Source organism: Pseudomonas sp. S37, assembly GCF_016658545.1.
GTDB lineage: Bacteria > Pseudomonadota > Gammaproteobacteria > Pseudomonadales > Pseudomonadaceae > Aquipseudomonas.
Genome location: NZ_JACVZC010000003.1, coordinates 55098 through 167843, shown reverse-complemented (window position 1 = coordinate 167843; position 112746 = coordinate 55098). Strand labels below are relative to the sequence as shown.

Annotated in this window: 96 protein-coding genes and 1 pseudogene (1 of these 97 cut by a window edge); 39 read left to right on the top strand and 58 right to left on the bottom strand. The window is 62.6% G+C overall.

Annotated elements, in window-relative coordinates; all coding sequences use genetic code 11:
• Positions 1-74 precede the first annotated feature (74 nt).
• From IAE39_RS02475 to IAE39_RS02455, 5 genes are all read right to left on the bottom strand, one after another.
• Positions 75-1217 carry a branched-chain amino acid ABC transporter substrate-binding protein gene (locus IAE39_RS02475; RefSeq protein WP_201199060.1) on the bottom strand — a complete coding sequence of 381 codons (1143 nt, stop codon included), beginning with the start codon at positions 1215-1217 and terminating at the stop codon, positions 75-77.
• A gap of 79 nt (positions 1218-1296) precedes the next feature.
• On the bottom strand, positions 1297-2001 hold the full coding sequence (locus IAE39_RS02470) for an ABC transporter ATP-binding protein (RefSeq protein ID WP_442968415.1): 705 nt from the start codon (positions 1999-2001) through the stop codon (positions 1297-1299).
• Between the two features lie 4 nt (positions 2002-2005).
• A complete protein-coding gene (locus IAE39_RS02465) occupies positions 2006-2779 on the bottom strand; it encodes an ABC transporter ATP-binding protein (protein WP_201199058.1) in 774 nt (257 codons plus the stop codon).
• Positions 2776-3876, bottom strand: a complete 1101-nt coding sequence (locus IAE39_RS02460) for a branched-chain amino acid ABC transporter permease (protein ID WP_201199056.1) — start codon at positions 3874-3876, stop codon at positions 2776-2778. Before IAE39_RS02460 ends, IAE39_RS02465 begins: the two co-directional genes overlap by 4 nt.
• Complete coding sequence (locus IAE39_RS02455; protein ID WP_201199055.1) at positions 3873-4823, bottom strand: branched-chain amino acid ABC transporter permease; 951 nt, start codon at positions 4821-4823, stop codon at positions 3873-3875. Before IAE39_RS02455 ends, IAE39_RS02460 begins: the two co-directional genes overlap by 4 nt.
• A gap of 168 nt (positions 4824-4991) precedes the next feature.
• On the opposite strand from IAE39_RS02455, the gene IAE39_RS02450 reads away from it, so the two are divergent.
• Positions 4992-5882, top strand: coding sequence for a LysR substrate-binding domain-containing protein (locus tag IAE39_RS02450; RefSeq protein ID WP_201199054.1), 891 nt, complete (start codon positions 4992-4994; stop codon positions 5880-5882).
• 75 nt (positions 5883-5957) lie between these two features.
• On the opposite strand, the gene IAE39_RS02445 is transcribed toward IAE39_RS02450, so the two are convergent.
• From IAE39_RS02445 to IAE39_RS02400, 10 genes are all read right to left on the bottom strand, one after another.
• The gene (locus IAE39_RS02445) at positions 5958-7340 is read right to left on the bottom strand and encodes a purine-cytosine permease family protein (protein WP_201199053.1); all 1383 of its coding nucleotides are present in this window, start codon (positions 7338-7340) and stop codon (positions 5958-5960) included.
• A 104-nt stretch (positions 7341-7444) separates the two neighbouring features.
• Positions 7445-7951, bottom strand: a complete 507-nt coding sequence (locus IAE39_RS02440) for a glycine betaine ABC transporter substrate-binding protein (protein ID WP_201199051.1) — start codon at positions 7949-7951, stop codon at positions 7445-7447.
• Entirely contained in the window at positions 7948-8895 is a 948-nt protein-coding gene (choX, locus tag IAE39_RS02435) for a choline ABC transporter substrate-binding protein (protein ID WP_201199050.1), read from the bottom strand. Before choX ends, IAE39_RS02440 begins: the two co-directional genes overlap by 4 nt.
• A gap of 98 nt (positions 8896-8993) precedes the next feature.
• Entirely contained in the window at positions 8994-9467 is a 474-nt protein-coding gene (locus IAE39_RS02430; protein WP_201199045.1) for a thioesterase family protein, read from the bottom strand.
• Between the two features lie 32 nt (positions 9468-9499).
• The gene (locus IAE39_RS02425) at positions 9500-10453 is read right to left on the bottom strand and encodes a PDR/VanB family oxidoreductase (RefSeq protein WP_201199044.1); all 954 of its coding nucleotides are present in this window, start codon (positions 10451-10453) and stop codon (positions 9500-9502) included.
• Between the two features lie 58 nt (positions 10454-10511).
• Positions 10512-11444: a 3-hydroxyacyl-CoA dehydrogenase NAD-binding domain-containing protein gene (locus IAE39_RS02420; protein ID WP_201199043.1), complete on the bottom strand. Its 933-nt coding sequence runs from the start codon at positions 11442-11444 to the stop codon at positions 10512-10514.
• Between the two features lie 88 nt (positions 11445-11532).
• Positions 11533-12954, bottom strand: coding sequence for an aminobutyraldehyde dehydrogenase (locus IAE39_RS02415; protein ID WP_201199042.1), 1422 nt, complete (start codon positions 12952-12954; stop codon positions 11533-11535).
• Between the two features lie 20 nt (positions 12955-12974).
• Positions 12975-13904, bottom strand: coding sequence for a 3-keto-5-aminohexanoate cleavage protein (locus IAE39_RS02410; protein WP_201199041.1), 930 nt, complete (start codon positions 13902-13904; stop codon positions 12975-12977).
• A gap of 63 nt (positions 13905-13967) precedes the next feature.
• On the bottom strand, positions 13968-15110 hold the full coding sequence (locus IAE39_RS02405; RefSeq protein ID WP_201199040.1) for an aromatic ring-hydroxylating oxygenase subunit alpha: 1143 nt from the start codon (positions 15108-15110) through the stop codon (positions 13968-13970).
• Between the two features lie 159 nt (positions 15111-15269).
• A complete protein-coding gene (locus IAE39_RS02400) occupies positions 15270-16274 on the bottom strand; it encodes a GlxA family transcriptional regulator (protein ID WP_201199039.1) in 1005 nt (334 codons plus the stop codon).
• Positions 16275-16701: 427 nt separating this feature from the next.
• Here IAE39_RS02400 and IAE39_RS02395 point away from each other — a divergent pair, with 427 nt between their 5' ends.
• Complete coding sequence (locus IAE39_RS02395; RefSeq protein WP_201199037.1) at positions 16702-17241, top strand: GNAT family N-acetyltransferase; 540 nt, start codon at positions 16702-16704, stop codon at positions 17239-17241.
• 467 nt (positions 17242-17708) lie between these two features.
• Here IAE39_RS02395 and IAE39_RS02390 read toward each other — a convergent pair whose 3' ends face one another.
• Together IAE39_RS02390 and IAE39_RS02385 are read right to left on the bottom strand one after the other, a co-directional pair.
• Positions 17709-18911, bottom strand: a complete 1203-nt coding sequence (locus IAE39_RS02390) for a zinc-dependent alcohol dehydrogenase (RefSeq protein ID WP_201199036.1) — start codon at positions 18909-18911, stop codon at positions 17709-17711.
• A gap of 266 nt (positions 18912-19177) precedes the next feature.
• Positions 19178-19423: a FecR/PupR family sigma factor regulator gene (locus tag IAE39_RS02385; RefSeq protein ID WP_201199035.1), complete on the bottom strand. Its 246-nt coding sequence runs from the start codon at positions 19421-19423 to the stop codon at positions 19178-19180.
• Positions 19424-19627: 204 nt separating this feature from the next.
• On the opposite strand from IAE39_RS02385, the gene IAE39_RS02380 reads away from it, so the two are divergent.
• On the top strand, positions 19628-21886 hold the full coding sequence (locus IAE39_RS02380; protein WP_201199034.1) for a TonB-dependent receptor: 2259 nt from the start codon (positions 19628-19630) through the stop codon (positions 21884-21886).
• Positions 21887-21983: 97 nt separating this feature from the next.
• Here the strand turns inward: IAE39_RS02380 and IAE39_RS02375 are convergent, their stop codons facing one another.
• Positions 21984-22955, bottom strand: coding sequence for a GlxA family transcriptional regulator (locus IAE39_RS02375; protein ID WP_236548360.1), 972 nt, complete (start codon positions 22953-22955; stop codon positions 21984-21986).
• Positions 22956-23093: 138 nt separating this feature from the next.
• Between IAE39_RS02375 and IAE39_RS02370 the strand changes: the two genes are divergently transcribed.
• From IAE39_RS02370 to IAE39_RS02360, 3 genes are all read left to right on the top strand, one after another.
• On the top strand, positions 23094-23735 hold the full coding sequence (locus tag IAE39_RS02370; RefSeq protein WP_201199033.1) for an HD domain-containing protein: 642 nt from the start codon (positions 23094-23096) through the stop codon (positions 23733-23735).
• A 163-nt stretch (positions 23736-23898) separates the two neighbouring features.
• Positions 23899-24444: a cysteine hydrolase family protein gene (locus IAE39_RS02365; protein WP_201199032.1), complete on the top strand. Its 546-nt coding sequence runs from the start codon at positions 23899-23901 to the stop codon at positions 24442-24444.
• 377 nt (positions 24445-24821) lie between these two features.
• Positions 24822-26159, top strand: coding sequence for an OprD family porin (locus IAE39_RS02360; protein ID WP_201199031.1), 1338 nt, complete (start codon positions 24822-24824; stop codon positions 26157-26159).
• A 91-nt stretch (positions 26160-26250) separates the two neighbouring features.
• Here IAE39_RS02360 and IAE39_RS02355 read toward each other — a convergent pair whose 3' ends face one another.
• From IAE39_RS02355 to IAE39_RS02340, 4 genes are read right to left on the bottom strand one after another with little or no spacing between them, the layout of a single operon-like run.
• Positions 26251-27363 (bottom strand): methionine ABC transporter ATP-binding protein, encoded by a 1113-nt coding sequence (locus tag IAE39_RS02355; RefSeq protein WP_201199030.1) that lies wholly within the window; start codon positions 27361-27363, stop codon positions 26251-26253.
• A gap of 46 nt (positions 27364-27409) precedes the next feature.
• Entirely contained in the window at positions 27410-28222 is an 813-nt protein-coding gene (locus tag IAE39_RS02350) for a MetQ/NlpA family ABC transporter substrate-binding protein (protein WP_201199028.1), read from the bottom strand.
• An 18-nt stretch (positions 28223-28240) separates the two neighbouring features.
• On the bottom strand, positions 28241-28900 hold the full coding sequence (locus tag IAE39_RS02345) for a methionine ABC transporter permease (protein WP_201199027.1): 660 nt from the start codon (positions 28898-28900) through the stop codon (positions 28241-28243).
• 13 nt (positions 28901-28913) lie between these two features.
• Positions 28914-30149, bottom strand: a complete 1236-nt coding sequence (locus tag IAE39_RS02340; RefSeq protein WP_201199026.1) for an SfnB family sulfur acquisition oxidoreductase — start codon at positions 30147-30149, stop codon at positions 28914-28916.
• A gap of 443 nt (positions 30150-30592) precedes the next feature.
• Here IAE39_RS02340 and IAE39_RS02335 point away from each other — a divergent pair, with 443 nt between their 5' ends.
• From IAE39_RS02335 to IAE39_RS02315, 5 genes are read left to right on the top strand one after another with little or no spacing between them, the layout of a single operon-like run.
• Positions 30593-31552, top strand: a complete 960-nt coding sequence (locus IAE39_RS02335; RefSeq protein ID WP_201199025.1) for a sugar ABC transporter substrate-binding protein — start codon at positions 30593-30595, stop codon at positions 31550-31552.
• Positions 31552-33069, top strand: a complete 1518-nt coding sequence (locus IAE39_RS02330) for a sugar ABC transporter ATP-binding protein (RefSeq protein ID WP_201199024.1) — start codon at positions 31552-31554, stop codon at positions 33067-33069. The genes IAE39_RS02335 and IAE39_RS02330 overlap by 1 nt, the downstream gene beginning before the upstream one ends.
• Positions 33059-34051, top strand: coding sequence for an ABC transporter permease (locus tag IAE39_RS02325; protein ID WP_201199023.1), 993 nt, complete (start codon positions 33059-33061; stop codon positions 34049-34051). Before IAE39_RS02330 ends, IAE39_RS02325 begins: the two co-directional genes overlap by 11 nt.
• Position 34052: 1 nt before the next feature.
• Positions 34053-35042, top strand: coding sequence for an ABC transporter permease (locus tag IAE39_RS02320; RefSeq protein ID WP_442968414.1), 990 nt, complete (start codon positions 34053-34055; stop codon positions 35040-35042).
• A 59-nt stretch (positions 35043-35101) separates the two neighbouring features.
• Entirely contained in the window at positions 35102-36349 is a 1248-nt protein-coding gene (locus tag IAE39_RS02315) for an SfnB family sulfur acquisition oxidoreductase (protein WP_201199021.1), read from the top strand.
• 146 nt (positions 36350-36495) lie between these two features.
• On the opposite strand, the gene IAE39_RS02310 is transcribed toward IAE39_RS02315, so the two are convergent.
• On the bottom strand, positions 36496-37719 hold the full coding sequence (locus IAE39_RS02310; protein WP_201199020.1) for an acyl-CoA dehydrogenase family protein: 1224 nt from the start codon (positions 37717-37719) through the stop codon (positions 36496-36498).
• A gap of 381 nt (positions 37720-38100) precedes the next feature.
• Between IAE39_RS02310 and IAE39_RS02305 the strand changes: the two genes are divergently transcribed.
• The 8 genes from IAE39_RS02305 to IAE39_RS02270 all read left to right on the top strand — a co-directional run bounded on the left by IAE39_RS02305 (position 38101) and on the right by IAE39_RS02270 (position 46819).
• Positions 38101-39540 carry an LLM class flavin-dependent oxidoreductase gene (locus IAE39_RS02305; RefSeq protein ID WP_201199019.1) on the top strand — a complete coding sequence of 480 codons (1440 nt, stop codon included), beginning with the start codon at positions 38101-38103 and terminating at the stop codon, positions 39538-39540.
• 10 nt (positions 39541-39550) lie between these two features.
• Complete coding sequence (locus IAE39_RS02300; RefSeq protein WP_201199018.1) at positions 39551-40480, top strand: acyl-CoA synthetase; 930 nt, start codon at positions 39551-39553, stop codon at positions 40478-40480.
• Entirely contained in the window at positions 40477-41247 is a 771-nt protein-coding gene (locus tag IAE39_RS02295) for an ABC transporter ATP-binding protein (protein WP_201199017.1), read from the top strand. The genes IAE39_RS02300 and IAE39_RS02295 overlap by 4 nt, the downstream gene beginning before the upstream one ends.
• The gene (locus tag IAE39_RS02290; RefSeq protein ID WP_201199016.1) at positions 41247-42128 is read left to right on the top strand and encodes a branched-chain amino acid ABC transporter permease; all 882 of its coding nucleotides are present in this window, start codon (positions 41247-41249) and stop codon (positions 42126-42128) included. Before IAE39_RS02295 ends, IAE39_RS02290 begins: the two co-directional genes overlap by 1 nt.
• A 3-nt stretch (positions 42129-42131) precedes the next feature.
• Complete coding sequence (locus IAE39_RS02285; protein WP_201199015.1) at positions 42132-43199, top strand: branched-chain amino acid ABC transporter permease; 1068 nt, start codon at positions 42132-42134, stop codon at positions 43197-43199.
• Positions 43200-43286: 87 nt separating this feature from the next.
• Positions 43287-44630, top strand: a complete 1344-nt coding sequence (locus tag IAE39_RS02280) for an ABC transporter substrate-binding protein (protein ID WP_201199014.1) — start codon at positions 43287-43289, stop codon at positions 44628-44630.
• A 76-nt stretch (positions 44631-44706) separates the two neighbouring features.
• The gene (locus tag IAE39_RS02275) at positions 44707-46041 is read left to right on the top strand and encodes an ABC transporter substrate-binding protein (RefSeq protein ID WP_201199012.1); all 1335 of its coding nucleotides are present in this window, start codon (positions 44707-44709) and stop codon (positions 46039-46041) included.
• Between the two features lies 1 nt (position 46042).
• Positions 46043-46819 carry an ABC transporter ATP-binding protein gene (locus tag IAE39_RS02270; protein WP_201199010.1) on the top strand — a complete coding sequence of 259 codons (777 nt, stop codon included), beginning with the start codon at positions 46043-46045 and terminating at the stop codon, positions 46817-46819.
• A 114-nt stretch (positions 46820-46933) separates the two neighbouring features.
• On the opposite strand, the gene IAE39_RS02265 is transcribed toward IAE39_RS02270, so the two are convergent.
• The gene (locus tag IAE39_RS02265; RefSeq protein ID WP_201199009.1) at positions 46934-48175 is read right to left on the bottom strand and encodes an acyl-CoA dehydrogenase family protein; all 1242 of its coding nucleotides are present in this window, start codon (positions 48173-48175) and stop codon (positions 46934-46936) included.
• Between the two features lie 357 nt (positions 48176-48532).
• Here IAE39_RS02265 and msuE (IAE39_RS02260) point away from each other — a divergent pair, with 357 nt between their 5' ends.
• Positions 48533-49087, top strand: a complete 555-nt coding sequence (gene msuE, locus IAE39_RS02260) for an FMN reductase (RefSeq protein WP_201199008.1) — start codon at positions 48533-48535, stop codon at positions 49085-49087.
• A gap of 18 nt (positions 49088-49105) precedes the next feature.
• On the top strand, positions 49106-50200 hold the full coding sequence (sfnG, locus tag IAE39_RS02255) for a dimethylsulfone monooxygenase SfnG (protein ID WP_201199007.1): 1095 nt from the start codon (positions 49106-49108) through the stop codon (positions 50198-50200).
• A 56-nt stretch (positions 50201-50256) separates the two neighbouring features.
• Here the strand turns inward: sfnG and IAE39_RS02250 are convergent, their stop codons facing one another.
• The gene (locus IAE39_RS02250; RefSeq protein ID WP_328825442.1) at positions 50257-51435 is read right to left on the bottom strand and encodes an acyl-CoA dehydrogenase family protein; all 1179 of its coding nucleotides are present in this window, start codon (positions 51433-51435) and stop codon (positions 50257-50259) included.
• Positions 51436-51922: 487 nt separating this feature from the next.
• On the opposite strand from IAE39_RS02250, the gene msuE (IAE39_RS02245) reads away from it, so the two are divergent.
• From msuE (IAE39_RS02245) to ssuD, 4 genes are read left to right on the top strand one after another with little or no spacing between them, the layout of a single operon-like run.
• Positions 51923-52480, top strand: a complete 558-nt coding sequence (gene msuE / locus IAE39_RS02245) for an FMN reductase (protein ID WP_201199006.1) — start codon at positions 51923-51925, stop codon at positions 52478-52480.
• 10 nt (positions 52481-52490) lie between these two features.
• Entirely contained in the window at positions 52491-53678 is a 1188-nt protein-coding gene (locus IAE39_RS02240; RefSeq protein WP_201199005.1) for an acyl-CoA dehydrogenase family protein, read from the top strand.
• Positions 53679-53688: 10 nt separating this feature from the next.
• Positions 53689-54786, top strand: coding sequence for a sigma-54 interaction domain-containing protein (locus tag IAE39_RS02235; protein WP_201199004.1), 1098 nt, complete (start codon positions 53689-53691; stop codon positions 54784-54786).
• 48 nt (positions 54787-54834) lie between these two features.
• Complete coding sequence (ssuD, locus tag IAE39_RS02230; protein ID WP_201199002.1) at positions 54835-55962, top strand: FMNH2-dependent alkanesulfonate monooxygenase; 1128 nt, start codon at positions 54835-54837, stop codon at positions 55960-55962.
• Positions 55963-55968: 6 nt separating this feature from the next.
• On the opposite strand, the gene IAE39_RS02225 is transcribed toward ssuD, so the two are convergent.
• The 31 genes and pseudogenes from IAE39_RS02225 to IAE39_RS02075 form a co-directional block, all read right to left on the bottom strand.
• On the bottom strand, positions 55969-57609 hold the full coding sequence (locus IAE39_RS02225) for a dipeptide ABC transporter ATP-binding protein (protein WP_201199001.1): 1641 nt from the start codon (positions 57607-57609) through the stop codon (positions 55969-55971).
• Entirely contained in the window at positions 57606-58451 is an 846-nt protein-coding gene (locus tag IAE39_RS02220; RefSeq protein WP_201199000.1) for an ABC transporter permease, read from the bottom strand. Before IAE39_RS02220 ends, IAE39_RS02225 begins: the two co-directional genes overlap by 4 nt.
• Positions 58448-59392, bottom strand: coding sequence for an ABC transporter permease (locus IAE39_RS02215; RefSeq protein WP_201199064.1), 945 nt, complete (start codon positions 59390-59392; stop codon positions 58448-58450). The genes IAE39_RS02220 and IAE39_RS02215 overlap by 4 nt, the downstream gene beginning before the upstream one ends.
• A 2-nt stretch (positions 59393-59394) precedes the next feature.
• Entirely contained in the window at positions 59395-60990 is a 1596-nt protein-coding gene (locus IAE39_RS02210; protein ID WP_201198999.1) for an ABC transporter substrate-binding protein, read from the bottom strand.
• Positions 60987-62318 carry an LLM class flavin-dependent oxidoreductase gene (locus tag IAE39_RS02205; RefSeq protein ID WP_201198998.1) on the bottom strand — a complete coding sequence of 444 codons (1332 nt, stop codon included), beginning with the start codon at positions 62316-62318 and terminating at the stop codon, positions 60987-60989. The genes IAE39_RS02210 and IAE39_RS02205 overlap by 4 nt, the downstream gene beginning before the upstream one ends.
• Before the next feature lie 50 nt (positions 62319-62368).
• Positions 62369-64807, bottom strand: a complete 2439-nt coding sequence (locus IAE39_RS02200; protein ID WP_201198997.1) for a TonB-dependent receptor plug domain-containing protein — start codon at positions 64805-64807, stop codon at positions 62369-62371.
• Positions 64808-64968: 161 nt separating this feature from the next.
• Complete coding sequence (locus tag IAE39_RS02195) at positions 64969-65955, bottom strand: ABC transporter substrate-binding protein (RefSeq protein ID WP_201198995.1); 987 nt, start codon at positions 65953-65955, stop codon at positions 64969-64971.
• A 3-nt stretch (positions 65956-65958) separates the two neighbouring features.
• On the bottom strand, positions 65959-66750 hold the full coding sequence (locus tag IAE39_RS02190) for a class II aldolase/adducin family protein (RefSeq protein WP_201198994.1): 792 nt from the start codon (positions 66748-66750) through the stop codon (positions 65959-65961).
• 465 nt (positions 66751-67215) lie between these two features.
• A complete protein-coding gene (locus tag IAE39_RS02185) occupies positions 67216-68565 on the bottom strand; it encodes an LLM class flavin-dependent oxidoreductase (protein WP_201198993.1) in 1350 nt (449 codons plus the stop codon).
• Between the two features lie 35 nt (positions 68566-68600).
• A complete protein-coding gene (locus IAE39_RS02180; protein ID WP_201198992.1) occupies positions 68601-69971 on the bottom strand; it encodes an LLM class flavin-dependent oxidoreductase in 1371 nt (456 codons plus the stop codon).
• Positions 69971-70147: a hypothetical protein gene (locus IAE39_RS02175; RefSeq protein ID WP_201198991.1), complete on the bottom strand. Its 177-nt coding sequence runs from the start codon at positions 70145-70147 to the stop codon at positions 69971-69973. Before IAE39_RS02175 ends, IAE39_RS02180 begins: the two co-directional genes overlap by 1 nt.
• 18 nt (positions 70148-70165) lie before the next feature.
• On the bottom strand, positions 70166-72658 hold the full coding sequence (locus IAE39_RS02170; protein WP_201198990.1) for a TonB-dependent receptor plug domain-containing protein: 2493 nt from the start codon (positions 72656-72658) through the stop codon (positions 70166-70168).
• A 249-nt stretch (positions 72659-72907) separates the two neighbouring features.
• On the bottom strand, positions 72908-73594 hold the full coding sequence (locus tag IAE39_RS02165) for a peroxiredoxin-like family protein (RefSeq protein WP_201198989.1): 687 nt from the start codon (positions 73592-73594) through the stop codon (positions 72908-72910).
• A complete protein-coding gene (locus IAE39_RS02160) occupies positions 73591-74925 on the bottom strand; it encodes an LLM class flavin-dependent oxidoreductase (RefSeq protein WP_201198988.1) in 1335 nt (444 codons plus the stop codon). The genes IAE39_RS02165 and IAE39_RS02160 overlap by 4 nt, the downstream gene beginning before the upstream one ends.
• Before the next feature lie 25 nt (positions 74926-74950).
• Positions 74951-75934, bottom strand: coding sequence for an ABC transporter substrate-binding protein (locus tag IAE39_RS02155; protein WP_201199062.1), 984 nt, complete (start codon positions 75932-75934; stop codon positions 74951-74953).
• 16 nt (positions 75935-75950) lie between these two features.
• Entirely contained in the window at positions 75951-76304 is a 354-nt protein-coding gene (locus IAE39_RS02150; RefSeq protein WP_201198986.1) for a 4Fe-4S dicluster domain-containing protein, read from the bottom strand.
• Positions 76301-77896, bottom strand: coding sequence for an FAD-dependent oxidoreductase (locus IAE39_RS02145; protein WP_201198984.1), 1596 nt, complete (start codon positions 77894-77896; stop codon positions 76301-76303). The genes IAE39_RS02150 and IAE39_RS02145 overlap by 4 nt, the downstream gene beginning before the upstream one ends.
• Positions 77897-78115: 219 nt before the next feature.
• Positions 78116-80557, bottom strand: a complete 2442-nt coding sequence (locus IAE39_RS02140; RefSeq protein WP_201198982.1) for a TonB-dependent receptor plug domain-containing protein — start codon at positions 80555-80557, stop codon at positions 78116-78118.
• A gap of 246 nt (positions 80558-80803) precedes the next feature.
• Positions 80804-81301 carry a RidA family protein gene (locus tag IAE39_RS02135; RefSeq protein WP_201198980.1) on the bottom strand — a complete coding sequence of 166 codons (498 nt, stop codon included), beginning with the start codon at positions 81299-81301 and terminating at the stop codon, positions 80804-80806.
• A 15-nt stretch (positions 81302-81316) separates the two neighbouring features.
• On the bottom strand, positions 81317-82897 hold the full coding sequence (locus IAE39_RS02130) for a flavin monoamine oxidase family protein (protein WP_201198973.1): 1581 nt from the start codon (positions 82895-82897) through the stop codon (positions 81317-81319).
• Positions 82898-82952: 55 nt separating this feature from the next.
• Positions 82953-83108, bottom strand: coding sequence for a hypothetical protein (locus tag IAE39_RS02125; protein ID WP_201198971.1), 156 nt, complete (start codon positions 83106-83108; stop codon positions 82953-82955).
• 296 nt (positions 83109-83404) lie between these two features.
• Positions 83405-85027 (bottom strand): dipeptide ABC transporter ATP-binding protein, encoded by a 1623-nt coding sequence (locus IAE39_RS02120; protein ID WP_201198969.1) that lies wholly within the window; start codon positions 85025-85027, stop codon positions 83405-83407.
• Entirely contained in the window at positions 85024-85926 is a 903-nt protein-coding gene (locus IAE39_RS02115) for an ABC transporter permease (RefSeq protein ID WP_201198967.1), read from the bottom strand. Before IAE39_RS02115 ends, IAE39_RS02120 begins: the two co-directional genes overlap by 4 nt.
• 2 nt (positions 85927-85928) lie before the next feature.
• Complete coding sequence (locus IAE39_RS02110; protein ID WP_201198965.1) at positions 85929-86879, bottom strand: ABC transporter permease; 951 nt, start codon at positions 86877-86879, stop codon at positions 85929-85931.
• Positions 86876-88498, bottom strand: a complete 1623-nt coding sequence (locus IAE39_RS02105) for an ABC transporter substrate-binding protein (RefSeq protein WP_201198963.1) — start codon at positions 88496-88498, stop codon at positions 86876-86878. The genes IAE39_RS02110 and IAE39_RS02105 overlap by 4 nt, the downstream gene beginning before the upstream one ends.
• 70 nt (positions 88499-88568) lie before the next feature.
• Complete coding sequence (locus IAE39_RS02100) at positions 88569-89363, bottom strand: ABC transporter ATP-binding protein (RefSeq protein WP_201198961.1); 795 nt, start codon at positions 89361-89363, stop codon at positions 88569-88571.
• Positions 89364-89367: 4 nt separating this feature from the next.
• Positions 89368-90117 (bottom strand): annotated as a pseudogene (locus IAE39_RS02095) (ABC transporter permease); the annotation flags it as partial.
• 88 nt (positions 90118-90205) lie between these two features.
• Positions 90206-91000 carry a class II aldolase/adducin family protein gene (locus IAE39_RS02090; protein ID WP_201198957.1) on the bottom strand — a complete coding sequence of 265 codons (795 nt, stop codon included), beginning with the start codon at positions 90998-91000 and terminating at the stop codon, positions 90206-90208.
• Between the two features lie 29 nt (positions 91001-91029).
• Positions 91030-91980: a D-isomer specific 2-hydroxyacid dehydrogenase family protein gene (locus tag IAE39_RS02085; RefSeq protein WP_201198955.1), complete on the bottom strand. Its 951-nt coding sequence runs from the start codon at positions 91978-91980 to the stop codon at positions 91030-91032.
• Positions 91980-93179, bottom strand: coding sequence for an acyl-CoA dehydrogenase family protein (locus IAE39_RS02080; RefSeq protein ID WP_201198953.1), 1200 nt, complete (start codon positions 93177-93179; stop codon positions 91980-91982). Before IAE39_RS02080 ends, IAE39_RS02085 begins: the two co-directional genes overlap by 1 nt.
• Before the next feature lie 341 nt (positions 93180-93520).
• Positions 93521-95083, bottom strand: coding sequence for an IclR family transcriptional regulator domain-containing protein (locus IAE39_RS02075; protein ID WP_201198951.1), 1563 nt, complete (start codon positions 95081-95083; stop codon positions 93521-93523).
• A gap of 175 nt (positions 95084-95258) precedes the next feature.
• On the opposite strand from IAE39_RS02075, the gene IAE39_RS02070 reads away from it, so the two are divergent.
• The 10 genes from IAE39_RS02070 to IAE39_RS02025 all read left to right on the top strand — a co-directional run bounded on the left by IAE39_RS02070 (position 95259) and on the right by IAE39_RS02025 (position 104895).
• Complete coding sequence (locus IAE39_RS02070) at positions 95259-96068, top strand: ribonuclease activity regulator RraA (RefSeq protein ID WP_167057502.1); 810 nt, start codon at positions 95259-95261, stop codon at positions 96066-96068.
• Positions 96069-96071: 3 nt separating this feature from the next.
• The gene (locus tag IAE39_RS02065) at positions 96072-96518 is read left to right on the top strand and encodes a nuclear transport factor 2 family protein (protein WP_201198949.1); all 447 of its coding nucleotides are present in this window, start codon (positions 96072-96074) and stop codon (positions 96516-96518) included.
• Positions 96519-96660: 142 nt separating this feature from the next.
• Positions 96661-98067 (top strand): aldehyde dehydrogenase (NADP(+)), encoded by a 1407-nt coding sequence (locus IAE39_RS02060; RefSeq protein ID WP_201198947.1) that lies wholly within the window; start codon positions 96661-96663, stop codon positions 98065-98067.
• Positions 98068-98080: 13 nt separating this feature from the next.
• Positions 98081-98374: a Dabb family protein gene (locus tag IAE39_RS02055; RefSeq protein ID WP_201198945.1), complete on the top strand. Its 294-nt coding sequence runs from the start codon at positions 98081-98083 to the stop codon at positions 98372-98374.
• Positions 98375-98460: 86 nt separating this feature from the next.
• Positions 98461-99750: an MFS transporter gene (locus IAE39_RS02050; protein WP_201198943.1), complete on the top strand. Its 1290-nt coding sequence runs from the start codon at positions 98461-98463 to the stop codon at positions 99748-99750.
• 34 nt (positions 99751-99784) lie between these two features.
• The gene (locus tag IAE39_RS02045) at positions 99785-100594 is read left to right on the top strand and encodes an NAD-dependent epimerase/dehydratase family protein (protein WP_201198939.1); all 810 of its coding nucleotides are present in this window, start codon (positions 99785-99787) and stop codon (positions 100592-100594) included.
• Positions 100591-101679, top strand: a complete 1089-nt coding sequence (locus IAE39_RS02040) for a mandelate racemase/muconate lactonizing enzyme family protein (RefSeq protein WP_201198937.1) — start codon at positions 100591-100593, stop codon at positions 101677-101679. Before IAE39_RS02045 ends, IAE39_RS02040 begins: the two co-directional genes overlap by 4 nt.
• A gap of 81 nt (positions 101680-101760) precedes the next feature.
• Positions 101761-102630 carry an aldose 1-epimerase gene (locus IAE39_RS02035; RefSeq protein ID WP_201198934.1) on the top strand — a complete coding sequence of 290 codons (870 nt, stop codon included), beginning with the start codon at positions 101761-101763 and terminating at the stop codon, positions 102628-102630.
• Between the two features lie 39 nt (positions 102631-102669).
• Positions 102670-103950, top strand: coding sequence for an OprD family porin (locus tag IAE39_RS02030; protein WP_201198932.1), 1281 nt, complete (start codon positions 102670-102672; stop codon positions 103948-103950).
• A 15-nt stretch (positions 103951-103965) separates the two neighbouring features.
• Positions 103966-104895, top strand: a complete 930-nt coding sequence (locus IAE39_RS02025) for an alpha/beta hydrolase (RefSeq protein ID WP_328825436.1) — start codon at positions 103966-103968, stop codon at positions 104893-104895.
• Between the two features lie 12 nt (positions 104896-104907).
• Here IAE39_RS02025 and IAE39_RS02020 read toward each other — a convergent pair whose 3' ends face one another.
• A complete protein-coding gene (locus IAE39_RS02020; protein WP_201198930.1) occupies positions 104908-105936 on the bottom strand; it encodes a LacI family DNA-binding transcriptional regulator in 1029 nt (342 codons plus the stop codon).
• A 282-nt stretch (positions 105937-106218) separates the two neighbouring features.
• Here IAE39_RS02020 and IAE39_RS02015 point away from each other — a divergent pair, with 282 nt between their 5' ends.
• The 4 genes from IAE39_RS02015 to IAE39_RS02000 all read left to right on the top strand — a co-directional run bounded on the left by IAE39_RS02015 (position 106219) and on the right by IAE39_RS02000 (position 111804).
• Positions 106219-107604, top strand: coding sequence for an MFS transporter (locus IAE39_RS02015; protein ID WP_201198928.1), 1386 nt, complete (start codon positions 106219-106221; stop codon positions 107602-107604).
• A 16-nt stretch (positions 107605-107620) separates the two neighbouring features.
• A complete protein-coding gene (locus IAE39_RS02010) occupies positions 107621-108808 on the top strand; it encodes an L-talarate/galactarate dehydratase (RefSeq protein WP_201198926.1) in 1188 nt (395 codons plus the stop codon).
• A 65-nt stretch (positions 108809-108873) separates the two neighbouring features.
• Complete coding sequence (locus IAE39_RS02005) at positions 108874-110406, top strand: UxaA family hydrolase (protein WP_201198924.1); 1533 nt, start codon at positions 108874-108876, stop codon at positions 110404-110406.
• Positions 110407-110559: 153 nt separating this feature from the next.
• The gene (locus IAE39_RS02000) at positions 110560-111804 is read left to right on the top strand and encodes an OprD family porin (protein WP_201198922.1); all 1245 of its coding nucleotides are present in this window, start codon (positions 110560-110562) and stop codon (positions 111802-111804) included.
• 179 nt (positions 111805-111983) lie between these two features.
• Here IAE39_RS02000 and IAE39_RS01995 read toward each other — a convergent pair whose 3' ends face one another.
• On the bottom strand, positions 111984-112746 hold the 3' portion of the coding sequence (locus IAE39_RS01995; protein WP_201198920.1) for an undecaprenyl-diphosphate phosphatase. 65 nt of this gene lie beyond the right edge of the window; 763 of the gene's 828 nt are visible here — the last part of the coding sequence; its start codon lies beyond the right edge, outside the window — the gene reads right to left on this strand; it ends in the stop codon at positions 111984-111986.

Here is a 112746-nt window from a genome sequence, read left to right as displayed (position 1 = left end):
CGTCCGCCCGCGTGTCCGTTTAGCTGTCGCCGGGGGGGGGGGGGGGGGGCCCCCCGCCCCCCGCCACGCTTGGGTCAGGGCTTGCCGCCAGCGACGCTGACGGGCTGCCACTTGTTGTCCTTCACCTGGTAGACGGTGAAGGTGGGGTTCTTCAGGTTGCCTTCGTTGTCGAAGGCCAGGGTGCCGGTCACACCTTGATAGTTAATTGCGCGAAGTACCGGCAGGTACTTTTGCGGATCGGTGGAGTCGGCTTTCTCCAGTGCCGCGATCAGCACGCCGACACCGTCGTAGGCAAAGGGCGCGTGCAGTTCGATGGGGGCCTTGTAGCGCGCCTGGTATTGCTGTTCGAAGGCTTTGCCACCGGGCATCTGCTCGACCGCAAGGCCCGGCTCCAGGGCGATCACGCCTTCGCCTTCATTTTGCGCCAGGGTCAGGAAGGTCTGGCTGACGAAGCCGCCAGCGCCCATCAGGTTGGCCTTGATGCCCAGCTGCTTGATGCGCCGGGCCAGCGGGGCGGCTTGCGCGTCGACGCCGCCGAAGAAGATCAGGTCGGGGTTCTTGGCCCGGATGCTGGTGAGCACGGCACTGAAGTCCGCGGTTTTGTCGTCCACGTATTCCCGCGCAATCACCTTGCCGCCGTCGGCCTCGACCGACTTGATGAATTGGTCGGCCAGGCCCTGGCCGAACGCGGTGCGGTCGTCGATCACCGCGATGCGCTGGGCCTTCAGGGTTTGCAAGGCATAGCGGCCGGCGACCTGGCCGCCGTCGTCGTCGTGGCCCATCACCCGGAAACTGGTGTCGAAGCCTTGCTGCGTATAGGCATGCCCGGTGGCGACCGGCGCGACCTGGGCGATGCCGGCGTCGTTGTACACCCGCGCCGCGGGAATGCTGGTACCGGTGTTCCAGTGGCCGACCACGCCGACCACGCCCGCGTCGACCAGGCGCTGGGCGACGCTGACCGCGGTTTTCGGGTCGGACTGGTCGTCTTCTGAGACCAGCTTGTAGGTCACGTTTTCACCGGCGATTTTCGGCTGGCGGGCATTGGCGGCGTCGATGGCCAGTTGCGCGCCGTTCTCCAGGTCCTTGCCGATTCGCGCGGAGGGGCCAGTCAGTGGCCCGGCCAGGCCGATGAGGATCTGCTGGTCGGCATGGGCGCCGCTGGCCAGTGCCCCCAGCAGCAGGCTGGCCAGGGTGCAACGTTTGAACGGTGTAAGCATGGGGTGAAGTCCTGTGCAGGTACGGCGATGCTCGCCGCGGCTTGTGGGTACACGCCGGTGGCCCGGTAGCGCGGTTGGTTCAGTCGCCCAGGTAGGCGGCGCGCACCTGGGGGTCGTCGAGCAGTGCGCGGGACTGGCCGCTGAGCGTCACCTGGCCACTGTCGAGCACGTAGGCGCGCTCGGTCACTTGCAGGGCCAGGCGGGCGTTCTGCTCGACCAGCAGCAGCGTCATGCCGCGCCGGCAAACCTCGGCGATGGTCTCGAAGATGCGCTCGACCATGGTCGGGGCAAGGCCCATGGAAGGTTCGTCCAGCACCAGCAGCCGGGGTTGCGAGAGCAGGGCGCGGCCCAGCGCGAGCATCTGTTGCTCGCCGCCCGAGAGCAGCCCGGCCGGTTGCTTGAAACGGCGCTTGAGGTGGGGGAACCAGCCGAGAATCTCATCGATCTGGGCCGCCACCGCGTCCGGGTCACGGCGCAGGTAGGCGCCGGCGTGCAGGTTTTCCTCGACGCTCATGCGGGCGAACACGCCGCGGCCCTCGGGCACCATCGCCAGGCCCAGGCGCAGCCGCTGGTGGGCGGGCATGCCGTGCAGGGAGCGCCCGGCGAAGCGCAGCTCGCCTTCGCTGGCGGCGATCAGCCCGGTCAGGGCGCGCAGGGTCGAGGTCTTGCCGGCGCCATTGGCACCGATCAGGGTGACGTGCTCGCCAGCATGGATGTGCAGGTCGAGGCCTTTAACCGCGCGGATCGCGCCGTAGCGCACGCCCAGGTTGCGGATGTCGAGCAAGGGTTCAGTCATGGGCTCCGGTTCCAAGGTAGGCTTCGATCACCGCCCGGTCCTGGCGCACCTGCTGGGGCGTGCCGCGGGCGATGACCTGGCCGTGATCGAGCACGGTGATGCGGTCGCACAGGCCCATCACCAGCTTTACGTCATGTTCGATAAGCAGCAGCGCGCGGCCATCGGCGCGGATGCGATCGAGCAGTTCGCGCAGTTGCTGTTTCTCCACCGCGTTCATGCCGGCGGCTGGTTCGTCCAGGGCCAGTACGCGGGGTTCGGTGGCCAAGGCGCGGGCAATTTCCAGGCGCCGCTGGTGCCCATAGGAGAGGGTGTCGGCGCGGCGCTCGGCGAGGTCGCCAATGCCCACGTAGTGCAGCAGCTGCCGGGCGATGTCGCGGCTGCGCGCTTCCTCCTCGCGGGCCCGGCGGTGGCGGGTGAGGGCGGCCCAGACCCCGTTGCCGGTGCGTATGTGGCGGCCGACCATGACGTTCTCCAGGGCCGTCATGCTGCCGAACAGGCGGATGTTCTGGAAGGTCCGGGCAATACCTGCCTGGGCCACGCGGTGTACCGCATCCGGCCGATAGGCTTGGCCATCGAGGCTGAACTGGCCGGCGTCGGCGCGATAGAACCCGGTCATCACGTTGAAGAAGGTGGTCTTGCCGGCCCCGTTGGGGCCGATCAGGCCATGCACTTCGCCCGGCTCCAGGTACAGGCTGACATTGTCCAGGGCATGCACGCCGCCAAAGCGCTTGGTCACGCCTTCCACTTTCAGCAGTTGGCCGCTCATTGCTGGCTCTCCTGTCGGGCAGGCCACAGGCCTGCGGGGCGGTACAGCATGACCAGGATCAAGGCCAGGCCGTAGAACAGCTGGCGGACGATCTCGGGGTCGACCAGCACCTGGCCGAACAGCCAGTGTTGCAGGCTGCTCATGCTGGCGCGCAGCACTTCAGGCAAGGCGGCCAACAGCAGGCAACCGAGCACCACGCCGGGGATGTGCCCCATGCCGCCCAGCACCACCATGGCCAGCACGGCGATGGACTCGTTGAGGGTGAAGGATTCCGGTGAAACGAAGCCCTGGAACGACGCGAACATCGCACCTGCGACACCGCCGAAGCTGGCGCCGATGGCGAATGCCAGCAGCTTGAGTTTGCGTGTGTCCAGGCCCATGGCCGCGGCGGCGTCCTCGTCGTCGCGAATGGCCATCCAGGCACGGCCGATACGGGATTGCTGCAGCCGCAGGCAGGCCAGCAGGATCAGCACCGCCAATGCGGCGAACAGGTAGTAATAGAGGTACACCGATGGCAACTTGATGCCAAACAGCTCCTGGGTACGGCCCAGGTTGACACCGAACAGGTGCAGCGGGTCGACCGAGGCGATGCCCTTGGAACCGTTGGTGATGTTCACCGGGCGGTCGAGGTTGCGCATGACGATACGAATGATTTCGCCGAAGCCCAAGGTGACGATCGCCAGGTAGTCGCCACGCAGGCGCAGGGTGGGGGCGCCCAGCAGCATGCCCAGCCCGGCGGCGAGCAGCGCCGCCAGGGGCACCACCAGCCAGATCGAGGTGTGCAGGCCGGCGGGCAGCCAGGCGGCGAGCGCCGGGAACTGCGTGAGCAGGTGCGGCGATGCCAGCAGCGCCGCCAGGTACGCCCCCAGGGCATAGAAGGCGATGAAGCCCAGGTCGAGCAGGCCGGCATAGCCCACCACAATGTTCAGCCCAAGGGCCAGCATCAGGTACAGCAGGGCGAAGTCGAGCATGCGCACCCAGGCGTTGCCGCCGGTGTGGCCGGCAACCCAGGGCGCGACCAGTACCGCCAGGGCGAACAGCAACAGGCCGAGGCGGGCGCGAGCGGCGGGTTGGGTGAATGCGATAGCCAGGCTCATGCGCGCACCGCCAGGCGTTCGCCAAGCAGGCCGGACGGGCGCAGCACCAGCACCGCGATCAGCACCAGGAAGGCGAACACATCCTGGTAGTTGCTGCCGAACACGCCATTGGTCCATTCACCCAGGTAGCCGGTGCCCAGGGCCTCGATCAGCCCCAGCAGCAGCCCGCCCAGCATGGCCCCGCGCAGGTTGCCTATGCCGCCGAGCACGGCCGCGGTGAAGGCCTTGAGGCCGGGCAGGAAGCCCATGTAGAAATGCGCGCTGCCATAGTTGCTGGCCATCATCACGCCCGCCAGCGCGGCCAACGCGCCACCAATGGCGAAGGTGAGGGCGACCACGGCATTGGGGTTGATGCCCATCAGGCTCGCGACCTGCGGGTTTTCCGCCACGGCGCGCATGGCGCGGCCCAGGCGTGTGCGGTTGACCAGCAGGAGCAGGCCGACCATCACGCCGAAGGCAATCGCCACCGTGGCCAGCGCCGTGGCGTTGGTGATGGCGGGGGCATGGCTGGCGTCGCCTGCGGTGACTTCGATAGGGGCCATCGACAGTAACTGCGGGAAGACTTGCGGGTTGCGGCTCCACACCAGCATCGCCACGGTTTGCAGCAGCAGCGAAACGCCGATGCCGCTGATCAGGGGGGCCAGGCGTGGCGCGTTGCGCAGGCGCCGGTAGGCAATGCGCTCGATGATCACCGCCAGCAGGCCGCTGGCAGCCATCGCCAGCAGCGTCGCGCCCACCAGCACCCAGGGCGCCGGCAAGGCAGGGAAGGCGCCTTGCAGCAGGTGGATGGCCGACAGCCCGACCAGGGCGCCGACCATGAGTACATCGCCGTGGGCGAAGTTGATGATGCGCAGGATGCCATAGACCATGGTGTAACCCAGGGCGATGAGCGCATACAGGCTGCCCGACAGTACGCCGTTGAGCAGTTGTTGAATGAACAGTTCCATGAAGCAGGCAGACCTGGGCAGAGGGTGAGGGCAGGCCGCGAACAGTAGGCAAATATTCTATTTAAATCAAATATCTTAAATTCATAACCTTATAAGCGGCCGGATTTGCCTTGATTTCCGCTATAAAATGGGTTTTTCTAGCAATAATATTCAAATAGAACTCAATACATGAATTTATTAGAACAATTGGATAGCGATCCGCCGCTGCGCGCCGTGCGCACCTTCGAGGCCTTCGCCCGGCATGGCGGCGTGAACGCCGCCGCCCGCGAACTGGACGTGTCGCCCTCGGCGGTGAGCCACCAGCTGCACCTGCTGGAGGGCTTTCTCGGCCAGCCCCTGACCGTGCGCCAGGGGCGTAACCTGATCCTCACCGAACAGGGACGCGAGTATTACCGGGCCATCCGCTCGGCATTCGCGGTGCTGCGCAGCGCCACCGACCACGTGCGCGAGCAGAGCGCAACGCGCCAGGTCACTATCAGCCTGATCCCGATGTTCGGGCTTAACCTGTTCATTCCGCGCCTGAACGAATTCCTGGCCGACAACCCGGGGGTCGACGTCAATGTCACTTACGCCAATCATCGAAGCTATCCCAGCGATGCGGCCGATATTTCCATCCGTTTCGGCACGGGGCACTGGTCGGGTTACCACAGTGAACTGCTGATTCCCGGCGCGGTGACGGCCTGGTGCAGCCCTGCGCTGATCGCCCGCTGCGGGCCGCTGGACACGCCCCAGGCACTGGCGGGCGTGGCCCTGCTGCATGACGAGGAACGCGGTACCTGGGCGCAATGGCTGCAGGCCAACGGCGTGAAGCACCCGGCGCCCCTGCAGGGCCTGCTGTTCGAGGACGGCCAGCTCACCCTGGCCGCGGCAATGCGTGGTCTGGGCTGCGCGCTGTTGCGCGAGCCGTTGGTGGCCGCGGCCCGCGACAGTGGCGAGCTGATCAGGCTGTTTGATCATGAGCTTGAGGATGGGCGGGCTTACTACCTGTGCAGACGCACGGATGGCGAGCTGTCGCGGGAAGGGCTGAGCCTCTTCAACTGGATACGCACGCGTTTCTGAACCTGGCCCGTGAGTGCGTTCTCTCGAACGCATGCACGCGACCATTACGCTATTGCTCAGTGTTGGCCAAGGCAACTACCTCGCCTCGACTGCGACCTTGATGCTCCCTCTAGTCGAAGCCCGGCTTGCGTTACAGAGCCAATAAAGGAAGCTAGCCACCGCGAGACCTGCGATCCAGCTGACATCCGCGCCAATCAGCCTGGCGAAATAGCCTTCGAAGAATGAAAGCTTCATGAACGGCAGGGTGCCAATGATCGACACGCCGTAAACGATCATGGTCCTGCGGTTCCACCTGCCATAGCGCCCTTGTGCATCGTAAAGATCTCCGATGCTGTAGCTACCTCGCTGGATCAGGTAATAGTCGACGAGGTTGATCGCGCTCCAGGGGATCAGCAGGTAGAGCTGTCCAATCAGAATGTCGGCGAAGAACGTGTCAAAGTGGTATTGCGTACGGATGGCAATGACACAGGCCAGCACCGAAATCACCGCCATCACCAACGTCTTGGTACTGCTGCGCACATGGGAAAGTTTGGCGAAACCACTGAAAATGGTCGTGGTGGACATGTAGGCACTGTAGAGGCACAACACGTTGTACTGGATTACGCCTAATGAAACCACGATAAGCGCGGCTTTGGCCCAGGGCCCGAACAGGCTGGCAATGGCCGTCCCAGGGTCGACATCCAGCGCCGATGGCAGCACAGCGGCCAGTACGGCCCCCAACGCCATCATGCCCAGTGAGCCGAGTGCGCAGCCGAAATACGTGCTCCAGAAGGTGTGCCGAGTATTGACGTCAGCAGGCAGATAACGGGAGTAATCCGCCACGTAGGGGCCATAGCCAAGGGTCCAGGAAGCAGCTTGGGCGATCACCAGGTTGAAAATCGGCATGGAAAAACCGCCGGTGTCCGCGTGAAAGATTCCAGTCGCGCTGGCCCGTGTCAGAATCAGCACCAATGCAGTGCCGAACACCACCGACGACAGCACACTCATCCACGCGCCCAAGCGGTGGATCAGTTCGTAGCCGACGACGCCAATCAGAAGCGTCGTGATGCCGACAACCAGGATCGCCTGGTCGTCGCTGATCCCCAGCAGCGCCTTCAACGGGTCACGCATCAGCACGCCACTGGCGGCCATGAACAGCACGGCGGCAGTGACCATCACCAGCAACGGGATGGCAGCACCGAACACGCCAAACTGCGCACGGCTCTGGATCATTTGCGGCACCCCCAGGTGTGGCCCCTGTGCCGAGTGAGCGGCCATGAAAATGGTGCCCAGCATGCAGCCCACGACCAACCCTGCAAGCGTCCACAGCAGGCTCAACCCCGCCGCCACACCCAGCGTGCCCACCATCAGCGCGGTAACTTGCAGGTTGGAACTGAACCACACGGAGAACAGCCGCCGCGGCCTGCCGTAACGCTCGCTGTGCGGTACGAACTCGATACTGCGCTTCTCGATCTTCATTTTATTGTCCTTGTCATCAGGCAAGCGTTTCCCCGGCCAGGCAGGGCCTGGCCGTTCACAACAACCGTTTGCGAGCGCCCCCTCTTCGGGGTCGGGTTATTGCTTCAGGAAATGCTCAAACGCATCGAAACCGGGTTTGCCGTCGAGTGTCGGACCCCCTCGAACCATGGGCGCACCTGTTCCGGGTTGTCCTTGAACCTGGCGATGTCACCAAAGGTCCGCAGGCCAGCATCAAATGCGTAGCGTGGAACGGCAAACGTGGACTGGGCATCGGGCAGTGCCGCGGGCGTGTAAACCTGGATGCGCTGCTTTTCGATGTAGGGGGTCGCGACCGGTTGCATGGTCGGCTGCCAGTAACCCAGGAACGTATCGAGTTTCTTGTCTGCCAGGCCGGCCAGGATGATTTGCTGCGAAGCCGTGGTGAGTTTCACCTGATAGCCCAGCGATTCCATGGCCAGCTGCGCCATGGCTGAGGTAGCCACGGTGTCCGACCAATTGGTCGAGCCCAATTTGATCTGCTTGCATTGGGCCGGGTCGGATGCCCAGCTTGCCCCGCTGCTTATCGCCAGCACGGCACCGACAAGGGCTGCGACCTGTAGGCACTTTTTCATCGTGCCACCTCCGCCTTCACTGCCTCAAGGCCAGGCTGGCCATCCCATGTGGTCACCCCTGCGAGCCAGCCATCGAGCACTTGAGGGTTCTGCTTCAACCATGCGCGTGCTGCCGCCTCTGGCTCCATCTTGTCGTAGAGGATGGCGCCCATGATGTGGTTCTCCATGTCCAGGGTGAAGCTCAGGTTCCTGAGCAATTGCCCAACGTTCGGGCACTCGTCTGCATAACCTTTGCGGGTGCTGGTATAGACGGTGGCATCGCCGAAGTCGGGGCCGAAATAGTCATCACCACCGGTAAGGAACTTCATCTTGAAGCGTGTGTTCATCGGGTGTGGCTCCCACCCGAGGTACACGATCGCCTGGTCGCGCCGTTTCGCGCGCTCGACCTGGGCCAGCATGCCTGACTCGCTCGATGCCACGACCGAAAAGCCGGCGTCTTTCAGGCCGAAGGCGTTCTCGCTGATTGCCTTGAGTACCGCATTGTTGCCACCGTCGCCGGGCTCAAGGCCGTAGATTTTCGCGCCCAACTCGTCCTTGAACCGGGTGAGGTCGGCAAAGTCTTTAAGCCCCCGGTCCCAGAGCGTCTGCGGCACTGCCAAGGTGTATTTGGCGTGCTGCAAGTTGACCCGCACGATATCGAGGGTACCGGCATCGCGGTGAGGCTTGAGGTCCGGCTCCATGGTCGGCAGCCAGGTACCCAGAAACACATCCATGTTCTTGCCATCAGCCAAGGCCTTGAAGGTCAGGGGGACGCCAACGAGGGTTGACTTGGTTTGGTAGCCAAGGCTTTTGAGCAGCGTGGTCGCGATTGCTGTCGTGGTCTGGATGTCGGTCCAGCCGGGGTCCGACATTCGCACCAGGCGACACTGGGAGGGTTCAGCTGCATAGGTGTTGGCACAAATGACCAGGCCAGTGCAGAACATAGCGCGCAGTGCATGTTTCATGACGCAAATCCTCTCTGTGGCAGCTGTGGGAAGCGGCAGTTTTTTGTTATTCAGAGGCGACGCAGTCTTGTTGTTTCAGGGTGACGTTAACGGAGGGCTCAACGACGAATTCCAATTGCGCGCCCGCAATAACCGGGGCGTGGCAGTGAACGATGAGACTGGAAAATCGCGCTGATCTTCGCTTCGACGGACGTTGCGAATTTCGCTGCACGCCCAGTCTCATTGGCAATGTTCATCAGCATCTGCTCACTGACAGCCAAAAGCTCGCCGTCTTTGGGGCGATACAGGTGATGGACAATGTGCAGCCGCTTGCTGTCATGGTCGATCACCTGGGTAAAGACCTGAACGGCCTCGCCCAGCCGGGTTTCGCTCAGGTAATTGATGTGAGCTTCCAGCGTGTACACCGTATGGCCGTAGATTGCTCGACCTTCCGCGTCGAGACCGATGTGGTCCATCAGTTCATCGGTGGCATGGCTGAAGAGCAGGAAGTAGAAGGCATCGCGCAGATGCCCGTTGTAATCGATCCAGTCTTCAATGATGGTGGCCTGGTGAATCAGCAACAGGTTGTTCACGAATATGTCCTTCCAGAAGTCGTGGGTGCATTTCAGAGGTCGAGAACGAGGCTTTCTGAAAGTGACCGGGAAACGCAGATCATCATCACATCGTTCTTCTTGCGTTCGGCAGCTGTCAGCACGCTGTCGCGATGGTCGGGGGTGCCGTCCAGGACGCAGATTTCGCATGAGGCGCATGTACCCTCCCGGCAAGAGCTTTCAACGCGAAGGCCGTTCGCCTCAAGCACCTGAAGAATGCTTTTGCCCGCAGGCACTTCAAACGCCTTGCCGGTCTTGGCCAGCTGCACAGTGAAAGGTTTATCCGCTGCCAGGCTTTTCGGTTCCCGGGGCGTAAACCACTCGAAATGCACCTGCTCATCGGGGAAGCTACTGGCCGCTGCTTCCACGGCAAGCATCAGTGGGGTAGGGCCGCAGGTATAGAAATGAACATTGGGCGCTTGCCGGCTGACCGCTGCCGCGACATCGAACAACCCCCCAGCCTCATCATCGGCATGCAAGGTGACCCGATCGCCAAAACCACGCAGTTCCTCCATGAAGGCTGCCCGCTGGTGGCTGCGTACCAGGTAAAACAAGTGCCAGGGGCGCTGATTGGCTTCGCACCACTGGATCATCGACCACACCGGTGTAATGCCGATACCGCCGGCGAAGAACACCAGGCCGGGTGCATCCTCTTGCAAGGCAAAATGATTGCGTGGCGGGCTGACGGTGAGCCTGTCACCCACCCGCAGTGCCTGGTGGACATGGCGTGACCCGCCACGGCTGGTCGCAGACAGGCCAACGCCCACGCAGTAGCGGTGGTTTTCGCGTGCATCGTTGCACAGCGAGTATTGGCGCACGATATCGCCAGGCAAGTGCAGTTCGATATGGGCGCCAGGTTTGAAGGACGGCAGCGCTTCACCCGAAAGCGAGCGCAGCTCAACGACCATGACACCTTTGGCTTCGGCAATCAGGTCGGTTATCTGTAGGGTCAAGACTTCATCAGGCATAGCACACCTCACGCAACGGCAAACCGGTCCGGGACGGGGAGGCGTCCCGGGCCCACACTCAACGGCGCCGCAGTGGTGCGGTTGCCTTCAACATGTGCGTAATCAATTCATCCCGATTGGTCGCGAGCGATGCCCAGCTGTTGGCACCGGCTTCCTGATTAACCCCCTCCACCAACAGGTTGGCTGTGTCTGCATCGAGCCGTGGGTCGCCCATGTCATCCCACCAACCGTTGAAGCTATCGGTGTATTTCTGGCAGAAGGCGCTCAGGCCTTCCGATCCGCCACCCAGATGGAACAGCATGGTTGGGCCCATTGCAGCCCAACGCAACCCCGGGCCTGCCCATACAGCCTTGTCGACGTCTTCCACGCTGGCCACACCGCTCTTGACCAGATGAATGGCTTCGCGCCACAGCGCGGCCTGCAGGCGGTTGGCGACATGCCCTTTGACTTCGCGATTGACCCGGATGGTGACCTTGCCGACCAGGTCGTAGAAGCGTTCAGCCTGCTCGACCACACCCGCAGCGGTCTTGTCGTTGCCCATGACCTCGACCAGCGGGATCAGGTGCGGTGGGTTGAAGGGATGGCCGAGAATGAAGTGCGACGGGTTGTTCCAACCCGCTTGCATTTCACCCAGGCGCAGGCCCGATGCAGACGAAGCGACAATGGCGCCTGGCTTGAGGGCCGCTTCCAGCCTGGCGAACAGCTCATGCTTGATCGCAATGCGTTCCGGCACGCTTTCCTGCACAAAGTCGGCGTGCTGCACTGCGCCGGCCACATCGGTATGGAAGCTCAGTTGGCCCGGCTTGGCATTCAGCAAACCCAACTCGCTCAGTGTCGGCCAGGCGTTGTCGATGTAGCGACGGACATCGGCCTCCATGGTCGGCGATGGGTCGTACACCGCGACGTTGCGCCCCGATGCCAGGAACAGTGCAGCCCAGCTGGCACCGATTACACCAGCACCGATTACCGCGACATTCTGGAACTCACTCATTGGAAAAACCTCGAATGGAAGGGGAAGCACAGGTCAGGCCGCCGTCAACGGCAGTGCGCTGACCCGTAATGAAGCGCGCCGCGTCGGATCACCCATGTGCCAGCATGACGTGACGCACACTGGTGTAAGCGTCGAGGGCGAACACCGACATGTCGCAACCGTGGCCTGAGCCCTTCATGGCGGCCCAGGGCATTTCTGGCGTGGCGACACCATGGGTGTTGACCCAGGTGAAGCCGTAACGGAGCCGGCTGCTGGCCGCCATTGCGCGGCCACTGTCCTGCGTCCATATCGAAGAGGCCAGGCCGTAGCGCGTGGCGTTGGCGATTGCCACCGGGTCTTGGTCCGGGGTGAAGCGCGATACCGTAATCACCGGGCCGAACACCTCCTGAACGGCGATTTCGGCATGCTGGTCAACATCGGCAACCACGGTGGGGCGGTAGAAAAAGCCACCTCCAGGCGCCACCGTGCCGCCGGTCACGACCTCGGCGTAAGTGCGAGCGCGGTCGACGAACCCCGCCACGCGTTGGCGGTGCACGTCGGTCACCAGCGGGCCCATTTCTGTTCCGCTGGCCCTCGGTGCGCCCACTTTGATGGATGCAGCCGCTTCGGCCAGGGCGCTGACGACGCGGTCGTAGACCTTGCTGGCGACCAGCACCCTGCAAGGCTGCGCGCAGTCCTGCCCGGCATTGAAGAACGCAGTGGCACGCAGCGTTGCGACCAGTTTCTCGACGTCGGCGTCCTCGTAGACGATAACCGGCGCCTTGCCGCCCAGCTCGACATGCACCTGACGCATCTGCCGGGCAGCCGCCCGCATGGCAGCGCTGCCCGTTGCCGGCGACCCGGTGATGCTGACTGCTTCAATGCCGTCAGCGTTGATCAGTCTGGCGCCGATCGAAGTGCCGACGCCGTATACGATGTTGATCACCCCCTTGGGCACTACGTCGGCGAGCAGCTCACCCAACCTGAGGGTGGACAATGGCGTGATTTCCGACGGTTTGAGCACCACGCTGCAACCTGCAGCCAGCGGCGCCGCCAGCTTCCAGGCAGCCATCATCAGCGGATAATTCCACGGGGCAATGGCTGCCACGGGGCCGATCGGGTCGCGGCGGATCAGGCTCGTATGCCCGGGTACATATTCACCTGCCGCCACACCCGACAGGGTGCGGGCGGCCCCGGCAAAGAACCGGAAGGTGTCGAGAGTAAGCGGCATTTCGTCGTCGAGTGCCGATGGCCATGGCTTGCCGACGTTGTGGCTCTCCAGCGCGGCCAGCGCTTCAGCGTTTTGCTCGATAACCCCGGCAATGTCCAGCAACAGTGCAGCACGCTGCGCGGGGGTAGTTTTCGAATAGGTCTCGAACGCTTCTTGCGCGCTGCGCACAGCGCTGTCCAGCTGCGCATCATCAGCCTGGCCTACGCTGATGATTTCCTCGCCTGTGGCCGGGTCGATGACAGCCAGGGGTACAGCGGCGCCTTCAACCAGCTCGCCGTTGATCAACATTTTGCTCTGCATGGCGTATCCCCACTCACGAATCACAAGGTGATCTTGTCGCGTCCTTTAAGCCCCAGACGCGCTCGCGCTTCTTCAGGCGTTGCCACCTTCAAACCGAGGTTTTCGACGATCGAGCGGATTTTCAATACCTGCTCCGCGTTGCTCTTCGCCTTTTCGCCAGCACCGATGAACAGGCTGTCTTCCAGGCCGACCCGCACGTTGCCGCCAAGCATTGCCGCCTGCGTAGCGAACGCCATCTGGTTCTTGCCGGCGGCCAGCACCGACCATTCGTAGTCCTTGCCGAACAGCTTCTGTGCCACGGTGTGCATGTGCATCAGGTTGTCCAGGTCGGCACCCACGCCACCCAGCACACCGAACACGATCTGGATCAGGAACGGTGGCTTGACCCAGCCCTGGTCGATCACCCAGGCCAGGTTGTACAGGTGGCCGAGGTCATAGCATTCGAATTCGAAGCGGGTGCCGTGCCCTTCGCCCAGCTCTTTGACGATGTATTCGATGTCGGCGAAGGTGTTGCGGAAGATGAAATCGCGGGTGCTGTCGAGGAAGGCCGGTTCCCAGTCATGCTTCCAGTTGCTGTACTTGGCCTTCATCGGGAAGATGCCGAAATTCATCGAGCCGACGTTCAATGAGGCCATTTCCGGGCTCACTGCCAGTGCGGCGCGCAGGCGCTCTTCACGGGTCATGCCCAGGCCACCGCCGGTGGACACGTTCAGCACGGCATCGCTCTGGCGATGAATCTGCCCCATGAAGTCCTGGAACAGCTCCGGGCGCGGGTCAGGCTTGCCGGTTTCGGGGTTGCGGGCATGCAGGTGGATGATCGAAGCCCCGGCGTTGGCGGCCTCGATGGAGGAATCGGCGATTTCCTGCGGGGTGATGGGCAGGTATTCCGACATGGTCGGGGTGTGTACGCCACCGGTGGTGGCGCACGTGATGATCACGGATTTTGGCATGGCGAGGCTCACAGTTTCATGTGTTGTGCTTGGGCGGTAAGGCCGAGACCTGGGCGCGGGTGCTTATGGCTTCACGCTGCGTGCGTAGGCGTCGAGTACCAGGCCGTGGAAGTGGTGCAATGCATGTTCGGACTTGCCCGAGCCATTGGGGTCGGTGACGATCCGGCCCTGATCGAAGGCAGGGGTCTGCATGCCACGCTGCACGTTCTCGACCAGCGAGATGTCTTCGACCTGCAGCACTTCGTCGAGGTAGCGAATGGCTTCTTTTTCCATGTCGTCCGGCTCGGGCGTTTCCAGGAAGAAGTCGTAGGTTTCCAGGGTTCGGTCAGGGCCCACCGGCACGATGTTGAGCACGATCATCGAGCTGCGGCCGGGGTAGCGCATCAGGCAAGTGGTTGGCCACAGCCACCAGACCGCATGGGTGCGCACGCTGGCTTTGGAGGTGTCGTACGCCGAGTTCTGGCCGTTACCGGCTTCGGCCATATGGCTCGAATAGATGCCATGGGTCTTGACCTTGTAAGTGTCCATGTCGACCAGGGTGCAGAAGTCCTTGTGCGCGGTCGGGCAGTGGTAGCACTCCAGGAAGTTGTCGACCACGTTCTTCCAGTTCGACTTGATCTCGTAGGTCAGCCGATGGCCGAACGTGAGCTTCTCGACATCCGGTGCCCAGTGCAGGATCTCCTTGGCCAGGTCCCCTGACTGTTCGCGCAGCGGTGCCGCGGCCGGGTCGAGGTTGACGTAGACAAAACCGCAGAATTCCTCGACCTGCACCGGGCTGAGGTGAATCTGGTCCTTGTCGAAATCTTTCAGGCCGGCAACGTGGGGGGCGGCAACCAGGTTGCCGTTGAGCCCGTAGCACCAGGAGTGGTAAGGGCACGCAATGCGCCGGGTTTTGCCTTCGCCCTGCAGTACCGGATGGGCGCGGTGCTTGCACACGTTGTAGAAGGCGCGCAGCACGCCCTCCTGGTCGCGGACCACGGCAATCGGCTGGCCAGCAATGTCGACGGTGGTGTAGCTACCCGGTTCGCGGACCTTCTCGACATGGCACACCCACTGCCAGCTTTTGCCGATGATTGCCTGCTGGTCGAGGCGGAACCACTCCGGTTGCACATACGCGTCGGCGCGCAGCGACTGGGACAGCAACGGGTCGGGATCGTAACCCTGCTTGATTGATTCGAATTGGCGAGGATGCAGCAACTCAGACATATCAACGGCCCTTTTATTATCACGAGCGGTGGGATGTGCTCGTTCTGTGGCGTTGATGATGGTCGGGTTGAAATCCGGAAATTTTTCATATTTCGCCGATTTATGTGTTTAATTCGTCGGCGTCGTTTTTAGGTATGTGATGACCATGGACGACATCAATCATCGATCCGTTGCCACCTGGTGCATCGGCCAAGCCCGGTAATTGAAAGGCACACGGCCATCCTGGCGGTCCTGCCGCGGTGTCAGGCCGAAGCGCTCGCGATAGACTTTGCAGAAGTGCGATTGATTCGGGAACCCCGACGCTATCCCGACTTTGGTCAGCGCCATGCTGGTCTGTGTCACCAGGCCACGGGCGCGATCCAGGCGGATATCGCGGTAGTACAGCGCCGGCGTCTTGTGGGTTATCTGCCTGAACAGCCGGTCCAGTTGCCGCTGCGAAATGCCGACTCGCTCACTGATGTCCGGGATGCTGATCACTTCCTCCAGGTGCGTTTCCATCAGCTTGATGGCCTGCATGATCGCAGGGGGGATTGTTTGACCCAGAGGCTGGTGGTCCTGGGGGTTCTGCTGCGTGCTGCCAGGACGGAATTGTTGATGAAACACGTATCGCGCGGCCTCGTTGGCGACCGTCTCGCCATCCATGTTCCTGATCAGCTGCAACGCAGTATCGAGCGCCGCCGCGCCGCCGCAACAGGTAAAGCGGTTGTCGTCGAAGACATACAAGTCCTCGACGATGGTCACGTCGGGGTATAGCTCGATCAGTGCATCGATGTGTTCATAGTGCCCCGTTGCTCGCCGACCGGACAGCAAGCCTGCCTCTGCCAGCAGGAACGTCCCTGTATCTATCGCGCCGAGCATGCAGCCTTTGCCTGCCCAGCCCCTGAGCAGGCTTTGCAAGCGGGGGCTGTGGAATTTTTCAGGCGTCCAGCTGCAGGAAAGCACCACCAGGTCCCAGCTTTGGTGACTCACGTTCGCCAAAGACTGGGTGAACAGGTCCATGCCATTGGAGGCCCGGATACCTCCGCCTTCGAGCGAGGCGAACTCCCAGTGGTAACGGGCTTCGCCGCTGAGGTAGTCGGCGGCTCGAAAAGGGTCGACGAATGCGGAAGTGGCAGCCGCATTGAAATAGGGGAACACAATGACCAGGAACCTGAACACGCTCATCTCCAACCCGTTGGACGTTCTCAATGATAAGTCAGGGTAGGTTGGATGGCTTGTCTCGGTACGGTGACGATTTGCCCATCTGAACCCTTACTCCCCCTGTGGGAGCGGGTGTGCCCGCGAAGAGGCCCTCCCAGACAACACAACGATAACGGCCAGCCTACACATGGGCGGGGTGGACTACGTGGTCAACCTGATTGTGAGCTACACATTGCCGCTGTTCTGATCGCTCAGGTCATGTACGCGGACTAGCCGCCGGGTATTGGCGGTAGGGCCGTAAAGACTTTTACCGGCTTTTTTTCAGATATCCTCAGAGGCTGTCTGGGTGTTTGTTGTTGGCACCTCTGAAAAACCCATAAATGGATCTTTCTTGCACTTGTTGCGGATGTAGACTCGGCCTGCCAACCCGAGATGCGAGTATGCACAGACCATGTCGAAAAAGGATTTCAACTGCCAGCCGTTTCTGTCAGGACGCTCGCTCAGACTGGAGCCGTTAACCCAGGGCCATTTTGAGGAGATGCTGGATGCAGCAAGCGACCCGAAAATCTGGGAAGGTCACCCGTCTACGGATCGCTTCAAACGTGCGGTGTTCGAGCCGTATTTCGCGTCATTGCTTTCCTCTGGCAAGGCGCTTGCAGTGATAGATGTCCAGCAGGAGAAAGTGATCGGCGGGTCTAGTTACTACACACCGCCTGACCACTGCGACAGCATCGCCATCGGCTTCACCTTTTTGGTGAGAGCGCACTGGGGAGGAGGTAGCAATCGAGAACTCAAACGTTTGATGGTTGAACACGCATTCAAGCTGTATGACCGCGTCTTCTTCCATATCGCACCGACGAACATACGCTCCCAGAAAGCCACGTTGAAACTGGGTGCCGTGCATCTATATGACGCGGAGTTGAATCTCTCAAACGCGGTAAAGCTCTGGAAGTGCTATGCACTTACGCGCGCCCAATGGCAAAACCCCTGAGTGTGCCGAGGGGGGCTCTGAACCTGATGTTTAGCGTATCCTTGGCACTTACTGCGGTGCAGATGGTTACCGGCAGCTATCGACCCTTTGCGGCCGCTGCGTCTGACAGCGGACTTTGTGGGAGCGGGTTTACCCGCGAACACCGGCAAAGCCGGTGCCATCCACCGCGTCGTCTGCTTCGCGGGTAAACCCGCTCCCACAGAGTGCGCGTCGCACTTGCGAAACCCGTTATCGCTCAGCGGCCGCAAAGGGTCGATAGCTGCCAGTCGTAGATGGCTGCTTACGACCCATTGCGGACGTTCATAGCTTGGCACTTGCGTGGTGGCTGAGGCATACACAACGTAGGGCGTGTCCGTATGCCATTGCATTGCAGGCTTTGAGGCATGCAACGCAGGCATACCGCTGACCTCTCGCAAGTGAACCTGGCCTGGATTTCAGCTGGAGAGAAACCCAGGCCAAATGCGCCTTTATACGTGATCAGGGCCCAGCGTCCCTGATGCCGCCCCTGGTACAAGAATGACCTTGCGGCAGTTGTCCTTTTTCTGATCAAACATTTTGTAACCCGCTGCGGCCTCCTCCAACGCAAGGCGGTGGGTGACGATCAGTTCGGGCTGCAGGCGTCCGGCTTCGATATGTTCGAGCAGCTCGGGAAGGTATTTCTGGACATGGGTTTGCCCCATCTTGAAGGTCAGGCCTTTGTCGAAGGCATCACCGAAACTGAAGCCGTGCATAAACCCCGCATAGACGCCGGGCACGCTGACTACACCGCCACGTCGCACAGCCGCGATGCTCTGGCGCAGGGCCTTGCCGCTGCTGCCCTCCAGTTTCAAGGCCGTCATTACGGTTTCCGCGGTGCTGCCTTTGGCTTCAAACCCGACCGCATCGATGACCGCGTCTACGCCACGCATACCCGGCGTCTGGCGAATGATGCTGTCGGCGGGTTCATCATCGTTTTCAAAGTTGATCGGGATGACGCCGTAGGCTTCCTGGGCGTAGGCCAGCCGGTAGTCGTTGTCATCCACCATGAAGATGGTGTGAGCGCCCAGCATCCGTGCGCAGGCGGCACTCAGCAGGCCCACTGGCCCCGCGCCGTAGATCGCTACCGATGAACCTTGCCCGATCTCGGCATTGGTGACCGCTTGCCAGGCAGTAGGCAGGATGTCAGAGAGGAACAGCACTTTGTCATCGGCAAGGGTCGTTGGCACTTTGAATGGCCCGACATTGCCTTTGGGTACCCTGACGTAATCAGCTTGGCCCCCGGGGATGCCGCCATACAGATGGCTGTAGCCAAACAAAGCAGCACCTGGTGGGATGCCCTTTTTGTTTATGACCGATCCGCGACCGGTGTTGGTCGTTTCGCAGGCCGCGAACAGATCGTGCTGGCAGAAGAAGCAGCTGCCACAAGCAATCACAAACGGGATCACGACCCGGTCGCCCACCTGCAGGTTCGTTACCTCTTTGCCGACCTCTTCGACGATGCCCATGAACTCGTGGCCGAAGATGTCGCCGTGTTCTGTTTCCGGGATCTTGCCGCGATAGAGGTGAAGGTCGGAACCGCAGATTGCGGTAGCGGTCACCCTCAGGATGATGTCGTCTGCGTCTTGGAGGGTGGGGTCAGGAACAGTGTCGACCCTGACATCGTTAGCGCCGTGGTAGGTGAGTGCTCTCATGGGCTTGCTCCTGAGTCACAAATACGTGGGGGTGTGCAGGGGAAGGCCTTTGGGCAGGCAAAGTTCAGACCAAAGGGTTCAGTGGAGGTCTGATGCAGACTGGGTTGTGTCGGTGCAGGCATTTCCGATGCAATCACCTGACTGTATTTATAGACGAGAACTCAAGGGAGAAAAGACCACTGCGACTTTGATTGGTGCGCCACCGCTGCCAGCGCATGTTCGCACGCGATCAAATCCCGAGCTTGATGATTGGCCACGATTCGCTTCTAGCCGGTCATTTCATGGCAGGCTGCCAACCAGCAACCGCCGCCGCCTGACGCCTTCAATCGCCCCCGCCAGCGCCTGGGTCTGCGGGCAAATCCTTCCCAGAGTGCCGCGAAGGCCTGGTATTCCTCGGCATGGCGCGGGTCAGCCGCCAGCCATTGGGCGAACCGGTTGCGCTCGGGGTGCTCGGCGGGCAGTTCGAGCAGGCGGGTGAACCAGCGTGCAGCCTGGTGGCGCGCGTCGCTCATGGCAACAGGGCCCGCGCCGCGCGCCGCGGTGATGGTCGATCAGTAATGAGGGGGGGAGATGATGCTCAGACCGCGTGGCAGACGCGGTCATACCGGAATAAATTTAAATCAGTAGAAGAATGATTCCCATTTGCTATAGTGCCATGGTTTAGCCATGCCTCTGCAGCTCAGGCACATCCATTCTCACGATCAACAGGTCTGCCCATGTCATTTCCCAACTTTCCCCGCAAGCGTGCGTTGAACTCCGTCTGGTTGCCACTTGGGCTGATCGCCAGCGTCACTTCGCCGCTGGCCCTGGGGCAAACCCCGCTGGGCGTTCCGGCGCAGGCGTCGCAGCCAGCAACTACCAGCGGTAACCCGAGTGCCGTGCTGGAGCTGGAGGAGACTGCAATCTCGGCGAGTGCCGATGCCTCCCGCGAAGGCCTTACGCCCGAGTACGAGGGCGGTCAGGTAGCCCGCGGCGGGCGCGTTGGCATCCTGGGCAACAAGGACTACATGGAGACGCCATTCACCTCCACGTCCTACACCAATCAGCTTATCCAGGACCAGCAGGCGCACAGCGTCGCCGACATCCTGCAGAACGACCCGTCGGTGCGCATCGCCCGCGGCTTCGGCAACTTCCAGGAGCTGTACATGGTGCGGGGCTTCCCGCTGTACTCCGATGACATTTCCTACAATGGCCTGTACGGACTTCTGCCACGGCAGTACGTGGCGTCCGAGTTCATCGAGCGTGTGGAGGTATTTCGCGGCGCCAGCGCCTTCCTCAACGGTGCGGCGCCCGGTGGTACCGGCATCGGCGGCGCAATCAATATCCTGCCCAAGCGGGCACCCAACGAGGCGCTGACCCGCCTCACCGTTGGCGCGGAGAACAATGGCTTTGGCACCGTCGCCGCAGATGTGGCGCGGCGCTTTGGTGAAGACGATCGTTTCGGTGTGCGCCTGAACGTTGCCAAGCGCGGTGGCGAGACTGCGGTCGAAGACCAGGACCGTACCCTCGAAATGTTTGCACTGGGCCTCGATTACCAAGGGGAGCGCCTGCGCCTGTCGGCAGATATCGGCCACCAGTATCACTTCATCGATGATCCGCTGCCGAGCGTTACGCCGACCGGCTCGGTCCCAAGTGCGCCCGATGCGGACAAGAACTACGGGCAATCCTGGACCTACTCGAAAGAGAAACAGGCATTCGGCACGTTCCGCGCCGAGTATGACCTGACTGACGCGGTGACCACCTGGGCGGCTATCGGCATGCGCAAGGGTGAAGAGAAGAACGTGCTGGCCAACCCATCCTCCGATGGCGCGGGTGTGACCAGTTCGAGCCGCTTCGACAACTACCGCGAAGAAACCGTCACCACGGGCGAAGTGGGTATGCGATTCAGCCTGCAGACCGGGCCGGTTTCGCATCAATGGGTGGTGTCCGGGTCCATGTACGATACCAAGGACCGCAATGCCTGGGCGGGCAACTTCAGTGGGTTTGCCGGTGACCTCTACGATCCGGTCGACGTTGCCAAGCCGGATAACGTCAGCTTCAGCGGGTCGATGTCCGACCCGCATATCACGGCCCGCACGCACACTCAAAGCCTTGCCATCGCCGACACGCTCGGCTTCTTCGACGACCAGCTGCAGGTCACCCTGGGTGCACGCCGTCAGGGCATGGACGTGACGGGCTATGACTACAACAGCGGCGACAAGACCTCGAAGTACAACCGTTACGAGACCACACCTGTTGCCGGTGTGGTGTATCAGTTGAACGAGCAGTTCTCCCTGTATGCCAACTACATCGAGGGCTTGACCAAGGGCGATACGGCGGGTGCCACCACCACGCTGCCTGACGGCTCGACGGCACCCGTGCTCAACGCGGGTGCGTCGCTGGCACCCTATGTTGCCAAGCAGACCGAGGTCGGTGTGAAATTCGACGGCGGCGGCCTGGGCGGCAGCCTTGCAGTGTTCGAAACGCGCAAGCCGGTGGGCATTGTCGAGAACCAGGTGTTCAAGGACGGCGGCGAGCAGCGCAACCGGGGTATCGAGCTGTCGCTGTTCGGTGAACCCGCGCAAGGCGTCCGGCTGTTGGGCGGTGTGACGCTGCTCGATGCTGAACTGACCAAGACCCAGAACGGCGAGAACGATGGCAACGAGCCGATCGGTGTGCCCAAGACCCAGGCCAACATCGGCGGGGAGTGGGATGTGCCGGGCGTCGCTGGCCTGACGTTGACCAGCCGTGTTGTCTACACCAGTCGTCAGTACGTGAATAACGCCAACGACCTGCAGATCCCTTCCTGGACGCGGCTGGACCTCGGCGTGCGTTATGGCTTCAAGGTCGACGACAAGGACGTAACCTTGCGCGCGCGTCTGGACAACGTGGCCGGGCGTGACTACTGGGCATCTACAGGTGGTTACCCAGGGTCCAACTATTTGGTGCTGGGGGCACCGCGCACGCTTTCGGTCAGCGCTTCGGTCGATTTCTGATGGCCTGATGCCCAGTCTGCGCTCGCCGTACTCCGCCGGTAATTATTTGCAAGCCCGGTGAGTGCGAGTGCAGCGCAGACTGGGCTTGCCAGTATTCTCAGCAAGGTCGCGCGTAGCGTTTGCGGTATTCTGCAGGGGTAACGCCCATATGACGGACGAACGCTCGACGCAAAGTGTCTGCATTGGCAAACCCACACATGGCAGCTACCTGCTTCGGTGCATCATTTCCGGCTTCCAGCCGCTCGCGAGCGGCGTTCACCCTCGTCTGCTCCACCCAAGCTGCAGGGGTCATGCCCACATCACTTTGAAAGATCCGGGCGAAATGCCTTGGGCTCACGCCCATACGCTCGGCCAGATTCGCAACCCCGTGATCCAGGCTCGGGTTTGCCGCGACATATCGCTGCAATGCCTGTAGAGCAGAGCGCCCTGTGGGTGAGGTTGATCCTTGACGGCTGAACTGCAGCTGCCCACCGGTTCTTTTGAAGTACATGACCAGGTGGCCTGCTACGTCCTTCGCTATCTCATCGCCCAGATCTTCCTGAACCAACGTCAGCGCAAGATCCAGCCCGGCCGTTACACCCGCAGCTGTCCTCACATTACCGTCATGGACCTGGATAGCATCCGCCTCCACGGTCACCTGTGGGTACCTTTCAGAGAGGGGCTGCGCCACCGCCCAGTGGGTAGTGACACGGCGGCCATCAAGTAACCCCGCAGCTGCCAGCGCAAATGCGCCAGTGCACACCGAACCGAAGCGCCTGCTCAGCGGAGCACGCTGGCGCAGCCAATCCAGAATCCCAGTACGCAGGTACTGATCGGCGGCTTGAGGTGTTCCGGCTATGAGCAGGGTATCAATTGCATCGATCTCCTCTCCGATCCAGGCATCAGGAATCAACCGGGTACCCGAAGAGCTCACCAGCGGCCCTGGTTCACAAGCGAGCAAAAGCAACCGATAGGCTTCATACCCAGCTTGCCGGTTGGCCTCCGCGAAGACGTCCAACGGACCGCAAGCGTCGAGAAGTTGAACCCCTGGCATGCCCAGGATTGCGAGCGTTACTTGGGGGCGGGACATAACAGCTCCTGAAGGGAGGGCAGAGCGCCCAGGTCCGATACCGGCTGACAATGGCAGAATATGACGTAACAAGTCAATTGATGCCATGGGCGTGGGCACTCAGACTGGAATCCTCACTCACCCTCCCAGGATCACACCATGACTAACGCTGTAGCTGGCATTCACGTACCTGACAGTTCGATGGCCCGAGAAATCACCGAACTGGTTAAGGACACTGCCTCACCCTTGATTTTCCATCATTCGAGTCGCGTCTTCTATTTCGCATCGCTCGCTGGTAAGCGCCTTGGCCTGAAGTACGACGACGAGCTGCTCTACGCGGGTTGCATGTTCCATGACATGGGCCTGACCCACCAGCACAGCAGCGATTGCTGCCGTTTCGAGGTCGATGGCGCCAATGCTGCACGTGATTTTCTCAACAGTCACGGCATTAACGAACGGGACATAGAGCGCGTGTGGACTGCAATTGCACTTCACACGACTCCAGGGATTCCAGAGCACATGCACCCGCTCATTGCATTGGTCACTGCGGGTGTGGAGACCGATGTCCTCGGGTTACACCATGAGGGGCTCAGCGCAGTTGACCGGGATGCCGTAGTTCAAGCGCATCCACGTGGCGATCACTTCAAAGAAGCGATCATCCAGACGTTCTACAACGGTATCCGCCACAAGCCCCAAACGACATTTGGCAACGTCAAGGCGGATGTGATTACGGACAAGGAACCTGGCTTCTTGCCGGATAATTTCTGCAGCATCATTCGTCAGTCCTGCTGGCCCAGTTGAATGAAAGCGGCCGCAAGCCGTGTTGCATTTCAGGACGTGAAATTATCAATTGCGGCCTGCGCGGATTCTGCCTCGGCACGATTGCGCTGATCATCCACCCCACACGAAATCGCCCTTTCGGGCAGATGGCTTTCATTTTCCTGTTACCTCGAAGGAGTACTTCATGACCACCAATGCATTAATTGTCGTCGACATTCAGAACGACTACTTTCCCGGAGGTAAGTGGCAACTCGACGGCGTCGACGCTGCTGCCGATAACGCTGCGCGCATCATCGCTGCGGCACGCAAGCAAGGCGAATTGGTCATTCATGTCCGCCACGAAACCCCTTCCCCAGACGCGCCTTTTTTCGTTCCAGATAGCGAAGGCGCACAGTTGCATGAGAAGGCCGCAGCGTTACCGGGCGAGAAGGTGATTCTCAAACACTTCATGAGCCCATACCGCGAAACCGATTTGTTGGAAACGCTGAAGAATAAAGGCATCGAGACCGTCACCGTTGTGGGTAACATGAGCCACATGTGCATTGATGCCGTGACTCGTGCCTCTGATGACTACGGTTTCAAGACCACCGTTATCCACGACGCCTGCGCGACACATGGCCTGGAGTTCAATGGCGTGACCGTCCCTGCTTCTCATGTGCATGCTGCGTTCATGGCAGCACTAGATTTCGGCTACGCGACAGTGGTATCGACGGAACAGTTTTTGGCTTGAAGGTTACTTCATCAAGCGGCTTGTCCTCGTCTGTAGTTACTGACCTCGGTTAACTTCGCCGGCGCTCGCTAGGGGGGGGAGATGCTCAATCTCACTGGCTCTCAGCCTGCGACCGATCAGTGCATGCGCGAGAAGCCGCGCGTGCGTCGCGCCAGGGCTGGTTCGCGATGGGCATGTGCGAGCGCAGGCAATCTCCAGAAGGCCTCGACATCACCCCGCTGACCAGCTTTGTACACTTCGTCAGCAATCTGCATGGTTTTTAGAAACTTCAGTACCTTTGTGAGTCTTTTAACCTGTTGATTTATAAGTAAAAATAAATGGCATAGTTCTCGCTATTACCCCTTCAAGGATCAGTTCCATACTTGAAGGAAAAAATGATGAAAGCGACAACCTCCACCTTGCTGTTGATTGCAACCGGTCTGGTGCCGAGCTTCGCGCTCGCAGACGAGGGTTTCGTTGAAGGCAGCAGCCTCAGTATCCTCAATCGCAACCTTTACTACAGCAACGACTTCCGTAATGGTGATTTCGCCATCAACCCTAACACTGGCGAACGGCAGAGTCGTCAAGCCGAGTGGGGGCATGGCATCGTTACCAGATTCGTTTCCGGCTTCACGCCGGGAGCTATCGGCTTCGGCCTGGATACGCATGCGATCATTGGCCTCAAGCTGGATGGCGGCAACGGCTTGGTTGGTAATGGTGTGGGAGTCCCAGGGGTGGTGTCGCGCTCAGGTAGCAACTTCGATGGCAAGCCCAAGGATGAGTACAGCAAGCTCGGCGGCGCGCTCAAGGCGAGGTTCAACAAGACCGAGCTGCACTATGGCGACGTCTTTCCCAGCAGCCCCGTAGTCGCTGCCAGTGACATTCGCCTGTTGCCGCAGAGCTTGCGAGGTTGGCTGCTGAAAGACGCAACCTTCGAGGGGCTTGACCTGCAAGCCGGCAAGCTGGAGTCGAGCAGCGACCGTAACGCGAGCAACCACCGTGGTGACCTGGGAACTGTCTATGCGGGCCGGCTCAAGGACGCCGATGATGTGATGTACGTGGGTGGCAGTTACCGCGCCAACGACAACTGGTCGTTCAAGCTGTATACCAGCCGTCTGGACAACGTCTGGAACCAATCCTTCGCCCGTGTCGATTTCAGGCAGCGACTGGGACAAGGGCTTGGCTGGGATACGGGGTTCAACTACTACCGTACCCGCGATACCGGGCGCGCCTTGCTGGGAAGCATCGACAACGACTCCTGGAGTACCCACCTGGGTTTTGATATCGGTGTCCATCGCCTGGTGGCTGCCTACTCGCAGATTCGGGGCGACGAACCCTTTGACTATGTGTGGAACACCTATGACCTGCAGCTCGACAATGCGTCGCAGGTATCAGACTTCAACAACCCTAACGAGCGCTCCTGGCAGTTGGCCTACACCTACAATTTCGTAGGGTTGGGCATCCCGGGCTTGAGCGTGACCACCCGTTACCTGGCGGGCGACCACATCGACGGGCGCAAGGCCAGTGCCGGTTACGCCTACTTCAACAATGTCAGCGATGGCAAACACTGGGAGCGCAACCTGTGGGTCACCTACGTTGTGCAGAGTGGTGTGGCCAAAAATCTTTCTTTCAAGGCATTGCAAGCTACCCATCGCACCAGTGGCCATAGCGCCGAGCAGGATGTCGATCAGTTGCGTCTGATTGTCGAATATCCCCTCGATCTGCGTTTGCTGTAGGGGCTCACGAGATTTCTTGGCTCCGCTCACGATTGCCGGGGTGCCGGACCGGTCGGAGCGGGCTGCGGCCCCAGAAAGTTCAAGTAGAAGGCTACGTCTCGACACCTTGAAGGGGAAGTTTCTGAATGGCGGCTGGTCTGCGATGCGGGTCGACAGCGATTTGAGGGCGCTTGGTGCCCAGCACTTCAACTCGATCCGCCAGCCGCGTGGCGCGCTCCAGCAGAGCATCCTCATTCAAGTGCCATTGGACCGCCAGGCGCAAGCGGCCGATGGCGTAGCCTTGGATACGGTCGAGGCTAGCGTGGAGCAAGCGTGTAGGTGCGCCAAGACCGCGGCCGATGGCAGCCAGGTCGGGCTCCAGGCCGTTGCGGCCGCTGTAGTGCAGGTCGATCAGGCGCTCGCCGCTGTTGCCACTCAGATCGTCATGGGCATGTTCGAGGGTGCCGAGCAATGTACGGGTGACCGCGCTGCGTGGCTCGCCGAAGACTTGCCAGACCTCCCCCTGTTCGGCGATCTCACCTTGTTCGAGCACTACCACACGGTCGCAGATTTCGCGGATCACGCCCATCTCGTGAGTGATAAGGACGATGGTCAGGCCAAAGCGCCGGTTGATGTCGCGTAGCAATTGCAGGATCGCCTGGGTGCTTTCCGGGTCGAGGGCGGAGGTTGCTTCATCGCACAGCAGGATCTGCGGTTGCAGCACCAGGGCGCGGGCGATGCCGACACGTTGCTTTTGCCCGCCGGAGAGCTGCGCCGGATAAGCGTCACGGCGTGCTTCCAGGCCAACGAGTTGCAGCAGTTCATCGACCCGGCGGCTCTGTTCTTCGCGCGATACACCGGCCATGCGCAGCGGCAGGGCGATGTTCTGCGCCACGGTGCGAGTGGCCATCAGGTTGAAATGCTGAAAGATCATCGACACCCGCCGGCGCAGGCTGCGCAGGGCCAGGCCGTCGAGGTTGCCGATGTCATCGGTGTCGATGAACACCTTGCCGCTGCTGGGGGTCTCCAGGACATTGAGCATGCGCAGCAGCGAGGATTTACCCGCGCCACTGCGGCCGATGATGCCGAACACCTCGCCACGGCGAATGTGCATATCGATACCCCGCAGCGCCTCGACGCCGTTGGGATAGCGTTTGCAGACCTGCTCAAGGCGGATGTGGGGTTGCGGGGCAGCTTGGGTGCTCATGGTGTTGTCTTGCTCCATAAAGACCACTCCCTCGCCTGGCGCGGGAGTGATCGGTACTGTTCAATCAGAATGCCGGGTAGATCGCGCCTTTGTAGCGCGCCTTGATGAATTCACGAGTCGCATCGCTGTTCAGCGCTTCGGCGACGATCCTGATTGCCTTGTCATCCTTGTTTTCCGGGCGGGTCACCAGGTACTCGGCCCAGATGTTCTTGCCATCCTGGCCCTTCTCGATGTACAGCGATTTGTCCAGTGGCAGTTTGGCTTCCAGCACGTAGTTGCCATTCAGCGCTGCCAGTTCAACCTGACTCAGGGCGCGGGGCAGGATCGCCGATTCCAGCTCGATGATTTTCAGATGCCTTGGGTTGTCCACGATGTCTTTCTGCGTTGGCAGCGGGTCTTCCGGGCTGTCCAGCTCGGCCTTGCCCTTGAGCTTGATCAGGCCAAGCTTCTGCAACAGCAACAGGCCACGCCCGCCATTCACCGGGTCGTTGGGGATCGCCACTTTGGCGCCGTCTTCCAGTTGGGTGACGTCGGTAAGCTTTTGCGAGTAAGCGACGAAGGGCTCGATGTGCACCGGCACGATCGACACCAGATTCGTGCCGCGCTCACGGTTGTAGTCGTTGAGGAACGGCCGGTACTGGTAGTAGTTGGCGCCGAGCTGCTTGGACACCAGTTGCGCGTTGGGCTGGATGTAGTCCGAGAAGATGCGTATATCCAGGTCGACGCCCTGTTTGGCGACGATGGGTTTGATGAATTCGAGGATTTCGCCGTGTGGCACCGGGGTGGCGCCTATCACGAGTTTTTCCCCGGCCTGGGCGGTGCCCAGCAACAGGCCGCTGACGGCGAGGCCGTAAGCGATGAGCTTGATGAACGACATGGTGTGTTTCCTTGGCGGTTATTTGCGGGTGAAGTGGGTGACCAGGCGGTTGCCGGAGGCTTGCAGCAGTTGGACGAGAACGATGAGCAGGGCGACCGTGACGATCATCACTTCGGTCTGGAAGCGCTGATAGCCGTAACGGATGGCCAGGTCGCCGACACCGCCACCGCCGATGGCGCCAGACATGGCGGTGTAGTCGACCAGCACGATGGCGGTGACGGTGATTGCCGAAATGATGCCCAGGCGCGCTTCGGGCAGGAGGGTGTACCAGATCACCTGCCAGGTGCTGGCGCCCATCGACTGGCTGGCCTCAACCAGGCCGCGATCCACTTCACGCAGGGCGGTCTCCACCAGGCGTGCGAAGAACGCTGTAGTGCCGATCACCAGTGGCGGGATGACGCCGCGCACACCGAGGGAGGTGCCAGTGACCAAGGTGGTCAGCGGGATCAACACAATCAGCAGAATGATGAACGGCACCGAGCGCACGATGTTCAGCACGAAGGACACCAGCCCATACAGCGCTGGCTGTTCCAGTAGTTGCTTGCGCCCGGTGAGAAACAGCAGCACCCCCAACGGCAGGCCAAGCAGCACGGTGAACAGCAGCGCGCCGCCAAGCATGGCCAAGGTATCGAGCGTGGCATCGGTGATCTGGGTCCAGTCGATCTGGTCGAAGTTCATCAACAGGCGCCCCTCAGATCCACGAATGCTGTGGCGGATTTACGCCGTTGAGGTAGTACTGGCCGACCGCATAAGGCTTCCAGCGCACCGGGTCATGCAGGGTGTGGGTGCGGGCATCGCGCCACAGGCGGTCCAAACCGTTCTGTTGCAAGGTCGAGCGAGTGCCGCCCAGCTCGAACAACTTGTTGGCGGCGAGCAGGGCGATGTCGGTTGTCAGCACCTTCGCTTCGGCCACGGCGATCTTGGCCTTGGCGATGCTGTCGAGCGTCGGTTCGGCAATGGTCGCGTCCAGTTGCAGGCCGGCCCGCTCCAGTAGCGCTTCGGCTGCGTGCAGACGGATGAACAGGTCACCAACCGCAGCGATGGTGAACGGGTCATCGCTGGCGTGCTCTTTGCCGCTGTCAATCCAGGGCCGGGCTTTGCTACGGACAAACTCCACCGTAGCCTGCAGCGCGCCACGGGCGATACCGGCATCGATGGCAGCATGGATCAACTGGCTTTGAGGGCCAACGGCACTGGGGTTCTCGTAGACGATGTGCGCAGGAAGTACACGCTCGTTGGGCACCACCACATTTTCCAGCAGCACCGTGCCGCTGGCGGTGGTGCGCTGGCCGAAGGCTGACCAGTCGTCGATCACGCTCAAGCCCGGTGCATCACGGTCGGCAATGGCAACGATGACGCGGTTGTGGTCATCCAGTGCGACGATGGGCACCAAGTGGGCGAAGAGCGCACCGGTGGAGTAGAACTTGCGACCGCTGAGCACCTTGTGACGCTCATCGTGATCGCTGATGCGGGTCTGGAAGTCCTCGACGTGTTTGCCACCGAACTCCGAGAAGGCGTTGCCAAGACGCAGGCCGGAAAGCACTGCGGCGAACAGCGACTGTTTCTGTTGCTCACTGGCCGACAAGCGGATCACGTCGATGATTTCGAAGCTGTTCTGGGCGATCTGCGCAGCCGATGCATCGGCTGCGGCGAGGATGGCGAAGACCTTGGCCAGGGTCACTTGAGAGACGGCCGCGCCGCCGTATTGTTCAGGGATGGTAATGCCCCACAGGCCGCTTTGTGAGTAAGCCTCCACTTCGGCGAAGGGCAGGGCGCGTTGACGGTCGCGTTCAAGGGCGCCTTCGGCGAACAATTTGGCCAAGGCATGGGCCGCTTCAATCGCCTGGGCATCGCTGGTGATGCGTACAGCGGGTTGGGCCGGTCGGCTGGGGCGCCAGGTGGCAGGGTCAACAGGGACGTAAGGCATGGGCAGGTCTCGTTTCGACAGGGTCCGATAACGGTCCCGTCGCAAAACCTGTGCCACTGATAAAAATCAATAAAATCAGTTAGATATTGGCACTTAGCGAGTGGGTCACTGTACGGCAACTGCAGCAATCTGTTGCTTGACTGTTGCCGGGTAAACAGCTGCTGTCAGGCCTTGCCGGAAGCACCGGCGGAGCCTGTACCTTTTTCGGCGGCGCTTGCCCCGGTTACTGGTCGATTTCATACAGCAGTCCAACAGTTTGCCTGCTTTGATTCCCGCTCGTGTTGCCCCATAAAAAGTTAACTATCTGATTTAAATAAGAAAAATAGTTGGCGCGTTTCTCGCAATGTTTCTGGCTACACGCAAACGTGTCGCCCATGGAAAGGAATCATGATGACTAACGCTCTATTGGTCCTGGCTATCCTCGCTGCGCGCGAGGTGGTGTCATGAGACTGCTGCGAACCCTGCTTTACGCTGCCTTGGTGGTCACCGGCAGCGCTCGGGCCGCCGATGAAGACGTGCCGTCCCTGGCGGGCAAACGCATCGCCATCAGCATGACCGGAACCAGTCACTACTTCGACATCAAAGCCTTTCAGGCTCAGGTTGATGAGGTCAAGCGCCTTGGCGGCACAGTGATCACGCTGGATGCCGGGCGCAACGACAAGAACCTGGTGACCCAGTTGCAGACGGTGGTCACCCAGCGCCCCGATGCGGTCATCCAGACCCTCGGCACGCTCAGCGTGATCGATCCCTGGCTCAAGCGCATCAGTGCTGCCGGTATTGCGCTGTTCACCATCGACGCTCCGTCGCAATACAGCATCAACAACACCACTTCGGACAACCACACGGCAGGCCGGCAATTGGCCGAGCAACTGGTGAAGGATGCAGGCGGCAAGGGCAAGATCCTGGTGTTCAACGGTTTCTACGGCGTGCCAGTGTGCCAGATCCGCTATGACGCATTGAAAGCGGTGCTGGCCGACCATCCCGAGCTGTCGATCATCCAGCCCGAGCTGCGCGACGTGATCCCCAACACCGTGCAGGACGCGCGTTCGCAGATTGCTGCGCTGCTCAACAAATACCCTGAAGGCGAAGTCGCGGCGATCTGGGCTGCCTGGGATATACCCCAGCTTGGCGCCAGCCAGGCGCTGGTCGATGCCGGCCGCACCGAAATCAGAACCTACGGCGTCGATGGCACCCCGGAAGTGCTCGACCTGCTGCGCCGCGACGGCTCGCCCGTCGGCGCGGTGGTCGCCCAGCAGCCGGCACTGATCGGCAAGACTGCGGTGCAGAACGTTGCCCGTTATCTCGCCGGTCAGAAAAACCTGCCCAAGGAAACCCACGTCGCCACGTTGCTGACAACCCAAAGCAACCTGGACCAGGTGCAACAACTGCGAGGCGACCAGTGATGAGCGCATACGCTCTGGAGCTGCGCAACCTGAGCAAGCACTTTGGCGTTACGCGCGCGCTGGACAATGCAAGCCTGCGGGTGTGCCATGGCAGCGTACACGGCCTGGTCGGCGAAAACGGCGCGGGCAAGTCGACGTTGATCAAGGTACTGGCCGGGATCCATCGCCCGGACGCCGGCAGCCTTTGGGTCGAGGGGCAGTCCTACAGCCATTTCAACCCGCGGCAGATAGCCAGGCTGGGTATCCAGTTCATCCATCAGGAGCGCTTGCTGCCGGCCAGTTTCACCGTGGGCGAGGCGCTGTTCTTCGGTCAGGAGCTGCACCGGGGGCCGTTCGTGCAGCGACGTGCCCAGCAACGTGAGGCCGAGCGCCTGCTCGCCGAGCACTTCGGCTTGTGGCTGCCCAGCGGCGCGTTGATTGGCGAACTAAGCAGCGCTGAACAGCAGGTGGTGCAGATCACCCGCGCATTGATCAGCCAACCCCGGGTGCTGGTATTCGACGAACCCAGCGTAGCGTTGGTGCAACGCGAGGTCGAGCAGTTGCTGGGTATCGTCAAGCGCCTGCGCGAGCAGGGCCTGGCGATTATCTACATTTCTCACTATCTGCAAGAGATCGAGCAGGTGTGTGACCGGGTGACGGTGCTGCGTAACGGTCAGGACGTGGCCGAAGTCGACCCGCAGCAAACCTCCATGGCCGAGATTACTCGCTTGATGGTCAACCGCGAGGTGGCCGAGATGTATCCCAAACCGCTGGTTACGCTGGGCGATCCGTTGCTGGAGGTGAAGGCGCTGAGCCGGTTGCCGGCCTATCGCAATGTCGACTTGCAGGTACGACGCGGCGAAATCGTCGGGCTCACCGGCTTGGTCGGCTCGGGGGCCAAGGCGTTGCTCAAGAGCCTGTTCGGCCTGGCGCCGGCCCATCAGGGCGAAATATGCCTGAATGGCCAGGCGCTCAAACTGGACAGTGCGCATCAGGCCGTGCGTGAAGGCATTGCTTTGTTGCCCGAGGAGCGCCGCCGCCAGGGCGTGGCGCTGGACCTGACCGTGCAGGAAAACATCACCCTCGCCAGTCTCTTGCGCGTTACTCGGCTGGGGCTGATTTCTGCCGACAGCGAGCGGCGACGAACCGAGGCGCTGGTCACCGACCTGGCAATCAAGGCCGCAGGGCCTCAAGCAGCAGTGCGCCAGCTCAGCGGTGGCAACCAGCAGAAGGTGGCGCTGGCCAAATGGCTGAGCCGGCAGTCGACGGTGTACCTGCTGGACGAGCCGAGTGTCGGCATCGATATCGGCGCCAAGGTCGAGATCTATCGGTTGATCGGGAAGTTGGTGGAGCAGGGCGCCGGTGTTTTGCTGCTTTCTTCGGACTTGCCGGAGTTGTTGGGGCTGTGCGACCGCATCTACGTGATGCACCGTGGCGCCATCGTCGCCGTGCGCGCTGCTGCCGACCTCGACGCCGATAGCCTGCTGGCCCTGGCGTCCGCTACCTATGAGCAAAAGGATATTCGCCATGCTCGCTGAACGTACTGGCGTCGCAGCACATTGGCTGAACGGCAGTTGGCGGTTGGCGCTGCTACGACACGGCGCTTCCCTGGCGTTTCTGCTGATCCTTGTGGTCTTCGCTTTTACCGCACCCAACTTCCTTGCAGCGGTGAACATCGCCACCGTATTCGCCCAGTCGGCGATCCTTGGCATCCTCGCGTTTGGCCTGACCATCGTCATGATCGGCGGTGGGCCCAATGTGGTGTCCGGTGGGCTGGACCTTTCGCTGGCGGCCAATCTCGGCTTGTCGGCAGCGGTCTATGCAACGTTGAACAACGCAGGTTTCGGTGCCTTCGGCAGTATCGGGCTGACCTTGGCTACGGGGCTGGCCATCGGCACGCTCAACGGCCTGGTGGTGATCGGCCTGCGCCTGCCGCCACTGCTGGCAACCCTGGCAAGCATGAATGTGATCGCAGGCCTGGAACTGGTGTTGACCGAGAACAGCGTGCTGCCCACCTACACCCCGTTGCTGGAACTGCTCAGCTTTGGCCAATGGCTAGGCCAGCCGGTGCTGGCCTGGGTGCTGCTTGACGTGGCGCTGTCATTGATTTTGCTGATTCACTACAGCCGCTACGGGCTGCGCCTATACGCCGTTGGCGAATACCCGGAAGCCGCTGCTGCAGCCGGTTTGCCGGTGGCGAGCTATCAGTTTTCCAGCTATCTGCTCAGTGGCGTGTGCGCCAGCCTGGCGGCGTTCTGCTCGTCGGCCTGGTTCAGTGGCAGCACCACCGGTTCCGGTGAAATGCTGCTGTCCGTTGTCGCCATCGCCTTTCTCGGCACGGTGTTCTCCAGGCGCTTGCGCCCGAGCATCGGCGGCACCCTGTTGGCGACCTTGCTGGTGGGCTTTCTGGTCAACGGTTTCCAACTGCTGAATATCGCCAGCTTTTGGGTCAACGGCGTGCAGGGTGTGCTGATCCTGCTGGTGGTGGCCAGCGCCAGTCTGTTGCGGGGGAGGTTTTGAGATGAGCGAGCAAGCCATGATCTTGCCCAGCGCGGCACCGACTGCCCAACGCGGTCGCTGGTTGCGCTGGGTGTTGCCAGCGGTATTCCTCGCCTTGCTGGTGTTCTTCGCGGTGAGCGCACCAGGGTTTCTGAGCTGGGGCAATTTCAACAGTGTGCTGCTGAACAACTTCGTGCTGCTGGCCATCGTCGCCATTGGCATGACCCTGGCGGTCAGTGCCGGCGGCATTGACCTTTCGGTGGGCGTGGCGCTGGACCTGGCGGCAATGGTCTATGTGATGGCGTTGAATGCGGGCTTCGGTCTGCCGTTGTCAATTGCCCTGGCGATGCTCGCGGGTGGCCTGACGGGCACCTTCAACGCCGCCTTGATCGCCAGCTTGCGAATCACACCCTTCCTCGCGACCCTCGGCACCCTGTTCATCGGCACGAGCCTGCAGCAACTGTTGTCCGACGGCGGCCAGCCGATCTACCTGGCCAATGGCGTTCGCCCGGCGCTGGCAAGCTCTGGTTTGGCCGGTGTGCCGCTGCCGTTGCTGATCGTCGCCGGGCTGGCGTTGGCTTATGGCCTGGCCTTGGCCAAAAGCCGGTTTGGCCGTGAGGTGTTGGCCGTGGGCGAACAGCTGGAGGTGGCGCGCTACAGCGGTGTGGCGGTAGGGCGGGTCACGGCCGTGGTGTTCATCGCCGTGGCGCTGGCTTGCTCATTGGCCGGCATGCTGCTGGCCAGCACTGTGGACGCCTATGTGCCTATGTCGGGCAGCGCCTTCCTGATCAACGCCATCGGTGCTGTGTTCATCGGTACCACCCTGCATCGTCAGGGGCGTGCCAACATTCCTGGCACTTTGCTTGGCGTGTTGTTCCTCAACGTTACCGCCAACGGCTTGCTGCTGATTGGTTGGAACTTCTACTGGCAGCAAGTGGCGACAGGGGCGCTGATTCTGCTGGTGCTGACGTTCAGTCACCTGGGCCGGCGTCTGATCAAAGATGCTGCCTGAGCTTTCCCGTACCCGGCCGATCTGGCTGGTTCCCTATATGTCCAAGCAGGAGCGCAGACATGAGCAACAACGACAACCGCCCACGGGTAAATTCGAGCGAGCCATTCGCGCCACGGCCACGGCCAACCAAGGGCGCTCATCGGCTGGCCAGCGAGGAAGAGGCGATAAGTATTGCCCATCGGCTGGCACAGTCCTTCAGTGAAGGCGCTGCTGAACGTGATCGAGAGGGTTACCTGCCTATCGACGAAATCGACCAGTACTCGCAGAGCGGCCTGTGGTCGCTGACCGTCCCGAAGGCGTACGGTGGCTTGGGAGCGTCGTATGCGACGGTGGCCTGGGTCACGGCGATTATTTCCGGTGCTGACTCGAGCATCGCTCAGATTGCCCATAATCATCTGTCCCTGGTTTCACATATTGCGCTCGACGGCACCGAGGTGCAGAAGCGTGAACTGTTCGAGCTGGTGCTGCAGGGTTATCGCTTCGGCAACGCGTTTTCCGAGCTGCACAGTCGCACCGTAGCCGAGTTTGCCACTACGGTGGTTGATGATGGCGAGTACGTACGGGTCAACGGTGAAAAGTTCTATACCACTGGGGCACTGTTGGCGCACATCGTGCCGATCGTGGCAGTGAATGACCACGGTCAGGGCGTGTTGGTATTCGCTGATCGTGATACGCCAGGGCTCAGCGTGGTCAATAACTGGTCGAGTTTTGGCCAGCGCACCACGGCTTCCGGGGCGGTAAAACTGGACAATGTGCGGGTGCCGAGGAGCCGTGCCATCGTAGTCACCGCGTTCGATCAGCACACTGCCGCCGGCCCTGTTTCGCAATTGATCCAGGCTGCCATTGATGTCGGTATTGCCCGACGGGCCATTGATGAAACCATCGACTTCGTGCGTCACAAGAGCCGCCCCTGGATCGACAGTGGCAAGGACCGCGCCGCAGATGACCCCTTCACCGTCCAGGCCATCGGTGATCTTAAAATCAGGTTACATGCCGCCGAAGCGTTGCTCGAACGAGCAGGCAATAAAGTCGACATCGCCCTGGCCATACCGGGTGAACAGACCGTGGCGCTGGCAACCACGGTCACCGCTGAGGCCAAGGTGCTGACCACTGCCATTGCCATCGAGGCGACCAATAAACTGTTCGAGCTGGCCGGCACCCGCTCCACATTGCAGGCCAACAACCTGGACCGCCACTGGCGCAACGCCCGTGTGCACACCCTGCACGACCCGGTGCGCTGGAAGTATTTTCATATTGGCAACTACTACCTCAATCAGATCAACCCTCCACGCAATGCCTGGAACTGATACAGGGGCCAGTAGCCAAGGCCACCTCAACGGTTGATGCTGTGAACTTGACTTCGCCGGGGCTGCAACGCAGCCCTTGGTGAACGGCATCAAACCGGGAGGTAGCCTTGCTGAAGGCGCGGCTGCCTTGATTACCCGAGGCGCTGTCAGGCGGTTTTCTGCTGGCCGTTGCCTATCTGCCAGACGTAGGGCGGCTCGGTACCATTGATCACCCAGTCACCGATGATGCGTGCCTTGTAGACCTGCGGGTTGTGGGAGGCCACAGTGCGTGCATTGCGCCAGTGCCGATCAAGTTGTGTCGCCTCGCGTACCGCAGAAGCCCCCAGCGCGTTGAACAGGTCGGTGGCGGCACGCAGTACCAGCTCGATCACCACGAGCTGCGCCTGAGCAGATTCCAGTTCAGCCTCGACATTGGCCTGGTGTTCAAGGCTGGCATCGCCAGAGAAGTGGCTGTCGTACGCGCGCTGCAGGGCTGCTGCTGCGCGCAGGGTGATGGCTTCGGCGGCGTAGGCCTGGGCCGAGAGTTGACCGATGACCTGCTGGATCTGTGCGTCGTCGGCAACCCGCGGCGCATTGCCGTGGCTGAAGACACGTTTGCGTTCGCGTACCAGGCGCGCGGCGTCACGCTCGACGGCTTTGCCGATGCCCGCAAGGATCGACAGCAGCACCACTTGATAGAAGGCGGTCTGGTATTTGAAGCGGGTTTCGAACGGCACGATGTTGTCGGCCTCCACTTCGGCGTCGCGAAACACCGATGTGCCGCTGCCGGTCGTACGCTGGCCGAAACCGTCCCAGTCATCGCTGTGCTCGATGCCTGGCTGACGTGCGCGGGTCACGGCAATCACATCGGCACCGTTGTCCGCGCGTTGGGCATAAATATCCAGCCAGTCGGCGTAAAGGCTGCCGGTGCTGTAGAACTTGCGTCCATTCAGGCGCCAGCTGCCGTCTGCCTGCGGGGTGACCTGGGTGACAACCTGACCAAGCTTGACGTCGCCGGTCTCCGTCCATGCGCCACCTACCAACTGGCCATCAGCGAAACGTCGCAACCAGGTATCACGCTGTTCTCCTGGCATCGCCACCAGCCGATCCTCGACGAAGCCGAAGTGAGCACGCAGCGCCTGGGGCAGGTTGGAGTCAGCGGCCGCCAGCTCGATCAGCAGCTTGAACAGCTGCGGCAACGACGCGCCAGCGCCGCCATCTGCCTGAGGAACACGAACGGCACCGAAACCGGCTTGCTTGAGCCATTCGATGGGCTCGTACGGAAGTGTGCGGTCCAGCTCGCGTTGCACCACACCGTCAGCGATGCGCTGGAAAACTGCGTTGAATCGTTCGGCCAGTTGCTGATCGGTAGCGGCGGTTGGCTGAGTCATGGCATTGCTCCTGGTTCAAGGTTTTCAGGTCTGTTTGCACAAGCCATGCCGAGCCTGCAGCGCCCGAATTTACTGGGGCGAACACGATGGTGGGAGCGCTCAAGTGTTGGCAGGGCAACATTTTGCTGGGAGGCAGTCAGCGAAATGAACAGTGAGGAAGGGAGGCGCCAGGTACTGTTGTTATAACAAGAAGTTCTAGCTGTTTGCTGGCGAACAGTTAATCAGCATATTGCCAGCCATTTACAGCCTAATATTCTCGGCTTCATTTTGTAACTACTTGAATTTCATGGGTTTTATTTCTTGGCATGGTTGCTGCTGAATGCCAGGCAACATTCATCGCCATGCCGCTGCCGGTGGCGGGCTTTAAAACGAGAATTGCCCATGTCCCGAGAAATCCGCCTCAATGCTTTCGACATGAACTGTGTCGGCCACCAATCCCCCGGGCTGTGGAGGCATCCACGTGATCGCGCCTGGCAATACAAGGATCTTGAGTATTGGGTTGATCTGGCAAAGATTCTGGAGCGCGGCAAGTTCGATGGCCTGTTCATTGCCGATGTCCTGGGTATCTACGACGTACTCAACGGGAGTGGTGACGCGGCAATTCGTCAAGCGACCCAGGTGCCGGTCAACGATCCGCTGGCATTGATCACACCGATGGCGTTGGTTACCGAGCATCTGGGGTTCGGGCTCACTGCCTCGCTTTCTTTTGAACATCCTTACCCGTTTGCCCGCCGACTATCCACCCTCGATCACCTGACCAAAGGCCGGGTTGGCTGGAATATCGTGAGTTCTTATCTGGAAAGCGGCGCGCGTAATATCGGCCAGGTCGCGCAGACCGAGCACGATGCCCGCTACGATTTTGCCGACGAATACCTGCAGGTGCTCTACAAGCTGTTCGAAGGCAGTTGGGAAGAGGGGGCGGTGGTGCGCGACCGAGCGCGTGGCATTTTCAGCGACCCCAGCAAGGTTCATGAGATCCGTCATGTTGGTGAGCACTTCCAGGTGCCCGGCATTCACCTTTGCGAGCCTTCGCCGCAACGCACCCCGGTGTTGTACCAGGCAGGCGCTTCCAGCCGTGGCAAGCGTTTCGCGGCAGAGCATGCCGAGTGCGTATTCGTCGCAGCGCCCTCGAAGACCGTGCTGAAAAAGGCGGTCGCGGATATCCGTCAGCGGGTCGCCGAAGCCGGGCGTGATCCGCGCAAGGTGCTCATTTTCAACCTGCAGACGGTGATCCTCGGGGAGACCGATGCCCAGGCCAAGGCCAAGTGGCAGGACTACAAGTCCTATGTCAGTTACGAAGGTGCCTTGGCGTTGATCGCCGGTTGGACCGGTATCGACTTTGGTCAGTACCAACCCGACCAGGTGCTCAAGCACATCCACACCAACGCGATTCAATCGGCTGTGGAGGCGTTTTCCTCGGCCGATCCGTCCAAGACCTGGACCGTGCAGGAGCTGGCCGACTGGGTCGGCATCGGTGGGTTCGGCCCGCTGTTCGTCGGCAGCCCACAGACCGTAGCGGATGAAATGCAGGCATGGATCGAAGAGACCGATGTCGACGGTTTCAACCTGGCCTATGCGGTCACCCACGACAGCTTCACCGATGTGGTCGAGCTGCTGGTGCCCGAACTGCAGCGTCGTGGTGTGTACAAGAAGGAGTACGCCCCGGGCACCCTGCGCGAAAAGCTGTTCGGTGACGGCCCGCGCCTGGCTGCGAGCCATCCGGCGGCGGGCTACCGTGACCTGCCGGCCTTGCACCGTCAGGCCGGGCTTTCCCAATCCTCTCTCTCGCCCGCGGGTTCCCGCAGCAAGGTGCTTGTGTAAGGAGATTGCGTTGAGCGTACATGAATTCCACGGCGGCAATCCGCCGAACATCCTTGCCCCCCAGGCGTTGGCACTGCTGCAGCGCCGCGGGGTAGCAACACCTCTGCAGATTGCCCTGGTCCACAAGCGTAACGGTCGCTGGCTGGCCTGGCGCTGGATCGATGTGCAGCGTGAAGTCGAACGGTTGTCCGCGGCCCTGCAGCAGCAGGGTTTTGGCGCAGGCTCGCGTCTGGCGGTCAGCGGTGCCTATGAGCCGACACTGTTGTTCTTCACCCTCTCGGCACAGCGCGCCGGGGGCGAGGTGGTAAGCGTGGCGCAATCGGTCGGGGCACAGGCGCTGACGGCTCTGCTGGCACGTATCCGGCCTAGCCATGCTTGGGTTGAGCGGCGCGAGGTATTGAGTTCCTGGCGTCAGGCCGATGCCGTGTTACCGCTTTACTCGTTGCATGCCACTGAGGGCGTGCAGACCTTGCAGGCGCTTTACGGCCAAGCAGCCAGCAGCCAGCCCAGCGTGTTGCCTCTGCATCGGCTGCAGCGTGCGGCGTTGACCTGGGTTGAAGAAGGCACGGACTGGCAGCAGGGCCTATCCCGCGTACTGGAGCATTGGCTGACCAGTGGTGAGACGCTGGCATTTCCCGAGGACGGTATTGCTGCGGCACGCGATCGGGCGGATCTGGCGCCAACGCACCTGCTGCTTTCCGAGGCACGCTTGCAGCGCTTGGCGGAGGAAATCGACGCGCGTCTCCCTGCGCCTGGAACCTGGCAACGGCGGCTGTGCGACTGGGCCGCCAGTGCCCCAGAGCAGGGGCTGCGCCGCTTGTTGAAAGTGAGGGTAAGGCGGTTGCTCGGCTTTCAGCGGCTGCAAAAGATCAGCCAGACCCCGCTGCAGCAAAGCCGGCAGCAGGTTTGGCTCGACCCACGCGGGAGTCGTGCGGCATGAGTGAGAGCATTCTCCAGGTGAAGGATATTTCCCTGTCATTCAAAGGTGTCAAGGCGATCTCGGCACTGTCCTTCGAGGTTCGTCGGGGTGAGATCTGCGCGCTCATCGGCCCCAATGGTGCTGGCAAGAGTTCGCTGTTGAACATTCTCAATGGCGTGTACCGGGCAGATGGCGGTGAAGTGATTTTTGAACACCAGCACTATCGGCGCATCGATCCATTGTCCGCTGCGCGGCGGGGCATCGGTCGGACCTTTCAGAACAATGCGTTGTTCAGGAAGATGAGTGTGCTCGACAACATCCTTACCGGGCTTTCCCGGCATGGCCGGGCTGGATTTCTGGCCCAGGCGTTGAGCCTGCCGGGCGCGCGGCGTGAGGCCGATGAATTCGCCCGGCGTGCCGAAGGCATTTTGCAGTTTCTGGAACTGCAGCCGTATCGCGAGACGCTGGTCGGCAGCCTGGCCTACGGGCTGCAGAAGCGCGTGGAGCTGGGTAGGGCGCTGATTGCCGCCCCCGCTCTGCTGTTGCTCGACGAGCCCATGGCCGGCATGAATGCCGAAGAAAAACAGGACATGGCACGCTTCATCCGTGACATCAATCGCGAGCTGAAAATCACCGTGGTGCTGATCGAGCATGACATCGGCGTAGTCATGGGGCTGTCCGACCATGTGGTTGTGCTCGACTACGGCCGCAAGGTGGGCGATGGCACACCCGCTGAAGTACAGGCCAACCCTGAGGTTATCGCCGCCTATCTGGGGACGGTGCACTGATGAACTTCTTTCTGGAAACGCTGATCGGTGGGCTGCTCGCCGGCACCATGTATTCGCTGGTGGCCATCGGCTTCGTGCTGATCTACAAAGCCAGCGGTGTATTCAACTTTGCCCAAGGGGCGATGCTGCTGTTCGCTGCGCTGGCCTTCGTCAGTCTGCACGAGCACGGTATTTCGATGCCTCTGGCCATTTTGCTGACCCTGGTCGTGATGGCGGTGCTGGCGCTGGTCATCGAGCGCACCGTGCTGCGGCCGCTGACCAACCGTTCGCAGATCACCCTGTTCATGGCCACCCTGGGGCTTTCCTTCATTCTCGAGGGCGTAGCGCAAGGATTGATGGGCGCGCAGGTACGGGCACTGGATATCGGTATCGAGGATATCCCGATCTTTCTTGGTGACATCATGATCAGCCAGTTCGATCTGTTTGCCGCCGCCACGTCCGCCGTGCTGGTGCTGGTGCTGGCATTGCTTTTCAACAAGACCCGCATTGGTATCTCGCTACGCGCGGTGGCCGACGACACCACCGCGGCGCTGTCAGTGGGCATCAACCTCAACCGTATCTGGCAGATCGTCTGGGCGGTGGCGGGTTTTGTCGGGCTGGTGGCCGGGCTGCTCTGGGGCGCGCGTCAGGGCGTGCAGTTCTCGCTGTCGCTGGTGGTGCTCAAAGCCCTGCCGGTGCTGATCATTGGTGGCTTCACCTCCATTGGAGGGGCCATCGTCGGTGGCCTGATCGTGGGTGCCGCAGAGAACCTGGCAGAGGTCTACATCGGCCCGTTGATCGGCGGCGGCATCACGCCGTGGTTCGCCTATGCGTTGGCCCTGGTCTTCCTGTACATCCGTCCCGCCGGCCTGTTCGGCGAACGCACCATCGAGCGAGTCTGAATAATGAACAAATCTTCGCCATACAGCTTGCCGACACCGTTCGAGACGGCACCGCTGTGGCTGCGCAGGCAGTACAGGCCGTGGGCGCTGGCGGCACTGCTGGCGGTGGCCTTCGTGATGATCCCTTTGCTGGGTAACGACTACTGGCTCAACGCGATTCTGATCCCTTTCCTGGTGCTGTCGCTGGCCGGTCTGGGGCTCAACCTGTTGACCGGCTACACCGGGCAGACCTCTGTTGGCGCAGCCGGCTTCATGGCCGTAGGGGCCTTCGCCAGTTACGGCTTGCTGCTGCGAGTTCCCGGCTTGCCACTACCCCTGGCGCTACTGGGCGGCGGATTGGTCAGCGCCTTGGTCGGTTTGCTGTTCGGTCTGCCCAGCTCGCGTATCAAGGGCTTCTACCTGATGGTCACTACCTTGGCTGCACAGTTTTTTCTCGAGTGGGTGTTCACCAAATTTCCGTGGTTCTACAACCATGCTTCATCGGGCACCATTTTTGCACCGCGTCTGGAGATCCTTGGCCAGAACATTGCTACACCCGTTGGTCGCTACCTGCTGACGCTGTCGACCGTGGTAGTGCTCACCTGGGTGGCGGTGAATCTGGTACGCAGCCGGGTCGGCCGCAACTGGATGGCGATTCGCGACATGGACACCGCTGCTGCCGTTATCGGTATTCCGGTGGTCGGCTACAAACGGCTGGCGTTTGCAGTCAGTTCGTTTTACCTGGGAATTGCTGGCGCCCTGTGGACGTTCGCCTACCTGGGAACAGCCAGCGCGAGCAGTTTTGATATCAACCGTTCGTTCCAGATCCTGTTCATCATCATCATCGGTGGCATGGGCAGTATCGCTGGCAACTTCATCGGCGCCGCATTCATCAGCCTGCTGCCGATCTTTCTGAGCTACGCCGGCCAGGTGCTGTTCGCCGGGCATGTCGACGCCGGGCAACTGCAGAACCTGCAGAAGATCATTTTCGGTGCGCTAATCATCTGGTTCCTGATCAAGGAGCCTGAGGGGCTGGTGCGGTTGATCAGCAACCTGCATGAGCGCCTGAAGGTTTGGCCGCTGAGATTCTGAACCGAGTGACGCTAGAACGCCCCCTACGCCTTTCGACCCGACCACGGGAGGGAAATACATCCACACACGCTTATAGAAGTACAGATCATGCGCAACGCATTGCAGCGAACTTTTATCGCCAGCCTGCTGGCAATCGGCACTCACGTGGGCCTACCGGTTGCGACCGTTCAGGCTGCCGACAGTCAACAGTTCATTCCCCTGGCCACCTACCGGGTCGGTGCCTACGCCTCCAGCGGCATTCCCTGGTGGGCCGGCGAGATTGATTACATGCGCTACATCAACGAAGTGGAAGGTGGCGTCAATGGTGTCAAGCTGGTCTGGCAGGAGTGCGAGACCGAGTGGAACGTCGACCGCATCGTCGAATGCTACGAGCGTTACAAGGGCGGCAATGGTGCATCGCCAACTGCTTTCTTTTTCACCCATAGCACGCCAGGTTCGTATGCACTGATGGAGAAGGGCGCGGCGGATAAAATTCCGCTGATCGACGGCGGTGGTGGGCGGACCGAGTCCACGGACGGCAGTGTGTTCCCCTATGCCTTCCCGCTGCTGCTCAACTACTACGGCCAAGCCTCGGTGGGCATCAATTACATTGCCGAGCGCGAGGGTGGGTTCGACAAGCTCAAGGGCAAGAAGATCGTCACTGTTTATCACGACTCTGCCTACGGCCGTGAAACCCAGGCCCCGATCAAATTGCTGGCCGAGAAGTATGGCTTCGAGAACATCCAGATTCCAGTCGCCGACCCGGGCAACGAACAATCGGCTCAGTGGCGTCAAGTGCGGCAGATTCAGCCGGACTGGATATTCCTGCGCACCTGGGGGGTGTCGACGCCGGTAGCGCTGAAGACCGCTGCGCGCTTCGGTATCAAGGCCGACCGCATCGTCGGTGATGTGTGGGCAGGTTCCGAAGCCGATGTGATCCCGGCTGGCCCGGCTGCTACGGGTTATCAAGCGCTGGCACCGTTTCCCGGGGGCGATGGCTTCGAGATCCACAAACGCCTCAAGCAATACATCCTCGACACCGGCAAGAGCGACCTCAAGGACAAGAGCTACTTCGGCAAGGTGTACTACAACATCGGGCTGATAAACGCCGCGATCGCCGTCGAGGCCCTGCGTACCGGCCAGGCCAGGTTTGGCAAGCGTGCGCTCAATGGTGAGGAGGCCCGCTGGGCCTTTGAACACCTGGATATCGATGCCGCGCGGCTGAAGGCGATCGGCTTCGAGGGCCTGTTGCCACCGCTGAAATTGTCTTGCAGCGACCACGAAGGCGGCGGCGCCGCTCGCGTACAGCAGTGGGACGGGCAGAAGTGGCTGCAGGTGACCGACTGGGTACAAGCCGACCGCGACACCCTGCGTCCGTTGATCGAAGCGAAGTCCGCCGCCTACGCCAGGGAAAAGGGCGTAACCCCGCGCGACTGCGGCGCTGAGCAGTGACTCATTCGGCCCCGGCTGCCTCTCGGCACGGAGCTTCAAATCGGGCCTCATCACCTTTTCGACGGAAGTGAACATCATGCAACATCGATTCAAGCGCACACTGGCTTCGGCCCTGCTGTTCCTGGGGGTTCATTCGGCATTGCCGGTTCAGGCTGCAGCTGACGAGCAGTTCTTTCCAATGGCTACATACCGGGTTGGGGCGTATGCATCCAGTGGCATCCCGGTATGGGCCGGGATGATCGACTACCTGCGCTATATCAATGAGGTCGAGGGCGGCATCAATGGCGTCAAACTGGTCTGGCAGGAGTGCGAAACCGAATGGACTGCAGAGAAGGGCATCGAGTGCTACGAGCGTTTCAAGAAGGGCCTTGATGGTGCGCCGGTGGCGGTCTACCAGCCCAATGGCGCCCCGGCGGCCTATGCGCTGGCGAACAAGGCCGAGACTGACAAGATCCCATTGATCACGCTTGGTTATGGCCGCACCGAGGCCACGGACGGCAGCGTGTTCCCCTACAACTTCCCGGTGATGCTGACCTTCTACAGCGAGGCTTCGGCGTTCATCAACTACGTGGCCGAGAAAGAGGGCGGGCTGGACAAACTCAAGGGCAAGAAGATTGCCACGGTTTACCACGACTCCGCTTATGGCCGCGAAACCCAGGGGCCATTGAAGTTGCTGGCGGAAAAATACGGGTTCGAGAATATCCAGATTCCGGTGGCCGACCCGGGTAACGAGCAGGCCGCGCAGTGGCGGCAAGTGCGCCAGGCCAAGCCGGACTGGGTCTTCTTGCGCACCTGGGGGGTGTCGACGCCGGTGGCAATCAAGACCGCCGCGCGTTTCGGTTATCCGGTCGACCGCATCGTGGGTGATATCTGGGCGAGCTCGGATGAAGACGTGTTGCCCGCTGGTGACGCTGGCAAAGGCTACCTGGCGCTGACACCGTACCCGGGTGGCGCGAGCTTCGATATTCATCAACGCATCAAGGCGTTCATCCTCGACAAGGGCAAGAGCGACCTGAAAGATCCAAGAAGCTTTGGCAGCGTCTATTACAACTCCGGTCTGGTTAACGCTGCCATCGCCGTGGAAGCGATCCGCGCCGGGCAGAAGAAATTCGGCAACCGCCCGCTTAACGGCGAGGAAGGTCGCTGGGGCCTTGAGCACCTTGATTTGGGTGATGCGCGGCTCAAGGAAATGGGTTTCCTTGGCTTGATGCAGCCACTGAAGTTGTCCTGTAGCGACCATGAAGGAGGTGGTGCGGCCAAGGTGCAGCAATGGGACGGTCAGCGTTGGAGCCTGGTGACCGACTGGGTGCAGGCTGATCGCCAGACATTGCGGCCGCTGATCGAAGAAAAATCTGCCGCTTACGCCAAGGAGCAGGGTGTAACGCGGCGTGAGTGCGCCAAGGAATCCTGATATGAACCAGGTCATTAGTGGGTTGAGCACGGGTGTAGCTGAGCCGCTGCTGCAGGTCGACGATGTCGAGGTTATCTACGACGGCGCCATTCTCGCCGTTTCCGGTGTGTCGCTGACGGTGCCCAAGGGGGGGATCGTCGCGCTGTTGGGCGCCAACGGGGCAGGCAAGAGCACTACCCTGAAAGCCATCTCTGGGCTGATCCGCGCCGAACGTGCCAAGATCAGCCGTGGCCAGGTCCGTTTCGGGGGTGTGGACTGTGCGGCCGTTGCATCTCACCGGCTAGTCCACCAAGGTATTGTTCACGTGCTTGAGGGCCGGCATGTATTTTCGCACCTTACGGTAGAAGATAACTTGCGCAGTGGCGGCTTTGTGCGTGGCCTGTCGCGGCGCAAACTGGAGCAGAACCTGGAGCGCGTGTACGACTGGTTCCCCCGCCTGAAGACCAAACGCAAGACTCAGGCCGGTTTCACGTCGGGGGGCGAACAGCAGATGATTGCTATTGGCCGGGCATTGATGACCCAGCCGACGCTGGTACTGCTCGATGAGCCGTCGATGGGGCTGGCACCGATGATCGTGCAGGAGATCTTCGAGATCGTCGCGCAACTGAATGCCAAAGAGGGGGCGAGCTTTCTGATTGCCGAACAGAACATCGCCGTGGCGCTCAAGTATGCTCATCAGGGATACGTGATGGATACCGGGCGGGTGGTGCTGCAGGGCAGTGCCAGCGAACTGCTCGAAGGCAGCCATTTGCAGGACGTTTACCTGGGGCGCAAGTAAAGGAAAGGTGCGATCCGCCTGGCGGTCGAATCTTCCCTCGGTCTGTGTCTGTTGCACGTTTCGGGCTCAGGCCTCGGGCGCAAAGCCTGAGGCCTGACCACGGCAGGAAATATTCTAGTTTGTAGCGTGTGTCCCTTTGCCAATCTGCCAGACATAGGGTGGCTCGGTACCGTTGACTTCCCAGTCGCCGATGATGCGCTCCTTGTAGATCAGCGGGTTGTGCAGCGATGCAGTGCGTGCGTTTCGCCAGTGACGGTCAAGCTGCAGGGCGTTGCTGGTGGACGAGGCGCCAAGCGCGTTGAACAAGTCACTGGTGACGCTTAGCACCAGTTGGGCGATGACCACCTGGCCTTGGGCCGACTCCAGTTCGGCAGCGACGTTGGCCGCTTTTTCTTGCTCGGTATTGCCCTGCAAGTGGGCCTCGTAGGCGGACTGGGCGGGCAGGGCCGCGCGCAAGGCGGTTGCCTGTGCTGCGTACAGCTGTGCAGATGCCTTGCCAACCACTTGCAGTACCTGTGCATCCGCGCTGGCGATGGGCGCATTGCCATGGCTGTATACCCGACTACGGCGCCGCACCTGGGCGCTGACATCCGCAAGGGCGGCCTGCCCGGTGCCGACCAGTACGGCAAGCAGCACAAGCTGGTAGAACGCGGTCTGGTACTTGAAGCGAGTCGAGAAGGGCAGGATATTCTGCTCGGACACCTCGGCGTCTACGAAGGTGGTGGTGCCGCTACCTGTGGTGCGTTGGCCGAAACCGTTCCAGTCATCCTCGAGGGTTACCCCGGGCTGCCTGGCGCGCGTCACTGCGATGACGTCCTCGCCCGTGTCTTCACGTTGGGCATAGAGGTCTATCCAGTCGGCGAAGATGCTCCCGGTGCTGTAGTACTTGGTGCCATTGACCACCCAGCGCTCGCCCTGGCGCGAAACGCGCGTGATCACTTCGCCGAGTTTCACGCTGCCGACTTCTGTCCAGGCGTTGCCGACCAGCTCCCCTGCAACGAAACGTTCGAACCAGTGCTGCTGGGGGCTGTTTGCATGGGCGTTCAGGCGGTCTTCTACAAAGGCGAAGTGGCCGCGCAGAGCCTGTGGAATGTTGGAGTCGGCAGTCGCCAGCTCAATCAGCAACTGCACCAGCTGTACCAATGAGGCACCGCCACCGCCCAGTTCACGAGGTACCCGCACAGCGCCGAAGCCTGCCTCCTTGAGCCAGCGGATGGGTTCGTACGGCAGGCTGCGGGACGCCTCTCGCGCTAAGGCAGTGTCAGCAATACGCGTGAAGATGGGCCGGAAACGGGCGGCGAGGGTTGCGTAATCAGCGGTTTCGGCGTGTGGTGGAAACTGTTGCTCGATGGTCATGATACAGGCCTCTGTGATTGATGCCGAAGAGCCGTCGCAAACTTCATGCCTTTAAATAAACAGCTTGTTAATCAATGGTGTGCCTGTTTTCCAAGGCGGTGAGGCTGTGCCTGTACGAGCAGACTGCTGAACCACTGCAGGCCTGCCAACATTGCCCGTCGGCGAACCGCTGGAAGGTCCAGGTCAGGCCAATGTTGCTGGGTGAACAGTGAACCTGCAGCCTGTTGTGGGGCTGGCACCGAGTGCAGAAGATGCATTTTTTCAAGTGCTTGAAATATCAGTATTTTTAAGTTTGGCACGGTTGCTGCTCAAGTGGATATCAAGCGATATCGGTATGGACTGACAGCAGGGTGGGTAATGAGCAACAGAATCAAGCTGGTAGTGGTATCGGGCAGTTTGCGCAACCCGTCACGTACCCATGTTTTGCTGGGAGCAGTGGTCGAGCGTTTGCAGCAGCGCCTGGCGCTGGATATTCATTGGGTGCGTATCGCCGACCTGGCATCTTCCCTGGCAGGCTCCCTGGAGCGCGACAGCGTCTCTCCCGAGCTGTTGCCGCACCTGACGGCCATCGAAAACGCCGACCTGATCATCGCCGGCAGCCCGGTCTACCGTGCGTCCTACACCGGTTTGTTCAAACACTTCTTTGACCTGGTTGACTACCAGTCGCTCAAGGGCGTGCCGGTGTTGCTGGCCGCCACCGGTGGTGGCGAACGCCATGCGCTGGTCATCGATCATCAGCTTCGCCCACTGTTTGCCTTCTTCCAGGCCCACACCCTGCCGTACGGCCTGTACGCCACGGTGGAAGCCTTCACCGACCATCACCTGACCGACCCGGTGCAGCTCGAACGCATCGAGCGGGCTTTGCAACCGGTGCTGGCGTTCTTTCACACTTTCGCCGCAGGCGCGGCCTGATCACCTGGAGTCACGAGCATGAGCCAAGCAATCAAATTCGCCTACTGGGTGCCCAATGTCAGCGGTGGCCTGGTGGTCAGCAACATCGAACAACGCACCAGCTGGGACATCGACTACAACCGCAAGCTGGCGCAGATCGCCGAGCGCTCGGGGTTCGAATACGCGCTGTCGCAGATCCGCTTCACTGCAGGCTACGGGGCCGAGTTCCAGCATGAGTCGGTGACCATCAGTCACGCGCTGCTCGCTGCCACGGAGAAGCTCAAGGTCATCGCCGCGATTCTGCCCGGCCCGTGGAATCCCGTGCTGGCTGCCAAGCAGTTGGCAACCATCGATCAGTTGACCAATGGCCGAATCGCCATCAACGTTGTCTCTGGCTGGTTCAAGGGCGAGTTCCATGCCATTGGCGAACCTTGGCTGGAGCACGACGAGCGTTATCGCCGCTCCGAGGAGTTCATTCGCGCGCTGAAGGGCATCTGGACGGAGGAGAGCTTCACCTTCAACGGTGACTTCTATCGCTTTCGCGACTACAGCCTGAAGCCGAAACCGCTGCAGCAACCTCACCCGGAAATCTTCCAGGGCGGCAGCTCGCGGGCGGCAAGGGACATGGCGGCGCGCGTTTCCGACTGGTACTTCACCAATGGCAATACGGTCGACGGAATCAAGGCCCAGGTCGACGACATCCGTGCCAAGGCGGCCGCCAATGGCCATTCGGTAAAGATCGGCGTCAACGCCTTCATCATCGCCCGTGAAACTGAAGAAGAGGCACGCGCGGTGTTGCAGGACATCATCGACCAAGCCAACCCCGATGCAGTGAATGGCTTCGCCAGCGAGGTGAAGAACGCCGGCAAGGCCAGCCCGGAAGGTGAGGGTAACTGGGCCAGGTCGACATTCGAAGACCTGGTGCAATACAACGATGGCTTCAAGACCAACCTGATCGGCACGCCCACGCAGATCGCTGAGCGCATCGTCGCCCTCAAGGCGGTGGGTGTCGATCTGATCCTCTCCGGATTCCTGCACTTCCAGGAAGAGGTGGAGTATTTCGGCAAGCATGTACTGCCGTTGGTGCGCGAGCTGGAAGCGCAATTGCAGCCCGAAAAGGCCCAACTGGCCTGAGGGGACTGGGGCGCAAGTAAAGGAAAGGCCCGTTATGCCTACGGGCCTCTCTGGTTTCAGGAGTAGAAGCTGGGCGTTGGTGGTTTGTCGTTGAGCAGCCATTCGCCCAGCTCACGAATGCGATAATCCACCGGGTCGTGCAGGGTCTGGGTACGCAGGTTGCGCCAATAACGGTCGAAGCGTCGTTGAGCGCTGGTGGCCCGCGCGCCTGTCACTTCGAATAACCGGCTGGTGACATCCAGGCCAATACGGGTGGCGTTTACCTTGGCACTGCCGACTGCCAAAGCCACCTGGGCACGTTCTTCTGCGGTCAGTTCAACGCCCTTGTTCCACGCCTTGTCGAACAAACCGTTGGCGCGCTCGGTCAGCACGCGAACCGCTTCCAGGCCAGCGTAGAACTCGCCGTAGCGAGCGAGCACGTACGGGTCATCGGTGGCCTTCTGGACATCGGCCTTGAACCATGGTCGTGCCTCTTGGCGTGTGTACTCGCGTGCCTGTGTCACCGCGCCTTCGCTGATGCCGAGGAACAGGTTGACGAAGGTCAGTTGAGCGAGCAGCGGGCGCAGGCTGGAGAACGGGGTACTCAGCGGGCCGGGGTCGAGCAGTAGCTCGTCGGTGGCTACTTCGACATTGTCGAAGGTCGCGCTGCCGCTGTCGGTTTGCCGCTGGCCCATGTTGTCCCAATCGTGGTGCAGTGTGATACCGGCGCGTTGGGTTGGAATGGCGGCGATCAGCAGGCGCTCGCCATCCAGCGCCGAGGCGATCAGCCTATCCGAATCGATGGCGCCCGAGCAGAAACTCTTCTGGCCGCTGAACAGGTAGCCGCTAGCTGTAGGCGTGGCGACGGTGCGCTTGTCCAGCGGGTTGAGGGTGTTACCCCAGAACGCATTGTTCCTGGCGGTCTGCTCGAACCAGGGTTGCCATTGTTCGGCTTTTGCAAAGAGGCGCGTCGTTGCCAGCAACAGATGATGGAACCCGTACACGTGGGCGATAGAGCTGTCCGCAGTGGCAAGTTCCCTGACTGTGGCCAACGTATCCACCCAGCTTGCGCCCAGGCCGCCGAGTTCGCTCGGAATGGACAGACGCAACAAGCCACTTGCCCGCAAGGCATCACGTTCGGCCTGAGGGGTGCCGCCGCGTTCGTCACGCTCGGCGGCAGTCAACGAGAACTGCCTGGCGAGATCGCGGGCGATCTGCAGCACTTCCCGGTTTACAGATGTGGATGGTTGACTCACTGAATGGTCCTCGAACGGGAGAGTAGGCGCCTGCTTTCGGTAGTCAGGCACCCTAGGTCTGCCAGACCAACGCAAGAGTTGTACCAGCCGCCGGCATTGCTTCCTTGGGCGCTGTGCCTGCGTCTGGCACGCGTTGTTCGCCTGTGTGCGACTGGCCGGCAAAGGCGCCAGGCGGGCCGCAGGTGTTGATGAGGCAACAGTTGTTCAACAGCTTGTGGGGTTTCATGACTGGGAGGGCAGTGTTCTACCCCATGGTTGATGGGCGATACATATGCATATTCCTTAAAGTTATTATTTTTCGGATAGATATTCGATTTAGTATTTCCTGGTGTTGCTGATACAGCTGTTGGTGTGGCAACAGTTGATCAGCAGGCTGTTCAGGCGCGGGCAGATCTACCCTGCGAAAGGCCCGTAAAACCGCGTTTGCGGCCTGGTACAGGCTTTGCTTTGCAGCGTGTACCCCTCTTATCGGCAACAGGACTTCACCATGTCTACCCCTATCAAACTTGTTTGCATTTCTGGTGGTGCCTATCGCCCCTCACGCACCCTGACCTTGGTCGAGGCTATCATCGCCGAACTGGGCAGCCTCCTTGAGCTGGACAGCCACATTGTCGAACTGGGCGAGATCGCTCGGCCGCTTGGCGCTGCGTTGTCGCGTCAGGAGCTGCCAGCCGAAGTGGAACAGCAGCTTCGTCTTATCGAGGATGCTGATCTGCTACTGGTGGCTTCGCCGGTTTACCGCGGCTCTTATCCAGGTCACCTCAAGCATCTGATCGATCTGCTCCATATCGACGCCCTGATAGATACGCCAGTGCTGTTGGCTGCCACCGGCGGCAGCGAGCGCCATGCACTCGTGCTCGATCACCAGCTGCGGCCATTGTTCGCCTTCATGCAGGCGCTGACCTTGCCGATTGGCGTATACGCCAGCCAGTCAGACTTTACCGACTATGCAGTGACCTGCGGGGCATTGCAGCAGCGTATCCGGCTGGCCGCCGAGCGTGCAGCGCCGCTGTTCGCTCATCAACGTTTGCGCAAGTCAGCATAAAGGGGGGCGTATGAGTGTCGAGGCTTTGACCCATTTGCCAGATCCCTTGCACACCGCCCGCACGCTGGCTGCGGAGTTCGCATTGAGCGCCGCGGAACGTGATGGCCGGGGCGGGACACCAAAGACCGAGCGTGATGCACTGCGTGCGAGCGGCCTGCTTGCCCTGAGTATTCCTGGGCAGTACGGCGGTCTTGATGCCACCTGGCAAGAAACCTTCGAAATTGTCCGTGAGTTTGCCAGGGTCGACAGTTCGATTGCGCATGTCTTCGGTTTCCACCACCTGATGCTGGCCACTGCACGACTGTTTTCCAGGCCGGACCAATGGCAGCCCTGGTTCGAGCAGACCGCCCGCAAAAACTGGTTCTGGGGCAATGCCTTGAACCCACTGGATACCCGCACTCACATTCAGACCTTTACTGGCTGGCGAGAATTTTCCGGGAAGAAGGGCTTCTGTTCGGGCGCTCCAGACTCGCAAATGCTCATCGCTTCGGCCAACGACCAGCTCAATGATGGCCGTTTGGTCGTTGCTGCCATTCCCAGCGCGCGCACCGGCATCACCCTGCACGATGACTGGGACAACATGGGCCAGCGACAGACCGACAGCGGCAGCGTGACGTTCGAGCGTGTACGGGTGGAAGAGAACGAATTGCTGGTTGATCCTGGCCCGTTGAGTACGCCGTTTTCCTGCTTGCGACCGCTGATTGCGCAACTGCATTTCGCCAACCTGTTTCTCGGAATAGCCGAAGGCGCCCTGGAAGAGGCCCGTGAGTACACCCTCAAGGAAGGTCGCCCATGGTTCAAGTCCAAGGCCCGCTTTGTAACCGAGGACCCTTTGATCCTCAGTCATTACGGAGAGTTCTGGGTCGGCCTGGAGAGTGTACGCGTGCTGGTTGAACGTGCCGCCGGCATGCTGGACGACGCCTGGCGCAAGGAACATGGATTAAGCAGCGAAGAACGTGCCCGCCTGGCCATTGCCATTGCTACTGCCAAGGTCGCGGCCAGTAAGGTCGGGCTGGACCTGTGCAGCCGTCTCTTCGAAGTTACCGGCGCACGGGCCACCCATGCTGCCCTGCGTCTCGACCGTCACTGGCGCAACCTGCGGACTCAGACCTTGCACGATCCTGTTGACTACAAAATCCAGGAGCTTGGTGAGTGGGCACTGAACCAGACACGGCCAACACCTTCTTTTTATTCATAGGGATGCTCCCATGCAACTGCTCACCCTTCCGCCATCCCCCGCGCTGGCTACATCGATCCGGGCGACTGCACAGGTCTTCGAAGACCCAAGGTCGCAGGCGCTGCTCGCCCATATCCAGCAGGTCGCACCCAGCGAGGCCAGCGTCCTGATCATCGGCGAAACGGGGACAGGCAAAGAGCTGGTTGCACGCCATATCCACAATCTCAGCGGGCGCTGCAATGGTCCGTTCGTTGCCGTCAACTGCGGGGCTTTTTCCGAGTCGCTGGTGGAAGCGGAGCTGTTTGGCCATGAAAAAGGTGCCTTCACGGGGGCCTTGGCGGCCAAGGCCGGCTGGTTCGAGGAGGCCAACGGAGGCACGCTGTTTCTGGATGAGATCGGCGATCTGCCAATGGCCATTCAGGTAAAGCTTCTGCGTGTCCTGCAGGAGCGTGAGGTGGTGCGCCTGGGCTCGCGCAAGAGTATTCCGATCAACGTACGCGTGCTGGCGGCTACCAACGTCCACCTGGAACGCGCGATCAATTCGAGCCATTTCCGCGAAGACCTTTACTACCGTCTGAATGTTGTAAGCCTGCAGTTGTATCCGCTGCGTGAGCGTCCGGGAGACATCCTGCCACTGGCTCGGCACTTCATTGCCACCTATAGCCAACGTCTTGGTTATGGCAATGTCGCACTGAGTGCCGAGGCCGAGCGAAAACTGGCGGGCTATGGCTGGCCAGGCAACATCCGTGAACTGGAAAACGTCATTCATCACACCCTGCTGATCTGCCGTAATGGGCTGATAGAGCAGGATGACCTGCGCCTCTCCAATATCCGCATCGAGCGACCTGACAGCACGATTGAGCACGATGTCAGCGGTGATGCCCTGCTGCAGCGCGCGTTCCAGCAGCTCTTCGACGAACAGGCTGGCGACCTGCACGAAAAGGTCGAGAACGCACTGCTGCGTGCGGCATACCGGTTCTGCCACTGCAACCAGGTGCATACCGCCAGCCTGCTTGGCCTGAGCCGCAACATCGCACGTACGCGGCTGATCAAGATCGGCGAGCTGGCTGTGAACAAGCGTCAGGCCTTGCGTGAGCGTGACGATCGCCTGTTACACCTATCCATCTGATGACCCTTGCATGCACGCCTGGGTTATCGACCTTCAGTGAGTACTTCCATGAGTCTGGATATTTTCTGGTTCCTCCCCACCTCGGGTGATACCCGTTACCTGGGCAAGTCTGACAGTGGCCGGGCAGCCAGTAACGCCTACATGCGGCAGATTGCTGTGGCTGCCGAAAACCTTGGCTATGACGGGCTGCTGATTCCTACTGGCAGCAGTTGCCTGGACCCTTGGGTGACCGCCGCGAGCCTGATTCCGGTGACCCAGCGCATCAAGCTGCTGGTTGCCTTGCGCACCTCGCTGGGTAACCCGACTGCTTCGGCTCGTCAGGCTGCGACGCTGGATGAGGCCACTGGCGGACGCCTGCTCCTCAACGTGGTTCCGGGCGGTGATGCCACCGAACTGGCAGCCGATGGCGTTTTTCTCGCTCACGATGAACGTTATGAAGCGGCCGATGAGTTTCTCGAAGTCTGGCGTCGAGTGCTACAGGGCGAGAAGGTTGACTTCGACGGCCGGCATCTCAAGGTCAAGGGTGCGCAGAATTTTTTCCCGCCTGTGCAGAAACCCCATCCGCCGTTGTATTTCGGCGGCTCCTCAGCGGCAGCCCATGAGCTGGCAGCCAAGCATGTAGATGCCTACCTGACCTGGGGCGAGCCTCCGGCGGCAGTGGCCGAGAAAATTGCCGACGTACGTGAGCGGGCGAAGAAACATGGCCGCACCGTGCGCTTCGGCGTACGCTTGCACGTGATAGTGCGTGAAACCAATGACAAGGCCTGGGCGGCAGCAGAGGAACTGATCAGTCACCTGGATGACGAGACCATTGCTGCCGCGCAGGCCAACTATGCCGGTATGGATTCAGTGGGCCAACGGCGCATGGCCGAGTTGCATGGCGGCCATCGAGACAAGCTCGAGGTGGCGCCCAACCTGTGGGCAGGCGTTGGCCTGGTGCGTGGCGGCGCTGGCACCGCGTTGGTCGGTGATGCGCAGACCGTAGCGCAGCGCCTGCAGGAGTACATGGCATTAGGGGTTGATAGTTTCGTACTGTCTGGCTACCCGCATCTGGAAGAGGCCTATCGCTTCGCCGAGCTGGTGTTCCCGCTGCTACCGGGCAAAGGCAAAGTGACCGTGGATGGCGTGCTGACCGGTGGTGCGTTCGATGTGCGCGCAGCGAAGAAAGCCCTGTAGAAGTCGTCAATTTTCTACAGCAGTTGGCAATGTTCGGAGACTGGAGGCCCTGGTTTGCACTTCAGCCTCCGGCATCAACCGCCCCGGCATGTCCTCCAGCAATCGTCGCGTATAGTCGCTCCCCGGTCGCCCGAACACCGCTTCGGTGGGGCCCTGGTCCACCAGCCTGCCCTGGCTCATCACCAGCACCTGGTCACTGATGCCGCGTACCGTTGCCAGGTCGTGGGAGATGAACAGGTAGGTCAAGCCAAGTTCTTCCTGCAAACCTTGCAGCAGATCCAGCACCTGCGCCTGCACCGGTGCATCCAGCGCCGAAAGCGGTTCGTCCAGCACCAGCAGCTCCGGTTCTGCCGCCAGCGCCCGGGCGATTGCCACGCGCTGGCGCTGCCCGCCGGAGAGTTGGGCAGGGCGGCGATGCAGCAGCTCGCCCGGTAAACCGACCCGCTCCAGTAGCGCCAGCACCCGCGCCCGGTGATCCCGGCGCTGGCCTATTCCGAACGCGCGCAGCGGCTCGCTGATGATGGCCAGCAGGTCCTGGCGTGGGTCGAGTGCTGCATAAGGATTCTGGTAGACCAGTTGCACCCGCCGGCGGTAACCGTGCATTTGGCGACGACTGGCCCCGAGCACCTCCAGGCCGTCGAAGCGCACGCTGCCTGAGCTGGCCCGCTCCAGGGCCAGGATAATCCGCGCCGTGGTGGATTTGCCCGAACCGGACTCGCCCACCAGGCTGGTGGTGGTGCCTCGTTGCAGACTGAAACTGACGCCATCCACTGCCGCCGCGCCACGCGTGTCGAAGCGCCGATGCAGGTGAGTGACCTGCAGCAGCGGCAGTTCCCGACTCACCGTTGGCGCCACACGGCGCTGCTGCAAGCGCGCCAGCGGCGAGGCCTGGAGCAACTGGCGGGTGTAGGGGTGCTCCGGCGCATGCCACAGTTGTGCCGGGGCACCGCTCTCCAGCAAGCGACCGTGGCGCATCACCAGAATGCGGTCGGCGCGGTCCAGCGCCACCGCCAGGTCATGGGTGATCAGCAGCAGGCTGCTGCCGCGCTCGCGGACCAACTGCTGCAAACGGTCGAGGATCTGCCGTTGTACGCTCACATCCAGGGCGCTGGTAGGCTCGTCGGCGATCAGCAGCGGCGGGTCGTTGGCCAGGGCAATGGCGATCAGCACCCGCTGGCACATGCCGCCGGACAGTTGATGGGGGTAGCGGGCAAGCAGGGTGTCCGGCGCCTTCAGCCCGACCTCCCGCAGCAGCTCCAGGGCACGCGGGCGGGCCTGGGCCAGGGGCACACCGTGCACCGTCATGGCTTCCACTACCTGGGCGCCGATCGTTTTCACCGGGTCCAGCGAAGTACCCGGGTCTTGCGGCACGAAGCCGACCAGGCGACCGCGACGCTGGCGCCAGGCGTGCTCGTCCAGGCTGGCCAGCGCGTGCCCCTGAAGCCACAGTTGCCCGTGCTGCCGCGCCGCGTCCGGTAACAAGCCGGCCAGCGCCGCGGCTGTGGTGGACTTGCCGGAGCCGGACTCACCGACCAGGCAGACGACCTCGCCTGCCGCGATGTCCAGGTCCAGCCCCTGCACGGCGGCCTGCGCCGCACCCGGGTACTCGACCCCGAACTGGCGGATACGCACCAACGGTGCACTCATGTGTGTTCTCCCTGAAGATGTTGCAAGCCGCGGCCAAGTTGCTGAGTGGCGAGCACTACGCTGGCCACCACCAGCCCCGGCAGGGTGGTGTACCACCAGGCGGCGACCATGTAGTTGCGCCCCTCGGCGATCAACAGGCCCCATTCCGGTTGCGGCGGCGGCGCACCGAAGCCCAGGAAGCTGAGGGCTGAAACCGCCAGTACCGCACTGGCGAACTCCAGTGCCGCCAGGGCCAGCAATGGGCCGGCCGCATGGGGCAGAACATGCCGGCACAGATTGGTCCAGGCGCCGACACCGACCACTTGTGCGGCTTCGACGAATACCCGGCTGCGCCAGCGCAGGACTTCGCCCCGGGCCAGTCGGGCAAATACCGCCACCGACGACAGCCCGACGGCGATAGCGATCTCCAGCGTGCCGAAGCCAAGGGCGGTGACGATGGCCATGGCCAGCAACAGGGCCGGGATCGCCATCAGCACCTCCACCAATACCGCCAGCGCCCGGTCGGCAGCACCACCGAACCAGCCGGCGATGCCGCCGAGCAGGGTCCCGGCCAGCAGGGCGATCAGCACTGCGATGGCGGTGGCCTGCAATGACAACGCCGCCCCATACACGCAGCGGGCGTACAGGTCGCGGCCCAGATGGTCGGTGCCGAACCAATGCTGCGCCGAGGGCGCGCGCAGCGTTCGGGTGGGGTCGGCGAGCAGCGGGTCGAGGTCGGTGAACAGCCCTGGGAAGAACGCCCAGCCCAGCAGGAGCAGGAACAGCACCAGGCTCAGCGCCACCGGCAAGCCAGGCAGGCGGCGCCGCGACGGCGACGAGGAAATGGCGGGTTGCAGGATCATGGTCGCCTCCCTTGGCGAATGCGCGGGTCCAGCAGCGGGTAGAGCAGGTCGGTGAGCAGGTTGGTCAGCACAAAGAGGGTCGCGGCGAGCAGCACCACACCCTGCACCACGGCGATGTCCTGGCTGGCCACAGCAGCCTGGGCCAGGCGGCCCACACCGTCGCGGGAGAACACCGTTTCGGTGACCACTGCGCCGGCCAGCAGGTTGCCGAGCAAGGTGCCGGTGAGGCTGAGCAGGGGGATAGAGGCGTTATGCAGGATATGCCGCCACAGCAACGACCAGCGCCCGACCCCCTTGCTGCGCAGGGCCTGGACAAAGGGCTGGCGGCTGACGCTGGCGATCGAGCGGCCGAGCACCTGGGCGATCATTGCGGCGCAGGGCAGGGCCAGGGTGAGTGCCGGCAACGCCAGGCTGGCGAGGCCGTGATCGCCCATGGCCGGCAGCCAGTGCAGGCGGAAGGAGAACAGTTGCAGCAACAGCAGGCCGACCCAGAAGGTTGGCAGCGATACCACCAGCGCCGGCGCGTTGTGCAGCGCCGCCTGTAGCGGGCGCCGCCGCACCTGGTGGGCCGCCAATGCCACGCCGATGCCCAGCGGCACGGCGATCAGCAGCGCGGTAAAGGCCAGGGCCAGGGTTGCCGGGAGTGCCGCAGCCAGGGCCGCCGCGACTGGCTTGCCAGTCTGCAGCGATACGCCAAGGTCCAGGTGCAACAGCCGCCACAGGGCGCCGCCGTATTGCTGCCAGAGACTGCCGTCGAGGTGATAGCGGGCACGCAGTTCGGCGACCTGTGCCGGATCCGCCGTGCCCGGCTCGCCGCCTTGGGCGAGCAGGATCCCGATCGGATCGCCCGGCAGGGCATACAGAATGGCGAACGACAGGCTGAAGGCCGCCCACAACACCAGCAGGGCCTGGGCCAGACGCCAGAGTGCAGAGGTGTGCATGCTCATTGGCCCCCCGGTTGTGCCAGCCAGGTGTCGTAGAACTGCAGGCGCGTCGAGGCCTCGTAGTGCAGGCCGCGAACGACATCACGGAAGGCGGTGACGGTGGCCATTTCCACCAGCGGAATCACATGGCCCAGGTCCAGCAGCTCGGCGCTGGCCTGCTGGATCAGTGCGCCACGTTTCTGCCCGTCGAGGCTGGCGGCCGAGTCGAGCAGCAGCCGGTCGAGTGGCAGCGGTGCGCGAACGTTGACGTTGCGTCCCGGCGACAGGAATACCGTGCGCAGTACGTCCGGATCGGCCCGGGTCAGGTTGAAGAACCACAGGCTGTAGTCGAGGGAGGTTTGTTGCAGGCTGACCTGGCCGATGGTGGATTTGTTCAGGCGCAACTCGACGCCGATCTTGCGCAGCTGTTGCTGCACCAGCTCCAGCACCGGGGTGGTGGCCTGCCAGTAGTCGAGGGCGAAGCCAAGCCGCTTGCCGTCGCGCTGGCGCCAGCCATCGGCACCTTTGCGCCAGCCGGCGTCATCCAGCAGCTTTTGCGCACCCGCCGGATCGTAGGCCAGATGACTGCTCAGGTCCTGGTAATACGGCGTGCTGCTCGCCAGTACCGACGTCGCCGGCTTTTGGTAACGGGAAATCACTCCCTGGAACTGGGTGCGGTCGATGGCCTTGTTCAGCGCCTGGCGCACCGCCAGCTCATCCAGCGGCGCCCGCGAGACATTTGGCGTCAGGCTGAAGACGATGCCCGGGTTGGGGCGGTTGATCGAGGGTACGCCCTGGGCTTGCAGCACTGCCTCGTCCTGTACCGGTACGCTGGTGTTCACGTCGATCTGCCCGGACAGCAGGCTGCCCAGGCGTACGCCGGACTCGGGAAGGATATGAAATTCGATGGCGTCCAGCCAGGCGCGGCCCTGGTGTTCGGCAATCGAAGACGGCCAGTGGTAATCGGGGCGGGCCTCGATGCGCACCCTCTTGTTGTGAGCGAAGCTTTTCACCGTGAACGGCCCGGAGCCCACCAGGGCGCCCTGGCAGCGCTCCTCGGCAGTGTGTTTCAAGGTGTCGAGTGAAAACAGCCCGAGGCTCATGGTGGAACTGGCCTGGAGAAACTGGGCGTTGGGTTGCCTGAAGGTGATGCGCACGCTCAACGGGCCGGTGACGTCCACCGACGCAAGGCCTGCCAGATAGGTCCCGGCCAGTTGCGCTCGCGCCCCGAGAGCGACGATCGCCTCGAAGTTGGCCTTCACCGCTGCCGCATCCAGCGGGCTGCCATCGGCGAAGGTCACCTCTTCGCGCAGGTGGAAATCGAACTGCCGCGAATCCTCGCTGACTTCCCAGCGCTCGGCCAGCCAGGGCAGGATCTCGGCGCTTTGCGGGTCCTGGTCGGTAAGCGAGTCGACCAGTTGCCGCCCCACGTTGAGTGCAGTGTTGTTGCCGGCCTGCTGCGGATCGATGCAGTTCGGGTCGCCGTCGAAGGCCACGCGCAGTACACCGCCAGTCTGCGGCTGCGCCGGAGTGCCGGTGGCGGCCGATTGCTCCGGCTTGCTGTCGCAGCCGGCCAGGGCCACGGCGATGGCCAGGATTGCCAGGGGTCGAATCATGGGCGTTCCTTGAAGAACCGGTTGGCGCGGTAGGGTAGGCCGAGGTTTTCCCGCAGCGTGGTACCGGCGTATTCGCGCTGGAACAGGCCACGGCGTTGCAGCTCGGGGACCACACCGTCGACGAAATCGTCGATGGCCGAATGCAGGCCGCTGAACATGATGTTGAAGCCGTCGGCGGCATCCGCTTCGAACCAGGCATGAAGGTCATCGGCGATGCTTTCGGGCGTACCGATCAGTATCCGATGGCCGCCGGAGGTGAGCTGGTTGAACAGTTGGCGCACGGTCGGGCGCTCGCGGCGGATCAGGTCGAACACGAGCTTCTGCCGGCTCTGGTGGGTGTTGGTGGTGAAGTGCTCCGGTGGCAATGGCACCACGTCGTCGAAGGGCAGTTCGGACAGGTCGTAGCCGAGGCTGACGAACTTCGAAATCGAGCTGAGGAAGGCTTTGGGCTCCAGCAGCTCCTGCTGGCGGTCGTACTTGGCCTGGGCTTCGGCCAGGGTCTTGCCGACCACGGGGGACACACCCGGCAGGATCTTCAGTTCATGCGCGCCACGCCCGAAACCAGCGGCTGCGGCCTTGGTTTCCTGGTAGAAGGCGCGACCCTGCTCAATGGTGTGCTGGGCGGTGAAGATCAGTTCACCCACCCGCGCCGCCAGGCGCTTGCCCGCCACCGAGGCGCCGGCCTGGGCTACCACCGGGTGGCCCTGGGGCGAGCGCGAGACGTTGAGCGGGCCGCGGACCTGGAAGTGCTCGCCCTGGTGACCGAGTACATGCAGTTTGTCGATGTCCAGCCAGGTACCGCTGGCCTTGTCCTGGATGAAGGCGTCGTCGGCCCAGCTGTCCCACAGGCCGCTGACCACGTCGTAGAACTCCTCGGCGCGGGCATAGCGGTCGTCATGCTCGACATGCTCCTGGCGATTGAAGTTCTCGCCACCGCCCAGGGAGGTGACCAGGTTCCAGCCGGCACGGCCACTGCTCAGATGGTCCAGCGCAGCGTACTTGCGCGCCACGTTATAGGGCTCGTTGTAGGTGGTGCTGGCGGTGGCGATCAGGCCGATATGGCGGGTGCTGGCGGCCAGCGCCGGCGCCAGGATCAGCGGGTCCCAGCGCACGCTGTTGGGCCCGCGCTGCAGGGCCAGGTCGAGCTTGACGTCGAGGGTGTCGTTGAAGAACAGCGAATGGAAGCGCCCGGCTTCCAGCTTGCGCGCGATGTACTGGTAGTGCTCCAGGCTGCGGAAGGTATCCAGCGGCGCCTCCGGCAAGCGCCAGGCGCTGCCGCTGAGGGTGCCGGGGATGAAGGCGCCGAGTACGAACTGGCCTTGGCTCATGAACATTCTCCTGGCGCCCGCCGAACGAGGCGGGCGCTCGATCGTTGGGGTCAGAAGTTGTAGGCGATGCGGGTGTACCAGAAGCCGCCATACGGATCGAACGGCGAGATCGAACCGAATTTCGGGAAGCCGTTGACGTCGCCGGCGGGGAAGGCGTTGTTATCGGCACGTACATCGAACAGGTTGTTGGCGCCCACGGCGACGTCGAAGTTGTCGGTCACCGCGTAGGCCACTTCCAGGTCGGTGAGCCACTTGGCGCCGTAGGTCACGTCGTAGTCGGGGTTGGCGTCGCGAGCGATGACCTTGTCGTAACGGGTCACGGCGGCGTTGACGGTAAAGCGCTCGATCTGCCAGTTGGCGCTGAGGATCAGCTTGGTCTTGGGGTTGGCCACGGTAAGGTAGCCTTGTGCCACTCGGTCGAACAGCTCCAGGTTGTTGCCGGCGGCCCTGAGCGACGTCGGGGTCTGCTTGATGTCGTCGATCACGGTCTTGTTGTAGTTGGCGCCGATGCCGTACTTGACCCGGCCGAACCGGCCATAGTCGACCCGGTAGTCGGCCACCAGGTCGATGCCGCGGGTGGTGGTGTCTGCCGCATTGGTGAAGTATTTGATGCGGTAGCCGGGCTTGTAGCCGTTGGCCACGAGGACCTGATCGACGCCGTTGCCGTACAGGAAGCCGGTGAGGGCAATGCGGTCACGGATCTCGATCTGGTAGGCGTCCAGGGTCACACTGGCCCGGGGCAGGGGTTGCCAGGTCAGGCCGAGGCTGATGTTGCGCGACTTCTCCGGGCTCAGGTCCTCGGCGCCGAGGGCCTTGGCCAGGGCCGAGTCGACGCGGGCGGTCTTGGCTTCGACGAACTGCGAGACGCCATTGACCGTGGTGTACTGGTTGGCGGTCTGTGCGTAGGTCGACTGCGACAGCGACGGCGCACGGAAGCCGTTGCTCAGCGTGCCGCGTATGGCGAAGGTCGGGGTGAAATCATAGCGCGCGGTCAGCTTGCCGCTGCGGGTATTGCCGCTGCTGTCGTCATATTTTTCGAAGCGCGCGGCAGCCCCCAGGTAAAGCTTTTCGGTCGGGTTGAAACCGACGTCGAGGTAGCTGGCGTAACTGTTGCGGCTGGCCTGGCCTTCGTCTTCCGGGGTCAGGGTGATCGCGCCCTGGGCGCCCACAGAGCCGGGTTGTCCGGCCAGCGGGCCGCTGGGGTAGATGTAGCCACCGTTGATCCACGACAGCGGGTCGTCCGACTCGGTCTTGTAGCGCTCGTGCCGGTGTTCCAGGCCCCAGGATACTTGCAAGGGCTTGCTCAGGCCGACCTCGAAGGCGCGGGTCAGGTCGAGGTTGTTGGTCCATTGGTCGAAGGTGTTGGTGTAGGTGTCGAAATGGGTCGGGCTGCCCGGGCCGAGCGAGGCGTTGAGGGTTTCGTCGGCGCCGGCCTGGCTTTTCGCCCGGCCGAAGGTGGTGCTGAGGTCCCATTGCCAGGCGGCGATCTCGCCCTTGCCGCCAGCTGCGGCCTGGTAGTCGGTTTCCTTGAGGGTGTAGAAGGGCGCAGTGCCGTCCGGGTAGATCTCTGGAATGATGTTGGTCGAGTTTGGCCGTCGATAGTTCTGGCCGCCCTTGGCGTCGCGCTGGCTGAGGGTGGAGAAGGAGTACAGGGTCAGGTCGTCGCTCACCGGCAGTTCGGCGTTGTACGACAGGTTGATCGCCTTGATCTTCGGTAGGCCGTTCTTCTGCACCTCGCGGTCGGCCGTGTCATTGCGCGGGTCGCCGGGAAAATACAGGTTGCCGGTGGCCTCGCGGGAGCGGGTGGCGGTCTGCACCGACTTGGCATCCAGGGCGTAGTTGAAGAAGCCGCCGCTATCGCCCAGGGCCAGGCCCTGGTTGAGGGTCTGGCGCAGGTTGCCGCCGTCGCCGTCCTCGTAGTACTGGCCATATTGGGTACTGACCGAGCCGCCGTTGTCGTGCTGCTTGAGGATGATGTTGATTACCCCGGCGATGGCGTCGGAGCCGTACTGTGCCGATGCACCGTCGCGCAGCACTTCAATGTGGTCGATGGCACTGACCGGGATCATGTCCAGGTCCACCGGGTTGGTGCCGTAGGCGGCAGTGGAGTCGAGGTTGATCACCGAGCTGTTGTGGCGGCGCTTGCCGTTGACCAGCACCAGCACGTTGGAGCCGTTCAGGCCGCGCAGGCTGTAGGGGCGGGCGACGCTGTCGTTGGAGGTGCCGGAAGGGCGCTGGGAGAACGACGGCAGGGTTTTCTGCAGGGCTTCGCGCAGGCTGCTGGAGCCGGTCTGTTCGAGCTGCTTGCTGTCGATCACGTCGATCGGTGCCGGGCTGCTGGTAACGGTGCGCACCTCGCTGCCGCGCGAACCGGTGACAATCACCGTGCCGAGCGCGGCGTCACTGTCGGCGGCCAGCGCCAGCGGGTTGAACAGGTAGCCGGCGAGCAGCGCCGGGGCCATGGACAAGGGAGTGAATACGGACTTCATGACGGTTCCTAAGGGTTCGCTTGGCAGTCAGGCCCTGGATGTGCGGTCGAACGGGCTCTCATGGGTTGTTTCAGGTTTTCCAGGCATGGCCGGGCCTGCGGGAGGTCCATTGCTCCCGTGGTTCGGCGTGTCTGTGTGTCGTCCGGCGCGCGCCGGTGCGCTTATGCCGCTGCGGGCTCCTGGCCGCTGAGCAAGGCACTGAAGCGTCGGTCCCAGAAGTCGCGGACCGTCACCGGTTGGCGCAGCAGGCCGCTGTCATGGAATAGATCGGCGATGCGCTGCTGGGCGGCGATATCCTCGTCGCTGACCGGGAGCAGGCGACATGGCTGCTGGCGCTGGTCGAACTGTTGCAGGTAGAGGGTGCGAGAGATGCCGGTCAGGGTTTCGTTGCGTGCGGCCCAGGCCTGCGGGTTGCGCTCCACCCAGTCCCACGTGGCACGCTCGCGTTCGAGGAAATCGGCGATCTGCGCCTGCTTGCCCGGTTGCGCCAGCACCTTCGCGCTGGTTGCGATCAGGTAATTGCCGCAGCGGTAGCGGCTGGCGTCGGCCAGCAGTTCACCGTCCATCTGCGTCAGGGCCTGCAGCGCCCCGATGCCGCCGGCGATGATGGCGTCCAGATGGCCGTTCTGGAACGCGACCAGCGCGTCCCGCGCCGGCATGGGGCGAGCCTGGACATCGTCAAGGGCAAGGCCGTTGTCGCGTAGCAGGTTGAGCATCAGGAAGTGGGTGTCGGTGGCGCGCACGAAACTGATGCGTTTGCCCTTCAGGTCGGCGATCGAGTGGATACCGCTGCCGCGCTTGACGATCAGGCCGCTAAGGTTCTGTTCGCCCTGGTAGCTGGCGATCAGCACCAACGGGTTGCCGGCGGCACTGGCGAACAGCGGCAGCACCGGGCTCATGAAGGCGTAGTCGAGGCTGGCGCTGGCGAAGGCTTCGAGGACCATGGCACCGCCGGGGATGTCCACCCATTCCACGGGATAGGGCGTGGCGGCCTGGCCGGCATCGCCGAGGAAGCTCGCGGCCTGGCCCTTGTAGCGCCAGACCCGCAGTGCCTGTGGGGTGTTCGCCAGCGCCGGGGCCATGCCCGCGGCGAGTCCGAGCAGGGCGCCGCGCTGGATGAACCGTCGGCGGTAAAGGTCGATATTCATGGCTCAGTCCAGCAGATCAGGTTGTTGCTGGACGATGCGGTCCCACAGCGGCAGGAAGTTCAACCACCCGAACAGCTCCCGCTGGGCCGGATCGAAGCTGTCCTCGCCCGCTTGCGGAATGCGTGGCTGGCCGGCGGAGTACGCCAGCAGATGAGCGCGGGCGGTGTCATCGGCAAGGATAAAGCGCCATGCCGCGCTCTCCACGGTCTGGCCGGTGGTCCATAGGCCATGGTTCTGCCAGACCAGCAGGTTGTTGTCGGCGAAGGTCTCGACGAAGGCGTGGGCCACCAGGTCGCGATCGGCGGTGCCCAGGGCATGCCGGTCGAACAGTACCTGCTCGCCGACGAACGCCGAGGACTCGGCGGTGATCGGCTGGAACAGCTGGCCGAGGGACGACCAGACCCGGCCGTGGAAGCCGTGCAGATGAGCAATGCCGACGACCTCCGGGCGGGCCTTCTGCAGCTCGTAGTGCAGTTCCAGGGCACTGGTGTTGAGCAGCCCGTCACCCTCCACTACCTGGCCCTGGCCGTTGACACGCAGCAGGTGGCTGGTGCGGATCTGCGAGAACGGCACGCCCAGCGGGTTGATCCAGTAGTGGTCGGTCTCGATCGGATCACGGGCGGTGAAATGCCCGGCCAGGCCGACCTCGAAGCCCAGCTCGGCGAACAGCCTGTACGACGCAGCAAGGCGTTGCTTGCGGTGTAGGCGTTCGGCGTCGAGATCGGCGTGGGTGGTCGGGGCGCTCAGTTGCAGGCGGTGGTTGTGGTTCGGCAGGCGGGTGATGCTATGGCTCATGGGGCGTACTCGCAGGTGGATGAATCGGGCGCCTCCACCGTGCGAGGGGTCGGGTCTGAAGGGACTGTAGCAAGGGGGAACGAGGGGCAGAAATACTGTTTTGATCTATTTTTATTATTATTATTCAGAATAAAAAATCAGATGGATATTTAACTATCGCATTTTAGTTCTGGGCCCATAGTCGGCAGAGAACTCTGTAGGAGCGGGCTTGCCCCGCGAACACCGGCGCAGCCGGTGCCATGCACCGCGCTGGATTCTTCGCGGCTAAAGCCGCTCCTACAAGGATATGCTGGCAGGCGCTCCGCGTACCCTGTGGGAGCGGGCGCGCCCGCGAAGAATCCAACACGGTGTATGGCACCGGCTGCGCCGGTGTTCGCGGGCACGCCCGCTCCCACAGGGTCCCTGCTAAATCAGTTAGTTAGCTGAAGTTCTATGAGAGCGGGCGAAAGCGGATAGCAATATGGCTCACACGGCGTCCCCGATGCGTTCGTTGGTGTGCTGTGGCGATGACGCATGGCGGTTCTGCGGTACTTCCAGCCCAAGGTGCCCGCGCAATGTACGGGCCTCATACTCGCTACGGAACAGCCCGCGCTCGCGCAGGATCGGCAGCACTTCGTGGGTGAAACGGGCGAAGTCGCTCGGTGCGCCCACATGAATGTTGAAGCCGTCCACGGCACCCTCGCGGAACCAGCGTTCGATTTCGTTGGCCACGGTCAGCGGTGAGCCGACGAAGCTGGAGTAGGGCTGGCCGAAGCGCAGGGCCGCCTGGCGCAGGGTCAGGTTCTGCTCGGCGGCCACACGCTTGATGCGCTCAGCGTGGCCCCGGTAGCCGTTGCTGCCCAGGTCGCCCAGTTGCGGGAAGGGCGCGTCAAGGTCGTACTGGCTGAAGTCGTGGTAGCTGAACGGGCGGCCCAGTTGCACCAGCGCCTTGTGGATGTCCAGCTCACCCTTGCGCTCGCGTTCGATGGCCTGAGCCTGCTCGTCGGTATCGGCAATGATCGGGTCGATACCGGGGAACAGCAGCACGTGATCGGGGTTGCGCCCAGCCTCGGCGGTGCGCCGTTTGATATCGGCGTAGTACTCGACCGCGTCTTCGAAGTTGTCGACGCCCGCGAAGATGCCTTCGGCGATCTGCGCCGCCAGGCCGCGACCCGATTCAGAAACCCCGGCCTGGAAGATCACCGGCTGGCCCTGGGGCGAGCGGGAAATGTTCAACGGCCCTGTGACCGAGAAGAACTCGCCCTGGTGGTCCAGACGATGCTGTTTGCTGGCGGTGAGGAAGCGCTTGTTGGCTTTATCGCGGGGGAAGGCGTCATCCTCGTAGGAATCCCACAAGCCTTGCACCACGGCGACATGTTCATGGGCGCGGCGGTAGCGCTCGCCGTGGTCGATATGCTGCTCGCGGCCGAAATTGCCGGCGGCGCCCTCCAGGCCGGTGGTGACCACATTCCAGCCGGCGCGGCCATGGCTGATATGGTCCAGCGAGGCAAACTGGCGAGCGACGTTGAAGGGTTCGGTGTATGAGGTAGTCAGGGTGGCGACCAGGCCAATGCGCTCGGTGGCCCCCGCCAGCGCCGACAGCAGGGTCAACGGCTCCAGGCGGTTGAGAAAGTGCGGCGCCGACTCGGGGGTAATGTACGGGCTGTCGACGATGAACACGAAGTCGAACCTGGCCGCTTCGGCGGCGCGGGCCTGTTGCTTGTACCAGTCGATGTCGATGCTGGCATCGCCAGGTATCTCTGGGTGCAGCCATTCCTGCTGGGTAGTACCCACGCCGGTGAGAATGGCGCCAAGGTGCAGTTTGCGTTGAGTCATGGGGTTATCCTTTCATCAGAGGTGTGGTGCGGATGTCAGCTGGGCTGGCCACGCCGCAGAGCTGCATGACGATGTTCAGCTCCAGTTCGTTGGGGTTTTTCCAGCCCCAGGTGATCTCGCAAGGTGCTGCCCTGATATTCCGTACGGAATATCCCGCGCTGTTGCAGCTCCGGCACCACTTGCTGGAGGAAGCGCTCGGCACCACCGGGCATGTACGGTGGCATCACCACGAAGCCATCGGCGGCGTGTTCGTCGAACCATTGCTGAATCTGATCGGCCACGGTTTGCGGCGAACCGATGAACTTGGCGAAGGCGAGGCTGGAGGCGTACCAGCGGCCCAGCTGTTCGAGGCTCCAGCCGGCTTCGATGGCATTGCCGATCACCACGTCGAAACGGCCCTTGCTGCCGCGAATATGCTCGCGGATATCCGGTACCGGTGCTTTTGGGTCGTGCTGCGCCAGGTCGTAGTTCATGCTTGCCGACATGAACGTCAGGCCGGCGATGGGCAGGACCAACGCGTCCAGCTCGGTGGCCAGCGCCTGGGCCTGCTCATCGGTGTCGGCGATGATCGGGTACAACCCTGGCAGCACTTTGACGGCCTCGCCGCTGCGGCCCGCCGCCGCCACCTGCTGCTTGAACTCGCGGTAGAAGGCTTTGGCTTTCTCCAGGGTCGACTGCACCGGAAAGATCACCTCGGCGTTACGTGCCGCCAGGGCCTGGAATGCCGACGACACGCCTGCCTGGATCAGCACCGGATGGCCTTGTGGCGGGCGCGGCAGGTTGAGCGGGCCGCGCACCTCGAAGTGCTTGCCTTGGTGCTCGGCGTAGCGGATTTTGCTGGCATTGGCGTAGCGCCCGCTGCTTTTGTCCAGTAGCAGGGCATCGTCTGCCCAAGTGTCCCAGAGGCTGCGCACCACATCGAGAAACTCCTCGGCCTTGGCATAGCGCTCGGCATGGCCGAGGTGCTGATCGAAACCGAAGTTTCGCGCTTCACCATCGTTGACCGAGGTCACCGCATTCCACGCCGCCCGCCCATGGCTGAAATGGTCCAGCGTGGCGAACTGCCGGGCGACGTGGAACGGCGCGTGGTAACTGGTGGAAATGGTCGCGCCCAACCCGATGCGCGAGGTCAGCACACTGAGCGCCGAGAGCAGTGCCAACGGTTCTGGCGAGCCATTGGGGCGCCAGGTCACGGCGGCGTCGAAATTACCGCCGTGAATGTCGTCCAGGGCGAGTTTGTCTGCAACGAAGAGCATGTCCAGCTTGGCTGCCTCGGCCTGCTCGGCAAGGCGCTGGTAGTAGCGAATATCCAGCGCAGTGCCGAGTTCGGCCTGGGGGTGGCGCCATCCGGCCAGGTGCGAGCCCGCTTGAGTGACGAACAGCGCCAGGTGCAGTTTACGCGCCATCATTGGGCCCCCTGCTTGCGCACGCGATGCCTGAGCAGCAGGGCGTGGATTTCATCGCGCTGCGGCGCAGAGAGCGGCTTGGTCAGGTCGACGCCGCTGATTTCGGCGCCGACGGTTGGCTCCAACGGGGTGACTTTGAGTGCTTCGGTGAGTGCGACAACATTTTCAGCAGGCATGGTGCTGTCCTCTTGTGGTTACCAGTCGTAGGAAAGGCGTGCGTAATAGAAGGCGCCGTTGAGGCCGTAGGGGCTGAATGCGCCGTACTCATCGAGGTTGTTGATTTCGGTAGGGTTACCCGGCAGGTTGGTCTGCACCAGGTTGGGCGATTGTTTGTCGGGGCGTACGCCAAACAGGTTGTTGGCGCCGATAGCGGCCGACAGGTTGTCGGTGATCAGGTAGCTGATATCGAGGTCGGTGATCCACTTGGCGCTGAACTGCTTGTCGGCCGCGGCCGTGGTGCCGGCCTCGGTGTACTTGCCGTAGCGGGTCAGTTGCAGGTCGGTGATGAAATCGCCGACACGCCAGTTGCTGCCGAGCACCAGCTTGTCGCGCGGGCTGCCCTCGGTCAGGTCGGTTTGTGCCTGGTGGCCGAAGGTCACGTAGTTACGACCCAGCAGGGCGGCTGCGCCACTTTCCTTGATGTCGCGGATGGTGGTGCGGTTGTAGCTGTACAGCGCCGACCAGCGCACCTGGCCGAAGCGGCCGTAGTCACTGTGCAGTTCACTGACCAGGTCAATACCATCGGTGCGGCTGTCGACGCCATTGAGGTTGTACTGCGCGGAGTAGGCGTCGCTGACCTGGATGATCTCGCTTTTGACAATGCGATCCTTGATTTCGATGCGGTAGGCATCGAGGGTGACGCGGGCATTGCGAGTCGGCTCCCAGGACAGGCCGATACTGAAGTTGGTCGACTTCTCCGGCTCCAGGTCCTTGCTGCCAAGGGCTTGAGCCTCGGCGCTGCCCGGTGGCAGGTAGCGGGCCTGGATGATGCGGGTGGTGCCATCGGCCTGGAGCACACCGGTGTTCTGTGTGACCGAGAAAATCTGCTGGGCCAGCGACGGCGCGCGAAAGCCAGTGTTGAAGGTGCCGCGCAGGGCCAGGCCTGGCGCCAACTCATAGCGGCTGGCGAGCTTGCCGCTGACGGTGTTGCCGGAGCTATCATCGTAGTGCTCGAAGCGAAACGCGGCGCTGGTGTACAGGCGTTCAGTGAGGTTGCTGCCGGCGTCGATATAGAAGGCGTAGCTGTCGCGGTCCAGCGAGCCGGCGTCGCCAGGTGAAGTGCCGGTGAACGATTGCAGGCCCGGCGAGGGCTGTTGCCCTGCGCGCGGATGGCCAACGGGGTAGGCGTAGCCGCCGTCGCGGTAGGAATCAGGTTCGCCGGCGCCTTGCAGGTATTTTTCCCAGCGGTGTTCGATACCCGCTGACAGTTGCAGGGGTTTGGGCAGGCCAATTTCGAAGGGGCGGGTGAAGTCGAGGTTGGTGGTCCACTGCTGAAACTCCTGGGCACCGAGGTAGAACAAGGTCTTGCTGGCCGGGCCAATGGACGCGTTGAGGGTGTTTTGCGCGCCCAGGCGTACGTCATCCTTGCCGTAGGTGGTGGACAGGTCGTATGCCCAGCCGGCGAAATCGCCTTTGCCGCCAACGGCGACCTGGAAGTCCTTTTCGTCGATCAGCCGTTGTGCATGGAAACCGTCCGGGTAGATCTGCGGGATCGAGGAGACGCTGGTGGCGCGGAAGCTGCCGCGGGTGTCGACGATGCTGCGGTCGCTGTAGGTGGAGAACGAGTACAGCGTCAGGTCATCGTTGATGGGCAGTTCGGCGTTGTAGGAGAGGTTGTAGACTTCGTCGCGGTTGGAGCGGCCATAGCCTTTCTCCAGCAGCCGATCGACCGACTCCTCGCGTGGGTCGGCTGCTGCCCCTGGCGTACCGAACGGCACTGACTGGCCGTTGAGCACCGGGTAGTACCACGCCCCCTGGGCATCGCCAGCGGCATAGGAGGGCCCTTGCAGGCGGATGTCCAGCGAGGTGTTGAAGAAACCGCCGTTGTCGCCCAGGGCGAAACCGCTGTTGATGCCGGTCTGGGTCAGGTCACCGGGTTTGTCCTCCTGCTGGCCGACGGTGACACTGGCACTGCCACCGCTGGCCTGGCTTTTGAGGATGATGTTGAGCACCCCGGCGATGGCGTCGGAGCCATATTGCGCCGAGGCGCCGTCACGCAGCAGTTCGATACGTTCGATGGCCGAGGTGGGGATCAGATCGAGATCCACCGGTACGCTGCCACTGGCGATACGCGCAAAGTTGTTGTAGACGGCGGTGTTGTGACGACGCTTGCCGTTGACCAGTACCAGCAGGTGGTCGCCGGACAGGCCACGGATCGACACCGGGCGCACCGAGTTGGAGGTGCCGCCACCTGACTGCGCCGGTGCGCTGAACGATGGCACGATACGCCCAAGGGCTTCGCGCAAGCTGGCTTTGCCGGTTTTGCGGATCTGGTCGCCGCTGATGATATCGATGGGCGATGGGCTGTCGGCCACGGTCAGGGTATTGCTGCGGTTACCGGTGGAGATCACCGATACCGTGTCGAGTACGGTGTCCTCGGCCCAGGCGCTTGCGGGTAGTGCCAGGCAGAGCAGCGACAGGGCGTAGGGAAGACGATTTTCGGGACGAACGAATCCTTGCGCGCGCATTGGCCGCATCCTTTTCAGTTGTTCAAAGGAAAACCCTGACTCATTGAATTAGCGTTGACGTTGTAGGAGCGGGTTCACCCGCGAACACCGGCATAGCCGGTGCCATCCACCGCGTCGCCTGCTTCGCGGGTTAACCCGCTCCCACAGGAATCGCACCACCTTCGTGGAATGCGCCACCCTGTGGGCGCGGGCTTTTCGAGTTGTCGAACCGGCGCGAACACCGGCGCAGCCGGTGCCATGCCCCGCAAATCAGGCGCTTCTGGCCACCTTCTCGTTATCGCCCAGCACCCTATCCACCGCATCAATGATCACCTGCGCCTCACTGCGCACCAGCCAGTCCGGGCTGACCTCGGCAAAGTGCACGCGCTTGTCCGTGCCGATAACCACCACGGTCGGCTGCGGCAGCTCCCACGTCCCGGTGCCGGTAACTTCACCGATCCCTGGCCCCTTGCTCAACGAAGCTTGGCGCGAAGCCTCGTCGAACTCATAGAGCACGCCCAAGCGGCGAGCCAGGGCGTTGTCCTTGTCGCTGGCGACTTGCAGGCTCAGGTTGTGCCTGGTCTTGATTTCAACCAGGCGCTCGGGCACCTGCGGGCTGACTGCCACCAGGGGTACGCCGCGTGCCTGCAGTGCCGGTTGCAGGTTGCGCTCGTAGTAGGGGATGGCGATGTTACACGCCGGGCAGCCGGCAAAGCGGAAGAACACCAGCACGGCAGGGCCATCGGCGACCAATTGATCAAGGCTTAGCGAGCCGCCTTCGACTTTGAGCAGCTCGAACGCCGCGATGCTGTCACCGGCCCTGACGAACTGGTCATGGTGCGCTTGATCGACCAGCGTCTGGCGCTGGTCGATGTTCACTTTCAACGCTTCGGGTGCCCAGGTGCGCACGCGCTCGGCGTGCAGTTCGGCCAGCAGGTCATTGAGCGATTCACTCATGCCACTTCTCCTTGTGCACGGCGCAGGGTATTGCGGTTGGTGGGCACGGCCAGGCCGAAGCTTTCGCGCAGGGTATTGCCGTCGTATTCACGGCGTACCAGGCCACGGGCCTGCAACAGTGGCACCACGTATTCGGCGAAATAAGCCAGGCCGTCGGGCAACAGCGAGTTGATGATGAAACCGTCGGCTGCGCCGTCTTCGAACCAGTCCTGCAAGGCGTTGGCGACTTCCTCTGGCGTGCCGACGAAATCACGGCGCGGACGTGAAAAGTGCAGGGCCACTTCACGCAGGGTCAGGTTTTCATCCCGGGCTTGCTGTTTGATGCGGTCAGAGCCGCCTTTCTGGCTGTTGCTGCCCAGGTCGCCGAGGTCGGGGAATGGGGCGTCCAGATCGTGTCTGGAGAAATCGTAATCATTGAACGGGCGACCCAGGGCGACGATGGCGTCTTCAATGGTCACCAGCTCTACAGCCTGTTGGTAGCGGCTTTCCACCTCTTCGGCATCGCGGCCGATGATCGGGCGAATGCCGGGCAGGATGAACAGCTCGTCCGGGTTGCGGCCGGCCTTGGCAGCACGCTGCTTGAGGTCCGCGTAGTAGGTGCGGGCGTCGGTGAAGGAGTCCGGGCTGACGAAGATCGCATCGGCATTCTGCGCGGCGAAGTTGCGGCCATCCTCTGAGGTACCGGCCTGGAAGATCAAAGGCTGGCCTTGGCGCGAGCGCTGGATGTTCAGCGGGCCTTTGACCTTGAAGAACTCGCCTTGGTGATCGAGGGTATGGAGTTTTTCCGGGTCAAAAAATTCGCCGCTTTGCTTGTTTCGTGTAAAGGCATCGTCTTCCCAGGAATCCCACAAGCCTTTGACCACATTCACATGCTCGCGGGCAATACGGTAGCGGGTGGCGTGCGGTGGGTGCTGCGCCTTGCCGAAATTGTCGGCAGTGCCGGACAGCCACGAGGTGACCACGTTCCAGCCGGCGCGACCGCCGCTGATCAGGTCCAGCGACGCGAACTGGCGGGCGACCTGGAACGGCTCGGTGTAGCTGACCGTCACGGTGGCCACCAGGCCGATGTGCTCCGTCACTGCCGCCAGTGCCGACAGCACGGTCAGCGGCTCGAAGCGGTTGAGGTAGTGCGGGCTGGATTTGGCGTGAATATGCAGGCTGTCGGCGATGAAGGCAAAGTCGAACCTGGCCTTTTCGGCCAACTGCGCCTGCTGCTTGTAGAAGCCGAAATTGACGCTGGCATCGGCCAGCGCGTCCGGGTGGCGCCATTCGCCCCAACCATGGCCGACACCGTGAATCATTGCACCGAGTTTGATCTGCGGTTTGCTCATGCGGGTTCTCCGGATTTGAATAGGCTTATTGCTGTTTCTGTGTCGAGGCTGCCAGCTGCTCGACCTGCAAGTGACGGCTGGCGTTGAAGCTCTTGTCGAAACCTTGGCTGACGTTCACTGGCCGCGTCAGTACGCCCTCGGCCAGATAGGTGTCGGCGGTGTTCTGCAGGTTGGCGATGACCGCATCGGTGATGGCCACGGGCTGGAAGTCGGTGTTGCTGGCCGAGGCCAGGTGCACTTCCACCGGCAGGCCGGTGACCTTGGCCTGGGCTTGGGCGTATTCGCGTGGGTGGCTGTTGACCCAGCTCCAGGCGCGGTCGATGCGCTGCACGAAGTCGTCGAGTTGCGGGCGTTTGTCCGCAATGGCTTTGTTGGTGGCTGCGAGGTAAAGGTGGTTGGTCAGCAGGTCGTCACCCTTGCGCAAGATGCGCGCGCCGTTCTGGGTGATGGCAATGGTGGTGTACGGGTCCCAGGTCGACCAGGCGTCGGCGTTGCCGCTTTCCAGGGCGCTGCGTGCGTCGGTGGGCAGCAGGTTGACGAAGGTCACGTCGCTGGTTTTCAGGCCGGCGTCCTGCAGTGCGCGGATCACCAGGAAGTGGCCGATGGAGCCGCGGTTGGTGACGATGCGTTTGCCCTTGAGGTCGGTCACGCTTCGCAGGGGGGAATCCTTGGGTACCAGGATCGAGGTGCTGAAGCGGCCGTCGGCATGGGTGATGCTGACCGTCTTCAGCGGCGCGCCGGCACCCAGGGCGAACACGTAGGGCGCGTCGCCCAGGGCGCCGATATCCACGGCCCCGGCATTCAATGCTTCCCCCAGGGGGGCGGCGGCAGCGAATTCTGAAAAGTCGATGCGATAGGGCACATCGTCCAGCTCGCCAGCGGCTTCGAGCAACACCTTGAGCGAGGATTTCTGGTTGGCCACGCGCAGCGGTTCCAGGTCTGCGGCGCTGACAAGGCTTGCAAGCAGTACGCTGGCGCTGAGCAGGCTGGTCATGAACGTGCGGATCAGCATGGAATGTCTCCTGTCAGTTTTTCGAAAGGCTGCGGGCGAGCACGAAGATTTCCTCCATGCGCCAGTGCTGGTTGGTGTAGCGCGGGTCATCGGCCCATTCGTGCCAGCCAGAGTCGCGCCGGTATTGGCCGAGCAGGCCACTGGCGCGGATCTGCTCGGGGTCGACGGTGACCGCGTGGTCGCTGGCGGGGTGTACGTAGAGGGCGTCGCTGTTGCAATACAGCTCGCACATGAAGCAGGTCTGGCAGTCGGCCTGGCGGGCGATGGTCGGCAGGCCGTCGATGCCTGCGGCGAGTACGTCTGTCGGGCAGGCGGCCACGCATTGATTACAACCGTTGCAACGGTCGCTGAGGATCAGCTCGATCATGCCGGCACCTGCGCCTGGGCCTGCAGCGGATCGCGGCGTACCCAGGGTGCATCCAGGCCGCCGCTGCGTAAGTGCAGGTCAAAGCTTGCAAGCTGTCGGGGCACATCGCTGCGCTGATGGATGCCACGGCTTTCCTTGCGCTCCAGCGCGGCGCCATAGCACCAGCGGGCGCTGGCGAGCATGGCGGCGGTCTCCCGCCAGCGCAGTTGCGCGGCGGGATCACGGGCGGCACGCTGTTCGCGCAGGCGGTCCCAACTGTTGTTAAGCTCCGCCAGGGAACGCTGCAATTGTGCACCCGTGCGAAACAGGTTCTTGTCGTAGGGGTGCATTTCGTCCTGCACGGTGCTGACCAAGTCGCTACTGCCCTTACGGTCGTCGCCAAGCGGCAGCAGGCCGACGCGTGCGGTGCCGTAGCCGGGGCCGGAGCGTAGCGGGTGTTGACGGGCATGCAGCGCAGCGCCACGGCCAGCCCACTGTCCGCTGGACAGCGCCCAGGACGAATTCACCGCGCCGCCGCCAGAAATAGCGCCCGTTACCTGTTCGCGGCTGGCTGCATCGCCTGCGGCGAACAGGCCTGGCAGGCGGGTTTGGCAACTGTCGTCGACCAGGCGCAGGCCGCCGACGCCTCGGACTGTGCCCTCGCCATGCAGGGTTACGGCAAACTTGTCGCGGTAGGGGTCTATCCCTGAGCGGTCGAACGGCAGCATCAGGTTCGGCTGCACATAGGGCAGGCGTGCGCGAATGTCGTGAGGAATGCGATCCAGGCGGCAATACACTGGCCCTTCGAGCAGGGCACGGGCCAGCGATTGGTTGAAATCGGGCCCCTGGCTGATCGGCAGTTCGCGGCCGCTGGCATCGAAATAGCGGCCAAAGGTGTAAACCATCGAGCGGGTCATGGTGCTGCCAGCCGGGGCGATGCAGTAGTAGCTTGAGAACTCCATGCCGGACAGCTCGGCACCGGCTTCGACGCCCATCAGGTAGCCGTCACCGGTGTTGTTCTGGCTGCCCAGCAGGCGTGAATGAAAGGCACAGCCGCCCGTGGAAAGCACCACCGCAGGGGCCCGCACCACCCATTCGCGCTGCTGCTGGCGCTGCAGGCCCCGGGCGCCAGCCAGCTCGCCGTTGCCGTTCTTGAGCAGCTCCAGCGCAGGGCTGTGGTCGAGCAGGGTAACGCCATGCTCCAGCGCCAGTTGACGCATGGCACGCATGTATTCCGGGCCACGCAGGGCGCGGTACTGCTTCTCGCCTTGCGGGTTTTCTGGAAAGCGATAGAGGCGGTCGAGGCTCGGTAGCGTTTGCCAGGTGGTTTCCAGGATGCGCGCCATCCAGTCGGCATCGCCGAGCCCGGCGGCGCTGGCCATACGCTTGTCGATGGCCGCTTGACGCTGCTCGGGCGGCACCCACCAATGCCCAGGGCCTGCCGTGGCGGTTACACCGCTGGTGCCGCAGAAACCCTTTTCGGTCAGTACTACGCGCGCGCCGTCGCGGGCTGCTGCGACCGCAGCCCAGGTGCCCGCCAGGCCGCCACCGATCACCAGCACGTCGGCGTCGATCTGTAGCGTTGGGGCACGGGTGGTGAGCGGAGATGTCATGGGTTGCTTGCTCCTGGAGGGGGTCGTAAGGACGGCCTCCGCCAGGCATGGGGTCGGTCTTGAATCAACCATATCTTTCTAAGAAACGGCTGTGAAAGTCTTTGTGGTTCTAAGCTAATTATGTAATTAACTTATCTAATGTTATTTGCAATATCAGAAATAGGTATTTAAAAATCCCGTGCCCGTCATGCCTTCAGGGCATGGCAGGCCCGGGTTTTATCAGAAGTTGTAGGTCAGCCGGGTGAAGTAGTAACCACCGGTAAAGCCATAGGGCGAATAGGCGCCATAGCCTTTGGTCATGGTCTTGCTGCTTGGGTTCTGGCGCTCGGGGTAGATATCGAAGAGGTTCTGCGCACCGACCGCCAGGTTGAGGTCCTTGGTCAGTTGGTAGCCCACATCCACATCAGTGATCCAGCGTGCCTTGTACTCGCGATCCAGGCTGCGGTCGGCGGCAGAGTTGACTTCGCGCCAGGATCCGTAGCGGGTCAGGGTCAGGTTGCTGGTCCAGCGATCCAGCTGCCAGTTGGCGCCGAGAATCAGCTTGGTGTTGGGTTGTACATCGGTGATGAAGTTACGGGCCTGGCGATCCATCAATGCGTAGCTGGTGCCCTGGATGCTGGCATTTTCCTTGTAGCTGAGGATTTCGGTCTGGTTCCAGTTGAAGGCCGCCGTCCATTTCACCTTACCCCAGTTGCCCAGGGCATGGTCGTAGTTGCCGACCAGGTCCAGGCCCTTGGTACGGGTGTTGGCGCCGTTGGTGAAGTAGCTGCCTCCGGTGGTTGAGTCGATGCCGTTGGCCAGCAGGGTCTGGGTCACCTCCGGGCCAAGCAGGGTGCCGGTCAGGGTGATGCGGTCGCGCACGTTGATCACGTAGGCGTCGGCGGTGAATGACAGGCGTTCGTTGGGCTGGAAGGTGGCGCCCAGGCTGAAGTTGGTCGAGCGCTCGGGTTTCAGGGCCGTCGCGCCCAGCGCTTGAGCGGCGCCCGATTCGACCGGCAGCACGCCGTAGTTGATCGACTGGTAAACCCCATTGACCACGCCATAGGTGGTCGAGCGCGCACTGAACAGGCTGTTGGCCAGCGAAGGCGCGCGGAAGCCGTTACTGACGGTTGCCCGCACCGCGAACTCAGGGGTGAAGTCGTAGCGGGTAGTGAGCTTGCCGCTGCGGGTGGCGCCAACGCCCTGGTTGTAGTGTTCGTAGCGCAGCGCACCACCCAGGTACCACTGCGGCAGCGGGTTGAAGCCGACGTCTATGTAGCTTGCCACGCTGTTGCGGCTTGTGCTGGTGGCTTCGGCCGGCGAGATACCGTTGGTGACCTGGGCGCCGGACGAGGCGCAATCGCCGGGGGCACGGCAGTAACCGCCGTTGGCCCAGGAGGCCCAGTCACCGTCGCGTACCTGATAGGTTTCCTTGCGGTGCTCCAGGCCCAAGGCCAGGTCCAGCGGTTTCTCCAGGCCAATATCAAAGCTGCGGCTGAGGTCGAGGTTGCTGGTCAGTTGGGTGGCAATCCAGGTGCCGGACTCGAAGTGATTGGGCGTCGCCTCGCCGAGCGACGGGTTCTGGTTGTGCGTTGTGCCTTGCAGTGCGGCATTGCGCCCGTAGGTACTGGACAGGTCCCAGGCCCACTCACCGATTTCGCCACGCCCGCCAAGGGCCGCCTGGAAGTCGTCTTCATCGATGTACCAGGTTGGCGTGTAGCCGGCGGGGTAGCCATTGGGGCCGGTGGTGATGGTGTTGGTGATGGTCGGCAGGCGGAAGTTCTGGCCCTGCTCGGCCTTGCGGTGCGAGTAGGTGGTGAAGGAGTACAAGGTGAGGTCGTCGCCAACTGGCAGTTCGGCGTTGTAGCCCAGGGTCAGCAAGTTGATCTTCGGCGTGCCGTAACCGCCATAGGTGGCCTTGCCGGCCTTTTCAAAAGCCTCTGCATAGCTATAGCCGTTGGCGCTGGCTTTGTTGTCGTCGTTCTGGCTGCGTGCATCCAGCGCGAGCTGGAGGATGCCGCCATTACCGATTTCGAAGCCCTTGTTGAGGCTCTGCTGCACGGTCTGCTTCTTGCCATCGTACCCCTGGCCAACGTTGGTCACCGAAGTGCCGGACTCGTCGGCCTTGAGGATCACGTTGATCACCCCGGCAATGGCGTCCGAGCCATATTGCGCGGCAGCGCCATCACGCAGCACTTCGACGTGGTCGATCAGGCTGATGGGGATCAGATCGAGGTCGGTTGGTGCGGCGCCGGCATGGATGCCGCTGATGTTGAGCGTGGCGCTGGTATGCCGGCGTTTGCCGTTGACCAGCACCAGCACCTGCGCGGCGTTGAGGCCGCGCAGGCTTGGCGCGCGGGCCATGCCGCTGGCATCCCAGCCGGTTTTCTCCGGCAGGGTGAAGGAAGGGACGGTAGCGCTCAGCGCTTCCATCAGGCCGGGTTTGCCGGTTTCCTGTAGTTGTTTGGCGCTGATCACGTCGATCGGTACCGGGCTGGTGGTGACGGTACGTTTCTCCGAGCCCCGGTTGCCGGTGACGATCACCGTGCCCAGTTGCGCCGAGTCGGTAGCCTGGTCGTCGTTGCTGGCGGCGAAGGTGGTTGGGGCGCCCAGGCTGGTGCCGGCGATGGCCAGTGCCAGCAAGGCGGGGTGAAAGTGGACGGTTGGCAGATGTAAAGGCATGGTCTCTTCCTGAGGCACTATTGATTTTTGCTTGCACGAAGCCTGTCCGCCGGGCTGGCCCGGCAGAAGGATCAAGCGGTACTGGGTAGAAGATCGCCGCTATCCCTGTGGGAGCGGGCTTGTCGAGCCGCCGCGAGGCAGGCGACTCGGTGGATGGCACCGGCTTCGCCGGTGTTCGCGGGCGAGCCCGCTCCCACTGGGTCCCTGCTAATTCAATGAGGTAGCGTTTTCTCTATTTAAGGGTGGTCAGGGTGCCTTGGCGGCAATTGCCTCGATCTCGACCAGCGCGCCCGGCAGTGGCAGTGCAACGACCTGCAATGCCGTGCGGGTCGGTTTATTGGGCTGGTCGGCGGTGGCGAAGAACTTTGTGTAGGCCGCCTGCAGGCCGGCGAAGTCGAGCCGGCCGCCGTTGGCCGGGTCACCGACCAAAAACACCCGCAGTTGCACGATATCGCCGAGGTCCAGGCCCTGGCTTTGCAGCGCCGTGCGGAGCTTGCTCAGTACCGAAAAGGTCTGGGTTTCGGTATTGCCGTAAGCCGCAATTGTCTGCGGTGCGGCCTTGGGGTCGGCAACGTCCGGCAGGGTGCCGCTCACGAAGGTCAGCGCGGCGCCTGCCGGCACGGTCACCAGTTGCGAAATGGGAAAGTTGGAGCCAGGAGGGGCCACACGTTTGATGGTGTCGGCCTGGGCGTTGAGTGCAGACAGGGTCATAAGGGTTCCAAGTAGCAAGGCAGCGGTTTTCATGGGCAGGTTCCTGGTTCAGGCGGCGACGCCGCGTTGCTGTTGTTGCGCGTGCTTGGCGATCTGCTGTACCACATGGCGCGCCGACTCGGCGGCGGTGTTCTGCCAGATGCCGACGCCACCGTGGGCCAGGGCATCGCTGGCCAGCCAGGTGCGGCCCTTGGCCTGGTTGAGCTGGCTGTAACCGGGCTCGGCCACTTCGTCGTGAACGATCCACGGGCTCTCGCTGAAGGGCACTTTCGACCAGTTGACGGCCACGCCATTCTGCAATTTGCCGCCATGCCCGGGGTGTAGCGACTCCACCGCACTGCGCGATGAAGCCAGTTGCCGGGCAAGCGACTGGCTGGCGAACTGGCGCGCCACTTCGCCGTTGTTGTAAGTGCCGACGAGCACGCCTCGGGCGCTGTTGAGGTGGTCGCTGGGGTACCAGAGCAGGCGCGCTTCGTGGTTGATGTAGGAGAGGCCGCCATAAATCTGGAATTCGCTTTCCCAGAAGCGCGGTGCCTGCCAGGCCACCTTGTTGGCCAGGTCCGGCTTGGCCAGTTCGATGGCGTCTTGTGTCGGTTTACCGAAGTTGTGCTCGATCCTGGCCAGCAGTGGCAAGGGAATCGTGACAATGGCGTAGTCAGCGCTCTCTACCTGGGTCTTGCCGCTGCGCCGGTCACGCCAGCTGACGCGCGCCCCGGTGTCGGAGGTCTGGATCGCCTGCACTTCGGCGTGCAACTGCACCGTGTCCTGCACCTTGGCGTACAGCGCCTTGGCAATTTGATCCATGCCGCCCACCGGCTGGAACATGGTCGCGGAAAACTCAGGGATTTCGTCAAAAACCAGTGGCAACATCAGGTTGGGGTTGAGCAACTGTTTAAGGGCAACCGGCTGGCGCTGGATTGGCGTTTGCTCGCCTGCGCCTGCGAAGCGGCTGTAGCCGGCGCGCACGGAACCTTGGTACGCGCGTTGCTCGTTGAGGTCGCCGTAGACCTTGAGAAAATCCAGCAGCGCCTTTTGGTCGGCGGCGTCCAGCTGCTTGTCCAGTGCCTTGCTGCTGACGCTGCGCGACAGCAGTTCACTGAGATGGCCTCGGGTATCGTTGACCGCCTGGCGCAACAGTAACGGCGGCTGGCTGAGGTCGGGTTGTGCGAGGGCGTTGCGGCTGCTGTTGACCAGCACTTCGAGCGGTACGCCGAGTTCGCGGCAGTAGCCAAGGATGGTCAGGTGGTGACTGGGCAGGCGCGCCGGGCCTGCGTTGAAGTAGTGGCCATCATCGAACTGCACCGTCTGGCCAGTGCCATCGTTGTGTTCGATGCGGTCGCCATTGCGCAACGTCCATGCACGCCCGCCGATCCGCTCGCGGGCTTCCAGGATGCGTACCTCGAAACCGGCCTTGCGCAGTTCATAGGCACTGACCAGGCCACTGATGCCGGCCCCGACGATCAGCACGCGCTTGCCGTTGCCTGCTGCGGTCGGCAGGCCCAGTGGGGCGAAGCTGGTGGCGGCTGCCGTGCTTGGCAGCAAGCCCAGCGCGGACAGGCTGCCAAGCGCTGCGCCGTAACCGCCAGCGGCCATCAGATGGCCGATCAGATCCCTACGGGTAAGTCCCATATCGAATGTTCCTTATCGAAAGTGGTGGCCAGCCAGGCGGCTGGCCCAACGTGAGCTAGAGGTCGTGACGCACGCTGAGCAGCGTGGTGACCGTGGTCGTTGGCAGGCGCTTGTTATCGGCTGCATCCGCTGAGTGGGCGAAAGGGGCAAGGGTTGCCAGGGCAACGGCAAAGGGGAGGCGATTGAGCGCGATATTCGGCGAACGGTTCATGGCCGCAAGTTCCTGACAACCAACAGTAGAAGTGATGTCGGATATCAGCATGCCAGGGCCATTTACCACGCCGATGGTCGGCTACGGATACGGACGAAGGAGCGGAAATCCTTTGCCTCCACCTGTCCGTGGTCGGTCTGAAGAGAACATATCTCTATAAGAAAATATTTTGAAAGACTTTGTGGTTCTATTCTAATTATCGAAAATATGCATTTATATGCTTCTTAAAATATATATTCCGCATTTTAATGGCTGTCAGGTGCCTACCGATAAAGATTCGTCTCTGAAGATATAAATCACGACGCCAACGCCAGCCGCTGCCCAGGAATGGCCGCGATCAGCTCGCGGGTGTAATCCTGGGCCGGGTGTTCGAACACGTGCTGTACCGAGCCCTGTTCGATGACCTGGCCATTGCGCAACACCAGCACCTGATCGGCGACGTTGGCCACCACCGCCAGGTCGTGCGATACCAGCACGTAGGCGATGCCCGACTCACGTTGCAGCTCCAGCAGCAGGTCGAGGATTTGCGCCTGCACGGAAACGTCCAGCGCCGACACCGGTTCATCAAGCAATAGCAGATCGGGCTTGAGCGCCAGCGCGCGGGCGATGGCCACCCGTTGCCGCTGGCCACCAGACAGCTCCCGGGGCAGGCGGTCCAGGTAACTGACCGGCAGGTGGACGCGGGTGATCAGCTCACGCGCAGCCTGCTCCAACGCCTCGCCCTTGAGCAGCCCGAAGGACACCAAGGGTTCGACGATGCTGTCAAAAATGCTGAAGCGCGGGTCGAGCGCAGCGAAGGGGTTTTGCTGTACCAGCTGGATACGTTGGCGCAGCGGGCGGAACTCGCGCCAACTGAGGTGGGTGACGTCCTGTTGCTCGAACTGCACGCGGCCCTGGCTGGGCTTTTCCAGGCCCAGGGCGATACGCAACGCCGTGCTTTTACCTGAACCGGACTCACCGACGATGGCCAGGGTCTGGCCGGGGTAAACCTGCAGGCTGAGGTCCTGCAAGGCGGTGAACTGGCTGTCTTCGCCCTTGACCTTGGGCAACGTGAATACCTTGCCGACATTGTGCAGGCTGAGGATCGGCTGCTGCTTGGCACCAACGGGTTGGCGCGGCTTGCGGCGTGTGCTGAAGGCCGGCGCGGCGGCCAGCAGGGCGCGGGTGTAGTCATGCTGCGGCGCTTCCAGAATCTGCCTGGGCGTGCTTTGTTCGACCCATTCACCTTGTCTCATCACCACGATACGGTCGGCGCGGTCGGTAGCCATGCCCAGGTCGTGGGTGATGATCAGCAGCGAGATGCCGCGCTCGGCGACCAGCCGTTGCAGGTGGTCGAGAATCTTGCGTTGCACGGTCGCGTCGAGGGCACTGGTGGGCTCATCGGCGATGATCAGCTTCGGGTTGCCGGCCAGGGCGATGGCGATCAACACGCGCTGGCGCATCCCGCCGGACAGTTCGTGCGGGTACTGACGTGCACGTAATACAGGCTTGTCGAGGCCGACCTGTTCAAGCAACTCGACGGTATCGGCATCCACCCCCGGATAACGGCGGCCATGGGCGAGGATCAGCGCTTCACCGATCTGCTGGCCGATGCGCAGGGTGGGGTTGAGGCTGACCATCGGGTCCTGTGGCACCAGGCCGATGGTGCGCCCGCGCAGCTTGCGTTTTTGTCGCTCACTGGCCTGGCTGAGGTTGACGCCCTCGACATGCAGTTCGCCAGCGGTGATCTTTGCATTCTCCGGCAGCAGGCCGAGAATGGCATTGGCCAGGGTCGATTTGCCCGAGCCGGACTCGCCGACGATGGCCACGGTTTCACCATGGGCTACGCTCAGCGACAGGTTTTTTACGGCATCGGTCACCTGGCCTGCGCTGCGGTAGCTGACGGCCAGTTGGCGGATGTCGATCAGGGGGCTGCTCATCGCGAGTTCTCCTCGAAGGTGCGGGCGATATGGTTAAGGCTGAATACCACGGCAACCACGAACAGCCCCGGCAGCAGCGACACCCAGGGCGCGGTGATCAGAAAGTGCCGACCGTTGGCGATCAGCGTGCCCCATTCGGCAGCCGGCGGTGCCGCGCCAAAGCCGAGAAACGACAGGCCGGCGGTGGCCAGAATCGCCGCGCCGAAGTCCAGCGTGGCAAGCACCGCCACCGGGCCCCAGGCGTTGGGCAGGATATGGCGCAGCAACGTGCGCCCCCAGCTGGCGCCGCCCAAGCGCGCGGCTTCCACATAGGGCAGGGTTTTCACTCGTAGCACTTCGGCCCGGGTGGTACGCGCAAAACCTGGGATGATGCCAACGCCCACGGCAATCGCCACCGGCACGGTGCCAAAGCCGATGGCGGTGACAATGGCCAGTGCCAGCAACAGGCCGGGCAGGGCGAGCAGCACGTCGACGAAACGCATGATCACCGCGTCGATACGCCCGCCGGCAAAGCCGGACAGCACGCCGAGGCCAAGCCCGCCGACCAGTGCGATACCCACCGCCAGCAGCGCGGCCTGCACCGACAGGCTGGAGCCGTAGACCACGCGGGTGTACAGGTCACGGCCGACTTCGTCGGTGCCGAACCAGTGGGCCAGGTTCGGCGCAGTGAGCTTGTCGGTCGGCGAGGTGGCATAGGGGTCGTAACCGCTCAGCAGTTGCGGCACCAGGGCCGATACCAGGGCGAACAGCACGATCAGCACGGCCAGGCTGAAACCTGGTCGACGCAACAGCGGCTGCACTGCGCTGGCTACACGCTGCAAGCGGCTGCGACGGCGCCAGGGCGAGGCCACCGGGGCGGCGGCTGCGCCCAAGGACGAGAGGCGGGTATCGGTGTTCATGGTCAGGATACCTTTGGTGTGTGAGCGATCCGGGGATCGAGGTAGGGATACAGCAGGTCGACGATCAGGTTGACCAGTACGAACGCCGCCGCCGACACCGCGACGATTGCCAACACCACCGGAATGTCCTGGCGAAGTACCGCTTCCTGGGCCAGGCGGCCCACGCCATTGCGGGCAAAGATGGTCTCCACCAGCACCGCGCCAGATACCGTGTTGCCAACCTGCAGGCCAATCAGCGTAAGGATCGGCAACGCAGCGTTTTTGAACGCATGGCGCGCCTGTACCTGACTGCGGCTCAGGCCCTTGGCATAAGCCGTGGCGATGTAGGGTTCCTGCCATACGCCCTGGAAGCCTCGCTGCAGCACCTGGGCGTAAACCGCCGCACTGGGGATGGCCAGTGTTACGGCGGGCAGGATCAGGCTGTCGAAACCCCGGCTGCCGGTGGCCGGAAACCAGCCAAGGCTGAAGGCGAACACCTGGATCAGCAGCAGGCCCATCCAGAACACCGGCACCGAAAAGCCCAGCGACGGTAGGCGGGCCAAGGCCACCTTGAGCGGGCGCCACTGGGTATAGGCGGTGAGGTACGCCAGGCCGATGCCGCCGATCAGTGACAGCGCGATGGCCAGGCCGGCCAGCGCCAGGGTCTGTGGCAGGCGTTGCAGCAACAGCTCGTTGACCGGCCGGTTAAGCGACAGCGACTGGCCGAAATCGCCCTGCAGGGCATTCCACAGCAGGCTGAAATACTGCTCGAAAACGCCCTTGTCGAGGCCGTAGTAAGCCTGGGCCTTGGCCAGGTCTTGCGCCGACAGCGAGTCGACCTCCATGCCTGACGCGCTGAGCATGATCGACAAGGTGTCACCTGGCAGCAGGTAGAGGATGAAGTAGGTGATGCTGTAGGCGCCCCACAGCACCAGAAGCGCCTGGCCGACCCGGCCGATCAAGTAGCGGCTCATTTTTCACTTACCTCGATATCGCTGAGCAGGGCGAAGCCTTCGGCAGTCCACTGGAAGTGCTTGACCTTGGCTGATGTGGCGGCTTGCCACACGCGCTCGTAGATGGGGAAGGCCGAACTTTCGTCGAGCAGCAGGTCCTGCAAGCCGCCGTAAGCTTCGGCGCGCTGCTGTGGCTGCGTGGCGGTGATACCCGCATCGAACAGCGCAGTGGCCTTTTCCAGGGCCTGTGGCTCGTAGGTGTTGGTGGCCACGGTGGCGCTGTTGGCCGAACGCGGGTCGAGAATGGTCTGCAGAATGATCGGCTCAGCGCGGGTCATGTAGTTGATGGTCAGGTCGTAGTTGCCCGACGCATTGTTGGCGAACCACTCGGCGCGGGTGGTCACGGCGAGTTTCAGGTCGATACCGACCTTGCGCAGTTGGTCCTGGATCAGCACATCACCGGCGGTTTCAGCAGGTGTGATGTTGTAGCTCAGGGTCAGGCGCTTGCCATCTTTTTGCCGGTAACCGTCGGCACCTTTGAGCCAGCCAGCGGCATCAAGCAGGTGCTCGGCGCCTTCGGGGTCGTAGGCGAGTTTGTCGCTCTGGTCCTTGGCGTAGGGCGTGGTGACGTCATAAATGCCGCGAACGACCGGAAAGTTGGCGCTGTACACCGCGCTGGCGTAGGTTTTGCGATCGATGGCCTTCTGCACCGCCAGGCGCACCTGTTTGTCGGCCAGCAGGCGCCGGGTGTTCGGGTAAAGGTTGTAGGCCGGCCCTGGCAGCGAGCGGCTCTGGATGGTCGCGCCCTTGGACTGGAACAGCTTGATATCGACCTCGGAGAAGGGGTTGCGCGGCCAGAGGATGTCGGCCTGGCCTTGCAGGAACAGGCCGTTGCGCACGCTTTCTTCGGGGATGTAGCTCAGCTCGATGGTGTCCAGGTGTGCTTCACCGCGGTTTTTCACGTTGGCCGATGGCCATGCGTAGCCTTGGCGCTTGACCAGCTTGGCACCGACTTCCGGGGTGTAGTGGTCGAGCACGAACGGGCCGGTGCCGATGATCTTGCCCAGCGAGCGCTCCTGGGCGCTGAGCTGGTATGAAGCCGGCGCCAGAATCGCCAGGTTGGTGGTGGAGGTGGCTTGCAGGAAGCCGGCATTCGGCTTGCTCAGCACCAGCTTTACGGTAAAGTCGTCGACCACTTCAGCGTGGTCGTAGCCCGCCAGGTAGGTGGCGCCAAAGGTCGCCGGCAGCTCGGTGGCGAACGCCTTGTTGCTGTCGAACGCGGCCTTCACGGCCTTGGCATCGAAGCGCTCGCCGTTGCTGAAGGTGACGTCGTTGCGCAGGTAAAAGGTGTAGCTGAGGGCGTCATCGCTGATGGCCCAGCTTTTGGCCAGCCACGGGATGATCTCGCCGGTTTGCGGGTCTTGGTCGGTGAGCGACTCGGCGACGTTGCGCAGCATTACGCGGTGTTCCAGCCAGTAGACCTGGAACGGGTCAACGCTCACCAGAATGGTGTTGTCAGCCCAGAAGGCGATATTCAGGGTTTTGCTGGCGGCTTCATCGGTGGACGGCGAGCAGCCAGCCAGGCTGGCAGCGAGCACGCAGGAGGCCAGCAGGCGGGTCGCAAGGCGGAGTTTGTTCATGGTGTGGTCCCTGGGGTACGGCCGGAGCCTTGGAAGTCGTAAGCGAGGAGTGTGTCCGGGGGCGTGCCGGTCAGATGGCGATTGCGCTCAGTGGATAGCCCGGGGCGATAAAAGGGTTGTGGTCACGGCCAAGGCTGTCCGGGTCGTCCTTTTCAACGCCGAGCAAGGCCAGCAGGCGTGTGCGGATGGCGTTGAAACCCGATTGGCCGTTATCTCGGGGGCGATGCAGATCAACACGCAGTGCTTCGGCGATGCGCCCTTGCTGCAACACGATGATGCGGTCGGCCAGCAGGATGGCTTCGTCGACGTCGTGGGTCACCAGCAGCACCGCCGGGGTATGGGCCTGCCAGAGGTCGATGATCAGCCGGTGCATGCGGATGCGGGTCAGGGCATCGAGCGCCGCGAAGGGTTCGTCGAGCAGCAGCAGCCTGGGTTCGCGCACCAAACTGCGCGCCAGCGCTACGCGCTGCGATTCACCGCCAGACAGGGTGGCTGGAAATGCCTCCAGGCGATGGGCCAGGCCCACTTCGGTAAGCGCCTGAACGGCGCGCGCCTTGGGGTTGTTCACCCGCAGGCCCAGGGTGACGTTTTTCCAGGCACGCTTCCAAGGCATCAGCCGCGGTTCCTGGAACACGGCGGAGCGTGCCTGTGGCGCGATCAGTTCACCGCCGTCGATGGCATCAAGGCCAGCCAAGGCGCGCAGCAGGGTGGTCTTGCCCGAGCCGCTGGCACCGAGCAGGGCGACGAATTCGCCCGGCGCGATGTCCAGGTCGAGGGCGTCGATGACACGATTTTCGCCGAACTGGCGCACCACGCCGCGCAGACTCACGGCTGGCTGATAGTTGAACTGGCTTTGCGCATTCATGGCATCAGGTCCTTATGAAAGAGGGGCGCCAGGCCAGGGTGAGGCGTTCCAGGGTGCGAATCAGGCCGTCAATCAGCAGGCCAAGCACGCTGTAGATCAGCAGGCAGATGACGATCACGTCGGTGCGCATGAAGTCGCGGGCGTCGCTGGCCAGGTAACCGATGCCGGCGGTGGTGTTGATCTGCTCGACGAACACCAGGGCCAGCCACGAAATGCCCAGCGAGTAGCGCAGGCCAACGAAAAACGACGGCAGCGCACCTGGCAGTATCACGTGCCAGATCAGCTCGCTGCGGCTAAGCCCCAGGGTGTTGGCAGCCTCGACCAGTTTGGGGTCGATATTGCGGATGCCGGCGAACAGGTTGAGGTAGATGGGAAAGGTCGTGCCCATGACGATCAGTGCCACCTTGGTGAATTCGCCGATGCCGAACCAGAGGATGAACAGTGGCACCAGCGCCAGCGACGGAATGGTGCGCAGCATCTGCATCGGTGAGTCGAGGGCGATTTCACCGCGTTTCGACAGGCCGGTGATCAACGCTACCGTCACGCCGATGGCCACGCCGATACTCAACCCGGTGACAGCCCGCTGCAGGGATACCAGCAGGTGGCGTAGCAGCTCACCGCTGCGGATCAGCTCCCACAGCGTGCCGCCGATTTCACTCGGCGCGGCGATCACCCGGGCAGGAATCAGCCCGGCGCGCGAGGCGATTTCCCAGATCAACAGAATGGCCAGCGGGCTTGCCAGGCGCAGTAAAACGTCTGGTGCTGACCACTTTTTTGCCAAGCGATGCGCAGGCTTGCTGACCTGGACAGTAGTGGCATGCGTCATGAAAACACCCCGTCGATCAGTCTTTGTAGCGTTGCCCATAGGCCCGTTCGAGCTGGCGGATCAGCGCATCCCAGTGCAGCTTGACCCCCGGGCCCTGGCCATCGGCGAAACGTGCCGACTGCTCGTGCACTTTCTCGATGGCCGCCTGTGGGGCATGCAGCAGGTCGGCGTTGCCGCCGGCCTGGGCGGCGATCTGGATATTGCAGGCACGCTCCAGGCCGTGTAACTCGCGGAAGGCGTGCTCGACGCTGGTGCCACCTGTAAGCAGGCCGTGGTTGCGCAGGATGAAAATGTTGCTGTCACCGAGGTCGGCAACCAGCCGCTGCTGCTCGTCGAGCTCCAACGCCACACCTTCGTACTCGTGGTATTTCACGCGGCTGTAGAACGCCAGGGCGTGTTGCGACAGCGGCAGCAGGCCGCCACGCTGGGCCGAAACGGCAGCGCCATCGCGGGTATGGGTGTGCAGCACCGCCTTGAGGTCTGGGCGGGCGCGGTGGATGGCGCTGTGGATCACGTAGCCGGCCTGGTTGATACCGAGGTTCAGCGGGTCGTCGATGATGGTGCCGTCAACATCCACCTTGACCAGGTTGGAGGCGGTGATTTCATCGAACAGCAGGCCGAAGGCGTTGATCAGAAAGTGCTCTTCCGGCCCCGGTACGCGGGCCGAGAAATGCGTGTAGATGTGGTCGGTCCAGCGAAACAGCGCGGCCAGTTGATAGGCGGCGGCCAGCTTGACGCGCACTTCCCATTCTTCCGGGCTGACGCGCTGTTGAACGGACGGTGTGCTGTGTAGGGCTGCGAGTGAACTCATGGCAATCTCCGGGCCGGGTGGCGAGTTGTTCAGTAACCGCGTGCGATATCGACGAGGTTTTCCAGGGGCTGGTCGGCCTGGAAGCGCTGGTAATTGGCGACGAAATCGTCGATGAACGTGTGCTTGCCGTCGGTGGACAGCGCGCAGGTGTGTGGGGAAATATGCACCTGCGGGTGGCTGTACAGCGGGTGGCCTGCGGGCAGCGGCTCCGGGTCAGTCACATCCAGGGTGGCGCGGCTGATGCTGCCGTTGTCCAGGGCTTCGAGCAGGGCCTGTTGGTCGAGCAGGCCGCCGCGCGCCAGGTTGATCAGGTGCAGGCCGGGTTTTGCGCTCCCCAGCACGTCGCGGTCGAGCAGGTGGCGGGTGTCGGCCGTCAGCGGCGCCACCACCACCAAGTGGTCGGCCTCGGCGAACAGGTGATGGATATCGCGTGCAGCTTCAACCCCGGCGATATCGGCAATCGGCTGGCCAGGGCGCCCGTGGGCGATCACCCGCATACCCAGCGCCAGCGCCTTGTTGGCCAGGCTTTGGCCGATTGCGCCCAGGCCGAGAATACCCAGGGTGGCGCCTTTTACGGGCTGTAGATGGGTGAAGTGCCAATCGTCGTTGTTGACCCAAATATCGGGCAACTGTTTGGCGGCGCTGAAGATCGCCGCCAGGGCGAACTCGGCGACAGAGTTGGCGTTGGCGCCTTTGGCGCTGGTGACCTGTGCAACGTCGAACAGCCAGCGCGGGTAGAAGTCGATGCCAGAGGACGCCAACTGCACCCATTCAAGCGACCATGGCCAACCGGCCGGCTGCTCTTCAAGCTTTACACCCCGCACATTGATCGGCCGCACGATCAGCGCGCTGGCGTTGTGGGGAATCTGGCCAAGGCCTCCGGGGCCGAACGGAATCTCGACGATATGCGCCGTTGGCAAGCGCTCGCGCAGGTAGGCGTTGGCTTCGGCATCCAGTTGGCTGGCGATGAACTGGCTCATTACAAGGTCTCCCTGAATTGGGCAAAGGCGGCGCGCCCGACAGCGCTGAGCGCTACGTCGTCCTGCGGGGTGTGGATACGGCTGCACAACACGTCGCGAAAGTGCCGCTCCAGTGGATGTTTGCGCGACAGCCCAGGGTTGCCAGCCGCTTCGATGGCCAGTTCCACGGCGCGGATAGCGTTACTGCTGACCAACTGCTTGATCTGCCCGGCATGCTGCGCCTGCACCTGGCCGGCGGCGGCCGAGTCGAGCAGGGTGCGGTTGGCGAACAACAAGGTGTCGATACGCCCGACGATTTCCTGAAAACGTTGCAGGCTGGACAGTGGCGCGCCTAGGTTGGAGGGCTTACGCTGCTCCAGAAAGCCCACCAGCCAGTCGCGGGCTGCCTGGGCCACGGCGTCATAGATGGCCGGCAGCAGCACCGACATCCACAGCAGGCTTTCACCGTCGAACTCGGCACGTGGCGCGCTCCAAGGGCTTACGCTTACCGCATGCTCAAGTGGAAGCAGTACGTCATCGAACACGACCTCATGGCTGCAGGTGGCGCGCATGCCCAGGTGGTCCCAGTCGTCGATGATGCGGATGCCTGGGGTATCGCGGTGCACCAGGTAGCCGCCGACCAGCGGGTCGGCATCGTCGCTGCGTGCCCATACCACATACCAGGTCAGGCCGTGGCTGCCGGTGGAGTAGATCTTGCGGCCACTGAGGCGCCAGCCCTCGGCGGTGCGCCGCGCGGTGGTCGCCGGCAGGCCGCCGCGGGCGGGTGTGCCCAGTTCGGGTTCGACACGAAAGGCGTTGATCAATGCGCCATTTTCCACTGCGTCCAGCGCGACCTGACGGCGCAGTGCTTGCGGCCAGTTGGCATTCTGCTGCAGGCGAAAATGTTGCAGGTACTGCATGACCATGATCAACGCCGTGGACGGCTCACCCTTGGCCACCGCACGGATCACCCGCAACGCCGTCGGCAGATCGGCCTCGCTACCGCCCAGCGAGCGTGGCACGGTCAGCGCCAGCAGGCCGTGGCGTTGCAGGAGTTCGAAGTTCTCGAAAGGAAACGCCCCGCTGCGGTCATAGCGATTGGCGCTGGCCGCGAGTGTGGCGGTGATTTCGTCGAGCAGCGCCTGGAAGCGAACATCATCGCCATCCAGGCGTGGACGGTCGTTGAGCGAAAAGGCGAGGGTATCGGCAGATTGCGTCATGGGTCTCTCATCACGGGCGCAGATGGCAGGCGTAGCCTGTTGAGTTCTGTAGCGCCCCAGTGTGAGAGGTAGCTTTGAGAGACCGTATTCTTATAAGTGCCGGCTGTAAAAGTATTTTTGGTTCTAAGCTAATTATCAGTTTTATTGAGTTAAGATCAGTTTAGTTATGCGTTTTTGGAATTTTAAGGGGTTGGTCAGGTTGCCACCTGCAGGCGTTGCGCTGAATGGATAGTAAGGAATGATCATTACGCGGTCAGTCCCGTTATACGCTGATCAGGCAGAAGCAAAGTGAATGCAGCGTATCGGGTCTGTGCTTGGTCGACACGTGCGGTTGTTGAAGCTCAAGTCTGCATTTGCATAAGGCATCCTGAATTCGGCGCACTGGCCAAGGTTTCCAGTTGCAATGCATGGCGAGCACTGGTGATGAACAGGATGGTGCCAGCTTCCCCACCAAAGCACAGATCGGTCGGGCTCGGCACCGGCAGTCCGATCATCTGGTCCAGATTGCCCTCGGCATCGAAGCGCGCCAGGCTCCAGCCGTCCAGCTGCGTGGTCCAGACACCTCCTTTACCATCCAGCGCCAACCCGCCCAAGCTGCCACCGCCACGCGGCAGCGAGGCCAGCCGGCGCACGCTGCTGCCCGGCTGCATCAGCAGGATATCTCCCGCTTCCGGCGCCAGGGCATAGACCGCTTTGCCCTTGGCATCCCAGCGAAACGCACTGACCGGCTCCGGCAACGACCAGCCATGACGCAGTTCGCCCTCGGCGCTGAGTTCGCCGATCAAACAGCCATTGCCACTTTTGGCACATGCCCACAAGGTGCCGGATGGATGCATGGCCAAGGCCAGCAGGCGGCTGCCGAGCAGATCCTGGCGCGGGTGTTCTTTGCCATCCCAGTCGATCAGTGACCAGCCGCCGGCCTGGGCCACCAGCAGGCCGTCAGGGTGCAGTTCCATGCCGCGTATCGGCAGGTCGAGGCGAGTCAGCAAGCGACTGGACTGGCCGTCCCAGCAATGGATGGCCGGCGCCAAGGTGTCGGCCCAGTACAGCACGCGCTGGCCCGCGTGCCAGCGCGGGAACGCGCCGTGAAACGCCCAGGGGCCGGGCAGCACGCTGAGCTCGCCGGTGGCGCGCGGGGTGGTGTCCGGGCGCAGCTGCTCGCCGACCCGGCGCGCCGCGTCAGCCAGTTCCGGGCCGAGGAGGGTCAGGCGCTCCAGTGTCAGGCGGTAGGCCGGCCCGGCCACGCTCAAGGCACCGCGTACCAGACCCTGCTTATCGATGATCGGCGCTGCGACGCAGCGGATGCCCAGACGGATTTCCTCGTCGTCCAGGGCATAGCCGCGCGCCTGGGTGATCTGCAATTCGGCCAGCAGCCGGCGGCGATCAGTGATGGTCAGCGGCGTCAGCGGTGCCAGCACCAGGCCCTTGAGGATCTCGTCGCGGGCCGTAGGGGAGAGCGCGGAGAGGATCGCCTTGCCCTGGCCGGTGCAGTACACCGGCTTGCCCTGGCCAAGGCTGGCGGACGAGCGCTGGGTGTGGGCGCCGTCACAACGTTCCAGCGATAGCACCTGATTGCCGTCGAGCACCGCCAGATAGGAGGTTTCGCCGGTCAGGTCGCGCAGGGCACGCAGCTCGGCACTGGCGGCGGCCACCAGGTCTGGTTCCAGGTAGGCGTTGCGGACCATCTCCAGGTAGTTGAAGCCCAGGCGGTAGACCTTGCGCGTCGGGTCGCGGCGGATCATGCCGCGCTCCACCAGGGTGGCGATGATGCGGTACAGGGTGGTGCGCGGCAGCGGCACCTGCTCGGCCAGCTCGGCCTGGCTGATGCCGGTGGCGGTTGCGCCAATGGCCTGGAGTACGTCCAGGGCCTTTTCGAGCGCGGCGGTGCCTTCACCTGCTTTCATTGTTTGATTCCCATCTGTTGGAACTCGACTGCTTGAGCATCCATTCTGCCCCTTTTTATCTCAGCTTTCCGCCATAGAATCGGCCTCAGCAGGGCATTCAGTTAACGCATGTTCCATATGTTGGGAATTTGCCCTGACCGCCCATCGGATGAACCCGCGAGGAGAACCTACAACAATGTCCGTCATCCACAACTACGCAGATGCCCATGAAAGCGTCTCCGGTAAACAGGTCGTTGTCAGCGACGAAGTGCTGGCCAAGCTGGCTACGTGCAGCAGCGGCTCGCTGACCACCCAGCTGTTCAAGCGTGGCTTCCGCCAACCGGCACTGGTCGGCCTGCGCGCCATGTGCCGCGACGCCAAACCGTTCGCCGGGCGTGCTTTCACCATGCGCTTTATCCCCGCCCGTGAAGACATCGACACCTATTCGACCATGACCACCAAGCCCAACGACGACAACCTGCAATGGGTGGGCGTGGAGCAGATCCAGCCGGGTGATGTGCTGGTGATCGACAGCCGCAACGACCCGGCCGCCGCGTCGGCCGGCAACATCCTGGTGACCCGCCTGCTGGCCCGTGGTGCCAAGGCCATCGTCACCGATGGCGCACTGCGCGACGGCAGCGAGATCGCCGCCATGCGCTTGCCGGCTTATGCCCGTGAGATCACCGCGACCACGCGTATTTCCTATCACCACGTGGCTGACCTGCAGGTGCCGATCGGTTGCGCCGGCGTGGCCGTGTACCCGGGCGACATCATTGTCGGTGACGCCGACGGCCTGACCGTGGTTCCTGCGCACCTGGCTGAAGAGTTGGCCGAGGTGTGCAGTGTGCAGGATGACATCGAAGGCTACCTGGCTATGCGCATTGCCGCAGGCGAGCCGCTGTGGGGCGTGTACCCGCCGAGCCCGGCGTCGGTGTCCGACTACCACGCCTGGGTCGCCGCCGGCCGCCCGGCCATCCCGTCGATCATCGACCGCGAGGAGGGCTGAGCCATGGCCGAGCACAAGCATGCACAACTGATCCGCCGCTACTTCGACGCCTGCAACGAAGGTGACTACGACAAGCTGGTGTCCTGCTTCACCCCGGACGCGGTGCACTACTTCCCCTCGGGGTTGCCGGAAATCCCGTGGCGCACGGCTGACACCATCGCCCGTAAGTGGGTGTGGTGCGTGGAAAACCTGGGCTCGCAGTGGACCATCGAGAAGATCCTGGTCAGCCACGACAGTAACGAAGCGGTGATCGAGTGGACTCACTGGAAAAGCAAGCTGGGTTCGGCCTTGCGCGGTGATGAGTGGTACGTGTTCGACGAGCAGAGCGGCTTGATCAAGGAGATCCGCGCCTATTACGCCTCGCCGGCTGACAAGGACGTGGTGATCAACGAACTGGTCGATTTCGACTACATCGGCCGTGGGTATCACCTGGAGCCGAAGGCGCGTTAACGCCACTGGCCTGTTCGCGGCGGTTCGGCGCCCCGATAAACCCGCTCCCACAGGTACTGCACCGCTGCTGAACCCTGTGCCGTCCCTGTGGGAGCGGGCTTGCCCGCGAATGGCCGCACCGCGATTGTTGAAGGAGTTCCTCATGACCACCCCGCAAAACCCGAATTTCGCTGCCATCGACGCAGTCGTCGCACAAGCGGCGGCTGCCGCCGAATTCTGGGCCGATTCCAGTGCCACCCAACGTGCCACCCTGCTGCGCGGCCTGGCCGATGCCCTGGAACAGCAGCAGACTGAACTGGTCGCAATCGCCGACCGCGAGAGCGGCCTCGGCGAAGCCCGCCTGAACGGTGAAGTGGCCCGCACCGCCTTCCAACTGCGTGGCTTCGCCAGCGAAGTTGAAGCTGGTGTGCCATACCGTCAGGTCGATGACCAGGCAATTGCCGGTGCGCCACCTGCCGGCCGCCCACGCCTGACTCGTGTGCAACGCCCGCTGGGCCCGGTGGCGATGTTCTCGGCCAGCAACTTCCCGTTTGCCTTCTCGGTGCTGGGCGGCGATACCGCCTCGGCCTTGGCCGCCGGTTGCCCCGTGGTGATCAAGCCGCACTCCGGCCACCCGGAACTGTCCCGCGCTGTGTTCGCCATGGCCGCTGGTGTGCTCCGCGCCCAGGGCCTGCCGGCAGGCCTGCTGACCTTGGCCGAAGCGCCCAATCGTGCCGCCGGCACCTACTTGGTCCAGCATCCGTCGATCGCCGCCGTGGCCTTTACCGGCTCCTACCAGGGTGGCAAAGCCCTGTGGCAGGCTGCCAACGAGCGTGAGCGTCCGGTGCCTTTCTTCGGCGAGCTGGGTTCGATCAACCCGCTGGTGGCCTTACCGGCCGTGCTGGAAAAAGACAGCGAAGCATTGGCCAGGACCCTGGCGGGCTCGATCACCCTGGGCTGCGGCCAGTTCTGCACCAGCCCCGGTGTGATCGTGCTGCTCGACTCGCCCCACAGCCAGCGTTTCGTCGCCCAGCTGGCCGAGGCCATTGCACCGATTGCCACGCACCGTATGCTGACCCCGGGCATGCAGCAGGGCTTCGAGGCGGCAGCTGCCACGGTCGCTGCCAATGCCACAGCGGTGTTCGCCCCGCAGGCCGATGGCGCTGGCCCGGCGCCACGGCTGTTCGCCACCGATGCGGCATCGTTCATTGCCAACGCTCACTTGCGTGAAGAAATGTTCGGCCCTGCGGCGCTGATCGTCACCGCGAATTCCGTTGCTCAGGCGGTCGAAGTGCTCGAGGCCATCGGCGGTACCCTGACCACTACCTTGTGGGGCCTGGACGCCGACAATGCCGATAACCGCCAGTTGCTGCGCGCGGCCCAGCGAGTATCCGGGCGCGTGCTGTTCAGCGGTGTGCCGACCGGCGTTGCCGTGTGCCACGCCCAGCAGCACGGCGGGCCATGGCCGTCGTCCACTGCGCCGCAGTCCACCTCGGTCGGCTTCGCCGCCATCGAGCGCTTCCTGCGCCCGGTGGCATTGCAAGACGCACCGGCCTGGGCACTGGGCTGAGGAGGGCAGGGCGATGATGCGACATATCGTGCTGTTCCGCCGCCTGCCGGGCGTCGAAGCGCAGCCTGAACTGGAATCGGTGCTGGTGGCGCGGATGCGTGACCTCACTGAAGAAATCGACTTCATTCGCGACTGGCGCGTCGCGGCCAACGAGCTGGACCGGCCGATCTGCTGGGACTACATCCTCGAGTCCAGCTTCGACGACGCCGACGCGGTACAGCGTTACCTGCCGCACCCGGCGCACCAGGCCCTGGTCGCCGACCTCAAGCATTACTTCGAGTGGGTGGCGGTGGATTACAGCGTCTGATTGACCCTAGAGGCACCTGGCCCTCTGCGGGGCCAGGCGTTATAACAAAAAAGATCCGGCATCACAGGTGCCGGGCGGAGTCGTACATGAACAAGAAAAAGAACTATCGCTGGACGATCCTGACCATGTTGTTCCTGGCCATGATCATCAACTATGTCGATCGCGCTGCCCTGTCGATCGCCATGCCGTTCATTACTCAGGAATACCACCTCACGCCTGCCGAGAAGGGCATGATCTTCAGCAGTTTCTTCTTCGGCTACGCGCTGTTTTGCTTCGTCGGTGGTTACCTGGCCGACCGTTTCGGGCCCAAGCGTGTGCTGACCTGGTCGATGAGCTTCTGGTCTCTACTGTGCGGTTCCACCGCACTGGCCTTCAACTTCTGGTCATTGCTGATCGTGCGCGCACTGTTCGGCGTCGGCGAAGGTCCTGTGTCGACCACTGCCAACAAGACCGTCAACAGCTGGTTCCCGATCAAGGAACGCGCCCGCGCCATCGGCATCAACCAGGCTGGCGGCCCACTGGGCGGCGCCCTGGCCGGCCCTATCGTGGGTTTTCTTGCCCTGTGGCTGGGCTGGCGCGTGGCCTTCGTGGTGATCGCGGTGATCGGCGTGCTGTGGGCCATCGCCTGGTACCGCCTGGCGGCCTCTACGCCCAAGGAGCACCCGCAGGTGTCGGCCGAAGAGCTGGCGCTGATCAATGAGGGCCGTGAAGCCCCGGTCACCGCCGTCGCAGACGCCCCGCGCACCCCGGTGCTGCAGATCATCCTGCAGCGCTCGGTACTGGTCACTGGCGTTTCGCTGTTCTGCTACAACTACATCCTGTACTTCTTCATGACCTGGTTCCCCAGCTACCTGATCGAGGCCAAGGGCATCGACCTCAAGGCCATGAGCATCGTCACCGCACTGCCGTGGCTGGTGGGTACCGTCGGCTTCATCTGTGGCGGGCTGCTGATCGACTGGGTTTACAAGCGCACCGGCAAGCAACTGTTCTCGCGCAAGGTGGTGCTGGTCAGCTGCCTGCTGGTGGCTGCGGTATGCATCGGCCTGACCGGCCAGGTGCAGAGCGTGACCAGCACCGTGGTGGTGATGACCGTGGCCATCGGCTTCCTGATGCTGACCGCGCCCGCCTACTGGTCGCTGATCCAGGACGCCGTGCCGGACCATCAGGTAGGTACTGCCGGCGGCTTCATGCATGGCCTGGCCAACCTGTCCGGTATCGTTGCGCCGACCGTGACCGGCTTCATCATCCAGTCCACCGGCACCTACAGTAGCGGCTTTGGTCTGGCTGCCGTGCTGGGCATCGTCGGTGCGCTGATCGTGGCCTTGTTCGTCGGCCAGAAGCCGGCCCGGCAAGCCAATGTCATCGCTGCCGCCTGAACTGAATGCAACCCACGTTTTACGGGACTACACCATGCCTACGCTTCTAGTCACCGGCGCCGCCGGAATCGTCGGAACCGCCCTGCGGCCATACCTGCGCGAGCGCTTCAGCCTGCGTCTGCTGGACCGCCGACCGGTCAGCGAGCTGGCCGCCAATGAAACCGCCCTGGTCGGCGACCTGACCGACCCGGCCTTCGTCCGCCAGGCCTGCGAGGGTGTCGACGCGGTGCTGCACCTGGCCTGTGCCCATGGCACCGATATCCAGTTCCAGGCCACGGTAGAGCCCAACTACCACGCCACCCTGTACCTGCTCGAAGCCGCCCAGCGCGCCGGGGCGCGGCGTTTCGTGTTCGCCAGCAGCCACCATGTGCTGGGGCAGTACCGCACCCAGGCTGGCGAACAGTTTGACGACCACCCGGTGGCGCCGGACAGCTACTATGCGTTGAGCAAGGTGTTCGGTGAAGCGGCCTGCGCGACCTTCTCCCAGCGCAGCGAGCTGGCCACGTTCATCGTGCGCATCGGCAACGCCGACGCCAAGGTTGCCGACGCCCGTCGCCTGCGCCTGTGGACCAGTGCCCGGGACCTCGCGCAGCTGGTGCTGATCGGCCTGGAGCACCCGCAGGTGCGCCATGAGATCGTCTACGGCGTGTCGGAATGCCCCCAGGCGCTCTTCCACAACAACCGTGCCCGCGCCCTGGGCTACCGGCCACAAGATCACGCGGCCGAGCATCTGGCTGACAATTTCCTCGCCTATGACGCCATGGCACCCATCGGGTCTGGTCGTGACCATGTTGGTGGCGCTTATGCCGGTGTGGCCCTGGCCAGCGTTCTGGAGCAAGCATGAAAATTGTCCGCATCGATACCCAGATCGTCGAAATCCCCTTCCACGACGGCGGTCGTGGGGTGGGCGGAACACCTTCGGCCTGGCGCACGCTGGAGAACGTACTGGTGCGCGTCGAAGACGAACTGGGTAACGTTGGCTGGGGCGAGGCGTTCGGCTACTTCGTCGCCGACGCCACCAAGGTCCTGATCGACCGGCTGGTGGCGCCCCAGGTGCTGGGCCGCGAGGTCACCGACATTCCGGCGTTGAACCTGGAACTGCAGCAACGCCTGCACCTGTTCGGCCGCTACGGCGTGACGATGTTCGCCATTTCCGGCCTCGACATCGCCCTCTGGGACCTGGCCGCCCGCCGGCAGTGCTTGCCGTTGCACCGCCTGCTCGGCCAAGCCTGCCGCGAACAGGTGCCGGCCTACGCCAGCCTGGTGCGTTACGGCGACGACCAGGTGGCCCCGGCCACCTGCGAAAAAGCGCTGGAACAGGGGTTCACAGACATCAAGCTGCACGAGGCCACCCTGCATGACATCGGCGCTTGCCGACGTGCCATTGGCGATGACGTGCCGCTGTCCACCGACGTCAATTGTTCCTGGACCGTACAGGGGACCCGCGACTGGCTGCCGGCGCTGGCAGAGCTGAAGCTGGCCTGGCTGGAAGAGCCGATCTTCCCGCCCGAGGACTTCACTGCCTTGGGCAGCCTGCGCGGGCAGGGCGTGGATATTTCTGCCGGGGAGAACTGGTGCACCGCCGTGCAGTTCGAGCAGGCCCTCGTGACCGCTGCGGTGGATTCCATACAGCCCAGTGTGACCAAGGTCGGTGGCATTTCCGAATGCCTGCGCATCGATCGTCTGGCCGAGCAGCATGAGGCGGTGATTCTGCCGCACTGCCCATACTTCGGCCCAGGCCTGATCGCCACCCTGCACCTGGCCGCCGTGCAACGTCGAGTGCCGCAGGTGGAGTACCTATTCGTCGAGCCGGCTGGCTGGTTGTACCCGGTAGAGCAGCTGCGTCAGGGCAATCAGTTGCAGATCCCTCAGGGCCCAGGTTTAGGCCTGGACATCGACTTGCAAGTGGCCGAGCGCTTCCGCCGCTAACCGCCCCGTCAATGCCTCACCGCCGTGCCTCGCCATGGCGGCAGGGGCTGTGCATGCCTGAAAAATGGCAATGGAGGTTCTATGCACACCGTGGTTCTGAGCAATGCCACCTGGTCGCTGGGCGTGCTGCCGGCCTGGGGCGGGCGCATCGCCCACCTCAAGACCGATGGACTGGATGTCCTGCTGCCGATCAACGCCAATCAGTTCAACCCGCTGGACTGGCCGCGGGCCGGCGCCTACCCGCTGATGCCGTACTCCAACCGCATCCGCAACGCGCGGTTGAACTTCGCCGACACCGAGCATGTGCTGCCCGCACACCCGGCGGCACTGCCACATACCTTGCATGGAGTCACCCACACCCAGCCTTGGCAGGTGGTGGGCTCCGGCAGCGATCACTTGAGCATCGCCTGTGATTATCAAGGCGAGCACTGGCCCTGGGCGTTTCGCGCCGAACAGCACTTCGCACTCGACGGCGCACGCCTTCGCATCACCTTGGTGCTCATAAACCTGGGGCAAACGCCCATGCCTGGCGGCCTCGGGCTGCACCCATACTTCCAGCGCCACCCCGGCATGCGCGTGCAGTACCGCACCGGGCGCGAATGGCAGATCGATGGGGAGTACATGGCTACCGGTGCGTATCAGGAGGGTGCCAGGGACTGGTCGATCGAAGCGGATGTCGGCGCGCCCCTCGCGCATTATCAGTCACGCTGGGATGGCCAGTTGCAAATCGATTACCCCAATGGCCATGTGCACCTGCAGGCCTCGCAGGTATTGAACCACTTCGTCGCTTTTGCCCCGGTCGGCAGCGCCTACCTGTGCCTGGAGCCGGTGTCGCATTTGGCTGACGCATTCAATCAGCCCCGCGACGGCTGGGCCGAAACCGGAACCCATGAGCTTGCCCCAGGCCAGCGCCTGGAAGCCACCCTCGAATTCACCTGGCAACACCGCTGACGCAACACCCCATATACCTATAAGAAGAGCACAACAACAATGAAACACTCCTCGACTGGAGCGGGCTTCGCTCGCGCTGCAAAACCCCTGTCCCTGCTGCTCGGCCTCGGCCCGCTGTATGCTCAGGGTGCGTTTCTGGACGACAGCAAGGCCAACCTGACCTTTCGCAACTTCTACTACAACCACGACCTGCGCGACTCGACCAAGCCTGCCCAGTCGAAGCTGGAGGAGTGGGCCCAGGGCTTCATCCTCAAGGGCGAGTCGGGTTACACCGACACGACCATCGGCGTGGGCCTGGACGTGTACGCAGGCCTTGGCGTGAAGCTCGATTCGTCGCCCTCGCGCAGCGGCACCGGCCTGTTGCCGGGGGCCTATGACCGCGCCGGTGGGCCACGCAATGCTGATCCGCGCTCGGTGGACGACTTCTCCGAGGCCACGGCAGCGGTCAAGTTCAAGTACTCGAAGAGCGAACTCAAGGTGGGCGGGCTATTCCCGAAGATCCCGCTGGTCAGTTCCGGTGACGCACGCTTGCTGCCGCAGTTCTTCGAGGGAGCAATGCTGGATATCCGCGAACTGGACAACCTCGACATCGGCCTGGGCCAGATGCGCCGGGTCAACCAGCGCGAATTCGCCGGCGCCCGGGATATCCAGGTGGGTAACTACTACAGCGTGTTCAGCGACCGCTTCGATTACCTCGGTGGTACCTGGCGTGCCACGCCGCAGACCTCGCTGGGGGTGTGGGCTGGCCGCCTGGCGGATGTCTACCAGCAAACCCTGTACACCGGCACCCACACCCTCAAGGCCGGTGACTGGAACCTCTCCGGCACGCTCAACTACCTCGACACCGGCGAATCCGGCAGCGAAAAGGCTGGCCAGCTCGACAGCCGCATGACTTCGGCAATGCTCAGCGCCAACCTGCGCGCGCAGACCTTCCGCCTTGGCTACCAGTACAACGCCGGTGACAGCGCCTTGCCGTTCATCCACGATACCGACCTGCCCGGGGTGGCCAATGCCGTGCAGGTGCTGCGCTTCGACCGCGCCCAGGAGCGCTCCTGGCAGGCCCGCTACGACCTCGACTTCGCGGCCCTTGGCGTGCCTGGGCTGACCGCGTTCGCCCGCTACGTGAAGGGCGACAATTTCAAGGTGGCCGGCGAGGACGGCAGCGAATGGGAACGCAACCTGGACATCACCTACGTGATCCAGAGCGGTCCCCTGAAGAACCTGGCGCTGCGTTGGCGCAACGTCGAACTGCAAGGCGATGCCACCGGCCGACGTGATGAAAACCGGGTGATCATCGCCTACACCTTGCCCTTGCTCTGACCTGGAGGATTGCCCGTGGTATCCCGTCCGCTCGACCCAGCCATGCAGGCCTACATCGACAACAGCCAGCGCTTCGCTCCGCCTGACGACAGCCTGGCAGCCCGGCGCGAAGCCTTTCTCGCCGCCTGCCGTGCCTGCACGCCACCGCGGCCGTTTGGCTGGCAGGTTGCCGATATCGACCTGGAGGGTTTGCGCTTGCGTTGTTACACACCCCCGGGCGAAGTGCCGCCCGGGGGGTGGCCGACGCTACTGTACCTGCACGGCGGCGGCTGGGACCTGGGCAACCTCGACACCCATGACTGGTTTGCCCATGCCCTGATGCAGCGGGTGCCGCTGGCGATCGTTGCAGTGGAGTACCGGCTGGCGCCGGAGCATGCCTATCCGGCGCCGCTGGAGGATTGCCTGACCGCTTGGCACGGTTTACGCGCCGGGGGCGTCGCCCCCCACCTCAGCACGGCGTGCCTGATGGTGGCGGGGGACAGCGCGGGTGGCACACTGGCGGCGGGCTTGTGCATGGCTCTGCGCCGTGACGGGCTAAAACAGCCGCTAGGGCAGTTGCTGGTGTATCCGGTGCTTACGGCTCGCCGCGACTTGCCATCGATGCGCGAGCAGGCCGAGGCACCAATGATGACAGTGGCGGGGTTGATGAAGTCATTGGCGGGCTTCGTGCCTGAAGCGCTGCAGCGTAATGACCCCTGCGCTATGCCGCTGGAAGCTGAAGACTTTGCCGGGCTGGCCCCGGCGTTGGTGCTGGTGGCGCGGGTCGACCCGCTGTGCGATCACGGGCTGGCCTATGTCGATGCGCTGGCGGCGGCGGGCGTGGCGGCCCGAGCCTGGGTGGGCGAGGGAATGGTGCACTCAAGCCTACGGGCATTCGGGGTGGCCGAAGTCGAACAGGCTTGGGATTACATGGCGGCGCAGCTGCGGCGCTGGGCTGGCAATTGACGTGCGCAGCCCTCAGGTACTTTCACGAACCACCAGGCTGAAGCCCACATCCTCCACCTGTTCCCCACGCCCTAGGCTGCCGTCGATCCGCTGCAGCAGCAACTCTGCTGTACGCAGGCCAATGCGCCCGCCGTCAACATTCACCGTGCTCAAGCGCGGGTGGGTATGTGCGGCGAATTCCAGGTCGCCGAAGCCCATCACCGCCAAGTCTTGAGGCACCCGCAGGCCGTTGGCCTGCGCTTCCGCCATGACCCCTTGAGCGAGCAGGTCGATGCTGCAGATCACCGCATCCATCGGCACCTTGGCCGCCAGCAGCCGGGCCATGGCTTCACGGCCATGGCCCATGTTCACCGGCACGGCTTCAAGCTCGCAGGCGACCACTCCGACACCGGCCTCGTGCAGAGTGTCGACACACGCCTGGCGCCGGCGGGTGGCGCGGGCGTCGTCGCTCCAGATCAGGCCAACGCGGCGGTAGCCACGTTCGATGATGTGCTCGGCCATTGCCTGGCCAACGGCCTCGTGAGAAAAGCCGACCACAGTATCGATCGGGTCCTGCGTCAGCTCCCAGGTCTCTACCACCGGAATGCCACGGGCAATCAGCTTTTCCCGCGCTTCAGGGCTTTGCAGTTGGCGGGTCAGCACGATGCCGTCAGGGCGGCGGGCCAGGATCGCGTCGATCAATTCCGGTTCGCTGCTGTGTGCCAGATCCGACTGGCTCAGCAGCAGTTGGTAGCGCGCGGCGGCCAGGCGCTGGCCGAGTTGGGTGATGGTGTCGACGAAGGCGCGGTTGGCAATGTTCGGCACCACAACGATGACCAGCCGACTGCGCTGTGAAACCAATGCACCCGCCAGCATATTCGGCACATATCCGGTCTTGCGGATGGCATTGCGTACCTTTTTCTGGGTTTTTTCCGACACCAGTTCCGGCCGGTTGATCACCCGGGAAACGGTGATGGGCGAGACCTTGGCCATCTTCGCCACGTCATCGAGGGTGGCGGGGCCCGGTTTCGGGCCAGGGGTGATTGCGGGCGTTTCCAGCATGCGAAGCCTCAAGGCAGGCGGGGTGGCGGGTGGGTCGATTCTACCGGAACGGCGCACGCTTTCCTGCCCCTTTGAAGCATTCCCAATAGGTGGGAATTTCGCCGGAATGCCAATTTGCAACCCGCGCAGAATAAGGCCTAGGATAAATGACAGCGCTGTCATTTGATAACGCTGTCATTGGTCGGAAACAGCTCTCCAGCAGGGCTGCAAGCTGCCAGAATCCAAAGCAGGCGCCGGTGCAAGGCCCTGCAACACGCCAATAAAAACAATGAGGCAACAGCGATGCACAACCACGACACCTACGCCGCCGGGCCTGCCCCCGGCGCCGTGGCCGCGTCCACCACGGCTACCCGATATCGGTACCTGATCCTGGCTCTGATTACCATGGTTCTGGCCTTGAGCAGCGGTGATCGCGCCGCCCTGTCGGTGGCCGGTTCCGACATGAGCAAGGAGCTCGGCATCAGCTCGGTGGAAATGGGTTATCTGTTCTCCATTTTCAGCTGGGCCTACGTGATCTTCCTGATTCCCTCCGGCTGGCTGGCCGATCGCTTCGGTTCGAAAAAGACCATGGCCCTCGCCATCTGCATCTGGTCGGCATTCACGGTGTGCATGGGCCTGGTGCACTACGTCGGCATGATCGTGCCACTGCTGCTGGCCCTGCGCTTTCTGCTGGGCGTGGCCGAAGCGCCGGTGGGGCCGGCGTCTACCCGGGTGATCGCCTCCTGGTTCCCGTCGGCGGAGCGAGGCATGGCCGGAGCCATTTTCAACAGCGCCCAATACATCTCGCTGGCCTTCTTCACGCCATTCATGGGCTGGCTTTGCTACGCATTCGGTTGGCAGTACGTGTTCATCGTCATGGGTATCGTCGGGTTCGGTATCGCTGCGATCTGGTGGAAAAACTATTACCTGCCGGTCAGCCATCCGAAGATGAATGGCGAGGAACTCGACTACCTGCGCAAAGGGGAAGCGCTGGTCGATCTCGAAGCCCAGGTCGCGCTGCCCAAGGAAAAACGCCGTAGTTCATTGGCTGAAGTGGGCCTGCTGTTCAAGAGCCGCATGTTGCTGGGCATGTTCATCAGCCAGTACTGCGTCAGCGCGGTTACCTGGTTCTACGTGACCTGGTTCCCGATCTACCTGGTCAAAGAGCGTGGTTTCGACATCCTCCAGGCGGGCCTGGTGGCTTCCATCCCCGCCTTGTGCGGGCTGATCGGCGCGGTCTCTTCAGGCTTCTTCTCCGACTACCTGCTGCGCCGCACGAAGTCGCTGAGCGTCGCCCGCAAGACGCCGATCATCACCGGTGTGCTGCTGAGTTCGACCATGATGCTGTGCAACTACGTCGACGCCCAGTGGCTGGTGATTGCGGTGATGAGCCTGGCGTTCTTTGGCAAAGGCTTCGGCAATCTCGGCTTCAGCGTAGTGGCCGACACCGCCCCACGGGAAATGATCGGCATGACCGGCGGCGTGTTCAACGCCCTGGGTAATACCGCCGGCATCGTCACCCCAGTGGTCATCGGCTACCTGCTGCATTCCAGCGGATCCTTCAACAGCGCACTCATCTATGTCGGCGCCCACGGCCTGCTGGCGGCGTTCTCCTACCTGGTGATCGTTGGCCGCATCCAGCGCCTGCAGCTGTCCGATTTGACCGGCAAACCTTCCAACGCTCAGTGATTCAGAGGACGACTCCATGATCGAAAGCAACGTCTACATCGACCCGAAAATCGCCGCCCTGCAGCCCGGGCCAGCCACCACCGACAGCATTGCCTGGATCAAGCTGTCCTACACCGTGCTGCCACTGGGTGCGCCGATCAGTGATGCCAAGGTGCTGACCGGGCGGCAGAAGCCGCTGACCGAAATCGCGTTCATCTTTGCCGAGATCCGTACCCGCGAAGGCCACGAAGGCATCGGCTTCGGTTACTCCAAGCGTGCTGGCGGTCCGGGCATGTACGCCCACGCCCAGGAAATCGCCCCGACTCTGCTGGGCGAGGATCCCAACGACATCGCCAAGCTCTACAACAAACTGCTCTGGGCCGGCGCCTCGATGGGCCGCAGCGGCCTCACCACCCAGGCCATCGCGCCATTCGACATTGCCCTGTGGGACTTGAAAGCCAAGCGCGCCGGTCTGCCGCTGGCCAAGCTGCTCGGTGCTCACCGCGATTCGGTGCAGTGCTACAACACCTCCGGCGGTTACCTGTCGACGCCGCTGGAAAAGGTCCTGGAAAACGTACAGACCTCCCGTGGCAACGGCATCGGCGGCATCAAGATCAAGGTCGGCCAACCGGACACCAGCATCGATTTCAAGCGCGTGCAGGCCGTGCGCGAACAATTGGGCGAAGGCTTCCCGCTGATGGTCGACGCCAACCAGCAATGGGATCGAGTCACCGCCCAGCGTTTCTGCCGCAAGCTCGAGCAATTCGACCTGACCTGGATCGAAGAGCCTTTGGACAGCGCCGACGTCGAAGGCCACGCTGCCTTGGCCGCGTCGCTGGACACCGCCATCGCCACCGGCGAAATGCTCACCAGCTTCAACGAGCACGCCCAGCTGATCACCGCCAACGCCTGCGACTTCGTCCAGCCCGATGCGCCACGGGTCGGCGGTATCACGCCGTTCCTGCAGATCATGAGCCTGGCCAGCTTCAAGGGCCTGAAGCTGGCGCCGCACTTCGCCATGGAGATCCACCTGCACCTGGCCGCCGCCTACCCGGAAGAGCCATGGCTGGAGCATTTCGAATGGCTCGAACCGATGTTCAACGAGCGCCTGGAACTGCGCGAAGGCCGCATGTGGGTGCCTAACCGTCCGGGCTTGGGCTTCTCCCTCAGCGAACAGGCCCTGGCCTGGACCCAGCACAGCATCGAGTTCGGCAAACGCCCTTGAGCAAGCCATGGCGGTGGCGCTTGTGTCGCCACCGCCATGGATGACAACACCCATAGGAAAACACCATGAGTCACCGTGAAGTCAGCCCTGTCATTCGCCTCGATGCCGCCGACAATGTCGTGGTCGCCCGTATCGAAATCCCTGCCGGTATCGCCATCCCCGGTGAAGGCGTCACCACACGACAAGCCGTGCCGCTGGGGCACAAGGTCGCTGCCCGGCTGATCGCCAAGGGCGAGCCGGTGCTCAAGTACAACACGGTGATCGGTTATGCCGCCGAGGACCTGCCGCCTGGCACCTGGATGCATAGCCACAACATCGCCTTCGGCGAAACCGACCGCGACTACCGCTACGGCCTGGACTACATCCCCACCGACCTGCTGCCGGCCGAACAGCGCGCGACCTTCAAAGGCATCGTCCGCGAGGACGGCCGCGTGGCCACGCGCAATTACCTGGGCGTGTTCGTTGTTGGCAACTGCGGCGCCACGGTGGCGCGCAAGATCGCCAACCACTTCGACGAGCGCCGCCTGGCCGGCTTTCCCAACATCGATGGCGTGGTGCCCTATGTGCACGAAATCGGCTGCGGCATGGAAATGACCGGCGAGCCGATGGACCTGCTGCGCCGCACCATCGGTGGCTACATCAAGCACCCGAACACCGTGGGTGCGGTAGTCATCGCCCTGGGCTGCGAGCGCAACAACATCCATGGCTTCTTCGAGCAGGAAGGGCTGGTGGAAGGCGACATGCTGAAGAAGCTGGTGATCCAGGACGTCGGCGGGGTGAAGAGCGCCACCGACCAGGGCATCGCGCTGATCGAAGGCATGCTCCCCAAGGCCGACCAGGCGCGGCGTCAACCGGTGTCTGCCGAACACCTGATGATCGGCATGCAGTGCGGTGGCTCCGACGGTTTCTCCGGCCTTTCGGCCAACCCGGCGCTGGGCGCGGCGGTGGATATCCTGGTGCGCCATGGCGGCACCGCGATCCTTTCGGAAACTTCGGAGATCTTCGGCGTCGAGCACACCCTGACCGCCCGCGCCGCCACCCCGGCGGTGGGCCGCAAACTGATCGATCGTATCGAGTGGTGGTTGGAATACAACCGCGGCCGCGATACCCAGATCAACGGCCGGGTCAGCCCCGGCAACAACGCCGGTGGCCTGGCCAACGTGCTTGAGAAGTCGCTGGGTGGCGCGAAGAAGGGCGGTAATGCACCGCTGATGGAGGTGTACGAATACGCCCATCCGGTGAAAACCCACGGTCTGGTGTTCATGGACACCCCCGGCTACGACCCGGTTTCGGCCACCGGCCAGATCGCCGGCGGCGCCAACCTGATCGCCTTCACCACCGGCCGTGGCTCGTGCTTCGGTTCGGTGCCGGCACCGACCTTCAAGCTGGCCAGCAACTCGACCATGTACCAGCGCATGAGCGACGACATGGACATCAACTGCGGGCAGATCATCGACGGCGACAAGACCATTGCCGAAATGGGCCAGGAGATCTTCGAGCGCCTGCTCGCCCATGCCTCGGGGGAGGCGACCAAGAGCGAGCTCAATGGCCTGGGCGAGGATGAATTCTGCCCGTGGCAGATAGGCGTGCTCGCCTGACCCGGCCTCTTCGCGGCTAAAGCCGCTCCCACAGGGTTCACCTTGATCTCAGGGGCTGTGCAGTCCCTGTGGGAGCGGCTTTAGCCGCGAAAGGGCCCTCTCGGAAAATCACAACAACAATGGCCGGTGCGAAACCCGGCCAAGGGACCTGTCATGCATAAAAACAACAAGACGCTGCCCGCTGCCATCCTGCTATCCGCTACGCTCCCGGCCCAAGCCGAAGGTTTCCTGGAAGACAGCCAGGCTTACCTGAAGACCCAGAACTTCTACCTCAATCGCGACTTCCGTGACGGCACGGGCGTCTCCAAACGCGAGGAATGGGCCCAGGGCTTCATCCTCGATTTCCGCTCCGGCTACACCCCTGGCACCCTCGGTTTTGGCGTCGATGCCCTAGGCATGCTCGGCCTCAAGCTCGACTCAGGCCCAGGCCGCAGCGGCACCGGTCTGCTGCCGGTCGGCGACGACGGTCGCGCCCCGGACCAGTACAGCAAGTTCGGCATCACCGCCAAGGCGCGGTTGTCGAAGACCGAACTGAAGATCGGCACCCAACTGCTCAAGTACCCGACCATCGCCTCCAGCACCGGTCGGATCCTGCCGCAGACCTTCCAGGGCGGTGTGCTTACCTCCAAAGAGCTGGATAGCCTGACCTTCACCTACGCGCAGATCGACCGTACCACCAAGCGTGATTATTCCCACACAGAGGCCATGAGCCTGGTCAACAAGAACCGGCGCTTCAGCGGCACGCCCGAGGCTGACGACTTTCGCATGGGCGGCGTGGACTACATGGTCAACCCCAACCTGAGCCTGAGCTACCAGTACGGCGAACTTGATGAAATCTACGGCCAGCACTATTTCGGCCTGCTTGGCAGCACAGCCCTGGGCCCCGGCAAGCTGGCTCTGGATGCGCGCTACTTCATCAGCGACGACAAGGGCGAGGCGCTGGCCGGCCCGGTCGACAACCGCACGCTGAACGTGCTGCTCACTTACAGCCAGGCGGGCCATACCCTCGGTGTCGCCTGCCAGGGGCTGTCCGGCTCCACGGCCATGCCTTACCTGATCGGTACCGACGCGTATCTGACCAACTACATGATGGCTGCCGACTTCATGGAAACCGGCGAGCGCACCTGGCAGTTGCGCTACGCCTACGACTTCGTTGCCCTGGGCATCCCGGGGCTTACGTTCTCGACCCGTTACAACCATGCCGATCATGCCAACCCGGCCACCTTCGCCGGGGAAGGGCGCGAGTGGGAGCGGGATACCGACCTGGGCTACACCATCCAGTCCGGGCCGCTGAAGAACGTCAACGTGCTGTGGCGCAATGCGGCGCTGCGCTCCAATTATCAACGCGATATCGATGAGAACCGGCTGATCGTGAGCTACACATTGCCGCTGTTCTGATTGCTCAGGTCATGTACGAGGAGTGACCGCCAGTGATTGGCGGTGGGGTCGGCAATGTAATATTGCCGACCTTTTTTTCGTCTGGCCCCCAGGCTAGTCGCCTGTGTCGACATAACCCAACGCTGTGCCGGCCCTGGCGGGTCACACGCAACAGTATTGTGATCAGATCGAGTGTCCGTCTAGATGCTCGATGACCAGTCGATCCAGTTCAGTTGCCACGAGAGAAGAATAAAAACGCCGAAGGTAATTCGGTACCAAGCGAACCCGACATAGGTTCGACTCGAGATGAACCTCAGCAGAGCACGCAGCGTGATTTTTGCGCAGATAAAAGAGATGAGTAGCCCAATTAGGAGCGAGGGAATGTCTGAGACCTGAAAAACATAGTGGTATTTGAAGGCTGAGTAAACCGCAGCTCCTAGCATTGTCGGCATCGCCAGGAAGAATGAAAATTCTGTGGCAGCCTTGCGCGAAAGGCCGAAAACGAGCCCGCCAATGATGGTCGCACCCGAACGCGATGTGCCAGGTATCAAAGCCAAACACTGGGCGCAGCCGATCTTGAGAGCAGACCTCCACTGAACGTTATCCACTTCATCGATAGCGGTCGGGTGCATTCTCTTCTCTGCCCACAGCATCACCATTCCTCCCACTATCAATGCAGCTGCAACAATGATGGGGTTGAACAGGTAGTGATGGATGACGCCCGCGAACGCGACACCACAGACGGCAGCGGGGAGAAACGCTATGACCATATTGAAGGTGAAGCTACGCGCTTTTCGGTCATTCGTTAGGTTTATCGCCACACCGATGAGCTTAAGTCGGTATTCCCATACAACCGCAAGAATTGCTCCGAGCTGGATGATGATGGTGAACGCCATCGCCCCATCGCCCGCAAAATTGATGAGGTCAGCGACGATGATCTGATGCCCGGTGCTTGAGATGGGA

Coding starts and splice junctions, on each gene's coding strand:
- IAE39_RS02165 (WP_201198989.1), bottom strand. CDS start 73,594: ATGAGTGAATCGCTCAATGACCTGCTGGCCGAACTGCACGCCGAGCGC.
- IAE39_RS02190 (WP_201198994.1), bottom strand. CDS start 66,750: ATGAGCCATAGCATCACCCGCCTGCCGAACCACAACCACCGCCTGCAA.
- IAE39_RS02055 (WP_201198945.1), top strand. CDS start 98,081: ATGATGCGACATATCGTGCTGTTCCGCCGCCTGCCGGGCGTCGAAGCG.
- IAE39_RS02290 (WP_201199016.1), top strand. CDS start 41,247: ATGAACTTCTTTCTGGAAACGCTGATCGGTGGGCTGCTCGCCGGCACC.
- IAE39_RS02350 (WP_201199028.1), bottom strand. CDS start 28,222: ATGTCGTTCATCAAGCTCATCGCTTACGGCCTCGCCGTCAGCGGCCTG.
- IAE39_RS02135 (WP_201198980.1), bottom strand. CDS start 81,301: ATGAAAACCGCTGCCTTGCTACTTGGAACCCTTATGACCCTGTCTGCA.
- IAE39_RS02200 (WP_201198997.1), bottom strand. CDS start 64,807: ATGAAGTCCGTATTCACTCCCTTGTCCATGGCCCCGGCGCTGCTCGCC.
- sfnG (WP_201199007.1), top strand. CDS start 49,106: ATGAGCCAAGCAATCAAATTCGCCTACTGGGTGCCCAATGTCAGCGGT.
- IAE39_RS02185 (WP_201198993.1), bottom strand. CDS start 68,565: ATGACTCAACGCAAACTGCACCTTGGCGCCATTCTCACCGGCGTGGGT.
- IAE39_RS02405 (WP_201199040.1), bottom strand. CDS start 15,110: ATGTCTGAGTTGCTGCATCCTCGCCAATTCGAATCAATCAAGCAGGGT.
- IAE39_RS02415 (WP_201199042.1), bottom strand. CDS start 12,954: ATGCAGAGCAAAATGTTGATCAACGGCGAGCTGGTTGAAGGCGCCGCT.
- IAE39_RS02045 (WP_201198939.1), top strand. CDS start 99,785: ATGCCTACGCTTCTAGTCACCGGCGCCGCCGGAATCGTCGGAACCGCC.
- IAE39_RS02410 (WP_201199041.1), bottom strand. CDS start 13,904: ATGCCAAAATCCGTGATCATCACGTGCGCCACCACCGGTGGCGTACAC.
- IAE39_RS02240 (WP_201199005.1), top strand. CDS start 52,491: ATGAGTGTCGAGGCTTTGACCCATTTGCCAGATCCCTTGCACACCGCC.
- IAE39_RS02235 (WP_201199004.1), top strand. CDS start 53,689: ATGCAACTGCTCACCCTTCCGCCATCCCCCGCGCTGGCTACATCGATC.
- IAE39_RS02355 (WP_201199030.1), bottom strand. CDS start 27,363: ATGGAGCAAGACAACACCATGAGCACCCAAGCTGCCCCGCAACCCCAC.
- IAE39_RS02015 (WP_201198928.1), top strand. CDS start 106,219: ATGCACAACCACGACACCTACGCCGCCGGGCCTGCCCCCGGCGCCGTG.
- IAE39_RS02460 (WP_201199056.1), bottom strand. CDS start 3,876: ATGAGCCTGGCTATCGCATTCACCCAACCCGCCGCTCGCGCCCGCCTC.
- ssuD (WP_201199002.1), top strand. CDS start 54,835: ATGAGTCTGGATATTTTCTGGTTCCTCCCCACCTCGGGTGATACCCGT.
- choX (WP_201199050.1), bottom strand. CDS start 8,895: ATGAAACATGCACTGCGCGCTATGTTCTGCACTGGCCTGGTCATTTGT.
- IAE39_RS02145 (WP_201198984.1), bottom strand. CDS start 77,896: ATGACATCTCCGCTCACCACCCGTGCCCCAACGCTACAGATCGACGCC.
- IAE39_RS02000 (WP_201198922.1), top strand. CDS start 110,560: ATGCATAAAAACAACAAGACGCTGCCCGCTGCCATCCTGCTATCCGCT.
- IAE39_RS02215 (WP_201199064.1), bottom strand. CDS start 59,392: ATGCACACCTCTGCACTCTGGCGTCTGGCCCAGGCCCTGCTGGTGTTG.
- IAE39_RS02395 (WP_201199037.1), top strand. CDS start 16,702: ATGTCGAAAAAGGATTTCAACTGCCAGCCGTTTCTGTCAGGACGCTCG.
- IAE39_RS02390 (WP_201199036.1), bottom strand. CDS start 18,911: ATGAGAGCACTCACCTACCACGGCGCTAACGATGTCAGGGTCGACACT.
- IAE39_RS02440 (WP_201199051.1), bottom strand. CDS start 7,951: ATGAAAAAGTGCCTACAGGTCGCAGCCCTTGTCGGTGCCGTGCTGGCG.
- IAE39_RS02385 (WP_201199035.1), bottom strand. CDS start 19,423: ATGAGCGACGCGCGCCACCAGGCTGCACGCTGGTTCACCCGCCTGCTC.
- IAE39_RS02140 (WP_201198982.1), bottom strand. CDS start 80,557: ATGCCTTTACATCTGCCAACCGTCCACTTTCACCCCGCCTTGCTGGCA.
- IAE39_RS02005 (WP_201198924.1), top strand. CDS start 108,874: ATGAGTCACCGTGAAGTCAGCCCTGTCATTCGCCTCGATGCCGCCGAC.
- IAE39_RS02330 (WP_201199024.1), top strand. CDS start 31,552: ATGAGCGCATACGCTCTGGAGCTGCGCAACCTGAGCAAGCACTTTGGC.
- IAE39_RS02160 (WP_201198988.1), bottom strand. CDS start 74,925: ATGAGCAAACCGCAGATCAAACTCGGTGCAATGATTCACGGTGTCGGC.
- IAE39_RS02380 (WP_201199034.1), top strand. CDS start 19,628: ATGTCATTTCCCAACTTTCCCCGCAAGCGTGCGTTGAACTCCGTCTGG.
- IAE39_RS02365 (WP_201199032.1), top strand. CDS start 23,899: ATGACCACCAATGCATTAATTGTCGTCGACATTCAGAACGACTACTTT.
- IAE39_RS02120 (WP_201198969.1), bottom strand. CDS start 85,027: ATGAGCAGCCCCCTGATCGACATCCGCCAACTGGCCGTCAGCTACCGC.
- IAE39_RS02335 (WP_201199025.1), top strand. CDS start 30,593: ATGAGACTGCTGCGAACCCTGCTTTACGCTGCCTTGGTGGTCACCGGC.
- IAE39_RS02370 (WP_201199033.1), top strand. CDS start 23,094: ATGACTAACGCTGTAGCTGGCATTCACGTACCTGACAGTTCGATGGCC.
- IAE39_RS02340 (WP_201199026.1), bottom strand. CDS start 30,149: ATGCCTTACGTCCCTGTTGACCCTGCCACCTGGCGCCCCAGCCGACCG.
- IAE39_RS02070 (WP_167057502.1), top strand. CDS start 95,259: ATGTCCGTCATCCACAACTACGCAGATGCCCATGAAAGCGTCTCCGGT.
- IAE39_RS02325 (WP_201199023.1), top strand. CDS start 33,059: ATGCTCGCTGAACGTACTGGCGTCGCAGCACATTGGCTGAACGGCAGT.
- IAE39_RS02345 (WP_201199027.1), bottom strand. CDS start 28,900: ATGAACTTCGACCAGATCGACTGGACCCAGATCACCGATGCCACGCTC.
- IAE39_RS02270 (WP_201199010.1), top strand. CDS start 46,043: ATGAACCAGGTCATTAGTGGGTTGAGCACGGGTGTAGCTGAGCCGCTG.
- IAE39_RS02080 (WP_201198953.1), bottom strand. CDS start 93,179: ATGACGCAATCTGCCGATACCCTCGCCTTTTCGCTCAACGACCGTCCA.
- IAE39_RS02130 (WP_201198973.1), bottom strand. CDS start 82,897: ATGGGACTTACCCGTAGGGATCTGATCGGCCATCTGATGGCCGCTGGC.
- IAE39_RS02450 (WP_201199054.1), top strand. CDS start 4,992: ATGAATTTATTAGAACAATTGGATAGCGATCCGCCGCTGCGCGCCGTG.
- IAE39_RS02110 (WP_201198965.1), bottom strand. CDS start 86,879: ATGAGCCGCTACTTGATCGGCCGGGTCGGCCAGGCGCTTCTGGTGCTG.
- IAE39_RS02475 (WP_201199060.1), bottom strand. CDS start 1,217: ATGCTTACACCGTTCAAACGTTGCACCCTGGCCAGCCTGCTGCTGGGG.
- IAE39_RS02125 (WP_201198971.1), bottom strand. CDS start 83,108: ATGAACCGTTCGCCGAATATCGCGCTCAATCGCCTCCCCTTTGCCGTT.
- IAE39_RS02425 (WP_201199044.1), bottom strand. CDS start 10,453: ATGCCTGATGAAGTCTTGACCCTACAGATAACCGACCTGATTGCCGAA.
- IAE39_RS02035 (WP_201198934.1), top strand. CDS start 101,761: ATGCACACCGTGGTTCTGAGCAATGCCACCTGGTCGCTGGGCGTGCTG.
- IAE39_RS02420 (WP_201199043.1), bottom strand. CDS start 11,444: ATGAGTGAGTTCCAGAATGTCGCGGTAATCGGTGCTGGTGTAATCGGT.
- IAE39_RS02295 (WP_201199017.1), top strand. CDS start 40,477: ATGAGTGAGAGCATTCTCCAGGTGAAGGATATTTCCCTGTCATTCAAA.
- IAE39_RS02465 (WP_201199058.1), bottom strand. CDS start 2,779: ATGAGCGGCCAACTGCTGAAAGTGGAAGGCGTGACCAAGCGCTTTGGC.
- msuE (WP_201199008.1), top strand. CDS start 48,533: ATGAGCAACAGAATCAAGCTGGTAGTGGTATCGGGCAGTTTGCGCAAC.
- IAE39_RS02455 (WP_201199055.1), bottom strand. CDS start 4,823: ATGGAACTGTTCATTCAACAACTGCTCAACGGCGTACTGTCGGGCAGC.
- IAE39_RS02105 (WP_201198963.1), bottom strand. CDS start 88,498: ATGAACAAACTCCGCCTTGCGACCCGCCTGCTGGCCTCCTGCGTGCTC.
- IAE39_RS02225 (WP_201199001.1), bottom strand. CDS start 57,609: ATGAGTGCACCGTTGGTGCGTATCCGCCAGTTCGGGGTCGAGTACCCG.
- IAE39_RS02150 (WP_201198986.1), bottom strand. CDS start 76,304: ATGATCGAGCTGATCCTCAGCGACCGTTGCAACGGTTGTAATCAATGC.
- IAE39_RS02210 (WP_201198999.1), bottom strand. CDS start 60,990: ATGATTCGACCCCTGGCAATCCTGGCCATCGCCGTGGCCCTGGCCGGC.
- IAE39_RS02310 (WP_201199020.1), bottom strand. CDS start 37,719: ATGACTCAGCCAACCGCCGCTACCGATCAGCAACTGGCCGAACGATTC.
- IAE39_RS02090 (WP_201198957.1), bottom strand. CDS start 91,000: ATGAGTTCACTCGCAGCCCTACACAGCACACCGTCCGTTCAACAGCGC.
- IAE39_RS02265 (WP_201199009.1), bottom strand. CDS start 48,175: ATGACCATCGAGCAACAGTTTCCACCACACGCCGAAACCGCTGATTAC.
- IAE39_RS02010 (WP_201198926.1), top strand. CDS start 107,621: ATGATCGAAAGCAACGTCTACATCGACCCGAAAATCGCCGCCCTGCAG.
- IAE39_RS02275 (WP_201199012.1), top strand. CDS start 44,707: ATGCAACATCGATTCAAGCGCACACTGGCTTCGGCCCTGCTGTTCCTG.
- IAE39_RS02315 (WP_201199021.1), top strand. CDS start 35,102: ATGAGCAACAACGACAACCGCCCACGGGTAAATTCGAGCGAGCCATTC.
- IAE39_RS02205 (WP_201198998.1), bottom strand. CDS start 62,318: ATGAGCCAAGGCCAGTTCGTACTCGGCGCCTTCATCCCCGGCACCCTC.
- IAE39_RS02040 (WP_201198937.1), top strand. CDS start 100,591: ATGAAAATTGTCCGCATCGATACCCAGATCGTCGAAATCCCCTTCCAC.
- IAE39_RS02075 (WP_201198951.1), bottom strand. CDS start 95,083: ATGAAAGCAGGTGAAGGCACCGCCGCGCTCGAAAAGGCCCTGGACGTA.
- IAE39_RS02115 (WP_201198967.1), bottom strand. CDS start 85,926: ATGAACACCGATACCCGCCTCTCGTCCTTGGGCGCAGCCGCCGCCCCG.
- IAE39_RS02305 (WP_201199019.1), top strand. CDS start 38,101: ATGTCCCGAGAAATCCGCCTCAATGCTTTCGACATGAACTGTGTCGGC.
- IAE39_RS02220 (WP_201199000.1), bottom strand. CDS start 58,451: ATGATCCTGCAACCCGCCATTTCCTCGTCGCCGTCGCGGCGCCGCCTG.
- IAE39_RS02065 (WP_201198949.1), top strand. CDS start 96,072: ATGGCCGAGCACAAGCATGCACAACTGATCCGCCGCTACTTCGACGCC.
- IAE39_RS02180 (WP_201198992.1), bottom strand. CDS start 69,971: ATGGCGCGTAAACTGCACCTGGCGCTGTTCGTCACTCAAGCGGGCTCG.
- msuE (WP_201199006.1), top strand. CDS start 51,923: ATGTCTACCCCTATCAAACTTGTTTGCATTTCTGGTGGTGCCTATCGC.
- IAE39_RS02360 (WP_201199031.1), top strand. CDS start 24,822: ATGAAAGCGACAACCTCCACCTTGCTGTTGATTGCAACCGGTCTGGTG.
- IAE39_RS02175 (WP_201198991.1), bottom strand. CDS start 70,147: ATGCCTGCTGAAAATGTTGTCGCACTCACCGAAGCACTCAAAGTCACC.
- IAE39_RS02285 (WP_201199015.1), top strand. CDS start 42,132: ATGAACAAATCTTCGCCATACAGCTTGCCGACACCGTTCGAGACGGCA.
- IAE39_RS02100 (WP_201198961.1), bottom strand. CDS start 89,363: ATGAATGCGCAAAGCCAGTTCAACTATCAGCCAGCCGTGAGTCTGCGC.
- IAE39_RS02050 (WP_201198943.1), top strand. CDS start 98,461: ATGAACAAGAAAAAGAACTATCGCTGGACGATCCTGACCATGTTGTTC.
- IAE39_RS02170 (WP_201198990.1), bottom strand. CDS start 72,658: ATGCGCGCGCAAGGATTCGTTCGTCCCGAAAATCGTCTTCCCTACGCC.
- IAE39_RS02060 (WP_201198947.1), top strand. CDS start 96,661: ATGACCACCCCGCAAAACCCGAATTTCGCTGCCATCGACGCAGTCGTC.
- IAE39_RS02445 (WP_201199053.1), bottom strand. CDS start 7,340: ATGAAGATCGAGAAGCGCAGTATCGAGTTCGTACCGCACAGCGAGCGT.
- IAE39_RS02280 (WP_201199014.1), top strand. CDS start 43,287: ATGCGCAACGCATTGCAGCGAACTTTTATCGCCAGCCTGCTGGCAATC.
- IAE39_RS02195 (WP_201198995.1), bottom strand. CDS start 65,955: ATGAATATCGACCTTTACCGCCGACGGTTCATCCAGCGCGGCGCCCTG.
- IAE39_RS02085 (WP_201198955.1), bottom strand. CDS start 91,980: ATGAGCCAGTTCATCGCCAGCCAACTGGATGCCGAAGCCAACGCCTAC.
- IAE39_RS02020 (WP_201198930.1), bottom strand. CDS start 105,936: ATGCTGGAAACGCCCGCAATCACCCCTGGCCCGAAACCGGGCCCCGCC.
- IAE39_RS02320 (WP_442968414.1), top strand. CDS start 34,053: ATGAGCGAGCAAGCCATGATCTTGCCCAGCGCGGCACCGACTGCCCAA.
- IAE39_RS02375 (WP_236548360.1), bottom strand. CDS start 22,955: ATGTCCCGCCCCCAAGTAACGCTCGCAATCCTGGGCATGCCAGGGGTT.
- IAE39_RS02400 (WP_201199039.1), bottom strand. CDS start 16,274: ATGAGCGTGTTCAGGTTCCTGGTCATTGTGTTCCCCTATTTCAATGCG.
- IAE39_RS02030 (WP_201198932.1), top strand. CDS start 102,670: ATGAAACACTCCTCGACTGGAGCGGGCTTCGCTCGCGCTGCAAAACCC.